105 protein-coding genes and 1 rRNA gene (1 of these 106 cut by a window edge) are annotated in these 113,611 nt (G+C 65.1%); 61 read left to right on the plus strand and 45 right to left on the minus strand.

The features are described 5' to 3' along the window. Positions 1-91 (plus strand): 5S ribosomal RNA (gene rrf / locus QOL57_RS16990); the annotation flags it as partial. Positions 92-478: 387 nt separating this feature from the next. Here the strand turns inward: rrf and QOL57_RS16995 are convergent. Continuing rightward, positions 479-2,194, minus strand: a complete 1,716-nt coding sequence (locus QOL57_RS16995) for a M28 family metallopeptidase (RefSeq protein ID WP_089238195.1) — start codon at positions 2,192-2,194, stop codon at positions 479-481. Between the two features lie 77 nt (positions 2,195-2,271). Beyond that, a complete protein-coding gene (locus QOL57_RS17000; RefSeq protein WP_089238197.1) occupies positions 2,272-2,934 on the minus strand; it encodes a hypothetical protein in 663 nt (220 codons plus the stop codon). A gap of 94 nt (positions 2,935-3,028) precedes the next feature. On the opposite strand from QOL57_RS17000, the gene QOL57_RS17005 reads away from it, so the two are divergent. Continuing rightward, positions 3,029-4,336, plus strand: a complete 1,308-nt coding sequence (locus tag QOL57_RS17005; RefSeq protein WP_089238199.1) for a peptidoglycan DD-metalloendopeptidase family protein — start codon at positions 3,029-3,031, stop codon at positions 4,334-4,336. A 107-nt stretch (positions 4,337-4,443) separates the two neighbouring features. Continuing rightward, positions 4,444-6,021, plus strand: a complete 1,578-nt coding sequence (locus tag QOL57_RS17010; RefSeq protein ID WP_283401538.1) for a S41 family peptidase — start codon at positions 4,444-4,446, stop codon at positions 6,019-6,021. 86 nt (positions 6,022-6,107) lie between these two features. Here QOL57_RS17010 and QOL57_RS17015 read toward each other — a convergent pair whose 3' ends face one another. Further along, positions 6,108-6,800: a rhomboid family intramembrane serine protease gene (locus QOL57_RS17015; RefSeq protein WP_089238201.1), complete on the minus strand. Its 693-nt coding sequence runs from the start codon at positions 6,798-6,800 to the stop codon at positions 6,108-6,110. Positions 6,801-7,025: 225 nt separating this feature from the next. Between QOL57_RS17015 and QOL57_RS17020 the strand changes: the two genes are divergently transcribed. From QOL57_RS17020 to QOL57_RS17035, 4 genes are all read left to right on the plus strand, one after another. Continuing rightward, a complete protein-coding gene (locus QOL57_RS17020; protein WP_089238203.1) occupies positions 7,026-8,453 on the plus strand; it encodes an outer membrane protein transport protein in 1,428 nt (475 codons plus the stop codon). Positions 8,454-8,540: 87 nt separating this feature from the next. Continuing rightward, on the plus strand, positions 8,541-8,984 hold the full coding sequence (locus tag QOL57_RS17025) for a hypothetical protein (protein ID WP_089238205.1): 444 nt from the start codon (positions 8,541-8,543) through the stop codon (positions 8,982-8,984). 71 nt (positions 8,985-9,055) lie between these two features. After that, complete coding sequence (pnuC, locus tag QOL57_RS17030; RefSeq protein ID WP_089238207.1) at positions 9,056-9,655, plus strand: nicotinamide riboside transporter PnuC; 600 nt, start codon at positions 9,056-9,058, stop codon at positions 9,653-9,655. After that, positions 9,642-10,709 (plus strand): AAA family ATPase, encoded by a 1,068-nt coding sequence (locus tag QOL57_RS17035; protein ID WP_089238209.1) that lies wholly within the window; start codon positions 9,642-9,644, stop codon positions 10,707-10,709. The genes pnuC and QOL57_RS17035 overlap by 14 nt, the downstream gene beginning before the upstream one ends. An 88-nt stretch (positions 10,710-10,797) precedes the next feature. On the opposite strand, the gene putA is transcribed toward QOL57_RS17035, so the two are convergent. Next, a complete protein-coding gene (putA, locus tag QOL57_RS17040; RefSeq protein WP_089238211.1) occupies positions 10,798-14,016 on the minus strand; it encodes a bifunctional proline dehydrogenase/L-glutamate gamma-semialdehyde dehydrogenase PutA in 3,219 nt (1,072 codons plus the stop codon). Positions 14,017-14,289: 273 nt separating this feature from the next. Between putA and QOL57_RS17045 the strand changes: the two genes are divergently transcribed. From QOL57_RS17045 to QOL57_RS17070, 6 genes are all read left to right on the plus strand, one after another. Next, a complete protein-coding gene (locus tag QOL57_RS17045; RefSeq protein WP_089238213.1) occupies positions 14,290-14,766 on the plus strand; it encodes a DUF2244 domain-containing protein in 477 nt (158 codons plus the stop codon). An 11-nt stretch (positions 14,767-14,777) separates the two neighbouring features. Then, a complete protein-coding gene (gene coxB, locus QOL57_RS17050) occupies positions 14,778-15,725 on the plus strand; it encodes a cytochrome c oxidase subunit II (protein WP_089238215.1) in 948 nt (315 codons plus the stop codon). A gap of 61 nt (positions 15,726-15,786) precedes the next feature. Further along, positions 15,787-17,394 (plus strand): cytochrome c oxidase subunit I, encoded by a 1,608-nt coding sequence (ctaD, locus tag QOL57_RS17055; protein WP_025878294.1) that lies wholly within the window; start codon positions 15,787-15,789, stop codon positions 17,392-17,394. Between the two features lie 8 nt (positions 17,395-17,402). After that, the gene (locus QOL57_RS17060) at positions 17,403-17,621 is read left to right on the plus strand and encodes a hypothetical protein (protein WP_089238217.1); all 219 of its coding nucleotides are present in this window, start codon (positions 17,403-17,405) and stop codon (positions 17,619-17,621) included. Next, a complete protein-coding gene (locus QOL57_RS17065; protein ID WP_089238219.1) occupies positions 17,618-18,208 on the plus strand; it encodes a cytochrome c oxidase assembly protein in 591 nt (196 codons plus the stop codon). The genes QOL57_RS17060 and QOL57_RS17065 overlap by 4 nt, the downstream gene beginning before the upstream one ends. Before the next feature lie 14 nt (positions 18,209-18,222). Continuing rightward, entirely contained in the window at positions 18,223-19,098 is an 876-nt protein-coding gene (locus tag QOL57_RS17070; RefSeq protein ID WP_089238221.1) for a cytochrome c oxidase subunit 3, read from the plus strand. A 53-nt stretch (positions 19,099-19,151) separates the two neighbouring features. Here QOL57_RS17070 and QOL57_RS17075 read toward each other — a convergent pair whose 3' ends face one another. After that, a complete protein-coding gene (locus QOL57_RS17075; protein ID WP_089238223.1) occupies positions 19,152-19,370 on the minus strand; it encodes a twin transmembrane helix small protein in 219 nt (72 codons plus the stop codon). 57 nt (positions 19,371-19,427) lie between these two features. On the opposite strand from QOL57_RS17075, the gene QOL57_RS17080 reads away from it, so the two are divergent. From QOL57_RS17080 to cyoE, 4 genes are read left to right on the plus strand one after another with little or no spacing between them, the layout of a single operon-like run. Further along, positions 19,428-20,144, plus strand: coding sequence for an SURF1 family protein (locus QOL57_RS17080; protein ID WP_089238225.1), 717 nt, complete (start codon positions 19,428-19,430; stop codon positions 20,142-20,144). A 50-nt stretch (positions 20,145-20,194) separates the two neighbouring features. Then, the gene (locus tag QOL57_RS17085) at positions 20,195-20,764 is read left to right on the plus strand and encodes a hypothetical protein (RefSeq protein ID WP_089238227.1); all 570 of its coding nucleotides are present in this window, start codon (positions 20,195-20,197) and stop codon (positions 20,762-20,764) included. 10 nt (positions 20,765-20,774) lie between these two features. After that, a complete protein-coding gene (locus QOL57_RS17090; protein ID WP_089238229.1) occupies positions 20,775-21,938 on the plus strand; it encodes a COX15/CtaA family protein in 1,164 nt (387 codons plus the stop codon). Positions 21,939-21,942: 4 nt separating this feature from the next. Beyond that, positions 21,943-22,836 (plus strand): heme o synthase, encoded by an 894-nt coding sequence (gene cyoE, locus QOL57_RS17095; protein WP_089238231.1) that lies wholly within the window; start codon positions 21,943-21,945, stop codon positions 22,834-22,836. A 111-nt stretch (positions 22,837-22,947) separates the two neighbouring features. Here the strand turns inward: cyoE and QOL57_RS17100 are convergent, their stop codons facing one another. The 4 genes from QOL57_RS17100 to QOL57_RS17115 are packed head-to-tail and all read right to left on the minus strand — an operon-like array spanning position 22,948 to position 27,203. Next, positions 22,948-23,919 (minus strand): bile acid:sodium symporter family protein, encoded by a 972-nt coding sequence (locus tag QOL57_RS17100; protein ID WP_089238233.1) that lies wholly within the window; start codon positions 23,917-23,919, stop codon positions 22,948-22,950. A 40-nt stretch (positions 23,920-23,959) separates the two neighbouring features. Beyond that, positions 23,960-24,460 (minus strand): protein tyrosine phosphatase family protein, encoded by a 501-nt coding sequence (locus QOL57_RS17105; protein ID WP_089238235.1) that lies wholly within the window; start codon positions 24,458-24,460, stop codon positions 23,960-23,962. A gap of 26 nt (positions 24,461-24,486) precedes the next feature. Continuing rightward, positions 24,487-26,226 carry a DNA primase gene (dnaG, locus tag QOL57_RS17110; RefSeq protein WP_089238237.1) on the minus strand — a complete coding sequence of 580 codons (1,740 nt, stop codon included), beginning with the start codon at positions 26,224-26,226 and terminating at the stop codon, positions 24,487-24,489. A gap of 59 nt (positions 26,227-26,285) precedes the next feature. Then, entirely contained in the window at positions 26,286-27,203 is a 918-nt protein-coding gene (locus QOL57_RS17115) for a YihY/virulence factor BrkB family protein (protein ID WP_089238239.1), read from the minus strand. A gap of 217 nt (positions 27,204-27,420) precedes the next feature. Between QOL57_RS17115 and QOL57_RS17120 the strand changes: the two genes are divergently transcribed. Continuing rightward, positions 27,421-28,356 carry a hypothetical protein gene (locus QOL57_RS17120; protein ID WP_244900737.1) on the plus strand — a complete coding sequence of 312 codons (936 nt, stop codon included), beginning with the start codon at positions 27,421-27,423 and terminating at the stop codon, positions 28,354-28,356. A gap of 72 nt (positions 28,357-28,428) precedes the next feature. Here QOL57_RS17120 and QOL57_RS17125 read toward each other — a convergent pair whose 3' ends face one another. Both QOL57_RS17125 and rpsU read right to left on the minus strand, forming a co-directional pair. Beyond that, a complete protein-coding gene (locus tag QOL57_RS17125; protein ID WP_089238242.1) occupies positions 28,429-28,875 on the minus strand; it encodes a GatB/YqeY domain-containing protein in 447 nt (148 codons plus the stop codon). A gap of 133 nt (positions 28,876-29,008) precedes the next feature. Continuing rightward, positions 29,009-29,224 carry a 30S ribosomal protein S21 gene (gene rpsU / locus QOL57_RS17130; protein ID WP_002808376.1) on the minus strand — a complete coding sequence of 72 codons (216 nt, stop codon included), beginning with the start codon at positions 29,222-29,224 and terminating at the stop codon, positions 29,009-29,011. Between the two features lie 167 nt (positions 29,225-29,391). On the opposite strand from rpsU, the gene tsaD reads away from it, so the two are divergent. Then, complete coding sequence (tsaD, locus tag QOL57_RS17135; RefSeq protein ID WP_089238244.1) at positions 29,392-30,417, plus strand: tRNA (adenosine(37)-N6)-threonylcarbamoyltransferase complex transferase subunit TsaD; 1,026 nt, start codon at positions 29,392-29,394, stop codon at positions 30,415-30,417. A gap of 41 nt (positions 30,418-30,458) precedes the next feature. Here the strand turns inward: tsaD and QOL57_RS17140 are convergent, their stop codons facing one another. Further along, the gene (locus tag QOL57_RS17140; protein WP_342351553.1) at positions 30,459-31,142 is read right to left on the minus strand and encodes a hypothetical protein; all 684 of its coding nucleotides are present in this window, start codon (positions 31,140-31,142) and stop codon (positions 30,459-30,461) included. A gap of 329 nt (positions 31,143-31,471) precedes the next feature. Between QOL57_RS17140 and folB the strand changes: the two genes are divergently transcribed. The 4 genes from folB (at position 31,472) to QOL57_RS17160 (ending at position 36,218) form a co-directional block, all read left to right on the plus strand. Next, a complete protein-coding gene (gene folB, locus QOL57_RS17145) occupies positions 31,472-31,825 on the plus strand; it encodes a dihydroneopterin aldolase (RefSeq protein WP_025878255.1) in 354 nt (117 codons plus the stop codon). A gap of 88 nt (positions 31,826-31,913) precedes the next feature. Then, positions 31,914-33,185: a mechanosensitive ion channel domain-containing protein gene (locus QOL57_RS17150; protein WP_089238248.1), complete on the plus strand. Its 1,272-nt coding sequence runs from the start codon at positions 31,914-31,916 to the stop codon at positions 33,183-33,185. Between the two features lie 128 nt (positions 33,186-33,313). Next, positions 33,314-35,488: a glycoside hydrolase family 3 N-terminal domain-containing protein gene (locus tag QOL57_RS17155; RefSeq protein WP_089238250.1), complete on the plus strand. Its 2,175-nt coding sequence runs from the start codon at positions 33,314-33,316 to the stop codon at positions 35,486-35,488. Positions 35,489-35,627: 139 nt separating this feature from the next. Next, positions 35,628-36,218: a hypothetical protein gene (locus QOL57_RS17160; RefSeq protein ID WP_089238252.1), complete on the plus strand. Its 591-nt coding sequence runs from the start codon at positions 35,628-35,630 to the stop codon at positions 36,216-36,218. Positions 36,219-36,288: 70 nt separating this feature from the next. On the opposite strand, the gene QOL57_RS17165 is transcribed toward QOL57_RS17160, so the two are convergent. Continuing rightward, positions 36,289-37,455: a PQQ-dependent sugar dehydrogenase gene (locus QOL57_RS17165; RefSeq protein ID WP_089238254.1), complete on the minus strand. Its 1,167-nt coding sequence runs from the start codon at positions 37,453-37,455 to the stop codon at positions 36,289-36,291. A 171-nt stretch (positions 37,456-37,626) separates the two neighbouring features. Between QOL57_RS17165 and yiaA the strand changes: the two genes are divergently transcribed. After that, positions 37,627-38,079, plus strand: coding sequence for an inner membrane protein YiaA (gene yiaA, locus QOL57_RS17170; RefSeq protein ID WP_089238256.1), 453 nt, complete (start codon positions 37,627-37,629; stop codon positions 38,077-38,079). 142 nt (positions 38,080-38,221) lie between these two features. On the opposite strand, the gene QOL57_RS17175 is transcribed toward yiaA, so the two are convergent. The 6 genes from QOL57_RS17175 to QOL57_RS17200 form a co-directional block, all read right to left on the minus strand. Next, on the minus strand, positions 38,222-38,554 hold the full coding sequence (locus tag QOL57_RS17175) for a hypothetical protein (protein WP_089238258.1): 333 nt from the start codon (positions 38,552-38,554) through the stop codon (positions 38,222-38,224). Positions 38,555-38,636: 82 nt separating this feature from the next. Continuing rightward, positions 38,637-39,938, minus strand: coding sequence for an amino acid permease (locus tag QOL57_RS17180; RefSeq protein ID WP_089238260.1), 1,302 nt, complete (start codon positions 39,936-39,938; stop codon positions 38,637-38,639). Beyond that, a complete protein-coding gene (locus QOL57_RS17185) occupies positions 39,935-40,699 on the minus strand; it encodes a L,D-transpeptidase family protein (RefSeq protein ID WP_089238262.1) in 765 nt (254 codons plus the stop codon). The genes QOL57_RS17180 and QOL57_RS17185 overlap by 4 nt, the downstream gene beginning before the upstream one ends. A 12-nt stretch (positions 40,700-40,711) precedes the next feature. Beyond that, positions 40,712-41,560 (minus strand): MurR/RpiR family transcriptional regulator, encoded by an 849-nt coding sequence (locus QOL57_RS17190; protein ID WP_089238264.1) that lies wholly within the window; start codon positions 41,558-41,560, stop codon positions 40,712-40,714. Positions 41,561-41,750: 190 nt separating this feature from the next. Next, positions 41,751-42,845, minus strand: a complete 1,095-nt coding sequence (locus QOL57_RS17195; RefSeq protein WP_089238266.1) for a dipeptide epimerase — start codon at positions 42,843-42,845, stop codon at positions 41,751-41,753. Continuing rightward, on the minus strand, positions 42,846-44,291 hold the full coding sequence (locus QOL57_RS17200; protein ID WP_089241154.1) for an SH3 domain-containing protein: 1,446 nt from the start codon (positions 44,289-44,291) through the stop codon (positions 42,846-42,848). 132 nt (positions 44,292-44,423) lie between these two features. On the opposite strand from QOL57_RS17200, the gene QOL57_RS17205 reads away from it, so the two are divergent. The 9 genes from QOL57_RS17205 (at position 44,424) to QOL57_RS17245 (ending at position 55,745) form a co-directional block, all read left to right on the plus strand. Beyond that, entirely contained in the window at positions 44,424-45,896 is a 1,473-nt protein-coding gene (locus tag QOL57_RS17205) for a transglutaminase-like domain-containing protein (protein ID WP_089238268.1), read from the plus strand. A 51-nt stretch (positions 45,897-45,947) separates the two neighbouring features. Continuing rightward, the gene (locus QOL57_RS17210) at positions 45,948-48,947 is read left to right on the plus strand and encodes a TonB-dependent receptor (protein WP_089238270.1); all 3,000 of its coding nucleotides are present in this window, start codon (positions 45,948-45,950) and stop codon (positions 48,945-48,947) included. An 83-nt stretch (positions 48,948-49,030) separates the two neighbouring features. After that, the gene (locus tag QOL57_RS17215; protein ID WP_089238272.1) at positions 49,031-50,581 is read left to right on the plus strand and encodes a serine hydrolase domain-containing protein; all 1,551 of its coding nucleotides are present in this window, start codon (positions 49,031-49,033) and stop codon (positions 50,579-50,581) included. Next, positions 50,514-51,227, plus strand: a complete 714-nt coding sequence (locus tag QOL57_RS17220; protein WP_089238274.1) for a M15 family metallopeptidase — start codon at positions 50,514-50,516, stop codon at positions 51,225-51,227. Before QOL57_RS17215 ends, QOL57_RS17220 begins: the two co-directional genes overlap by 68 nt. 605 nt (positions 51,228-51,832) lie before the next feature. Further along, the gene (locus tag QOL57_RS17225; RefSeq protein ID WP_025878234.1) at positions 51,833-52,204 is read left to right on the plus strand and encodes a hypothetical protein; all 372 of its coding nucleotides are present in this window, start codon (positions 51,833-51,835) and stop codon (positions 52,202-52,204) included. 227 nt (positions 52,205-52,431) lie between these two features. Continuing rightward, complete coding sequence (locus QOL57_RS17230; RefSeq protein ID WP_089238276.1) at positions 52,432-52,851, plus strand: EF-hand domain-containing protein; 420 nt, start codon at positions 52,432-52,434, stop codon at positions 52,849-52,851. 97 nt (positions 52,852-52,948) lie between these two features. Next, positions 52,949-53,701: an HAD family hydrolase gene (locus QOL57_RS17235; protein WP_089238278.1), complete on the plus strand. Its 753-nt coding sequence runs from the start codon at positions 52,949-52,951 to the stop codon at positions 53,699-53,701. A 31-nt stretch (positions 53,702-53,732) separates the two neighbouring features. Then, positions 53,733-54,221, plus strand: a complete 489-nt coding sequence (locus tag QOL57_RS17240) for a hypothetical protein (RefSeq protein WP_089238280.1) — start codon at positions 53,733-53,735, stop codon at positions 54,219-54,221. 162 nt (positions 54,222-54,383) lie between these two features. Then, positions 54,384-55,745: a VOC family protein gene (locus QOL57_RS17245; protein WP_089238282.1), complete on the plus strand. Its 1,362-nt coding sequence runs from the start codon at positions 54,384-54,386 to the stop codon at positions 55,743-55,745. A gap of 100 nt (positions 55,746-55,845) precedes the next feature. Here QOL57_RS17245 and QOL57_RS17250 read toward each other — a convergent pair whose 3' ends face one another. Beyond that, complete coding sequence (locus tag QOL57_RS17250; protein WP_089238284.1) at positions 55,846-57,360, minus strand: acetyl-CoA hydrolase/transferase family protein; 1,515 nt, start codon at positions 57,358-57,360, stop codon at positions 55,846-55,848. Between the two features lie 374 nt (positions 57,361-57,734). Here QOL57_RS17250 and glnE point away from each other — a divergent pair, with 374 nt between their 5' ends. Continuing rightward, complete coding sequence (glnE, locus tag QOL57_RS17255; protein ID WP_089238286.1) at positions 57,735-60,530, plus strand: bifunctional [glutamate--ammonia ligase]-adenylyl-L-tyrosine phosphorylase/[glutamate--ammonia-ligase] adenylyltransferase; 2,796 nt, start codon at positions 57,735-57,737, stop codon at positions 60,528-60,530. A gap of 291 nt (positions 60,531-60,821) precedes the next feature. On the opposite strand, the gene QOL57_RS17260 is transcribed toward glnE, so the two are convergent. The 6 genes from QOL57_RS17260 to QOL57_RS17285 form a co-directional block, all read right to left on the minus strand. After that, the gene (locus QOL57_RS17260) at positions 60,822-61,397 is read right to left on the minus strand and encodes a queuosine precursor transporter (protein ID WP_089238288.1); all 576 of its coding nucleotides are present in this window, start codon (positions 61,395-61,397) and stop codon (positions 60,822-60,824) included. Positions 61,398-61,471: 74 nt separating this feature from the next. Continuing rightward, a complete protein-coding gene (locus QOL57_RS17265) occupies positions 61,472-61,987 on the minus strand; it encodes a hypothetical protein (RefSeq protein WP_089238290.1) in 516 nt (171 codons plus the stop codon). A 33-nt stretch (positions 61,988-62,020) separates the two neighbouring features. Further along, positions 62,021-62,515, minus strand: coding sequence for a hypothetical protein (locus tag QOL57_RS17270; RefSeq protein ID WP_089238292.1), 495 nt, complete (start codon positions 62,513-62,515; stop codon positions 62,021-62,023). Positions 62,516-62,533: 18 nt separating this feature from the next. After that, positions 62,534-63,385: a DUF2145 domain-containing protein gene (locus QOL57_RS17275; RefSeq protein WP_089238294.1), complete on the minus strand. Its 852-nt coding sequence runs from the start codon at positions 63,383-63,385 to the stop codon at positions 62,534-62,536. 57 nt (positions 63,386-63,442) lie between these two features. Beyond that, positions 63,443-63,661 (minus strand): hypothetical protein, encoded by a 219-nt coding sequence (locus tag QOL57_RS17280; protein ID WP_032975596.1) that lies wholly within the window; start codon positions 63,659-63,661, stop codon positions 63,443-63,445. A gap of 78 nt (positions 63,662-63,739) precedes the next feature. Then, a complete protein-coding gene (locus QOL57_RS17285; RefSeq protein ID WP_089238296.1) occupies positions 63,740-64,699 on the minus strand; it encodes a mitochondrial fission ELM1 family protein in 960 nt (319 codons plus the stop codon). Positions 64,700-64,820: 121 nt separating this feature from the next. On the opposite strand from QOL57_RS17285, the gene QOL57_RS17290 reads away from it, so the two are divergent. Then, entirely contained in the window at positions 64,821-65,411 is a 591-nt protein-coding gene (locus tag QOL57_RS17290; protein WP_089238298.1) for a malonic semialdehyde reductase, read from the plus strand. Positions 65,412-65,496: 85 nt separating this feature from the next. Beyond that, positions 65,497-66,207: a YceI family protein gene (locus tag QOL57_RS17295; protein WP_089238300.1), complete on the plus strand. Its 711-nt coding sequence runs from the start codon at positions 65,497-65,499 to the stop codon at positions 66,205-66,207. Between the two features lie 149 nt (positions 66,208-66,356). Here the strand turns inward: QOL57_RS17295 and QOL57_RS17300 are convergent, their stop codons facing one another. Further along, positions 66,357-66,758, minus strand: a complete 402-nt coding sequence (locus tag QOL57_RS17300; protein ID WP_089238302.1) for a hypothetical protein — start codon at positions 66,756-66,758, stop codon at positions 66,357-66,359. A gap of 91 nt (positions 66,759-66,849) precedes the next feature. On the opposite strand from QOL57_RS17300, the gene QOL57_RS17305 reads away from it, so the two are divergent. Beyond that, the gene (locus QOL57_RS17305) at positions 66,850-67,671 is read left to right on the plus strand and encodes a hypothetical protein (protein ID WP_089238304.1); all 822 of its coding nucleotides are present in this window, start codon (positions 66,850-66,852) and stop codon (positions 67,669-67,671) included. Between the two features lie 92 nt (positions 67,672-67,763). Here QOL57_RS17305 and QOL57_RS17310 read toward each other — a convergent pair whose 3' ends face one another. After that, entirely contained in the window at positions 67,764-68,561 is a 798-nt protein-coding gene (locus QOL57_RS17310; protein WP_089238306.1) for a siderophore-interacting protein, read from the minus strand. A gap of 60 nt (positions 68,562-68,621) precedes the next feature. Next, complete coding sequence (locus QOL57_RS17315) at positions 68,622-69,182, minus strand: PadR family transcriptional regulator (RefSeq protein WP_089238308.1); 561 nt, start codon at positions 69,180-69,182, stop codon at positions 68,622-68,624. 635 nt (positions 69,183-69,817) lie between these two features. Here QOL57_RS17315 and aceE point away from each other — a divergent pair. The 6 genes from aceE to QOL57_RS17345 all read left to right on the plus strand — a co-directional run bounded on the left by aceE (position 69,818) and on the right by QOL57_RS17345 (position 82,001). Then, on the plus strand, positions 69,818-72,505 hold the full coding sequence (aceE, locus tag QOL57_RS17320; protein ID WP_025878207.1) for a pyruvate dehydrogenase (acetyl-transferring), homodimeric type: 2,688 nt from the start codon (positions 69,818-69,820) through the stop codon (positions 72,503-72,505). Positions 72,506-72,733: 228 nt separating this feature from the next. Beyond that, entirely contained in the window at positions 72,734-76,093 is a 3,360-nt protein-coding gene (locus QOL57_RS17325; protein WP_198512175.1) for a hypothetical protein, read from the plus strand. Continuing rightward, the gene (locus QOL57_RS17330) at positions 76,074-76,532 is read left to right on the plus strand and encodes a hypothetical protein (RefSeq protein ID WP_141134236.1); all 459 of its coding nucleotides are present in this window, start codon (positions 76,074-76,076) and stop codon (positions 76,530-76,532) included. Before QOL57_RS17325 ends, QOL57_RS17330 begins: the two co-directional genes overlap by 20 nt. After that, positions 76,529-77,758 carry a hypothetical protein gene (locus QOL57_RS17335; RefSeq protein ID WP_176429851.1) on the plus strand — a complete coding sequence of 410 codons (1,230 nt, stop codon included), beginning with the start codon at positions 76,529-76,531 and terminating at the stop codon, positions 77,756-77,758. Before QOL57_RS17330 ends, QOL57_RS17335 begins: the two co-directional genes overlap by 4 nt. Positions 77,759-78,011: 253 nt before the next feature. Then, a complete protein-coding gene (locus tag QOL57_RS17340; RefSeq protein WP_089238312.1) occupies positions 78,012-80,651 on the plus strand; it encodes a DUF3427 domain-containing protein in 2,640 nt (879 codons plus the stop codon). A gap of 3 nt (positions 80,652-80,654) precedes the next feature. Further along, positions 80,655-82,001, plus strand: coding sequence for an McrC family protein (locus QOL57_RS17345; protein ID WP_089238314.1), 1,347 nt, complete (start codon positions 80,655-80,657; stop codon positions 81,999-82,001). Positions 82,002-82,023: 22 nt separating this feature from the next. Here the strand turns inward: QOL57_RS17345 and QOL57_RS17350 are convergent, their stop codons facing one another. The 3 genes from QOL57_RS17350 to QOL57_RS17360 all read right to left on the minus strand — a co-directional run bounded on the left by QOL57_RS17350 (position 82,024) and on the right by QOL57_RS17360 (position 83,571). Next, positions 82,024-82,392 (minus strand): hypothetical protein, encoded by a 369-nt coding sequence (locus tag QOL57_RS17350; RefSeq protein WP_089238316.1) that lies wholly within the window; start codon positions 82,390-82,392, stop codon positions 82,024-82,026. A 452-nt stretch (positions 82,393-82,844) separates the two neighbouring features. After that, positions 82,845-83,270, minus strand: coding sequence for a TonB family protein (locus tag QOL57_RS17355; RefSeq protein WP_089238318.1), 426 nt, complete (start codon positions 83,268-83,270; stop codon positions 82,845-82,847). Positions 83,271-83,361: 91 nt separating this feature from the next. Next, positions 83,362-83,571 (minus strand): hypothetical protein, encoded by a 210-nt coding sequence (locus QOL57_RS17360; RefSeq protein ID WP_176429852.1) that lies wholly within the window; start codon positions 83,569-83,571, stop codon positions 83,362-83,364. A 132-nt stretch (positions 83,572-83,703) separates the two neighbouring features. On the opposite strand from QOL57_RS17360, the gene QOL57_RS17365 reads away from it, so the two are divergent. Next, positions 83,704-84,363 carry a hypothetical protein gene (locus tag QOL57_RS17365; RefSeq protein ID WP_089238322.1) on the plus strand — a complete coding sequence of 220 codons (660 nt, stop codon included), beginning with the start codon at positions 83,704-83,706 and terminating at the stop codon, positions 84,361-84,363. A 14-nt stretch (positions 84,364-84,377) separates the two neighbouring features. Here QOL57_RS17365 and QOL57_RS17370 read toward each other — a convergent pair whose 3' ends face one another. After that, positions 84,378-85,802: an XVIPCD domain-containing protein gene (locus tag QOL57_RS17370; RefSeq protein ID WP_089238324.1), complete on the minus strand. Its 1,425-nt coding sequence runs from the start codon at positions 85,800-85,802 to the stop codon at positions 84,378-84,380. Further along, positions 85,799-86,296: a hypothetical protein gene (locus QOL57_RS17375; protein ID WP_141134237.1), complete on the minus strand. Its 498-nt coding sequence runs from the start codon at positions 86,294-86,296 to the stop codon at positions 85,799-85,801. Before QOL57_RS17375 ends, QOL57_RS17370 begins: the two co-directional genes overlap by 4 nt. A 426-nt stretch (positions 86,297-86,722) precedes the next feature. Between QOL57_RS17375 and QOL57_RS17380 the strand changes: the two genes are divergently transcribed. From QOL57_RS17380 to QOL57_RS17405, 6 genes are all read left to right on the plus strand, one after another. Then, positions 86,723-87,649, plus strand: a complete 927-nt coding sequence (locus QOL57_RS17380) for an XVIPCD domain-containing protein (RefSeq protein ID WP_089238328.1) — start codon at positions 86,723-86,725, stop codon at positions 87,647-87,649. Further along, the gene (locus QOL57_RS17385) at positions 87,649-88,281 is read left to right on the plus strand and encodes a hypothetical protein (RefSeq protein WP_089238330.1); all 633 of its coding nucleotides are present in this window, start codon (positions 87,649-87,651) and stop codon (positions 88,279-88,281) included. Before QOL57_RS17380 ends, QOL57_RS17385 begins: the two co-directional genes overlap by 1 nt. Before the next feature lie 3 nt (positions 88,282-88,284). Then, positions 88,285-89,298, plus strand: coding sequence for an XVIPCD domain-containing protein (locus tag QOL57_RS17390; protein ID WP_244900739.1), 1,014 nt, complete (start codon positions 88,285-88,287; stop codon positions 89,296-89,298). A 180-nt stretch (positions 89,299-89,478) separates the two neighbouring features. Further along, entirely contained in the window at positions 89,479-90,627 is a 1,149-nt protein-coding gene (locus QOL57_RS17395) for a YncE family protein (RefSeq protein WP_089238334.1), read from the plus strand. Between the two features lie 144 nt (positions 90,628-90,771). Then, on the plus strand, positions 90,772-91,347 hold the full coding sequence (locus tag QOL57_RS17400; RefSeq protein WP_089238336.1) for a hypothetical protein: 576 nt from the start codon (positions 90,772-90,774) through the stop codon (positions 91,345-91,347). A gap of 42 nt (positions 91,348-91,389) precedes the next feature. After that, a complete protein-coding gene (locus QOL57_RS17405; RefSeq protein WP_089238338.1) occupies positions 91,390-92,490 on the plus strand; it encodes a hypothetical protein in 1,101 nt (366 codons plus the stop codon). Between the two features lie 47 nt (positions 92,491-92,537). Here QOL57_RS17405 and QOL57_RS17410 read toward each other — a convergent pair whose 3' ends face one another. After that, positions 92,538-92,936, minus strand: a complete 399-nt coding sequence (locus QOL57_RS17410) for an XVIPCD domain-containing protein (protein ID WP_244900740.1) — start codon at positions 92,934-92,936, stop codon at positions 92,538-92,540. A 234-nt stretch (positions 92,937-93,170) separates the two neighbouring features. On the opposite strand from QOL57_RS17410, the gene QOL57_RS17415 reads away from it, so the two are divergent. Continuing rightward, the gene (locus QOL57_RS17415) at positions 93,171-93,629 is read left to right on the plus strand and encodes a hypothetical protein (protein WP_141134238.1); all 459 of its coding nucleotides are present in this window, start codon (positions 93,171-93,173) and stop codon (positions 93,627-93,629) included. Between the two features lie 22 nt (positions 93,630-93,651). Here QOL57_RS17415 and QOL57_RS17420 read toward each other — a convergent pair whose 3' ends face one another. Next, positions 93,652-94,131, minus strand: a complete 480-nt coding sequence (locus QOL57_RS17420) for a DUF4440 domain-containing protein (RefSeq protein WP_089238344.1) — start codon at positions 94,129-94,131, stop codon at positions 93,652-93,654. Positions 94,132-94,355: 224 nt separating this feature from the next. On the opposite strand from QOL57_RS17420, the gene QOL57_RS17425 reads away from it, so the two are divergent. Next, positions 94,356-95,168 (plus strand): alpha/beta hydrolase, encoded by an 813-nt coding sequence (locus QOL57_RS17425; RefSeq protein WP_089238346.1) that lies wholly within the window; start codon positions 94,356-94,358, stop codon positions 95,166-95,168. A gap of 28 nt (positions 95,169-95,196) precedes the next feature. Here QOL57_RS17425 and QOL57_RS17430 read toward each other — a convergent pair whose 3' ends face one another. After that, positions 95,197-96,057: a hypothetical protein gene (locus QOL57_RS17430; protein WP_176429853.1), complete on the minus strand. Its 861-nt coding sequence runs from the start codon at positions 96,055-96,057 to the stop codon at positions 95,197-95,199. 120 nt (positions 96,058-96,177) lie between these two features. Here QOL57_RS17430 and QOL57_RS17435 point away from each other — a divergent pair, with 120 nt between their 5' ends. The 3 genes from QOL57_RS17435 to QOL57_RS17445 all read left to right on the plus strand — a co-directional run bounded on the left by QOL57_RS17435 (position 96,178) and on the right by QOL57_RS17445 (position 98,481). Beyond that, positions 96,178-96,822 (plus strand): hypothetical protein, encoded by a 645-nt coding sequence (locus QOL57_RS17435; protein ID WP_089238352.1) that lies wholly within the window; start codon positions 96,178-96,180, stop codon positions 96,820-96,822. A 50-nt stretch (positions 96,823-96,872) separates the two neighbouring features. Next, complete coding sequence (locus QOL57_RS17440; protein ID WP_198512184.1) at positions 96,873-97,424, plus strand: RNA 2'-phosphotransferase; 552 nt, start codon at positions 96,873-96,875, stop codon at positions 97,422-97,424. 88 nt (positions 97,425-97,512) lie between these two features. Beyond that, positions 97,513-98,481: a polysaccharide deacetylase family protein gene (locus QOL57_RS17445; RefSeq protein WP_089238356.1), complete on the plus strand. Its 969-nt coding sequence runs from the start codon at positions 97,513-97,515 to the stop codon at positions 98,479-98,481. Between the two features lie 3 nt (positions 98,482-98,484). On the opposite strand, the gene QOL57_RS17450 is transcribed toward QOL57_RS17445, so the two are convergent. The 4 genes from QOL57_RS17450 to dmeF form a co-directional block, all read right to left on the minus strand. Continuing rightward, a complete protein-coding gene (locus QOL57_RS17450) occupies positions 98,485-99,327 on the minus strand; it encodes an MnmC family methyltransferase (RefSeq protein ID WP_089241156.1) in 843 nt (280 codons plus the stop codon). A gap of 76 nt (positions 99,328-99,403) precedes the next feature. Further along, positions 99,404-99,727 carry a hypothetical protein gene (locus QOL57_RS17455; RefSeq protein ID WP_089238358.1) on the minus strand — a complete coding sequence of 108 codons (324 nt, stop codon included), beginning with the start codon at positions 99,725-99,727 and terminating at the stop codon, positions 99,404-99,406. Between the two features lie 75 nt (positions 99,728-99,802). Further along, entirely contained in the window at positions 99,803-100,219 is a 417-nt protein-coding gene (locus QOL57_RS17460; protein ID WP_089238360.1) for a hypothetical protein, read from the minus strand. A gap of 91 nt (positions 100,220-100,310) precedes the next feature. Next, positions 100,311-101,282 carry a CDF family Co(II)/Ni(II) efflux transporter DmeF gene (gene dmeF / locus QOL57_RS17465; protein WP_283401540.1) on the minus strand — a complete coding sequence of 324 codons (972 nt, stop codon included), beginning with the start codon at positions 101,280-101,282 and terminating at the stop codon, positions 100,311-100,313. A 46-nt stretch (positions 101,283-101,328) separates the two neighbouring features. Between dmeF and QOL57_RS17470 the strand changes: the two genes are divergently transcribed. Then, a complete protein-coding gene (locus tag QOL57_RS17470; RefSeq protein WP_089238364.1) occupies positions 101,329-101,613 on the plus strand; it encodes a metal-sensing transcriptional repressor in 285 nt (94 codons plus the stop codon). 90 nt (positions 101,614-101,703) lie between these two features. Here the strand turns inward: QOL57_RS17470 and QOL57_RS17475 are convergent, their stop codons facing one another. Beyond that, positions 101,704-102,075: a MerC domain-containing protein gene (locus QOL57_RS17475; protein WP_089238366.1), complete on the minus strand. Its 372-nt coding sequence runs from the start codon at positions 102,073-102,075 to the stop codon at positions 101,704-101,706. Positions 102,076-102,144: 69 nt separating this feature from the next. Between QOL57_RS17475 and QOL57_RS17480 the strand changes: the two genes are divergently transcribed. Beyond that, on the plus strand, positions 102,145-103,473 hold the full coding sequence (locus tag QOL57_RS17480) for a GTP-binding protein (RefSeq protein WP_089238368.1): 1,329 nt from the start codon (positions 102,145-102,147) through the stop codon (positions 103,471-103,473). 235 nt (positions 103,474-103,708) lie between these two features. Here the strand turns inward: QOL57_RS17480 and QOL57_RS17485 are convergent, their stop codons facing one another. Together QOL57_RS17485 and QOL57_RS17490 are read right to left on the minus strand one after the other, a co-directional pair. Beyond that, entirely contained in the window at positions 103,709-105,316 is a 1,608-nt protein-coding gene (locus QOL57_RS17485) for an ATP-binding cassette domain-containing protein (protein ID WP_089238370.1), read from the minus strand. 166 nt (positions 105,317-105,482) lie between these two features. Beyond that, positions 105,483-106,382, minus strand: coding sequence for a LysR family transcriptional regulator (locus QOL57_RS17490; protein ID WP_089238372.1), 900 nt, complete (start codon positions 106,380-106,382; stop codon positions 105,483-105,485). A 228-nt stretch (positions 106,383-106,610) separates the two neighbouring features. Here QOL57_RS17490 and QOL57_RS17495 point away from each other — a divergent pair, with 228 nt between their 5' ends. After that, positions 106,611-107,789 (plus strand): serine hydrolase domain-containing protein, encoded by a 1,179-nt coding sequence (locus tag QOL57_RS17495; protein WP_089238374.1) that lies wholly within the window; start codon positions 106,611-106,613, stop codon positions 107,787-107,789. Further along, a complete protein-coding gene (locus tag QOL57_RS17500) occupies positions 107,786-108,970 on the plus strand; it encodes an MFS transporter (protein ID WP_089238376.1) in 1,185 nt (394 codons plus the stop codon). Before QOL57_RS17495 ends, QOL57_RS17500 begins: the two co-directional genes overlap by 4 nt. Before the next feature lie 379 nt (positions 108,971-109,349). Here QOL57_RS17500 and QOL57_RS17505 read toward each other — a convergent pair whose 3' ends face one another. Beyond that, complete coding sequence (locus tag QOL57_RS17505) at positions 109,350-110,972, minus strand: EAL domain-containing protein (RefSeq protein ID WP_089238378.1); 1,623 nt, start codon at positions 110,970-110,972, stop codon at positions 109,350-109,352. Positions 110,973-111,200: 228 nt separating this feature from the next. Between QOL57_RS17505 and cycA the strand changes: the two genes are divergently transcribed. After that, entirely contained in the window at positions 111,201-112,574 is a 1,374-nt protein-coding gene (cycA, locus tag QOL57_RS17510; protein WP_089238380.1) for a D-serine/D-alanine/glycine transporter, read from the plus strand. A gap of 445 nt (positions 112,575-113,019) precedes the next feature. After that, positions 113,020-113,611 carry the 5' portion of a lytic transglycosylase domain-containing protein gene (locus tag QOL57_RS17515; RefSeq protein ID WP_089238382.1) on the plus strand. It continues 185 nt past the right edge of the window, so 592 of the gene's 777 nt are visible here — the first part of the coding sequence; its start codon is at positions 113,020-113,022; its stop codon lies beyond the right edge, outside the window.

The raw sequence follows: 113,611 nt of genomic DNA on the forward strand, positions 1-113,611 counted from the left end.
CCACCCGATCCCATCCCGAACTCGGAAGTGAAACGTAGCTGCGCCGATGGTAGTGTGGCCTAAGCCATGCGAGAGTAGGTCATCGCCAGGGTTTACATCCAAAACCCCGCTGCTTACGCAGCGGGGTTTTTCTTTGTGCGCGAAAAACCAAGGGTAGTGCCGGCCGCTGGCCGGCAGATGCGTGGATGCGCCCGCCGCGTACGGCGCTGCCAACCAAGGTTGGCAACTACCAACGGCAGGGCTAGATGCGCACTTCACACACGCACTAAAGCCGCGGGGTTTTTCTTCAGGCGCAGGAAATACCCGATAGTGCCGGCCGCTGGCCGGCAACCACGTGCAGCGGCGTGAGGTTCATGGGGTTGCCGGCCAGCGGCCGGCATTACCGGAGCCCAGCATCACGCAGATGGCCGGCAGCCGCGCATGAAAAAGCGGCGCCCCAAAGGGCGCCGCTTTGTATACAGCTCAGCGACTGGCGGACTTACTTCGCCGTAGCGGCCGGTGCCTTGGCCTTCATCATCGTGTCGCGGGCCGCCTTGAACGGATTGCCTTCGTACCAGTTCGGCCAACGATCGCCGCCGGCCAGTTCCTTGCCGACGCCGTACATCAGCTGCAGGTCCTCGACCGTGCCATCCAGCTTCCAAGTGGCCGCGTCATACTCGTCCTTCGGGCCGTGGTAGCGGTTGGAACCGTAGTCGGCGGCCGCCTTGCGGCCCGCCTCGATGCCACCGTCGCGCAGGTCCTCGCCGCCGTCGGCATACAGCGCCGGCACACCCGCCTTGGCGAAGTTGAAGTGATCCGAACGGAAGTAGAAGCCGCTCTGCACCGAGGTCTCGCCGTGCAGGGTGCGATCCTGGGCTGCAGCCAGCGGCTTGAGGATGTCTTCCAGCTCGGAACTGCCGAAGCCGGTCACCGTCACGTCCTTGGCACGACCGGCCACCGACATCGCATCGATGTTGATGACACCGGCGATCTTGTCCAGCGGGAAGGTCGGGTGGGCGACGTAGTACTTCGAACCCAGCAGACCGGACTCTTCCAGGGTCACTGCCAGGAACACCACCGAGCGTTCCGGCTTCGGTTCCTGATGGGTCATGGCTTCGGCCACCTCAAGGATGCCAGCCACGCCGGTCGCGTTGTCGACCGCACCGTTGTAGATGTTGTCGCCCTGTTCGCCCTCGTGCTTGCCGAGATGATCCCAGTGCGCCATGTACAGTACGGCCTCGTCGGCGCGCTTGCTGCCAGGCAGTACACCCACCACGTTGCGCGACTGCTTCTGCGCGACCTTGCTCTTCAGGTCCACCGACGCGGTTGCCTTCAGCGGCACCGGCTTGAAGCCGCGCTTGCTGGCATCCTTGTAGGCCTGGTCCAGATCCAACCCGGCGCCGGCGAACAGCGCCTTGGCCGCGTCGGCGCTCAACCAGCCCTGCACCGGCAGGCGCGGTTCGGCGTCGTCCTTGGCCGGCAGGTCGTACTGCGGGCCCGCCCAGGAGTTCTTCACCACGTCCCAGCCGTAGGAAGCGCCCGCGGTGTCATGCACGATCAGTGCGGCGGCGGCACCCTTGCGCGCGGCTTCCTCGAACTTGTAGGTCCAGCGGCCGTAGTAGGTCATGCGCTTGCCGTCGAACAGCTTTTCGTCATCGACATGGAAGCCCGGGTCGTTGACGAACATCACCACCGTCTTGCCCTTCCAGTCCTGGCCGGCGTAATCGTTCCACTTCTGCTCGGGTGCATCCACGCCGTAGCCAACGAAGACGAGGTCGCTGGCATCGACCTTTACTTCTGTCTGGCCGGTACGGGTGCCCACCACCATGTCGGTGCCGAACTTCAGTTCGCGGGTCTTGCCGCCCTGGTTGAGCGTGAGCACGGTCGATTCATCGGCCGTGGTCTCGGTCATCGGCACGTCCTGGAACCAGCTGTCGCCGTTGCCGGGCTGCAGGCCGATGCGCTGCATCTGGTCGCGGATGTAGTTGACCGTCAGTTCTTCACCCTTGCTGCCGGGCGAGCGACCTTCAAACTCGTCTGAGGCCAGGGTCTTCACCATCTCGGCAAAGTCGGCGGCGTTGATCGCGGCTGAGAACGTGTGCGGGGCCGGCTTGGCGGTGCTGTCGGCGCTGGGCGCCGGCGCCGGGGTGTCTTCGCCTTTGCAGGCGCTGAGCGCGGCCGCAGCGGCCAGGCACAGGAGGAGTTTGCGGGGCATCATCGGTTCCTGGAAACACAAGGGACGGCCGCGCAGCAGGCGCGACCGGTATCTGGAGTATCGCCCAAGTCGCAGGCTCAGTCGGCCGGGGCGGTATCGCTATCGAAGGGGATCGGATCGGCGCCGGTGACCGCGCCGATGCGTGCACTGCGGTGGACATACAGCACCACTTCGCGCTCGAACAGCAGGCTGCCGCTGACCACTGCATTGGGGCCGATGATGACCCGCGGCTTGCGACTGGCCGTCAGCGAAACACTGAAGTTCGGCTTGCGCACATGCACACCGCCGCCGACCTGCGAGCCGATGCCGATGGTGATGTCGCCGTTGACGGTCTCCACGTCCTTGCGCACCCGGCTTCCGACCAGGCCGATGCCACCGTTGACGGTTTCCACGCCGCCCTCGATCTGGCTGCCCTGGTCGCTGAAGATGCTGCCGTTGACCGTGCTGACATCGCCATGGGCCGTCACGTCGCGGCCCATGCGGATACCGCCATTGACCGTCTCGATGCTGCCGGTGCGGGCACGATCGGCGACCTTGACGCCGCCGTTGACGGTGTCGATGCTGCCGGTTTCCACGCCTTCGCCGACACGGATGCCACCATTGACGGTGTCCAGCTTGCCGTAGCGCTGGCCCGGATCGGCGCTGATGCTGCCGTTGACCTTGCTGACGTCCGCCTGGGCCCAGGCCGGGCCACTGGCCAGCGCAATGCCCAACAGCAGCGGAATGGAGAGAGCTTTCATGGGAACCTCGTTGTTGTGCGGCTGGCAGGCCGCGTGCGGAGATGTCACCATTCCCCGCACGTCTCCGCATCTGCCTGAAGTCACTGGAAAGCCCTTGCGCAACAACGTCTCCCCCTCACGCCGGCATCACATCGCCAACCTGCGCGGTGGACGTTGCCTGTTGCTGGGAATGGCGCTTGCCCTGGCGCTGCCATTGCCGGGTGCGGCGCAGACCGCTTCGACCCGCGAGGCCGAGCGCAAGCTGCAGAAGCTCCGCACCGAACTGAAGGGCGTGGCGCAGGAGCGCCGGCAGATCGAGGGCCAGCGCGGACAGGCGTCGCAGCAGTTGCGCGAGGCCGATGAAAAGGTCGCACGCAGTAGCCGCACGTTGGCCCAGACCGAATCGGCGTTGCGTGAGCAGGCCCAGGCGCTGGCCCAGGCCGAACAGCGGCGCAATGCATTGCAGTCCAACCTGGCAAAACAGAATCGCGAACTGGCGGGCCTGTTGCGTGCCGCCTACCAGCTTGGCAACCACGCCCCGCTGAAGCTGCTGCTTTCGCAGGACACGGTGGCCGATGCCAACCGTGCGCTGGCTTATCACCGCTACCTGCAACGCGAGCGTGCGCAGCGCATCACCACGCTGACGGCCGATCTGAAGGAGCTGGAGACACTGCAGACGCAGATCGCCCAGCGCCAGCAGCATCTGCAGGGTACCCAGCGGGAACAGAAGCAGCAGGTCGCCACGCTCGCGTCGGACCGTCGCGAACGCGCGCAGACCGTGGCCTCGCTGGAAGAACGCTTCAAGGACAAGCGCGAGAAGGAACAGGCACTGGGCCAGGATGCCAAGGCGCTGGAAACCCTGTTGGCCAACCTGCGCGCTGCTGCGGCCCGTGCCGAGGCCGAGCGCCGTGCCGCCGCCCGCAAGGCTGCCGCCGAGAAAGCCGCCGCCGAGCGCGCGGCCCGACAGGCGGCCGCAGCTGGCCGCCCGCCGCCGCCGCCGACCAAGGTTCCCCCGGCGGTTGCCTCGGCGCCAGCGCCGAAGGTCGGTGGCCTGGGTTGGCCACTGTCGGGCAATCTGCTGGCCCGCTATGGCGGCAAGCTGCCGGACGGCCGCACCAGCAGCGGCGTGTTGATCGGCGCACCTGCCGGAAGCACCGTCACCGCTGTGGCCGACGGCACCGTGGTGTTCTCCGATTGGATGACCGGCTACGGCATGATCCTGATCGTCGACCATGGCAATGGCTACATGAGCCTGTACGCCCACAACGACACCCTGCTGAAGGATGCCGGCGCGCGGGTCAGCCGTGGCGATGCGGTGGCCAAGGTCGGCAACTCCGGTGGCCAGGGCGTGACGGCGCTGTACTTCGAGCTGCGCCGTGGTGGGCAACCGGTCAATCCGGACAGCTGGCTGCAGCGGCGCTGAATTCCGGCTGGCCGCACGAGGCCGGATTCAACGGGAATTTAGCCACGCTTCGCGCATAATCGGTGCATGTGCCTTGGGCACGATGCCATCGTCGACAGGAGTGATCCATGCGCGCAGCCCGTACCGCCACCCTCTTGCTGGCTCTGTTGCCGGCCCTGTCCTGGGCCCAGCAGACCGCCCCCGTTCCGCTGAAGGAAACTCCCGGGAAGGCGGCGAGCAGTGAGGAGGCGGTGACCTCGAAGGTGCCGCTGGACGATATCCGCCGCTTCGTGGCCGTCTACAACGCGGTGCGCGCGGCCTATGTCGATCCGGTCGATGACAACAAGCTGATGCAGTCGGCCGTGCGCGGTCTGCTGCTCGACCTCGATCCGCACAGCACCTACTTCAACAAGGAAGATGCAGAGGCGTTCGACGAGCAGGCCAACGGCGCTTACGAAGGCATCGGCGTCGAGCTGCAGCAGCAGCCGGACAACGCCAGCATGAAGGTGATCTCGCCGATCGACGACACCCCGGCGGCCAAGGCCGGCATCCTCGCCGGTGACCTGATCATCGCCATCGATGGCAAGCCGATCAGCGCGATCGATGCCAGCGAACCGCTGCGTGGTCCGGCCGGCAGCAAGGTGGTGCTGACCATCGTCCGCGATGGCAAGCCCAAGCCGTTCGACGTCAGCCTGACCCGGCAGACGATCCGCGTGACCAGCGTGCGCAGCCGCCTGCTCGAGCCGGGCTATGGCTACATCCGCCTGAGCACCTTCCAGGCCGACACCGGCTCTGATTTCCAGAAGCACCTGCAGCAGCTGCAGAAGCAGTCCGGCGGCAACCTCAAGGGGCTGGTGCTGGATCTGCGCAGCAATCCGGGTGGTCTGCTGACCGCTGCCGTGCAGGTGGCCGATGACCTGCTCGACAAGGGCAACATCGTCAGCACCCGTGGCCGCATCAGCATCAGCGATGCACGCTTCGACGCCACCCCGGGCGACCTGCTGAAGGGGGCGCCGGTGGTGGTACTGGTGGATGCTGGTTCGGCCAGTGCATCGGAAGTATTGGCCGGTGCGTTGCGCGACAACAAGCGCGCGCGCGTGATCGGCAGCCGCACCTTCGGCAAGGGCTCGGTGCAGACCGTGCTGCCGCTGGACAACGGCGATTCGGTGAAGCTGACCACGGCACGCTATTACACGCCCAGCGGCAAATCGATCCAGGCCACCGGCATCGTGCCGGAAGTGGAACTGAAGGCCGCACCGCGTCCGGAAGACGAGGCATTGCCGGCCAGCCTGAGTGATTACAGCGAAGCAACCCTGCCGGGCCACCTGCGTGGTGACGAGGAAGGCACCGAGGGCTACCACGCAGGCGCCGTGCTGCCGGGCGATGGCCCGATCAACGACGCGCTGGCCGAGCTGAAGAACCCGGGTTCGGTGGCGGCGCGCTTGAAGGCAGAAGCCGCGAAGGCCGAAGCGGACAAGGCAGCGAAGGCCGCCGCCAAGCCTGCGCCGAAGGCGGAGCCCAAGGCTGAAGCGAAGCCTGAAGCGAAGCCTGAAGCGAAGCCTGAAGCGAAGCCTGAAGCGAAGCCTGAAGCGAAGCCGGAAGCGAAGCCGGAAGCGAAGCCTGAAGCGAAGCCGGAAGCGAAGCCGGAAGCGAAGCCGGAAGCGAAGCCGGAAGCGAAGCCCGCAGAGATCCCGGCCACGCCTTGATTCTGTAGATTCGAGCCATGCTCGACTGATGTTCGAACGTCGCCCGAGCATGTCTCGGGCGTTTCGCAGAACGCGGCAAGCGGACGCTAGAACCCGTGCCGCTTACGCAGTCGCCGTGCGATCGCCGCGCGCACGTACATGCCGTACACCACGCCGAACACGAAGCCGCCGATGTGCGCCCACCAGGCGACCATGCCGAAGGTCGGGCCGATGTAGGCGAACACCACCTGCAGCCCCGCCCATACACCGATCAGCAGATAGGCCGGGGCGCGCACGAATTCCAGGAACAGCCCCAGCGGAATCACCACGCCCAGGCGCGCGCCGGGGAACAGCGCCAGATAGGCGCCGATCAATGCCGACACCGCACCACTGGCGCCGATGATGATCTGGTCCGGGCTGCCCATGGTGTAGATCGCAACCAGGTTCGAGATCGCCCCGCCCACCAGGAACAGCAGCAGCAGCCGCCACGGGCCAAGCACCCGCTCGGCCGGCAGGCCGAAGATCAACAGGAACACCAGGTTGCCCAGCAGGTGCGACCAGTCGGCGTGCAGGAACAGGGCGGTGAACAGGCGCAGCACGCTGCCGTCCTGCAGGGTCGCCCACCAGTCCAGCGGGTGGGTCAGGCCGGTGGACAGGGCGCCCCAGTCCAGCCACAGGCTTCCGCGGGCGTCGTCCGGGCGCGAGATCGACCACAGGAATGCCAGCCACAGTGCCGCAAACAGCACGGGTGTAGCCCAGCGCAGGGTCGCCTTCTTGCGCGAGGGGAGGGAGACGAACATGGCATAAGCCTAGCGCGAGGGCGCTTTTGGCGGGGAAAGTCCTGTTCAGCTTTTGCGGCGAAAAAAGCGCCGCCGCTGTTATTGTTTCATTAACGGCTCTGGGTAATACTCGCATACGGCGTCGTATGTCGGGAGGGGAATCCGGCGCGCTTCGAAGGGCCATCCGGCCTGACGGGCGCAGGCGCACTCAGAGCACCATCACCGCTTACCGGAGAGAGAACTACGATGCAAACTGCTTCCACCATTGCCCGCCTGACCCTGCTGGCCGTCGGCGTTGCCGGTGCGCTGGCCGCCGCCGATGCCAACGCCGCCGCTTTCCAGCTGAAGGAAAACAGCGCCAAGGGCCTGGGCCGCGCCTTCGCCGGTTCCACCTCTGCCGAAGGCGATGCCTCGGTGGTCGCCACCAACCCGGCCTCCATGCGACTGCTGGAAGGCACCCAGATCCAGGGTGACGTCAGCGCCATCAGCTTCGGCGCCAAGTTCCGCGGCGAAGGCCGCTACGCCAACGGCGCTCCGATTTCCGGCGGCAACGGCGGCGACGCCGGCATGATCGCTCCGGTTCCGGCCGCGTACTTCCACGTGCCGTTCGGCGAGAAGGACAACATGCACTTCGGCGTGTCGCTGACCGTGCCGTTCGGCTTCAAGACCGAATACGACCGTGACTGGGTCGGCCGCTACAACGGCGTCAAGACCGAACTGCAGGCCATCGACCTGGGCGCGGCCTTCTCCTATGACGTCAACCCGTACCTGTCGTTCGGTGCGTCGGTGTTCGCCGAGCGCCTGAATGTCGACCTGACCAGCGCTGTCGATACCGGTACCGCCATCAACGCCAGCGCACAGCAGCGCGCTGCCGCCGCTGCACTGGCTGCCGGCCGCACCCCGGCCCAGGCCCAGGCCGCCGCACAGGCTGCTGCGCGCCAGGCTGCACAGCTCGGCTTCTCGCCGGGTACCGCTGATGGCTACCTGCGCATCAAGGGTGACGAAGTCTCCATCGGCTACACCCTGGGCATGACCGTCAGCCCGGTGGAAGGTACCAACATCGCCTTCAGCTACCGCTCGGAAGTCGAACACAAGATCACCGACGGCAAGGCCGACTTCACCATCCCGCAGAACGCCGCCGCCTTCCTGGCCAGCGCCGCACCGGGTACCTTCATCGACAGCAATGGCCGGGCGACCATCACCCTGCCGGCCAGCGCCACCGTCAGCTTCACGCACCGCGTGAACGACCAGTGGAAGATCATGGCCGACGTGTCGCGCACCGCATGGAGCAAGTTCGACGAGGTGCGCGTCGACTATGACTCCAACCAGCCGGACAGCGTGCTGCCGTTCCACTACCGCGACACCACCTTCGCTTCGATCGGTACCGAGTACCGTCTGAACGAGCAGCTGACCCTGCGTGGCGGTCTGGCGTACGACCAGACCCCGACCACCGACGCCCACCGTGACGTCCGCGTGCCGGATACCACCCGCAAGTGGCTGTCGCTGGGCCTGACCTGGGCGCCGTCGGAGAAGATGGAGTACAGCGTGGGCTACACCCACCTGTTCACCAAGGACCCGAACGTCAACTCGACCTCGGCAACGGCCAACACCGTTACCGGCAAGTACAAGGTCACCGGCGACGTGCTGGCTGCGTCGATGCAGTACAAGTTCTGATTCGGGCAATCGCCTGAAGCAGTACGAAGGAGGCCCCGCGCAAGCGGGGCTTCTTTTTATCCGGGGATCTGCTGCGACAATGGCTTCATGACCGATCGCCGATACCTGAAGAAGATGACCCGCTACTGGGCTGCGGAAGAGGCCAAGGCGAACGCGATTCTGGATCGCGTGCTGGAGTCGGAATGGTTCGACTACTGGCACACGCATCTTGACTGGATGGGGCGCGGCAATCGCCATGTCAGTGACCGAATCGCCGTTGCCGCAGGGCTACTGCGGCTGCTCGAGCGGGCTGTGACGAGCGGGCGGGAGGATGTGCAGTGTTGGGTGACGCTGGCGCCGGATACCGGTCAGAGTGCGCTGTTCCTGCATTCGCCGAATCCTCAGGGAACACCATGGCCGCATCCGTTCGATGGGGTGACCTGGGATACCGCCCTGCCTGACTGGCTTGCGCCGTTGCTCTCTACCGGCCTGCAGCCAGGGCGCTGGGGAAGCGGAGAGAGCCAGCAGTTGCTGGTGCGCGTGCGCGCTTGATTTCCATCCACGCATGGCGTGGATCTACTGGCACAATCACGCAAGGCGCGGATCTACGCGACAATGGCGCGATGAACCTGTCCGACCCGAACTTCCAGCTGGAGCTGGCCGCCAACATCGCCGTTGCCGGCTCGATCCTGCTGGCCGGCCGCAACAACGTGCATACGTGGTGGCTGGGTATCGTCGGCTGTGCGCTGTTCGCCGCCGTGTTCGAGCGCTCGCACCTGTACGCGGACATGGTGCTGCAGTTCTTCTTCGTGGTCATCAGCGTGTTCGGCTGGTGGCAATGGCTGCGTGGCGACCATGGCGCGCCGCTGCCGATCACCCGCTTGCCTGCACGCGCGTGGAGCTGGCTGCTGCCGTTGGCGGTGCTGGCAACCTTCGGTTACGGCTGGATGCTGACCCGCCTGACCAATGCCTATGCGCCGTATATCGATTCGGCGGTGCTGGTGTTGAGCGTGATCGCGCAGATCCTGATGATGCGGCGCAAGCTGGAATCGTGGTGGGTATGGCTGCTGGTCAACACCATCGCGGTGCCGCTGTACTACAGCCGTGGCCTGCATCTGACGTCGATCCTGTACGTCGGCTTCTGGATCAATGCGCTGGTGGCATTGCGCCACTGGCGGCACCTGATGCGGGACGAGGCCAGGGCGGCCGATGTTGTTGCCTGAGCGCGCTGCGCGAGGCCTGGTGGTTGGCAAGTTCTGCCCGCTGCACCTTGGCCACGAGCGCCTGATCGAATTCGCCTCTACCCGCTGCGCGCAGTTGCTGGTGATCGGCTGGTCGCAACCGGGCTTTGCCGGCTACAGCACAGAGCGCCGCGAACGCTGGCTGCGCGTGCGCTTTCCGCAGGCCACCATCGTGGTACTCGATGATGCGCGTCTGGCGGCGATGTGCGAGCAGCAAGGCGTACCGGTACGCGAGCTGCCGCAGGACAAGGACGACGAGCAGGTGCAGCGCGCGTTTACCGCATGGCTGTGCATGACGCTGTTCGGTGGACCGGTGCAGGCGGTGTTTACCGGCGAGGACTATGGCGACGGCTTCGCGCAGGCGCTGGCTGCGCACTTCGGCGCACCGGTACGCCACGAGCGCCTGGAGCGCACCCTGGATATCGGGCAGGCCTGCGGGACCCAGTTGCGCGCCGATCCGCATGTGCACCGGCACAGCCTGTCAGCTGACGTGTATGCGGCCTACGTGCAGCGCGTGGCCTTCATTGGTGGCGAGTCCAGCGGTAAGACCACACTCGCACAGGTGCTGGCCGAATGCCTGGGCACGGCATGGGTGCCGGAGTTCGGACGTACGTTGTGGGAGCAGCAGGGCGGTGAGCTGCAGGTGCAGGATCTGCTGCGCATCGCAGTGACCCAGCCACAGCACGAGGACCAGGCCGCGCAACATGCGCATCGTTGGCTGTTCTGCGACACCACGCCATTGGTGACGCTGGGCTACAGCGGCTGGATGTTCGGCACAGCGCCCGAACCGCTGCAGCGGGCCGCAGCGCGTGCGTACGACCTGCTGTTCCTATGCGCCCCGGATATTCCGTTCGAGCAGGATGGGACACGGGTGGGGCAGGAATTCCGCATGCAGCAGCACGCGTGGTATCTGCAGCAGCTGCAGGCGCGTGGGGTCGACTACGTGTTGCTGGAAGGCGATCTGGAAACGCGTATCGCGCGTGTGCAGGCGGAGCTGGCAAAGCGTGCGGACAACCGGTTGAGCGTAACGGCGTGATCGTCGCCGGGCATGGCCCGGCGCTACCGGCAATGCACAAAAAACCCCGCTTTCGCGGGGTTTTTCGTTTACCGCATGACGCCTGGAATCAGTCGCCCAGGGTCAGCAGCGAGGCGTTGCCGCCGGCGGCGGTGGTGTTCACCGTGACCGTCTTCTCGGTGGCGAAGCGCAGCAGGTAGTGCGGGCCGCCAGCCTTCGGGCCGGTGCCGGACAGGCCTTGGCCGCCGAACGGCTGCACGCCGACCACCGCACCGATCTGGTTGCGGTTGACGTAGACGTTGCCGACGTGAACACCGTTGCTGATGCGGTCGACGGTCTCGTCGATGCGCGAATGCACGCCCAGGGTGAGGCCGTAACCGGTTGCATTGATCTGGTCGATTACCGCGTCGAGCTGGTCGCCCTTCCAGCGGATCACGTGCAGCACCGGCCCGAAGATCTCCTTCTGCAGCTGGCCCAGATCCTTCAGCTCATACGCACGCGGTGCGAAGAAGGTGCCGTTGGCGGTTTCGGTGGACAGTTCGGCAGCCGCTATCAGGCGCGCCTCGCGGTCCATGCGCACGGCGTGGTCCTGCAGGATCTGCAGTGCGTCGGCATCGATCACCGGGCCCACGTCGGTGGACAGCAGGCCGGGGTTGCCGACCTTCAGTTCCTTCATTGCGCCGGCCAGCATGGTCATCACCTTGTCGGCGATGTCGTCCTGCACGAACAGCACGCGTGCAGCCGAGCAGCGCTGGCCGGCGGAGGTGAAGGCCGAACCGATTGCGTCCTTGACCAGCTGTTCCGGCAGCGCCGAGGAGTCGGCGATGAAGGCGTTCTGGCCACCGGTTTCGGCGATCAGCACACCGATGGCCGCATCGCGTGCAGCCATCGCGCGGTTGATCGCACGGGCGGTGTCGGTGGAGCCGGTGAAGGCCACGCCGGCCACGCGCGGGTCGGCGGTCAGCGCGGCACCGACGGTGGCACCGTCGCCCGGCAGGAACTGCACCACCTCGGCCGGCACGCCGGCATCGTGCAGCAGCTTCACCGCGTAGTAGCCGATCAGGTTGGTCTGCTCGGCCGGCTTGGCGATGACGCTGTTGCCGGCGGCCAGTGCCGCAGCCACCTGGCCCAGGAAGATCGCCAGCGGGAAGTTCCAGGGGCTGATGCAGACGAACACGCCGCGGCCATGCAGCTGCAGTTCGTTGGATTCACCGGTCGGGCTGGGCAGCTTCTCGGCGTGGCTGAACTGCTCGCGCGCCTGCTTGGCGTAGTAGCGCAGGAAGTCCACCGCTTCGCGCACTTCGGCGATGCCGTCGGGCAGGCTCTTGCCGGCTTCCTTCACGCACAGCGCCATGAATTCGGGCATGCGCGCTTCCAGCTGGTCGGCGGCGTGCTCGAGGATGGCGGCGCGGCTGGCGGCCGGTGTGCGGTTCCAGGCCGGCTGCGCAGCCACGGCATTGGCCAGCGCCTTCTGCACGGTGGCGGCATCGGCGGCCTGCCACTGGCCGACCACTTCACGGGTGTCGGCCGGGTTGGTCACCGGCAGCGATGTGCCGGTCGGGTTCGCGCCCGGCACCAGCGGTGCGGCCTGCCAGGGCTTCACTGCAGCGTTGAGCTGCTCGGCCAGGGCGCGCAGTTCGTTGTCGTTGGCGAGGTTGGCGCCCATGGAGTTCTTCCTGTCGTGGTTCTGGCTGCGCAGCAGGTCAACTGGCAGCGGGATCTTGGGATGCGGAATCGATTCGAACGAGGACACCATCTCGACCGGATCGCGGACCAGGTCGGCGATCGGCACGCGCTCGTCGGTGATGCGGTTGACGAAGCTGGAGTTGGCGCCGTTTTCCAGCAGGCGACGCACCAGGTACGGCAGCAGGTCTTCATGCGAGCCGACCGGGGCGTACACGCGGCACGGCAGGCCGAGGCGGTCGGCCGGCACCACTTCGGCGTACAGGTCGTCGCCCATGCCGTGCAGCTTCTGGTGCTCGTACACGCCGCCGTTGGCGATGCTGCGCACTGCGGCAATGGTGTGCGCGTTGTGCGTGGCGAACATCGGGTAGATCGCGTCGGCATGGGTAAACAGGCGCTTGGCACACGCCAGGTAGGACACGTCGGTGTTCTGCTTGCGGGTGAACACCGGGTAGCCGGCATAGCCTTCGATCTGTGCGCGCTTGATCTCGGCGTCCCAGTAGGCGCCCTTGACCAGGCGCACCTGCAGGCGACGACCGGCGCGGCGGGCCATGTCGGCCAGGTGGTCGATCGTGTACGGGGTACGCTTCTGGTAGGCCTGCACGACCACGCCGAAGCCATCCCAACCGGCCAGCGAGGCATCGCCGAACACCTGCTCGATGATGTCCAGCGACAGTTCCAGGCGATCGGACTCTTCGGCGTCGACGGTACAGCCGATGCCGTAGCTCTTGGCCAACTGCGCCAGTTCCAGTACGCCGGGCACCAGGTCCTTCAGCACGCGCGCGCGCTTGGCGTGTTCGTAGCGCGGGTACAGCGCCGACAGCTTGATCGAGATGCCCGGTGCGTTGTTGACGTCGCCATCGGCACGGCCACCACGCGCCTTGTGGTCACCACCGATGGCGTGGATCGCACGACGGTAGTCTTCCAGGTAGCGCAGGGCGTCCTTCATGGTCAGAGCGCCTTCGCCGAGCATGTCGAACGAGTAGCGGTAGCTGGCGCTGTCGCCCTTGTGCGAGCGTGCCAGCGCTTCGCTGATGGTGCGGCCCATGACGAACTGGTGGCCCATGATCTTCATCGCCTGGCGCACGGCCAGGCGTACCACCGGCTCACCGACGCGGCCGACCAGGCGCTTGAACGCGCTGGGCGCATCGGCGCGGGTGGCGTCGTTCATCTGCACCAGCTTGCCGGTCAGCATCAGGCCCCAGGTGGAGGCGTTGACCAGCACCGAGTCGCTGCCGCCCAGGTGCTTTTCCCAGTCGGCATCGGCCAGCTTGTCGCGGATCAGCTTGTCGGCCGTCTCCTGGTCCGGAATGCGCAGCAGCGCTTCGGCCACGCACATCAGCAGCACGCCTTCCTCGCTGCCCAGGTCGTACTGGCGCATGAAGGCTTCGATCGCGCCCTGGTCCTTGGCGCGCACGCGCACGCGGGCGACCAGGTCGGCGGCCAGCGCCTGCACCTTGGCCTGCTCGTCGGCCGGCAGGCGTGCCTGCTCCAGCAGTTCGCGCACATGGCTGGCCTCGTCCTTCAGCCAACCATCGGTGATGGCCTGGCGGAACGGGTTGGGGGGCGCCGGCAGTTCCGGCGACAGCAGCGCCGAGGGACGCGGAGCGTCGCTGGCGGCAATGGGAGAGGAAGGTGCGTTCATGCCGGTCCGGCCAGTGGAAAACTTGGCGATTTTAATCATTTTTTCGACTTCAGGAAGGCCCGCGCAGCCACCTTCATGAACGCTGATAGCCCCTAGCGGTGGTGGATTCAGCGTGTTCAGCAAAGTCGGGCCATTTTGTGCCGAATTCGTCATCCGCGCCGTTGTGGTCATGCTGTGTTGCAGCATCGGAAAAAGTGTGAATGCACCCTTGCTACCGGCGAGAGGGCAGGGCTACCATCAAGACGTTTCCCGCGGCAGGAACGCGGTTGCGACATGATCGAGGTGCTTACAGCTCCGGATGGGTCAGGTACGCAGCTGCGACTGCGTCCCCCACGGGCGCTCGATGCCCGGCAGTTCGTCCTGTTGTTTGCTGTGTTGTCGGGAGTGATGTGGCTGGTGTCCGCCTTCGGGTGGGTGGCCGGCAACGCATTCGCCCCCCTGTTCGCGCTGCTGTACAGCCTGTTGCTGGCAGCCGCGTTGCGCGCGTTGTGGCGCAGCGGTGAACGGCAGGAGGAGATCCGGGTAGTGCCGGCGTACGTGGAGGTCATCCCCGTGCCCGGTGGATCGCCGGTGTTCCGGGCTCATCCGCATTGGGTGCGCCTGCTCACCGACGACCAGAGGGTCCGGCTGGCATCCAGCGGCCGGCAGGTGGAGGTGGGGAGTTTTCTCGCGCCGGCCGAACGTCAAACGCTTGTTGAAACGCTTGAAGATTTGCTCGCCGCCAGCGATGGCGGCAACCGACGACGCTAAGGGTCTAGGCAATGAAGCAAAGCAGAGGGTGGGGCACGAAGTGCGTTGCAATGGCCGCCGCGATGGGGGCCCTGCTGTCGATGCCGGGGACGGCGCTGGCCCAGGCGGCCGATCCAAAGCCGTGGCAGTTGAACATGGGCAAGGGGGTGACCCAGACCTCACGCCTGGCCTGGGAATCGAACAACCTCTCGTTGATCGTCTGCACGGTGATCGGCGTGATCGTGTTCGGCGCCATGGCCTACGCGATGTTCAAGTTCCGCAAATCCAAGGGCGCGGTCGCCGCTACCTTCAGCCACAACACAAAGGCCGAGGTCATCTGGACGGTGATCCCGGTGATCATCCTGGTGGTGATGGCGTGGCCGGCCACGGCCAACCTGATCAAGATGTACGACACCCGCGATGCCGAGATGACGGTGAAGGTCACCGGCTACCAGTGGATGTGGAAGTACGAGTACCTGGGCGAGAACGTGACCTTCACCAGCCGCCTGGACCGTGAGTCCGACCGCATGCGGCAGAGTGGCAAGGTGCCGACCCGCGAGAGCCATCCGCACTACCTGCTGGATGTCGACAACCGGCTGGTACTGCCGGTGGACACCAAGGTGCGCTTCGTCATCACTTCCGACGACGTGATCCACGCCTGGTGGGTGCCGGCGCTGGGCTGGAAGCAGGACGCGATTCCCGGCTTCATCAACGAAGCCTGGACCAGCATCGAGCAGCCCGGTGTCTACCGCGGCCAGTGCGCGGAGCTGTGCGGCAAGGACCATGGCTTCATGCCGATCGTGGTCGAGGCGGTGTCCAAGGAAGAGTTCAAGCAGTGGCTGGCGCAGCGCAAACCGGCGCCTGCACCAGCGACGCCCGCCGAACCCACCGCGCCCGCCAGTGAAACGCCGGCGCAGCCGGCAGCACCGGCCGCCGCCGAGGCCGGCAACGCGCCTGCCGCGGCGGCCAGCGGAGCCTGATGTAACTGTCCGCGGCCCTGTCGCGGCCGCGGCGACAACCGATCCTGAGAGGTGTTTTGCAATGGCGCACTCGGCAGTTGGGCACGACGATCACCATCACCCGCAGAGCTTCTTCGAGCGTTGGTTCTTCTCGACCAACCACAAGGACATCGGCACGCTGTACCTGGGTTTCAGCTTCATCATGTTCGTCATCGGCGCGTTCATGAGCGTGCTGATCCGGCTGGAACTGGCCCAGCCCGGCATCCAGTACATCCGTCCGGAAATCTTCAACCAGCTGACCACCGTGCACGCGCTGGTGATGATCTTCGGCGGCGTGATGCCGGCCTTCGTCGGCCTGGCCAACTGGATGATCCCGCTGCAGATCGGCGCGCCGGACATGGCGCTGCCGCGCATGAACAACTGGTCGTTCTGGCTGTTGCCGGTGGCCTTCAGCCTGCTGCTGCTGACCTTCCTGCTGCCCGGTGGGGCGCCGGCCGGTGGCTGGACGCTGTATCCGCCGCTGTCGCTGCAGGGCGGTTACAACGTCGCGTTCACCGTGTTCGCCATCCACGTGGCCGGCATCAGTTCGATCATGGGTGCGATCAACATCATCGCCACGGTGCTGAACATGCGCGCGCCCGGTATCGACCTGCTGAAGATGCCGATCTTCTGCTGGGCCTGGCTGATCACTGCGTTCCTGCTGATCGCGGTGATGCCGGTGCTGGCTGGTGCGGTGACGATGCTGCTGACCGACAAGTTCTTCGGCACCAGCTTCTTCAATGCGGCCGGTGGTGGCGACCCGGTGATGTTCCAGCACATCTTCTGGTTCTTCGGCCATCCCGAGGTCTACATCATGATCCTGCCCGCCTTCGGCGTGGTCAGCGAGATCATCCCGACCTTCAGCCGCAAGCCGCTGTTCGGTTACCAGGCGATGGTCTACGCCACCGCGGCGATCGCGTTCCTGTCGTTCATCGTCTGGGCCCACCACATGTTCACCGTGGGCATGCCGCTGGGTGGTGAGATCTACTTCATGTTCGCCACCATGCTGATCTCGATCCCGACCGGGGTGAAGGTGTTCAACTGGGTCAGCACGATGTGGCGTGGTTCGCTCACCTTCGAAGCCCCCATGCTGTGGTCGGTGGCGTTCGTCATCCTGTTCACCATCGGCGGATTCTCCGGCCTGATGCTGGCGATCGTGGCCGCCGACTTCCAGTACCACGACACCTACTTCGTGGTCGCCCACTTCCACTACGTGCTGGTGACCGGCGCGGTGTTCGCGCTGATCGCGGCGGTGTACTACTGGTGGCCGAAGTGGACCGGGCGCATGTACAGCGAGAAGTGGGCCAAGGTGCACTTCTGGTGGTCGATCGTGTTCGTCAACCTGCTGTTCTTCCCGCAGCATTTCCTGGGCCTGGCCGGCATGCCGCGGCGCATCCCCGATTACTCGGTGGCGTTCGCCGACTGGAACCTGATCAGCTCGATCGGTGCGTTCGGCATGTTCGCCACGCCGTTCATGATGGCCGCGATCCTGCTGTCCTCGCTGCGCAACGGCGAGAAGGCCGAGGCGCGCTCCTGGGAAGGCGCGCGTGGCCTGGAGTGGACGCTGCCGTCGCCGGCACCGGCGCACACCTTCACCACGCCGCCGACCATCCGCCCGGGTGACCTGGCCCACGACGATATCGGTCATTGAGGTGGTGCATGCATAACGAGAGCCCGCTCCAGAGCTGTAGAGTCGAGCCATGCTCGACTGACGAAAAGCGGCCGAGCATGGCTCGGCTCTACAACCGCGAAGGCGAAGCCCAGAGCGCCGGCATCGAGCAGCAGCGTCAGCGCGCCAAGCGCACCGCGCTGTGGGTGGGCGCGATCGCCGTGCTGGTCTACGTCGGCTTCATCCTCAGCGGCGTGATCGGTCGATGAGCGAAACGCCGGCCACCGCTCCGTCACGCAGCGCCGGCCTGCCGCGCCTGATCGGCGTTGCGGTGGTGGTGTTCCTGCTGACGTTCTCGCTGGTGCCGCTGTATCGCATCGCCTGCGAGAAGGTGTTCGGCGTGCGCCTGGAACGTGGCCCGGGCAGCGAAGCCAGTACCGGTGCGGCCAGTGGCAAGCGCACCGTGCGGGTGGAATTCGATGGCGGGGTCAATTCGCGACTGCCATGGTCGTTCCATCCCGAGCAGCTGACCATGGATGTGGTGCCCGGCGAGCTCAACGAGGCGCTGTACTTCGCCCGCAACGACAGCCAGCAGGCCGTGGTCGGCAGCGCGGTGCCCTCGGTGGCACCGGCACGCGCGTCGGGATTCTTCAGCAAGACCGAGTGCTTCTGCTTCACCGCGCAGACCCTGCAGGCCGGCGAGAAGCGCGATATGCCGGTGCGCTTCATCGTCGATCCGGACCTGCCGCCGGAAATCCGCACGATCACCTTGTCCTACACCTTCTACCGCAACGATGCGTTGTCCGATCGGCTGGCTCCGGCCGCCACGTCGGCAGGCGCCCACGCTGCTCCCTGACCCGGATACCGACCATGGCCCAGACACCTACCGACGCCAACGTGTACTTCGTCCCGGCCCAGAGCAAATGGCCGTTCGTCGGTTCCATCGCGATGATGGTGACCATGGTCGGCGTGGCCAGCTGGCTCAATGACGCCAGCTGGGGCCGCTGGACCTTCTACACCGGCGTGGCGATGCTGGTGCTGACCCTGTTCTGGTGGTTCAGCGACGTGGTGCGCGAGTCGCAGGCCGGCAACTACAACCGGCAGGTGGATGGTTCGTTCCGGATGGGGATGGTCTGGTTCATCTTCTCCGAAGTGATGTTCTTCGGTGCCTTCTTCGGTGCGCTGTTCTACACCCGCCACCTCGGCCTGTCGTGGCTGAGCGGCGAAGGGCGCGGGGTGATGACCAACGAACTGCTGTGGCAGGGCTACTCGGCCGGCTGGCCGACCAATGGCCCGGCAGCGATCGGTGGCGCGTTCCAGACCATTCCGGCCTGGGGCCTGCCGTTGATCAATACGCTGATCCTGCTGACCTCGGGCGTGACCCTGACCATCGCCCATCATGCGCTGAAGGCGGGCAACCGACGCCAGCTGCTGATCTGGCTGGGCCTGACGGTATTGCTCGGCCTCGGCTTCCTGACCCTGCAGGCCGAGGAGTACATCCACGCCTACAAGGAGCTGAACCTGACGCTCGGCTCGGGCATCTATGGTTCCACCTTCTTCATGCTGACCGGCTTCCACGGCGCACACGTGCTGCTGGGAACGATCATGCTGATCGTGATGTGGCTGCGGTCGGCGAAGGGACACTTCACCCGCGACAACCATTTCGCTTTCGAAGCGGCCGCGTGGTACTGGCACTTCGTCGACGTGGTGTGGCTGATGCTGTTCCTGTTCGTCTACGTGCTTTGACCGCGCAGGCGTCGGCAGCCCCAGCCGCCGGCGCTGCCTGGTCTGACGTGGGGTCAGCTGCCGATGCCGTGCGGTTTGATCCAGCCCATGTAGATGCACACGATCACCAGTACGATCAACGCCACCGACACTCCGATGCGGCGGGTCAGTGCATTGACCGTGCGCTTGGTCTGGCCGCGGTCCACCAGCAGGTAATACAGGCCGGCGCCCAGATTCCAGACGATGACGATCAGAAACGCGATTACCAGCAGGGTCTTCAGCGAATCACTCATGCGCGGCTCGAGGGCTGGGTGGATGTGCCTATCTGACCGCGTTTGCGCGGACTTGTCATGATGCGCCAGCACACGCGCCTGATTGGATGGCTGATGGCGCTGCTGGCAATGGCCGGATTCACCGCGCTTGGCCTGTGGCAGCTGCAGCGGATGCATGCCAAACAGGCGTTGCTGGATGCGCAGGCCCCGGCCGTGGCGCAGGCGATGCCATTGGCACAGGCGCTGGCGGCGCAGGGCGCGCTGCATGGCGTGGCCGATCACGGTCGCTTCCTGCCGGGCGTGGTGCTGCTGGACAACCAGACCCGCCACGGCCGCGCCGGAGTGAAGATCTATCGTCCGTTCCGCAGCGACGCGGGCAGCGTGTTGCTGGTGGACCTGGGTTGGCGCGCGCTGCCGCCCGACCGCACGTTGCCGGTGGTGCCCGCACCGCCGTCGCCGGTAAACGTACGTGGCCTGTTGGCACCGCCCCCTTCGGCCGGCTTGGCGCTGGGGCCGGCGTTCACCACCACCGATGTTGCAGGGCGCTGGCTGGCCAGTCGCCTTCCCGCCGATGGCCTGGCCGCCGCGCTGGGCCTGCCGTCGTTACCCGAGCGCGTACTGCGGCTGGATCCGGCGTTGCCGTTCGGCGATGAGCGCGATCTCGACCTGCTGCCGAACACGCTGCCGCCGCAGCGCCACCTGGGTTACGCCGTGCAGTGGTTCGGGCTGGCGCTGACCGTGCTGGTGGTAGCGCTGGTACTGGAATGGCGCAGGAGGCGGCCCGGTGCCCGGTAGTACCGGCCGCTGGCCGGCATCCCTTTCCCAACCATGAGAAAATGCCCCGCATGAACACTGCTACCTCCCCGCAGGCGCGCGGCAATGGCCGCCGGACCCTGGTGCTGCTGTTCGCCGTTTTCTTCGGGGCGATGGCGCTGGCCGCCATCCTGCGTTTCTCGGGCTGGCAGCCGACCGCGCATCGCAACAGTGGTCAATTGCTGAAGCCGCCGGTGGACCTGCGCCAGCAACCACCGACGCTGGCCAATGGCGCGGCCTACCCCTGGAACCCTGACGCGCGCACGTGGCGTCTGCTGGTGGCACCGGCCGGTGCCTGCGACGCGCAGTGCGTCACTTTGTCGCAGGGACTGGGCAAGGTGTGGCAGCTGTTCGGCCATAACGCCGATAATGTCGAGATCCTGTGGCTGGGAACGCCACCGGCGTCGATCGCCTCGCTGCCCGCGCTGCGGCCGCTGGCCCCGTCGCCAGCCCTGCGCGCGGCGCTGCCCGGCGTCGATGATCCGGCAGGTCTGCCGGTCTACGTGATCGATCCGAACGGCTTCGTGATCATGCGTCATGCCCCCGGGAGCGATCTCGGCGGCCTGCGCAAGGACATGGCCACGTTGCTGAAACTGAAGTGAGTCCCGTTTGATGAGCCTTTCCGCGCGTCCGGCGCTGCACCGCAATTTCCACCGCCTGGCGTGGTTCGCCATGATCATGACCGCGAGCACGATCATGTTCGGCGCCTTCGTGCGCCTGTCCGATGCCGGCCTGAGCTGCCCGGACTGGCCAACCTGCTATGGGCAGGCGACCTGGCCGCAGCACGTGGAAGAGACCATCGGGCATCCGGCGGTGGAGATCCGTCCGCTGGAAACGCACAAGGCCTGGCGTGAGCAGGTGCACCGCTTCCTGGCCGGCGCGCTCGGCATCGAGATCCTGACCCTGGCGCTGTTGGCCACGCGCAAGCGGCGATTCGGCAGCACGGCCGTGGTCACCGCCTGCGTGCTGGTGGCTGCGGGCATACCGCTGTACATGATGGGCTGGCATGGAACCGCCAGCGCGCTGGCACTGATCGGCGAGGCCATCCTGCTGATCGCCGCACTGCGCTGGAGCAACATCGACCTGGCGCGCGCTGCGCTGCTGACGCTGGCGGTGGTGATCTTCCAGGCCCTGCTGGGCATGTGGACGGTGACCCTGCTGCTCAAGCCGATCGTGGTGATGGGCCACCTGCTGGGCGGCATGCTGATGTTCGGCCTGCTGGTGTGGATGGCGTGGCGTGCCACGCACATGCCGATCACCCTGGCCGAGGCGCCGAAGCTGAAGTGGCTGCTGCGCATCGGTGTGGCGGTGCTGGTCACCCAGATCGCGCTCGGCGGCTGGGTCAGTGCCAACTACGCGGCATTGGCGTGCGGCGGCGGCAGTGCCTCGCTGGACAACTTCCCGCGCTGCGCCAACCAGTGGTGGCCGCAGCACAACTTCGCCGAGGGCTTCACGCTGTGGCGTGGCGTCGGCGTGGATTACGAAGGCGGTGTGCTCGACGGTGCCTCGCGCATCGCCATCCAGATGGCCCATCGCCTGTTCGCGATTGTCGTTGCCGTCTACATGCTGTGGCTGGGCCTGCGCCTGTTCCGGCTGCCGAGCATGCGTGGCTGGGCCTCGGCTCTGGTCGCGCTGCTGGTGCTGCAGGTTACCCTCGGCATCCTCAATGTGAAGCTTGCACTGCCGCTGGAAGTGGCAGTGGCGCACAACGGCGTTGCCGTTGCCCTGTTGTTTGTATTGGTCAGCCTGCTGGCCCGCCTGCGTGCCCCGGACTGATTCCATGTTTTCCAACTATCGCCAGTACTGGGACCTGACCAAACCCAAGGTCGTCGCCCTCATCGTCTTCACCGCCCTGGTCGGCATGGTCCTGGCCATTCCGGGTGTGCCCAGCTGGGAGCAGGTGCGCGCCGGCGTGCTCGGCTTCCTCGGTATCTGGCTTGCGGCGTCGGCAGCTGCGGCCATCAACCAGCTGCTGGATGCACACATCGACGCGCAGATGGCGCGCACCTCGTGGCGACCGCTGGTGGTGGGCAAGGTCAAGCCATGGCAGGTGCTGGTATTCGCCAGCGTGCTGATCGTGCTGTCGATGGCGATCCTGGTGCTGTGGGTGAACTGGATCACCGCGGTGCTGACCTTCGCTTCGCTGATCGGCTATGCGGTGATCTACACCGTCTACCTGAAACGAGCGACCTCGCAGAACATCGTCATCGGTGGTCTGGCCGGCGCGATGCCGCCGATGCTGGGGTGGGCTGCGGTGACCGGCATGCAGGGCTCGTCGGACTGGGCGTACTCGTCGCTGCTGGTGTTGATCATCTTCATCTGGACGCCGCCGCACTTCTGGGCACTGGCGATCTTCCGTCGCGAGGACTACGCCAAGGCGGAAATCCCGATGCTACCGGTCACCCATGGCGTGGTGCACACGCGCAAGCAGATCATGGCGTACTCGGTGGTGCTGGCACTGGTCTGCCTGCTTCCTTACCTGGTCGGCATGAGCGGCGCGTTCTACCTGGGCGGCGCGATCGTGCTCAACGCCGTGTTCCTCTGGTACGCCTGGCGCATGCTCAACCCGCCGGATGAGCTGTTCTCGATGAAGATGTTCAGCTACTCCATCGTCTACCTGATGGCGCTGTTCGCCTTCCTGCTGGTGGATCACTGGATCCTGCCCTGGTTGTGATGGGCTGAGGCATCCACGCATGGCGTGGATCTACTCTGGATCAGGCATCAGCCGAGCATGGGCTCGGCACTACAGTAGATCCACGCCATGCGTGGATGGCAGTTCTGCCGGTCAGGGCGCGCGCTTGGCGTAGCGTTGCGCGATCACGCCGCAGACGATCAGCTGGATCTGGTGGTAGATCATCACCGGCAGCACGATCGCGCCGAGGCTGCCGCCAGCGAACAGCACCTTGGCAATCGGAACGCCCGTGGCCAGGCTCTTCTTCGAGCCGCAGAACACGATGGCGATCTCGTCTTCGCGGTTGAAGCGCAGGCGGCGGGCGATGAAGGTGATCAGCGGCATGGCGATGCCGAGCAGCACCGCCGCCACCACCGCCACCGCGAACAGCGAGAGCAGCGGTGTCTTGCTCCACAGCCCTTCAGTGACCGCTTCGCCGAACGCAGAGTACACCACCAGCAGGATGGTGGCCTGATCGGTGTAGCGCAGCAGCGCGCGCTGCTTCTCCACCCAGCCGGCGATCCACGGGCGCAGCAGGTGGCCGGCCACGAACGGCACCAGCAACTGCAGCATGATGCCGCCGATGGCATGCAGCGGGTCGTGCACGCCGCCGGAGGTACCGGCCAGCGCGGTCAGCAGCAGTGGCGTCAGGAACACACCGAGGATGCTCGACAGCGAGGCACTGCACACGGCCGCCGGCACGTTGCCGCGCGCCATCGAAGTGAACGCGATGGACGACTGCACGGTGGACGGCAGGGTGCACAGGAACAGCACGCCCAGGTACAGCTCAGGCGTCAGCAGCCAGCCCGACAGCGGCTTGAACAGCAGGCCCAGCAGCGGGAACAGGATGAAGGTGCAGGCGAGGATGGTCAGGTGCAGCCGCCAATGCAGCATGCCGCCGATGATCGACTCGCGCGGCAGGCGCGCGCCGTGCAGGAAGAACAGTGCGGCGATGGCGACGGTGGTGACATCGTCGAGCACCAGGGCGGCAGCGCCCTTCATCGGCAGCAGCGAGGCCAGGCCGACGGTGCACAGCAGGGCGAGGGTGAAGTTGTCCGGTCGCAGGCGCGACCACCAGTGGGTCATGGTGGATAGGCTCCATGGTGCGGGGGGATTACCCCGGGAATCAGGGGGTGGGAGAAGGGATCGCCAGGCGCTCGCGGGTGGCTGCTTCCAGCGACTTCAGGCCGGCACGCTGGCCCAGCTGCAGGGCCTGTTCCGCGCTGGCGTGTTCGTAGCGCGCGTTGAGCAGGCCGAGTACGGCACCGGCGCGGTTGCCTGAGGCGCAGTGCAGCAGCACCGGCCCCTGGCTCTGCTGCAGGGCCTGGTGGACGGCGCGCACGTTGGCGGCATCCAGGCCCTCGGCACCGGCCACCGGAATGCGTACATAACGCAGGCCCAGCGCTTCGGCCTGGCGTATTTCATCGAAGCCGCGATCTTCATCGGGTTGGCGCAGGTCGATCACCGTGCGCACGCCCTGTGCAGCCAGTTCGCGCAGTTGCGCGGCCGTAGGCTGGCCGCCCGCGTACAGGCCGGGGCGGACTTCAGCAAGGGCGGGGTCCGCAGCCCAGGCTGGCAGAACCGGACAGAGCGACAACAACAGCAGGCAGGTCAGGCGCAGCAGCATGGTCTCTCCGGGGATGTGTTCTGCCGCTACAGGCGCAGATTGGCGCGGGCCTTCAGCAGCTCGCGCATCTCGTACTTGTCAGTATCGTCCAGACCCTGTTGTCGCTGCTTGGCGTTAAGGTCGTCGATCCGCTGGAACAGCAGCTGCTTTTCCAGCTGCCCGACCGCGTCATGCAGTTCCACCGTCCACATCGCTTCATCGCCCGCCAGCGTCTGCGCGGCCAAGGTGTGCAGCGAGGCCTGTTCCTCGCGGCCGTCGAAATGCTCCAGCAGGGCACCGGTACTGATGTCCGGGCGCTGTTCGACCAGCTCCAGCAGTTCCAGCAGCAGCTCCACGCCCGGCAGGCGCAGGCCCTGGAAGTGATGCTTGCCACCCAGGGTCAGGGCCAGCGTTGGTTGCTGCAGCAGCACGGCGATCGCGCCGCGCACCAGGCTGCGCTTGGCCACCGGCTGGATCGTGCGCGAGACGGCGCGTTGGGGCATCTGCGGGCGGCCCGCCTGCGCGTTGCCGCCCAGGCCGGTCAGCTGCCCCAGCTGTTGCTTCATCAGATCGCCAAACGCGCCATCGGGAATCTGCGCGAGCATCGGCTTGGCGCGCTCGGCCAGCCGTGCCTTGCCGTCCAGCGTGCCGAGATTGATCTCGCGGGTCAGCTCGTCGAAGAAGAACTGCGACAGCGGCGTGGCCTGCTTCAGGCGCTCGTCGAAGGCCTCGGCCCCCTCCTTGCGCACGATGCTGTCGGGGTCTTCGCCGTCGGGCAGGAACAGGAAGAAGGCCTGGCGGCCGTCCTTCATGCGTGGCAGCACCGATTCCAGCGCTTTCCAGCCGGCGCGGCGGCCGGCGGCGTCGCCGTCGAAGCAGAAGAACACGTCCGGCGCGTTGCGGAACAGCAGCTCGGCATGATCCGGCGTGGTTGCCGTGCCCAGCGTCGCCACCGCCTGGGTGACGCCGAACTGGAACAGCGAAACCACGTCCATGTAGCCCTCGACCACGATCAAGCGCTCGATCTTCTGGTTGGTCTGGCGCACCTGCCACAGGCCGTACAGTTCGCGGCCCTTGTGGAACAGCGCGGTCTCGGGCGAGTTGAGGTATTTGGGGCCGTCGTCCTTCTCGAACACGCGCCCGCCGAAGGCGATCACCCGGCCTCGGCGGTCGAAGATCGGGAACATCACCCGGTCGCGGAACTTGTCGTAGACGTGGCCGCGGTCGTTCTTGGAGAACAGGCCGGCGCGGTCGAGCAGCTTCATCCGCCGCTCGTCCTTGCCCAGCGCATCGCGCAGGCCGCTGTAGCCATCCGGTGCATAGCCGATCTGGAAGCGCGCGCGGTTCTCTTCGTCCACGCCGCGGCCGTCGAGGTAGCTGCGTGCCTTGTCGCTGCCTTCCAGGTTCTTCTGGAAGAACTTGGTAGCGGCATCCAGCGCGGAGTACAGCTCGCGGCTGTCATCCTGCTGCTGCGCACTGCGCGGGTTCTCGCTGCGCGGCACTTCCATGCCGGCACGCTTGGCCAGTTCATCCACCGCGTCGAGGAACTCGAGGCGGTCGTAGTTCATCAGGAAGCTGATCGCCGTGCCGTGCGCGCCGCAGCCAAAGCAGTGATAGAACTGCTTGGTTGGCGAGACGGTGAACGAGGCCGAGCGCTCGTCATGGAAGGGGCAGCGTGCGGCGTACTCCTTGCCCTGGCGCTTCAGCGGCACGCGGCTGCCCACCACCTCGACGATGTCGGAGCGGGCCAGCAGGTCGTCGATGAAAGCGTCTGGGATACGGGCCATGGGCAACAGGACAGGGCGCGGCCGCCAGGGCGCGCTGCGGGGGCGGCAAGTCCCCTAGTTTACTCGCTGGCGGCGGCCGGGCCGGTTTCCTGTGGGGCCACATCGGTGCTGGCCAGGCGTGCACGTGCGTACTGGCGTTCGTCGATCACCGCGGTCATCAATGCACCGACGAAGAACACGGCAGTGGCGTAGTAGATCCAGACCAGCGAAATCACCAATGCACCCATCGAGCCGTAGGCGCTGCCGGGGGCAACGGTGCTGATGTAGACGCCGATGCCATAACGGCCGAGGGTGAACAGCAACGAGGTGATGGCGCCGCCGATGAACGCCTGGCGCCAGGCCACGCGGCGGTCCGGCAGGTAGTGGTACAGGAAGGCGAAGGCCAGCGTGTACAGCAGCAGCGATGTCAGATAACCGATTGCGGGCAGCACCGAGGGCAGCTGCGCGAACACCACCTGCAGCGCGGTGGTGGCGGTCATCGACAGGATCAGCAGGAAGCCCAGTGCCAGCACCACGCCGAACGAGAACACGCGCTTGCGCAGCCAGGCCTTGATCCCGTCCAGGCGCTGCCCGCTGGTATGGAAGATACGGTTCAGTGCGTTCTGCAGCTGCGCGAACACGGCGGTGGCGCCGACGAACAACAGCAACGTGCTCCAGACCCCGGCCAGTGAACCGACGCTGGGCTGGCTGTTGGCGTTGTGCAGCACGGTGTCGGCCACGCTGGCCACGCTGCTGCCGGCCACCGAGCCGATCTGCCCGATCAGTGCCTGCTGCGCCGGCGGATACAACGAGGCGGTCAGCCACAGCAACAGCACCAGCAGCGGGGCCATCGACAGCAGGGCATAGAAGGAGACCGAAGCGGCCTGGGTCAGCACGTCGATCTCGACGAAGCGCTTGGCCACGGCCATCGGGAAACTGTCCTGCAGGCGCTCCAGGCGGGATCGGACGGTGTGCAGGGAAGGGGGCGACTGTGGCATTGAGTGGTTCAAGTGCAGGCGGAGTGCCCTTGTTCTAGCAAAACCGCGCTTCGCGAAGGGTGAAGTTCCCATTCAGCTACACGTCTGCGGCTGCGAGCGCGCTATCCTTCTGTCCGGACCGGCGGTGCATCAAGAGGGCTGCCGCCGCAGTATCCGTAGGCCGTTGCGGGGGCGCAGGGCCGCGAGGTTGCAACTTCACAGCAAAAAAGGACGATCTATGAAAGGAATGGTCTGCACGACGATGATGCTGTTGGCGATGAGTGGCTCGGTCGCGGCTTCCGCGGCCTGCGAGAAGGCGTTCAAGACGGTGGGCGATCCGCGCAATGGCGCGTTGTACATGGCTGATCTCACCATTCCAGGACTGAAGGTGCAGAGCGCACTGGACCAGTTGCGCAAGATCGGTGGCGACGATCAGCTGGACGTGGGTGGACAGCTCGTGGAGGGCAATACGGGCGACCAGTACCTGATCCAGCGCAAGGGCCTGCGGACGCCGTTGGTGTTGATCGGAACCGCCGATCGTTCCGGTCGCGTCACCCTGACCACCAAGCTGGCTCGTGGCCAGACGATTGAGCCGCAGATCGCGCGGCAGTCGATGTGCGAGATGCTGGACAAGCTCAAGGCCGGGAGCCAGGGCGATGCCCTTGCCGCCGCCGCGCGCACCCAGTACCCGATGCCGGCTGCCGAGGAAGTCAATGCGCCGGACCTGTCCAAGAAGATGGGCAAGGAAGTACGCGACACGATGGCGCTGTACAACAGTGCAGGCAGCTTCAAGGACTTGATGCTGGGCACCACCACCAACAAGGAAGACATGGGTGACCGTTCGGCCACTTTCCTGCCGGTCTATGCGAAGTACGTGGGGCAGCGCTACCGGATCGATGGCCAGATCTATACGGTAAATTCCAGCCGGTACTCGACGCGACCTGGCGACATCGGCTCAATCAACTATCTGGTGACGCCGACCCGCGGCTTGCTGCGCATCCGTCAGAACGACACCTTCAACAACAACAACTACACCATCCGCTGTGAGTTCGCATCGGACCAGGCGGCCTACGTGACAATGCTGCGTGAGCGCGACTGGGCCAAGCTGGAAGGTGAAGTGAGTTCGGTTGAGGAAAGCTCGATGACATTGCGTAATTGCCGCCAGGCACAGTAATCAGCGTGGTTCAGGCAACAATGACAAGGCCCGCGAATGCGGGCCTTGTCCTGTGCGATGCGGGAAGCTGAATCAGCTCGCCAGCTGCTGCTTGACCAGCTTGGACACCAGGCCCATGTCGGCCTGGCCGGCGAGCTTGGGCTTCAGCGCGCCCATCAACTTGCCCATGTCGGCCGCGCTGCTGGCGCCGGTCTCGGCGATGGCCGCCTGGATCGCCGCGACGATCTCGGCTTCGCCCATCTTGGCCGGCAGGTAGGCTTCGATCACCACGATCTCGGCGCGTTCGATTTCCGCCAGATCTTCGCGGTTGGCCGCTTCAAACTGGCTGACCGAGTCCTTGCGCTGCTTGACCATCTTGTCGAGCACGGTGATCACGGCGGTGTCGTCGAGCTCGATGCGCTCGTCGACTTCCTTCTGCTTGATGGCCGCGTTGATCAGGCGGATTACGCCCAGCTTGTGCTTTTCGCCGCCCTTCATGGCGGCCTTCATGTCTTCGGTGAGCTGCTGCTTCATGCTCATGACGAACCTCGTGGTGGTAGTGGGGCAGGGCGGATGCCCGGGCCCGGAAACGCAAAAAGCCGGCAACGCTCGCGCGTGCCGGCTTCGACTCCATCGCGGCAGGGAATGCCCACCGCAATGAAGATGCGTCCGATCAGTACAGGCGCTGACGCTTGGTAACGTCGCGCGACGAGCGGCGCAGCTGACGCTTCACAGCAGCGGCGGCTTTGCGCTTGCGCTCCTGGGTCGGCTTTTCGTAGAACTCGCGCTTGCGGGTTTCGGCCAGCACACCGGCCTTTTCGCAAGTGCGCTTGAAGCGGCGAAGAGCAAACTCAAAGGGTTCGTTCTCGCGGACTTTGACGCTGGGCATGGAATCTCCGGGACACAGTAGAACCGGGTCACGCCCGGCGAGCCGCACATTATAGTGGCGAATAAACAAACTGCAAGCCGCAAATCCTGAATAGGGGCAGGTTGTTGGATTGCAGTGAGACCTGCCAGTTCCCCCGAGGGGTTGGCAGGGGCGTCATAATAGCAGGCATGCGAGTCCTTGGCATCGAATCTTCCTGTGATGAGACCGGCGTGGCGGTGTATGACACCGACCTGTCCGGCAGCGCGGCCCTGCGCGCCCATGCGGTCTACAGCCAGATCGCGCTGCACGCCGAGTACGGCGGTGTAGTGCCCGAGCTGGCCAGCCGTGACCACGTGCGCAAGCTGCTGCCGCTGGTGCGGCAGACGCTGGCCGAGGCTGGGCTCGGCGTGAACGACATCGACGGCGTGGCCTATACCGCCGGTCCCGGCCTGGTCGGGGCGCTGCTGGTGGGCGCCGGCGTGGCCCGGTCGCTGGCGTGGGCGCTGGAGGTACCCGCCGTGGGCGTGCACCACATGGAAGGCCATCTGCTGGCGCCGCTGATGGAAGACGATCCGCCGCAGGCCCCGTTCGTGGCCCTGCTGGTGTCCGGCGGCCATACCCAGCTGGTGGCCGTCGATGCCATCGGCCAGTACCGCTTGCTGGGCGAAACCCTGGACGACGCGGCCGGTGAAGCCTTCGACAAGACCGCCAAGATGATGGGCCTGCCGTACCCCGGCGGGCCGCAACTGGCCAAGTTGGCCGAGCAGGGCACGCCGGGCGTCTATCGCTTTACGCGTCCGATGACCGATCGCCCGGGCCTGGATTTCAGTTTCTCCGGCCTGAAGACCCAGGTCCTGATGGCCTGGCGCGACAGCGACCAGAGCGAGCAGACCCGCGCCGACATCGCCCGTGGCTTTGAAGATGCCGTGGTCGAGACCCTGTCCATCAAGTGCGAGCGTGCGCTGGAAGCGGCGGGCACCAACGTGATCGTGGTGGCCGGCGGCGTCGGCGCCAACAAGCGCCTGCGTGCACGCCTGCAGCAGATGGCCGAGCGCCTTGGCGGGCGCGCCTGCTTCCCGCGGCCGGCGCTGTGCACCGACAACGGCGCGATGATTGCCTTCGCTGGCGCGCTGCGCCTGCAGGCGGGCCAGCACAGCCCGCCGAGGGTGGACGTCACCCCGCGTTGGGACATGGCGACGCTGCCGGCCGTCTGAGCCGGACCTGTTCCTGTGATGCCGGCCGCTGGCCGGCAACATCATCGACGTTTGCCAAGCAGTGGCGAGGCCGCCAGCACCGTCGTCGCCCGTTCATGGCGCTGCAGCCAGCCCAGGGTGTGCGGGCAACGGGCGTGGATCAGCCGCCCGATCGCGGCGAGGTCGGCACCGATGTCGCGCTCAAGGATCGGTTCGTGGTGGGCGATGCGGTTGCGCAGGTGGCGGATGCGGTCGAGGTCGGCATGGATGGTGGTGCGGACGATGCCGACAGTGTTCTGTGGAGCGTTGGGCAGAGCGACCTTCAGGCTTCGCGTCCACAGGGGCCCCTCAAAACGCCGTGTAAAGAGGTGCTGCCAGAATGCGAATCGAAGGTTGGCGATGATCTCTGGCGTGTTCATCGGCTGATTCGATCGCTTGTGCAGGTCCTGCAACGCCGACAGCGCGCCATCGGCGGGCATGCGCTGCAGCAATGCTGGATGCCATGGCCAGCGGGGGCCATAGGCATGCGCCAGTGCTGCGGCGACTGCGTTGCGGATGACGATTTCACAGATGTGAAGCGGCGATAGCAAAGCGCCACACATCTGCATGTTCCAGACATACAGCGAGGTCGCATCCAGGGAATGACGGTCTGCGATGCGTTTGTAGGTTGCCCAGCGTGGTCGGGATAGTGCTGCTTGCAGAATCCTCTGCTCTTTCATTGGCGGCGGCATCACGTTGTGGATCACCAGCGTGCGCCGGAAGCCGAACAGGTGATATCGGGCAATCCCATCCGGTTGCCTGGCAGAACTCCCAACGGCATTCGGACTTCCCCGGAATGTCGTGAATGCCTCTGGACGACAAGGGAAATGAACTTCATCCTTGGCAACGTGTGCTTCGGGACTCGCGGCTGGATTCCAGCTCCCCCCGAGGACGTTGAGAGGTACCAAAGGGCCCCGCTAGCAGGGCCCTTTGTCTTTTCCGGCACCGCATTCCTGCTGGCTGCCCCTCGCCCGTTCCGGGCAGGCTCACCGCCGTCCCGTTACCATGACCGCCTGTTTTCCGGCTGGTAACCGCAATGGACAAGGTTTTCATCGAAGGGCTGACGATCGACGCCCTGATCGGCATCTACGACTGGGAGCGGCGGATCCGCCAGGACCTGGTGTTCGATCTGGAGATGGGCTTCGACAACCGTCGTCCGGCGGCCAGCGATGACATTGCCCATACCCTGAACTACAAGGCGGTCAGCAAGCGCCTGGAGCAGTTCGTGCGCGAGTCGGAATTCGGGCTGGTCGAAACCCTGGCCGAGCGCTGCGCGCAGATCGTGCTGGACGAGTTCGACGTGAAGTGGCTGCGCCTGAAGCTGAGCAAGCCCGGTGCGGTGCGCGGCGCGCGCGCGGTCGGCGTGATCATCGAACGCTCGCGGGACTGACCCGGTAGTGCCAGCCGCGGGCTGGCAACCCCCGGTAGTGCCAGCCGCTGGCCGGCAACCTCAACAGCAATGAAGAAGGAGACAACCGATGGTGGACGCAGTGGTGGCGGTACAGTGGCTGGAACAGCTGCAGAACACACTGGAACCCTATCCTGGCGCCTACCTGGCGTTGATGATCTCGGCCCTGCTGATCGCAGCCGGCCTGGCCAACTGGGTGACCAAGCGCATCCTGCTGCGCGGTCTGCGGCGACTGCTCAACCGCCTGCCCGGTGCCGACACCGGTCGCGGCAGCCATCTGATGCGGGTCATCTCGCGGCTGTCCAACGTGGTGCCCAGCCAGGTGATCGCCTCGGGCATCCGTATCGTGCCGGACCTGCCGCCGGGCCTGGTCGGCTTCATCATCGGTGCCTGCCAGGCGTGGGCAATCCTGACCGTGGTGCTGGCGCTGTCGCACGCGCTGGATGCGGCCAACGACCTGTACGAGCGTCGCCCCGAGGCGCGCAACAAGCCGATCAAGGGCTACCTGCAGGTCGCCAAGATCATCATCTTCGTGATCGCCGGGCTGTCGATCGTTGCCACGTTGGCCGGCGTCGACCTGCGCTACCTGGTCACCGGCCTGGGCGCGGCCACTGCAGTACTGATGCTGATCTTCCAGGACACCATCCTGTCTCTGGTTGCGAGCGTGCAGATCAGTGGTGATGGCCGCATCCGCATCGGCGACTGGATCGAGATGCCCAGCCAGAATGCCGACGGCGATGTCATCGATATCGCCCTGCATACGGTGACGGTGCAGAACTTCGACAAGACCATCACCACCATCCCGACCAAGAAGCTGGTGACCGAGTCGTTCAAGAACTGGCGTGGCATGCAGGAAGCGGGGGGACGCCGGATCAAGCGCGCACTGTACCTGGACCAGCACAGCGTGCGTTTCATGGAAGAGGATGACCTGGCCTTCCTTGGCCAGTTCGCTCTGTTGGGCGACTACCTGCGCGGGAAGCAGCAGGAGCTGGGCCAGTGGAACGGGCGCCTGCGCGAGCAGGGCGTGGCCGAGGTCAACAGCCGTCGGGTGACCAATCTGGGTACGTTCCGCGCTTACGTGGAGCGCTACCTGGCCAGCCACCCGGGCATCCACACCGACATGACCCTGCTGGTGCGCCAGCTGCAGCCGACCACCGAAGGCCTGCCGCTGGAGCTGTACTGCTTCACCCGCAGCACCGCCTGGGGCGAGTACGAGGCGGTGCAGTCGGACATCTTCGACCACTTGCTGGCGATCCTGCCGGCCTTTGGCCTGCGGGTGTTCCAGGCGTCCAGCGACGCCATGTTGATGGCCGGGCAGCGCCGGTTGGCCGGCTCGGAGTAAGCTGCGATGCCCCCGGCCGGACCGTACGGATCCGGCTGGTGGCTGAAACTGAATGACGAAACCTCTCGCCAAATCGTCCGGGATCGCTAGAATGCCGGGCTTGTAAACGTTTTCATCAAGGACTGCCGGTGGCCTCCGATCGCATCGAATCCCTCATTGCCCAGATGACCGTCGAGGAAAAAGTCGGCCAGCTGGGTGTCTTCGCGGACATGGTCCGCCCGTTCGCCCCGGACGTGAACCCGGAAGCCAACGTGCGCAATGCCGACCAGGTGCTGCAGCAGGTGCGCGAGGGCAAGGTCGGCTCGCTGTTCAATGGTGTCGGCGCCGAGCTCGGCCGCCGCATCCAGCAGGTCGCCACCGAAGAGAGCCGCCTGGGCATCCCGGTGATCCTGGCTGCCGACGTCATCCACGGCATGCGCACCGTGTTCCCGATTCCGCTGGGCGAAGCGGCCAGCTTCGAGCCGGACCTGGCCGAGCGCACTGCGCGCGCCACCGCGGTTGAAGCCACCGCTGCCGGCCTGCACTGGACTTACGCACCGGCAGTGGACATCGCCCGTGACCAGCGCTGGGGCCGCGGTGCCGAAGGTGCCGGTGAGGACGTGGTACTGGGCTGTGCGTTTGCCGCCGCCCGCGTGCGTGGCTTCCAGGGCAGCGACCTGCGCGCCGCCGATTCGCTGCTGGCCACGCCCAAGCACTTCGCCGCCTATGGCGCGGTGATGGCCGGCATGGAATACAACATGGTGGACATCTCGCCGCAGACCCTGCGCGACGTGCACCTGCCGCCGTTCAAGGCTGCCTTCGACGCTGGCGCGATCACCGTGATGTCCTCGTTCAACGACATCAACGGCGTGCCGGCCAGCGCCAACGCCGAGCTGCTGACCGACATCCTGCGCGGTGAATGGAAGTTCCCGGGCGTGGTGATCTCCGACTACACCGCCGACATGGAACTGGTCGCGCACGGCTATGCCGCCGATGACCGCGACGCCACCGCCAAGGCGTTCACCGCCGGCCTCGACCTGAGCATGCAGAGCGGTTTTTACGCCGAGCACCTGCCGGGCCTGGTGGAGAGCGGCGAGGTGCCGATGAGCGTGCTGGACGAAGGCGTTCGCCGCATCCTGTGGCTGAAGGAAACCATCGGCCTGTTCGACGACCCGTACCGTTCGCTGGACCCGGCGCGCGAAGCCGATACCTCGCATATCGCCGCCCATGACGAACTGTCGCGTGATGCCGCGCGTCGTTCGATCGTGCTGCTGAACAACCGCGACAACGTGCTGCCGCTGCAGAAGAACGGGCAGAAGATCGCGCTGATCGGCCCGTTCGTGCAGGACCGCGACAACATCGAAGGCTGCTGGACGCTGTTCGGCGACAAGCAGCGTTACGTGGACCTGGAAACCGGCGTGCGCGCGGCCATCGGCGATGATGCGCTGCTGGAAGTGGTGCCGGGTTGCGAGCTGGAAGTGGCCATTGCCGGTGGCACCGAAGCGGCCGTGGCGGCTGCGCTGCGTGCCGACGTGGTGGTGCTGGCGCTGGGCGAGCCGCAGCGCTACAGCGGTGAGGCACAGTCGCGCGTGGAGATCACCCTGCCGCCGGCACAGCAGGCGCTGGCCGAAGCGGTGGCGATGACCGGCAAGCCGCTGGTGGTGCTGCTGCGCAATGGCCGCGCGCTGGCACTGCAGGGCGCGGTGCGCAATGCGCATGCCGTGGCCATCACCTGGTACCTGGGCACGCAGACCGGCCATGCCGTCGCCGATGTGCTGTTCGGCGATTACAGCCCGTCCGGCCGCCTGCCGGTCAGCTTCCCGCAGGTGTCCGGCCAGCAGCCGTACTTCTACAACCACCCGCGTACCGGCCGCCCGGAACTGCCGACGATGTCGGAGTTCAAGGCACGCTGGCGCGAGATTCCGAACGAGCCGCTGTATCCGTTCGGCCACGGCATCGGGTACACCACCTTCGCCTACGGTGTGCCGCAGCTGAGCAGTGCGCGCGTCGGCTGGGACGACGCCCTGACCCTGACCACCACGCTGACCAACACCGGCAACGTGGCCGGCGAGGAAGTGGTGCAGCTGTACATCCACGACCGCGTGGCCAGCCGCGTGCGGCCGGTGCGTGAGCTGAAGGACTTCCGCAAGGTCGCCCTGCAGCCGGGCGAATCGACCGAGGTGGTGTTCACCCTGACCCGTGAGCAGCTGGCATTCACCGGCCGCGACGGCGTGCTGCGTGCCGAGCCGGGCCTGTTCGATGTGTGGGTGTGTGCCTCGTCGATGGCCGGTGAGGCCGTGCAGTTCGAGCTGCTGAAGGCCTGATCGGTGGAGCATCCACGCATGGCGTGGATCTACTGGCAATGAGTAGCGCCGGGCCATGCCCGGCCTCCTCACCCATGGCGAACACGCCGGGCGCGGCCCGGCGCTACCATCGGACTCCCTGTATCGATGGAGACCGCGCATGCGCACGATGGCCTACCTTGTTCCTGTCCTGTTGCTGGCAGCGTGCTCGCAGCCGGCATCGCCACCCGAGCCCGCTGCCGATGCGCCGCCGCCGATGACCGGTGCGACGCCGGCCGAGGCGGCCGCCAGCACCACGCCCGATGCCGTTGCGGCACCGCAGGCTGCGGCGGAACACGCCAAGGATGCGGCTGCGGCGCCGGCGGATTCTCCCAGCCCGGCCGAGCCCGCAGCAGACGACGCCCGCGCGCGCATCGAGACGCTGCTCGGCGATGCGGCGCAGTATGAAAAAGTATTCAACGCCTTCAAGACCGCCGTGGTCGCGGGTGACCGTCCTGCCGTGGTTGAAGAAGTGCGTTTCCCGCTGAACATCAGTGGTGGGAAGAAGATCACCGGACCCGGTGAATTCCAGCGCAACTACGAAAAGATCATCACCCCGGCGGTGGTCAAGGCCGTATCCGCGCAGGAGTTCGGCACGGTCTTCGTCAACCAGCAGGGCGTCATGATCGGCGATGGCCAGGTGTGGTTGAACGGCGAGTGCCTGGACAAGGCCTGCACGCGCACGGAAGTGAAGGTCATCACCATCCAGTGAAAGCAGACGGCCCCGCATGCGGGGCCGTTGCAGTTCGGTAGTGCCGGCCACTGGCCGGCAACCCGGCCAATCAGGCCTTCGGCGTGAGCTTCAGCAGCCGTGCCTTGCTGCCGTCTTCCAGCAGCCACAGCGCGCCATCCGGGCCCTGTTCCACTTCGCGGATGCGCTCGCCCATGTTGAAGCGTTCGGCTTCACGCGCGTTGTCGCCATCGAAGCTGACGCGCACCAGGGACGTGGACGACAGGCCACCGATGAAAGCGCTGCCCTTCCACTGCGGGAACAGGTTGCCGCTGTAGAACATCAGGCCGGCCGGGGAAATCACCGGGTTCCAGGTCACCTTCGGTGCAGCGAATTCCGGGCGGGTGTCGTGATCAGGAATCGGACGGCCATCGTAGTGATCGCCGTTGGAAACGACCGGGTAGCCGTAGTTGGCACCGCGCACGATCAGGTTCAGCTCATCGCCGCCGGCCGGCCCCATTTCCTGTGCCCACAGCTTGCCGTTGGCATCGAAGGCGATGCCCAGCACATTGCGGTGCCCCAGCGACCATACCTGTGCGGCCACGCCACCCTGCGAGGCGAACGGATTGTCGGCAGGCAGGCTGCCGTCGTCGTTGAGACGGATGATCTTGCCCAGGTTGCCGCTCATGTCCTGCGCAGGATCGAACTTCTGCCGTTCGCTGGAACTGATCCACAGCTTGCCGTCCGGGCCGAAGGCCAGGCGGTGGCCGTAGTGGCCTTCGCCACTGACCTTTGGTGTCTGCCGCCAGATCACCTTCAGGTCTTTCAACTGGCCGCCGCCGTTGGCGTCGAGGGCGAGGGTGGCACGGGCCACGGCCGCGCCACGCGTATCCAGCGTGCCTTCTTCGGCATAGCTGACGTAGACCACAGGGTTGCGGGCGAAATCCGGATGCAGGATCACATCACCGAAACCGCCCTGGCCGCCGTAGGCGACCTTGGGGACGCCGGTGATCTCATGCTTCTTGCCGCTGGCCAGGTCCAGGCGCTGCAGCTTGCCGCGCTTTTCGGTCACCAGCAGGCTGCCATCGGGCAGGAAGGTCATCGCCCACGGCTGGTCGAAGCGGCTGACCTCGGTGGCGGTGAAGGGGCGTTGGTCGGTGGCGGTTGCGGCGGTTGCCGGGACCTTCTGGCCAGTGGCATCAGGGCCGGCCGCATTGCAGGCGGTGGTGGCGAGGATCGGCAGCAGGCCGAGCGCGAGCAGCAGGGGCGTGCGGGTCATGGGTATCTCCAGCGGAAGGGGATGCGGATGGCCAGGCTCTCCCTTGTATACCACCGGCGGGGTGACGGTCGTGGCCCGAAGGTCCTGCTACCCCCTGTGCGGCATGGCGCGGATCGTCTAGGGTGTTCTCGCCCGGGCAAAGCATGCCCGCCTGTCTGCCAAGGAACTGCAATGAACGCACCGATCATCCATCGACCTTCGCCCGCCTTCATCGCCGCCTCGTGGGTGGCCCTGCTGCTGGGCGCGGTGGCCTACCTGGTAGGCCTGTTCAACGCCGAAATGCCGCTGAACGAAAAGGGCTATTACCTGACCCTGCTGCTGTTCGGCCTGTTCGCGGCGGTATCGCTGCAGAAGAGTGTGCGCGACCGCGTCGAGAGCATTCCGGTGAGCGGCCTGTACTACGCACTGTGCTGGTTCGCGCTGCTGTCGGCGCTGTTGCTGCTGCTTGTCGGTCTGTGGAACGCCACCCTGGTGCTGAGCGAAAAGGGCTTCTATGGCATGGCGTTCGCGCTGTCGCTGTTTGGCGCGGTAGCGGTGCAGAAGAACACCCGCGACCTGATTGCCGCGAATGCCGCTGAGCCCAAGCGCGCTTCATCGATTCCGCCGCTGCCGGAACAGGACTGACGGACGGAGGTAGAGCCGAGCCCATGCTCGGCTGCTGTGTATCGGCAGCCGAGCGGGCTCGACTCTGGAAACCCAGCTGAGCATGGCTCGGCTCTACAGCTGAGGCTTCAGCCGAGCATGGGCTCGGCTCTACAGGGCATGGTTATCCGCCGCTGTTCCGGCGCGGGTCCAGATTCACTGCTTCTTCCCAGCCGCGACGCACGGCGCTGCGCGCCTGCGCCCATTCCAGCCGGCTCTTGCCGCGCTCGTTCGCCCATCGCGACTCCAGCTCGCCTTCGATCTCTTCGTACGCGCGGATCATGTCCTGCGCGCGCGCGGTGTGGCCGATCTGGTACGCCGGCTCGTAATCGTCGAAGAACAGCTGGTTGTCGTAGTACGGTTCGCTGGTATAGCGATCGCGCCAGTAGTCCGAAACCGCCTGGCGGGGTGTGCCGTCTTCCGGTACGCGGCCGGGGATCTGGTAATCAGGGCTCATGGGCACAAGGCTCCGTGGTGGACGAAGCCTGATCGTGCCTATCGGCCGGTTAACGCATCGGGCCGGCAGCGTGATCGGCAGGTCAATCGGCGCTGGCGTCCTTGCGCGGCAGCTTGTAGATGACCGCGCCAACAGCGAAGGCGACCAGCGCCGCGGCGATGTTCTGCCAGCTGGCACTGGCGAACAGGGCCACGCACAGCAGCAGGGCCAGCACCGGAATCAACGGGCCACCGGGCAGCTTCAACGCGCCGGGGCGGTCCGCATAGCGCTTGGCCAGTACCAGCACCGCAGCTGCAGTACCGATGTAAGCGAACAGGCGCGTGGTCATCGACAACAGCGCCAGCTGCACGAACGACCCGGACAGCGCCAGGCCGAGGGCGATCAGGCCCTGGCAGAAGATCGCTGCGGCCGGGGTGCGGAAGCGCGGGTGCACCTGCGCCAGCACTTTCGGGCCGTAGCCATCGCGGGCAAGGGCGAACAGGAAACGCGGGCCCATCATCATCGTGTTGCTGTTGGTGCCGAGGATGGAGATGGTCGCGCCCACGGTGAGGATCAGCGCCAGCGCCTCACCACCGAAGCTGGAAGCGGCATCGGCCAGCGGCGTGGCCGAGCTGGCCAGCCCGGGCAGCGTACCTTGCGCCACGATCTGCACCGCCGCATAGATCACGGTGACGGTGACGATCATGGTGATCAGTGCGAACGGAATGTCGCGGCGTGGGTTGCGGTATTCGCCGGCCGCGGCCGGGATGTTCTCGAACCCGGCATAGGCATACAGCAGCAACAGCGCTGCCTCGCCCATGCGCTGCAGGTCGTGCGGGTCCGGGCGCTGGCCGGAGAAGGCGAGCTGCGGGTCGATGTAGAACGCGCCGATGGCCACGAACAGCAGCAGCGGCAGCATCTTGCCGATCACCAGCACGATGCCGGTACGGGCGGCCGACCGCACGCCGATGATGTTCACCCCGGTCAGGAAACCGAGCGAGACCACGATGATCGCGATGCGGCCCATGCCGGCGCCTGCCCATGGCCAGAACCGCGCCACGGCGTCGGCCAGCGCATTGCTGAGCGCTGCAGCGGAGCTGATGCGGGTCAGCCAGATCATCCAGCCGATCTCGAAGCCGGCAAAACGGCCGAAGGCTTCGCGCGCGTACAGATAACTGCCACCGGGTTCATCGAAATAGCTGGCTGCCTGCGCGTAGCACAGCACCAGCAGGGCGACGACGATACCGGCGGCCACCACGCCCCACAGGCTGAAGGGGCCGAGCAGGGCGACCGTAGCCGCAGGCAGCAGGTAGATGCCACTGCCGACCACGTCGTTGATCGACAGGCCAACAATCTGCCAGCGGCTGACGGCACGTTGCAGTTGGGGTTCGTCGGCGGCGCTCAACGTGCGGCTCCTTCAAGCGCGGGCAGTTTCCACTGCGCCTGCAGGCGCTGGTATTCGGCGCGTGGCAACAGCACGAAACGCGGCGTGTCCTGCGGGCGCAGCCAGTCCAGCAGTGCCTGCATGCGCATCTGCGGCATTGCGGTGCAGCCGGCGGTGGCTTCGCCGGGCTGGCGCCACAGATGGGCGAAGATGCAGCTGCCCTTGCCGGGCTGGTTGTCCGGGTTGTGCGCGATCACGAAGCCTTCCTGGTAACGCACGTCGCCCTTGTTGTGCAGGTCCAGCCGCATCGGTTCGGTGGAGCCGGTGATGGCGGCACTGCCGACCTTCTTTGCATCGACGATGCGGTTGTAGAACGGCGACGCCGGTACGTCCATGCAGTAGCTGGTGCTGCTCATCGGCTGGTAGGTCATCGCCGTTCCGGGCCGGGTGACGGCATAACCGAACGCGCTGCCCAGCGCGAACACACCGGCCGGACTGCGGCCGTCGCCTTCCTGTTTCTGCGGACCATCGGCCTGGGCAGGATGCAGGCCCAAGCCCCAGGCACTACCGGTGCGGCCCAGCGCCACCGGGAACGCCTGTCCGTGCGCGCGCCATTGCTTGCCGTCGCGCACGAAGGCCTGCAGCTGGCCCTGCGTGCTGTCCCAGTTCTCGCTGGTGACGACGATCAATTGGCGTGCCTCATCCAACGGGGCGGCATGGACAGTGACGGCCGCCGCGAGCAGCAGCGCGGCGGATGCAAGGCGGGCCAGCAGCAGATTCATCGGGTGCTCCGGTCAGGAATCCAGCAGGTGATCGATCCGTTCCAGGTTCACCGCCAGCTGCTGCTGGCGATCCGGATTGGCGTGGCAGAGCAGCACGAACAGGAAATCGAGCAGGGCGTGCATGGCGCTACGGTACAGCAGCTGCGCCACCTGCGGCGCGCGGTCGTGCGCGCATACCACCAGCGCCGCATCGGCATGCGCGCGCAGGGGATTGGCGGTGTGGCGGGTGATCGACACCACCTTGCCGCCCATGTCCTGGAACTGGCGCGAGAGCTGTGACAGCTGTGGCAGGTTGCCGAACTCGGAGAACATCAACAGCACATCGCCCGGACGCGCGGCGGACAGGTTGGCCAGCATCAGGATCGGATCGGTATGCGGTACCACCAGCAGGCCGAGCAGCGACAGCCGCATGGCGAATTCACGTGCGTACAGGCCGTCGTCACCCAAGCCGTGGACAAACAGTTTCGGCGCGCCGTCGAGCAGCTGCACGATGCGTTCGATGTCCTCGCGCGGGTTGGCCTGGCGGGTTTCTTCCTCGGCCTGCGCCTTGCTGCGGCGCAGGGCATCGCCCAGGCGCAGGTAGTCATCGCTGATGTCCGGTGCGGCCGGCGCCTGCTGCGGGTCGGCACCGGCGCGGGCGACATCCTCGCCGATGGAGTACTTCAGGTCCGGGTAGCCCTTGAAGCCGAGCTTCTGGCTGAACTTGACCACGCTGGACTGGCTGATACCCAGGGCACTGGCCAGCTGCTGCGAAGAGTAATCGCGCAGCAGGTGGGCGTTGTCGAGGATGAAGTCGGCGATGCGGCGTTCGATGGCCGACATCTGCCCGCGCTCGGTGCGGATTTTCAGCAGGGGCGGCATGCGGGGCGTCCGGGCATGTGTAGGCGCGTTGCGGTTGGTCGCGTAGAGCTTGTCATGGGTTGGGTCGGGCGGGTGCCAGCCGCGAAAGATGTACGGAGTGGGGCAAAAGCAGGAGCAAGGACATCCACGCATGGCGTGGATCTACCGTGGCGCGGCCCCAGTAGAGTCGAGCCATGCTCGACTGATCGGCTCAACCGAGCATCTCCAGCCCCCGCACTTCGGTGATACCCAGCCCCGGCACGTCGCTGATGCTGATTTCCGACTCGTTGAAGCGCACGCCGCCGCTGACCGGATCGAACTGCCCCAGCGATGGGCCATCCAGGTCGACCTTGGTGATCACATCGCTCTTGGCTACCGCCAGATGTACTGCCGCGGCCACGCTGATGCTCGACTCGATCATGCAGCCGATCATGCACGGCACGCCGTAGATGCCGGCGATGTCGGCAATGCGGATCGCGTTGGACAGGCCGCCGGTCTTCATCAGCTTGATGTTGATGATGTCGGCGGCGCGCTGCTGGATCAGGTCCATGACCTGGCTGGGGCTGAACACGCTCTCGTCGGCCATCACCGGGGTGTTGACCCGGTCGGTGACGTACTTCAGGCCGCTGATGTCGGCGGCCTTGACGGGTTGCTCCAGCAGCTCCAGCACCACGCCGGCTTCTTCCAGCGTGCGCATCGCATGCACGGCCTGCTTGGCGGTCCAGCCCTGGTTGGCGTCCAGGCGCAGCAGTGCACGGCCTTCAACGGCGGCATGGATTGCCTTGACCCGCTCGATGTCCACGCCGATGTCCTTGCCGACCTTGATCTTCAGCGACTCGAAGCCGCGTTCGATCGCCGACAGCGAATCGGCCACCATCTTGTCGATGTAGTCCACGCTGATGGTGATGTCGGTGGTGATCACCGGGTCGCCGCCACCCAGCATCTGGTACAGCGGTGCGCCATGCAGCTGCGCCCACAGATCGTAGAGCGCGATTTCCACCGCTGCCTTGGCGCTGGTGTTGCGCTCCATCGCGGTCTGCACCAGCGTGCACAGGCGGTTGAGGTTGACCACCTCCTGGCCGATCAGGCGCGGGGCGATGAAGTGGCGGATCGCTTCGATGATCGAGCCATGTGTGTCACCGGTGATCACCGCGGTGGCCGGTGCCTCGCCGTAGCCGGTGTGACCGGTGTCGGTGCGGATCAGCACTACCACGTCTTCCACGGTCTCCACGGTACGCAACGCGGTCTTGAACGGTGTTTTCAGCGGCACGCGCAGCATGCCCAGTTCGATGGCAGTGATCTTCATTCAGGGATTCTTGGCACGCAGGCGTTGGATGTTGGTGATGCGGTCGATGTAGCGGACGCTGTCGCTGGCCATCATCGGCTCCAGCGGCGTGACCGATACGCCATTGAGGTGGGCCTGCACACGCTTGCCGTCGGCGCCGAACCAGCTGCCGCCCGCGGTATCGTGGATCACCCAGGTGCGGCCGTCGACGTGGCCGATGGCCATCATCACGTGGCCGGGGATGTAGACCAGATCGCCCACCTGCAGATCGCTGACGGCGCGGTCGCGCACGGCCTTGCTGTCCTTGCTGGTGAACGGCAGGCGATCCAGCGCGGGGCTGATCGCCTGTGCGCTGGTATTGCGCGGCAGCAGTACGCCGAAGCTGCGATAGATCTCCGATACGAACCCACTGCAGTCGCGGGTGTCGTAGTCGTGGCCCCAGCCGTAGCGCTCGCCGAGGAACTTGAACGATTGCTGCAGCAGCAGGCGCGGAGTCAGCGGCAGGTAGTCGGCGGCGGTGTCCTGCGAGCGTGGCAGCAGCGCCGGCACCAAGCGCAGGCGGCCATCTGCCTCGCGCACCGGCAGCTGCACCACCCACGAAGCGTGTGCCTGTTGCCCGTTCACCGGTTCGGCGGCGGGCCAGTCGGCCAGCACCGGCAGGCGCACGCCCATATCCAGCTGCAGGCGCGATACGCGCGGTTCTTCGGGGGTGTAGGCGGTGTGCGCAGTGGCAGTGGTGACGACGCGGTACGGCCCCTTTGCGCCGTAGCCGAGCACCGTGGCTTTGTCACCACTGGCCACGGCATCGGCTTCGATCCACGCGCTGTAGCGCTCGCTGTGCACGAACAGCCAGCGGCCATCGGCACTGCGGTGGACCACGGCTACCCTGTCACCGGGGAACAGCGCCGATTCCTGGAAACGGTCGATATCGGTGTCGCCGACTGTGCTGAAAACACGCTGGCGGGTGGGGAAGGTGCGCAGCGCGGCGCGCTTCACCACCAGCCCGTACGACGGTGCGACCTGCGCAGGAACCGCGTCGAGGCCGACGTTGGCTTCAATTGCGGTGCGCAGGCCGGGGGCGATGGCCTGGCCCTTCTCGTCATACAGCGCCCGCTTGGGCCAGCTCGAAAGCGCGACGATGCTGTCGCGCACCTGCGTGGTGCTGAGCTGTGCGGGCAGCGCGGCGATGTCCTGGATGTGGTTGTCCTGGGTGCGCATCCGCGCGTTCTGCGCATTGATCTGCGCGCGGTCCAGGATCGGTGCGTCGGCGTTGTCCAGCCGTGCGGCCCAGTAGTCCGGGGTGAGGTAGGCCTCGTGCAGGCCGATCACGTACGGCAGCGGCGCGCCGGGGTCGGGTGCAGGCGTGGCCGCCTGGGTAAAGGCCGGTACGGCCAGCAGGCCCAGGGCCAGCGCCAGGGTCAACCTGCGCGGCCAGTGCCGACGCGGTTCGCGGGAAGCCAGGATCATGCGCTGCACACCCTCCTCGAATGCCTGTTGGAATATTTATTCCTTTTGGCGACGAAAGCAAGAATAAATTATTGACCGGTCCCCCGGCCCGTGTTACACAGCCGTTACCACCCGCGCTTGGGAAGTGTCGCTGTGGATCCTGCCGTTCGCAAACCGTCTCTGCCTGCCGCTGCCGGCCTTGGTGCCGCGCTGCTGCTGTGGGCGTGGTCGGCATCGGCTGCGGATCAGCGCAGTGCCGTTGATCGTGAACAGGAAACGCAGTTGATCGATCTGGTCGACAGCGGTCGTTTCAGGGATGTCGATGCGACGTTCGCCGCAGACGGCGTGCCCGCACCTGCCGACTTCCAGTACGAGCGCATGCGCCGCATCAAACTGGATTTCAGCCTCGACGAAGCCGCAGCCAAGGCTGCCGTGCGCCGCTGGATTCCGGATCTGACCGACGAGGAGTTCGCACGCTGGGACCAGCAGGGGTTGATCGAGCACTACGATATCGACGGCACGCGCTGGTACTTCAAGCGTGCGCCCTCCAACCTGTTCCTGCTCAGCGACGAGGCGCGTGCGCGTCGTCGGGCAGATGCACCGATGCCACCGCCCGGCCCGAATGAAGTGCTCAATACACATCACGCGCGCGCGGTTGCTGCCGCCGAACAGAGCGGCAACGCATCCGTGTTGCCGCAGCGCATCGAATTCATCCAGTCGTTGACGGTCAAGGCCGACACCGTACCGGCCGGCGAAACCGTACGTGCATGGATTCCGTACCCGCGCGAGATTCCCGGCCAGCAGGAGCGCGTGCAGTGGGTTGCCAGTTCTCCGCGCAAGGCGCGCATCGCCCCGGGCAGCACGCAGCAGCGCACCGCCTATCTGGAAGCCAAGGCCGTGGCTGGCCAGCCGACGCGCTTTGAAATCCGCTATGCGCTGACGATCTTCGCGCGCCACACGGCAATCGACGCGACGAAGGTGCAGGCCACGCCGAATGATCCCGCATTGAAGCCCTATCTGGCCGAGCAGCTGCCGCACGTGCGCTTCACCCCGGCGTTGAAGCTGTTCTCCGACCAGGTGCTGCAGGGCGAGACACGCCCGTATGACGTGGTACGCAAGCTGTTCGCCGCGGTCGACCGCATTCCGTGGGCTGGTGCACGCGAGTATTCGACGATCAGCAACATCAGCGAGTACGCGTTGCATGCAGGCCATGCCGACTGCGGGCAGCAGACCCTGCTGCTGATCGCCCTGCTGCGCATGAACGGCATTCCCGCGCGCTGGCAGTCAGGCATGGTGTTTTCCGACGATGGCAGCGGCTACAACAACCTGCATGACTGGGGCCAGATCTACCTGGCGCCATATGGCTGGCTGCCGATGGATGTGACCACCGGTGCGCTGGCCAGCGACGCGCCCGCGCTGCGTGATTTCTACCTCGGTGGCCTCGATGGCTACCGCATCGCCTTCAACGACGATTTCGGCCAGGCCTTCGTGCCGGCCAAACAGCACTACCGCTCGGAAACGGTCGACTCGCAGCGCGGCGAGGCCGAGTGGGCAGGCGGCAACCTGTACTTCGACCAATGGAGCTACGACTTCCAGTGGCGGGTACTGCCAGCCGGGCAACGCTAGCGCGATACACCACCCACACCACCATTCAATTCTTGCAGGAGAGAGCAGGGGATGAAGGCTTACAACATCAAGCGGGCGGCCTTGTGCGTCGCCCTCGGTACGTGCCTGGCAACGCTGGCACCCAGCGCATTCGCACAGGACGGCGCGGTCGTCGGTCGCCTGACCAGCGATGCGGGGCAGGTGCCTGCCGGCGCCACGGTCACGGTCCGCAATCCCGCCACCGGGTTCGTGCGTTCGGTACAGGCCGACAGCAAGGGCAGCTATCGCATCCCGTTGCTGCCGGTCGGCACCTATGACATGGAGGTAAGCCTGCCAGGCGGTGCTGCCAGCCGCGTCGGCCAGGTCACGGTCAGCCTCGGCAGCGCAACCACGGTGAATGTGCCGCTGGGAGCGGTCAGCACGCTGGGCACCGTGGAAGTGCGCGCACCGCAGGTGGTATCGATGGTGGACGTGAAGTCCACCGAGTCGGCCACCAACATCACCCGCGAGGAACTGTCGCGACTGCCGGTGGACCGTGACATCACCGCAGTGGCGCTGCTGGCGCCGGGTGCGGTGAAAGGCAAGGGCTCGCTGGGCGGACAGGGCATTTCCTTCGGTGGCTCGTCGGTGGCCGAAAACACCGTCTACATCAACGGCCTGAACGTCACCGATTTCTATAACCGGGTTGGCTTCTCGTCGGTGCCGTTCGCGTTCTACCAGGAATTCCAGGTCAAGACCGGCGGCTACTCGGTAGAGTTCGGGCGCAGCACCGGTGGTGTCATCAATGCGGTCACCCGCTCGGGCAGCAACGACTTCAAGGCCGGTGCTGAACTGGTGTTCGAGCCGCGTGCCTGGCAGTCGCAGGCGCGTGATCGCTATGACGGCGAAGGCAGCCGCTACATCTCCGCCCGTCGCGACGACTATTCGCGTAGTGCGCTGAATGTGTTCGCTTCCGGTGCGCTGGTGCAGGACAAGCTGTTCTTCTTCGGCATGTACGAGGCACGCGACTATCGTCCGACCTCGACCAATGACGCCGGCACGTTCCTCAGCCAGGGCAAGGCCGACGAGCCCTTCTGGGGCGGCAAGCTGGATTGGCAGATCACCGACAACCAGATGCTGTCGCTGTTCGGCTTCTCCGACAAGAACAAGACCCTCACCGACGTCTACCGTTACGACTACGACGGTGGCGACATCCTTGGCGAACGCAGCAACCAGATCGTCAACACGGTGGGCGGAAAGAACTGGTCCGGTACCTACAGCTGGCAGGTCAACAACGATCTGACCATGAAGCTGATGTACGGCGAGAACAAGCGCAACCGCGTGCAGAGCTCTCTGATGGACGAGAACTGCAACCGCGTGTTCGACAACCGTACTGCGGCCCAGGGCGTGCCACCGAACCTGCAGGGTGACCGCAGCTGTACCAGCAGCTCGCAGCTGGAAGCGGCGCTGGATACGCGCAAGGCTGCACGCGCCGACTTCGAGTGGTCGCTCGGCAACCACCTGCTGCGCTTCGGCCTGGACCGCGAAGAAAACACCTCCGACTACGAACGTGCCTATCCCGGTCCCGGTGGACTGCGTTATGACATCTATTACCGGAATCCGGGCAGCCCGCTCAATGGCGGTACCGTACCTGCCAGCGGCCTGGTCGCACGCACCCGCCGCTATGAAGTGGCCGGCTCGTTCGAAACCATCAACTCGGCGTACTACCTGGAAGACAACTGGCAGGTCACCCCGAACTTCCTGCTGAACATCGGCGCGCGCGTGGAGAGCTTCGACAACAAGGGCGGCGACGGCGACAGCTACATCAAGATCGACAACATGATCGCCCCGCGCCTGGGCTTTTCGTGGGACGTGCGTGGTGATGGCACCACCAAGGTGTTCGGCAACCTGGGCCGCTATTACCTGCCGGTGGCCAATGTCATCAACATCAAACAGGCCGGCGGTTTCCTGGATGAGCGCACCTGGTACGAGTTCCTGGGCTACACCGGCGCGGCCAACAACGTGCCGAACCTGGGCGGCCAGATCGGCCCGGTCGACAATTCGCAGGGCGATGGCAGCGTGCCGGACCTGCGCGCTGAAGTGAACCGGGACATGGACCCGGTCTACCAGGATGAGGCCATCCTCGGCTTCCAGCACATGCTGAGTGAATCGTGGTCGGTCGCCGCCAGCGTCACCTATCGCCGCCTGAGCAACGCCATCGATGACATGAACATCACCGCCACCGGCCAGTGCGGTGCGATCGACGGCGTGTGGATCATGGGCAACCCCGGGCGCACCAACACGGTGTGGGGCGATACCAACTGCGATGGCAGCAACGACGGCTGGATCGACATCGATACCTCCAAGGAGGGTTGGGCGCTGTATGACGACGATGGCAACTATGTGGGCCAGCGCGGCTGGGTGAAGCCCAAGCGCGACTACAAGGCGCTGGAACTGCAGGTCGACCGTGCGTGGGACGGCAAGTGGGGCTTCAATGCCTCCTATACGCTGGCCTACGGCCGCGGCAATGCCGAAGGACCGGTCAACTCCGATACCGACTTCGCCGACGCCGGCCGCACCGAGAACTTCGACAATCCGTGGGTGAACTACCGCGGCTATGGCTATCTGGCCAACGACCGCCGCCACCAGTTCAAGTTCCGCGGCAGCTACGCGCTGACCGAGAACCTGAGTGTGGCGGCCACGCTGGGCGTGCAGTCGGGCAGCCCGATCACCCGCTTCGGCGCCGGCAATCCCTTCGACGACACCGATTTCCACAGCTACTACGTGTGCGTGTCCAACTGCCAGTCGACGGTGCCGTCCGAGCGCGTGTTCGTGCATTCGCCGCGCGGCGGTGACGGCCGTACCCCGTGGACCTACGACCTGGACGTGAGCGTTTCCTACAAGGTGCCCATTCCCACCGACCTGCGCCTGAAGCTTGCGGTGTACAACGTGCTCAACCAGCAGCGTGTGGTCACCGTGGACCAGGACTACGAGCCGCAGGACAGCATCGGCACGCCGAACACGATGTATGGCTATGGCACCGGGTTCCAGTCGCCGCGCTACGCACAGCTGACGGTGACCTGGAACTATTGAGGACGCATCTGCGCGCCGCCCTGCGGGGCGGCGCGGGTTCGTGATCGCCGGATGTGATCCGGCACCGCCTGACGGAGACTGACTTGCATCGTCTGTTGCTACTGCTCGCGGTACTGGCCAGCCCCGCTGCCCAGGCGGTGGACAGCGCACGCCTGGATGCCGACATCGCCTTCGTGGACCAGCATGAGCACCTGCCGGGGCTGGCGATGGCGGTGGTCGAGGATGGCCAGGTGGTCTATCGCCACACCGAAGGAGTGCGCGGTGACGGCGGCCGCATCGACGAGGACACGCTGTTCAAGATCGCCTCCAACAGCAAGGCGATGACCGCCGCGCTGCTGGCCACGCTGGTGGAGCAGGGCAAGCTGCGCTGGGACGATCCGGTGCAGCGCCATCTGCCGGCATTCCGCATGCATGACCCGTGGGTGGGCGAACACCTGCAGGTACGCGATCTGCTGATCCACAACAGCGGCCTCGGACTCGGTGCCGGCGACCTGATGCTGTGGCCCGAACCCAATGCCTTCACCCGCAGCGACGTCATCGCCGGGCTGGCACACCTGAAGCCGGTCACCAGCTTCCGCAGCGGTTACGCCTACGACAACCTGATGTACGTCGTTGCCGGTGAGGTTGCTGCCGCCGCTGGTGGCAAGCCGTATGACCAGCTGATGCGCGAGCGGGTATTTGAACCGCTGGGCATGACCCGTTGCCAGGTGGGGGCGTGGTCGGTGAAGCAGGTCGGCAATGTTGCCCAACCGCATGTGCGGCGCGATGGCCGCAACGTGGTGGTCGGTGGTGATGGAACACTCAGCCCCGACCTGACGTCGATGGCGGCTGGTGGCATCCGTTGTTCGCTGCGTGACATGACGCGCTGGATGCAGGTGCTGCTGGACCCGTCGCTGGCGCCGGGGTGGTTGGGCGCCGAGCAACGCCGCATGCTGTGGACACTGCACATGCCGATGCCGTTGGGCGAACGCCAACGCGACTGGGACAACGCCCGTTTCTACGGTTACGGGCTGGGCTGGCGGGTGTCGGACATGGACGGGCAGTTGAAGGTCGCGCACACCGGTACGCTGTCGGGCATGTATTCCTCGCTGGCGCTGCTGCCGGATCGCAAGTTCGGTGTGGTGATGCTGATCAACGGCGAGGCCGAAGACGCGCGTACCGCGCTGATGCAGTCGACGCTGAAACGGTTCACCGCGCCGGAAGACGCGCAACATGTGGGGTACTACCTGGCCGAGCTGGCCGCCGAACGGGCCGTGCGCGCCGCCACGGGGAGTCGTGCGCCCTCCACCAGGGCTGCGCAACCGGCTGCCGCCACCGATCTGTCGCAGTGGCAGGGGCGTTACCGCGATCCCTGGCTTGGCCCCGCCTCGCTGTGTCCCACCGCGAACGGCCTGCGCTTCAGCGTGGACAAGTCGCCCACGCTGCAGGCAACGGTGCAGCAGTTGCAGGGGCGCTGGCTTCTGCAGTGGGATACGCTGGAGCCCTCGGCGCAGGCGTGGCTGAATCCCGGCGCAGACACGCCGACGCTGGAGCTGCGCGCCATCGATCCGGAGATCGACTTCAGCTATGACTTCCAGGACCTGCATTTCACTCGTACTGGCGATTGCCCTGGCACCGGCGGCCCACGCCGCTGAGCCACCACGCATTTCGCCCGCCACCGACGCCACTGCGGCGGGATTGGTGGAGATCCGCACGCTATCGCCGCGCATCGAGATGGACATCCGCTATGCCGGTGGCAACAACTTCACCGCTGCGCCCGTGCCCGGCTATGAGGCGCCTGCATGCTATCTGCTGGCGCCGGTGGCAAAGGCGTTGGCCGATGTGGAGGCGGACCTGCGCACGCAGGGCTTCGCGTTGCGCCTCTACGACTGCTATCGCCCGGTGCGCGCGGTGCAGGCGTTCATGGCCTGGGTGAACGATCCACGGGAACAGTCGCGCAAGGCGCTGCAGTATCCGGACCTGGACAAGCCGCAGCTGCTGAGCGACGGCTACATCGCCGAGCGTTCCGGTCACAGCCGCGGTGCCACCGTCGATCTGGGCCTGCTGGATTGCCGCAGCGGACGCTGTACGCCGATGGACATGGGCACCGACTTCGATTTCTTCGGCCCACGCGCGCATACGCAGACGCCGGGTTTGAGTGATGCACAGAACGCCAACCGCCAGCAGCTGGTGCAGGCGATGGCACGACGTGGTTTCACCAACTATGCGCAGGAGTGGTGGCACTACACGCTGCAACCCGAGCCGGATGCCGGTACCGCCTACGACGTGCCAGTGCGGTAGGGGGTGTCGGCAGGGCTGCGCCCTGCACCCGCCGAGGCCACTGCGCGAGCAACAGCAACAGCAACAGCAGAAGCTGGCATTCCGTGGGATGGCGGGGTGGGTCCGGTTGCGGGGGACGCCGTGAATCCATCCATGGAGGCTTGGGCGCGCCATCCATGGCGCTTACACCCCCGCAACCGGACCCACCCCGCCTTCGACAGGTCTCCGCGATCTGTCTGGATGGCATGGCCTGCTGTTGGTGGGTGTCGACCTTGGTCGACAGGTAGATCCACGCCATGCGTGGATGCTCTTCGTTCAATTGTCGAACTATCCGATTTCGATGGACATACATTCACGCATGGCGTGAATCCATCAGCCACCGGAAATCTGTCGAAGGTGGGGCGGTGTCGGATTGCGGGGTGTCAGCCGCATGGATGCGGCTGCCAAGCCTACAGGGACGTACTTGCGGCGTCCCCGCAATCCGACACCGCCCCGCCATCCCACGGAGTGCCTGCCGTTGCTTTGGCCGTTGCCGTTGTTTGCGCAGTGGCCTCTGCAGGTGCAGGGCGCAGCCCTGCTTATACACTTACCCTTACACTGGCCGCCTTCTCCTGCGTCCCCGCCCGATGAACCTTCCCCTGCATTTCGGCCTGCTTGGTACGCTTGAAGCGGGCCTCATCGCCCTGCTGGTCGGCCTGCTGGTGTATTTCCTGTGGCACCACCTGTGCCGGCTGCTGCACTGGACCGTGGGCCATGCGATTGGTTGGTCGTGCGTCATCGCGGTGATCATCTCTGCAGGCATCGATGCCTGGAAGCTGTTCTACATGGGCATCGTGCGGCTGGAGTCGCCGCTGTATGCGCGTCTGTTCCTGTCCACCATCCACGATCCGAACGAACTGGGCAGCCGCGTGGTGCTGGAAATCGCCGGTGCGCTCTCCGGTGTTGCATTGGGATGGGTGTTGTTCAGTTCGCGGTCATCGGAAAAAACCGTCGACTGACGCAGGTTTTTCGTTCGCTGCCGGTTAAATCCGGTAGCACTGAATGCTCGTCTTACTCCCTGCTCACTTCGCACTAACCACCGCGCTAAAGCATGCGTCTGGGTGAGTGGTTAACCATGCGTGTTCGCAGCGATCGCCGCGCAAAATCGATTCAGAAACGCGGTGGCAGGGTAGGTGCCGTGCGGAGACAACGACCGCGCACTACCACCCTTCAGGAGACACCCCAGATGACTATTCGCAACCGCAAGCCCCTGATCGCCCTGATCGTCGCCGCCGGCAGCGTGTTGGCCATCCCGGCGATGGCGCAGACGGCAAAGCAGCAGGCCGCGCATGCACAGAACGAAGCGGCGCAGGCCCAGCAGTCAGCGGCACAGGCAGGCCAGGCCGCCGACCAGGCGACCGATGCGGCCGCGGCAGCATCGGCGCAGGCCAACGGCGGTGGCCAGACTTGGGCCAGCATCGATACCGATGGCAACGGCACCATCAGCAAGAGCGAAGCGCAGGTGAATGCGGGCCTTGCGCAGGTGTTCGACCAGGCCGATGCCAACAAGGACGGCCAGCTGAGCGCCGATGAGTACAAGGCCTACGTGGCCGCCCAGCAGGCCGGTGCCGGCGCGGGTGGCACGGCCGCAGGGCAGGGCCGCTGATCCACGGTTGAATTCGGGACAACCGGTGCATGGGCAACCCGGGTGGCTTCGGCCACCCGGGTTTTTTTCGTCATCTCCGCGCCTGTATCCTAGGGCGATGAACACCTCCACGCCTGCGCCTTCGCGCGCCATCGGCCTGGTCGGTTTTGACGGTGACGACACGCTGTGGAAGAGCGAGGACTACTACCGCAAGGCCGAACAGGATTACCTGGACCTGCTGTCGCGCTACATCGACGTCCATGACACCCAGACCGCCCGCCACCTGCTGGAAGTGCAGCAGCGCCACCTCGGCGTGTTCGGCTACGGGGTGAAGAGCATGACGCTGTCGATGATCGAGGCGGCCATCGAAATCACCTCGCAGCGCATCGAGGCCAAGGACATCCAGCGCATCCTCGACATTGGCCATGACACCCTGCGCCATCCGGTTGAACTGATCGACGGCGTACGCGAGTCGGTGGCGGCCATCGCCTCGCAGTACCCGGTGGTGCTGATCACCAAGGGCGACCTGTTCCACCAGGAAGCCAAGATCAAGGTGGCGGCGCTGGCGGACCTGTTCCCGCGCATCGAGATCGTGTCCGAGAAGGACCCGGAAACCTATGCCCGCGTGCTGGCCGAATTCGACCTGCCGATGCAGCAGTTCGTGATGGTCGGCAACTCGCTGCGCTCGGATATCGAACCGGTGATCACCCTCGGCGGCTGGGGCATCCATACCCCGTACGCGGTGACCTGGGCGCACGAGACCCAGCACGGCGTGGCCGACGACGAACCGCGCATGGTCAACGCCGATACCGCCTGGGACTGGCCGGCCGCGCTGGCGACGATCGAGGCCAAGGCCGCTGCCGCGGCCTGACACGGCGCGCCCGCTGCGGCAGAATCGGGTCATGAAACTGCCACTGCGCGCGCTGCTGTTGTCCCTGCTGCTGGCGCCGGCCATCGTGCTGGCGCAGCAGACCGCCGAACGTTCGGCGACCTACGAGGTGGATACCGGCGACGCCTGGGTCGACGCCCAGCTGGCCGACATCAATCACTACGCCGAGCGCTACCCGGATGCCTTCCTCGACGAGGTATCGCGCTACGCCGGTGTGCCGCGTGGCTACATCGCCGCACTGGCCACCACCCACCAGTGGCAGGCCGGCGACATCTATTTCGCCTGCTTCTGGGCCAAGGCCAGTGGCCAGACCTGCCGCGACAGTGTGCGCGCCTTCAGCCAGGATCCCGAGGGCGGCTGGGCCGAGGTGGTGAAGCGGATGCCGGCCAAGCCGCAGAACCTGCACTACCGGGCCGTGCGCCACGCCATCGTGGCCAGCTACGAGCACTGGGACCGGCCGATCACCCTGGATGCGACGCTGAAGCGCCAGTTGAAACGGTAGCGCCGGGCCACGCCCGGCGATCGCGCAGCGCGGTCCTGGGATCCGCCGGGCATGGCCCGGCGCTACCGATGTTCTTCATGCTGCTATGCGTATCGCCGCCGCCGCGCACTCCGGCGACAATACGGGTTCTCGCCGTTCCCCGTTCCCGTAACCGAGTGACTGATGAGCGCCTCTTTCGTTTCGCCTGATGTGATCCGCCGCCTGTTCGCCCAGGCCATGTCCCGCATGTACCGCACCGAAGTGCCGCTGTACGGCACGCTGGTGGAACTGGTGGAGCGGATCAACACGCAGGTCCTGGCGCAGGACCCGGCGCTGGCCGCGCAGCTGCTGCGCAATGATGAGCGCGCCCGCCTGGATGAAGAACGCCATGGCGCGATCCGCGTCGGCACCCCGCAGGAACTGGCTACGCTGCGCCGCCTGTTCGCGGTGATGGGCATGTACCCGGTGGGCTATTACGATCTGTCGGTGGCCGGCGTGCCGGTGCATTCCACCGCCTTCCGCCCGCTGACCGCCGCTGCGTTGGCACTGAACCCGTTCCGCGTGTTCACCTCGCTGCTGCGGCTGGAGTTGATCGAAGACGAGGTGCTGCGTGCGCAGTCGGCTGAGATTCTCGCCCGCCGCCGCATCTTCACCGACGACGCGCTGGCACTGATCGAGCAGGCCGAGCGCGAGGGTGGCCTGACCCAGGCCGATGCCGAGCGCTTCGTCGAACAGGCGCTGGAGACCTTCCGCTGGCATGGCGACGCCACCGTCGACCTGCCGACCTACCACGCCCTGCACAAGGCGCACCGTCTGGTGGCCGATGTGGTCAGCTTCCGTGGCCCGCACATCAATCACCTGACCCCGCGCACGCTGGACATCGACGCTGCACAGGCGGCGATGATCGAGCACGGCATGGCCGCCAAGGCGGTGATCGAGGGTCCGCCGCGTCGCGCCTGCCCGATCCTGCTGCGGCAGACCAGCTTCAAGGCCTTGGAAGAGGCCGTGCACTTCCCGGACAACGAGGGCGGCGACGCCGGTACCCATACCGCGCGCTTCGGCGAGATCGAGCAGCGCGGCCTGGCACTGACCGCGAAGGGCCGCGCGCTGTACGACCAGCTGCTGACCCAGGCACGCGATGCCGGCGGCGCGGGAAGCACCGGTGGCGATTACGGCCAGCGCCTGCAGGCAGTGTTCGCCAGCTTCCCGGATGACCATGACACCTTGCGCCAGGAAGGCCTGGGCTACTACCGCTACCAGCTGACCGACGCGGGCCGCGCCGCACCGGAACGCGTGGCCGACCTGCCGGCCGAAGTGCTGGTTGCAGCGGGCCTGGCCACGGCCGACCCGATCGTCTACGAGGATTTCCTGCCGGTCAGCGCCGCCGGCATCTTCCAGTCGAACCTGGGCGGTGGCGAGCAGCGCGCCTACACCGCACATGCCAATCGCGAAGCCTTCGAACAGGCGCTGGGCGCGGCGGTGAACGATGAGTTCGAGATCTACGAGCGCATCCAGGCCGAATCGCTGGCGGCGCTGCGCGGATAAGCCGCGTGCCGCGGAGCCGAGCATGGGCTCGGCTCTACAGGGATGTTGCGGTGCTGCCATTTGTAGAGCCGAGCCATGCTCGGCTCCACAGAAGCGGGCGTCAGCCCTTCATCGTGCCCGTATCCAGCCACCGCTGGTGCCACGACAGCGCCTCCGGCAGCAGATGCGGGGTGTGCTTGCCGTAACTCTCGCGGCTGGCGCGGTCGAAGTAGTCCTGCAGCTGCGCGCGGAAATCCGGGTGCGCGCAGTTGTCGATCAGCACCTGCGCGCGCTTGCGCGGGGTCAGGCCACGCAGATCGGCCAGGCCCTGTTCGGTCACGATCACCGACACGTCGTGCTCGGTGTGGTCGACGTGGCTGGCCATCGGCACGATCGCCGAAATGGTGCCATTCTTCGCCGTCGACGGGCTCAGGAACGCGGACAGGAAACCATTGCGCGCGAAGTCGCCGGAACCGCCGATGCCGTTCATGATCCGCGTGCCCATCACGTGCGTCGAATTGACGTTGCCGTAGAGGTCCACTTCGATCATGCCGTTCATGCCGATGCAGCCCAGGCGGCGCACCAGTTCCGGATGGTTGGAGATTTCCTGCGTGCGCATGATGATGCGCTCACGGTAGAAATCGATGTTCTCCTTGAACGTCTCGTTGGCCTGCGGGCTCAGTGCGAAGCCGGTGCACGAGGCATAGCTCAGTACGCCGTCGCGCAGCAGGTCGAGCATGCCGTCCTGGATCACTTCGGTGAACGCGGCCAGGTCGCGGAAACCGCTCTTGGCCAGGCCGGCCAGCACCGCGTTGGGGATGTTGCCCACGCCCGACTGCAGCGGCAGCAGGTTGGCCGGCAGGCGGCCGCGCTTCACTTCGTGCTGCAGGAACTCGATCAGGTGCCCGGCGATCTGCTCGCTGGTCGCATCGATCGGGCTGAACGGGCTGTTGCGGTCCGGGCCATTGGTGCGCACCACCGCCACGATCTTGTCCGGGTCGCAGCGCAGCGCGGTCTCGCCGATGCGGTCGTTGGCATTGACCAGCGGAATCGGCTTGCGGTGCGGCGGCAGCGCGGTGCCGTAGTAGATGTCATGCATGCCATCCACGCCGGCCGGCTGCCATTCGTTGACCTCGATGATCACCTTCTTGGCCAGGTCCAGCCAGGTCTTGTTGTTGCCCAGCGAGGTGGACGGCACCAGCGAACCATCCTCGCGGATGGCCGAGACTTCGATCACGGCGGTATCGATCTCGCCGTAGAAGCCGAACCAGACGTGCTGGGCGACATGGCTGAGGTGGATGTCGATGTAGTCCAGCTTGCCCTCGTTGATGCGGTTGCGCGCATCCGGGTCGCTCTGGAACGGCATGCGCATGGCGATGCCATCGGCCTTGGCCAGCGCGCCATCCAGTTCCGGCGCAGTGGAGGCACCGGTCATCAGGCTGATCTGGAAGGGCAGGCCCTGGGCATGCACCGATTCGATGCGGCGGGCCAGTTCAACGGGAACGGCCTTGGGGTAACCGGAGCCGGTAAAGCCGCTCATGGCCACGGTTTCACCGGGCTGGATCAGCGCGGCTGCGGCCTCGGCGGAGACCACGCGGTCACGAAGACGCGCGTTGGCGATGCGATCAACAGTCATGACGACAGCGTTTCTGGGGGGAATCCCGATTATCGGCCATCCCCTGCCGTACGGGGGTTCTACCTTCGTGGAATGGCGTTTCCGCGAACGCCTCTCCCATACCCGCCGGTTTTGTTTTGCAGTGCAGCGTGCAAAGTACTTTCGTACACCGCACGATGGCCCTGCATCCCGACGTGGGGGAGGGAGCAGAGCCCGCTGGCAGTTCGCTGCAAGCGGGCTTTTTTATTGCCTGTCGTCCAGTATGAATACGCGGTCTGCACTATTGGTAGTGCCGGCCGCTGGCCGGCAACCCCAGCAACCTTCGGCAAGATCGCAGCAAGAGGTCAGAGCCCTTCGCCGTTGGCAAAGGGATCCGACCCCGCGAGAATCAGGGTATGACCCTCGCCCCCGCCGAATTGCCCGCCCCCCTGCAGCCCCTCGTCGACCGCGTACTGGCGCGCCTGGCCCAGGCAGTGCCCGATCCCATCCCAGCCGAGCTGCAGCCGATGCTGGTGCAGTTGGCGGTCAGCAGCGACTTCGCCATGGACACCCTGGTGCGCCAGCCCGGCCTGCTGGCGCAGCTGTCCGCACCGGGCTGCCCGCCGCTGCCGGCGCCGGTGCTCGATCCGCTGCAGCCCAGCGACTGGCCGGCGCAGCTGCGGCGCTGGCGCACGGCGATGTCGACCCGCTTGATCTGGCGCGACCTGGCCGGTTTGGACGACGTGCCACAGACTCTTGCCGGTGCCACCGCGCTGGCCGAGGACTGCCTGCGCTTGGCGCTGGACGCCCTGCAGCAGGAGTTCGCCCAGCGCCATGGGGTGATCCTCGATGACCACGGCCAACCGCAGCAGCTGGTGGTGTTCGGGCTGGGCAAGCTGGGTGGTGGCGAGCTCAACTTCAGTTCCGATGTCGATCTGGTCTACGCCTACGTGCAGGGCGGTGAATCCGACGGCCCGCGCGCGCTGGCGGCCGAAGAGTATTTCGCCCGGCTCGGCCAGCGCCTGGCCAAACTGCTGGATGAAACCACCGTCGATGGCTTCAGTCATCGCGTCGACCTGCGCCTGCGCCCGTTCGGCAGCGCGGGCCGCGTGGCGTTGTCGTTCGCGGCGATGGATCAATACTTCCAGCGCGAAGGTCGCGACTGGGAGCGCTACGCCTGGTTGAAAGCGCGTGCGGTGGCTGGCGATATCGCCGCTGGCGAGGCCTGGCTGCAGACCCTGCGTCCGTTCGTGTACCGCCGCTACCTGGACTTCACCGCGCTCGACGGCCTGCGCGAAATGAAAGCGGCGATCACCGCCGAAGTCGCGCGCCGCGAGATGCATGACGACATCAAGCGCGGCGCTGGCGGCATCCGCGAAATCGAATTCCTGTGCCAGGCGCTGCAGCTCATTCGCGGTGGCCGCGAGCCGGCGCTGCGCGAGCGACGGCTGCTGGTCGCGCTGGATGCGCTGGTCGCCGCCGGGCAGATCGCCGGCGATGATGGCGCCGCGTTGCGCGAGGCCTACCTGTTCCTGCGTCGGCTGGAAAACCGCCTGCAGATGCTGCGCGATGCACAGACCCATGTGCTGCCGTCCGATGAGCTGGATCGCGAACGCATTGCCGTCGGCCTCGGCTATGCCGATTGGGACGCGCTGCGCGCTGCATTGACCGTGCAGCAGCAGCGCGTCAGTACCGAGTTCGCCGCATTGCTGGCCCCGCGCAAGGGCCAGGCCGCGCCGGATGCGCTGGCCAATTACTGGCGCAGCCTGCCCGAGGGCAGCAACGCACCGCTGCTGGCCGAGGCAGGTTTCCTCGATGCCAACGGCGCCGATCAGTCACTGCGTGATTTCGCCCAGGGCACGGGCGTGAAGTCGCTGTCCGATGCAGCGCGTGCGCGGCTGGACCGCGTTCTGCCGGCGCTGCTGCATGCCGCCACCCGCTCACCTCAGCCCGATGCCGCACTCAAGCGTGTGCTCGGCCTGCTGCAGGCAGTGCTGCGTCGTACCAGTTATCTGGCGCTGCTGGACGAACAGCCGAGCGCGCTCGCGCGCCTGGTCGACGTGCTGGCACGCAGTGCATTGCTGGCCGAACGCCTGGCCGCGTATCCGCTGCTGTTGGACGAACTGCTGGACGTGCGCGTGTCCGGGCCGATGCCCGATGCAGCCGGCATGCTGGCCGAATGCCAGCAGGTGCTGACGGTTGAAGATCCCGAATCCGCGCTGCGTTGGCTCAATGAAACGCGGCTCGCCCTCAGTTTCCGCATGGCGATGGCTACGCTGGACGGCCGCCAGGGCGCGGTCGACAGCACCCGGCAACTGGCCGAACTGGCGCAGGCGGTGGTGGTCACCGTGCTGGCGATGGCCGAGGCCGATATGCAGGCCGCACACGGCGTGATTGCCGGCGGTCGCTTCGCGATCATCGGGTACGGCAGCCTGGGCGGGCTGGAGCTGGGCTTCGGCTCGGATCTGGACCTGGTGTTCCTGCACGACCATCCCGCCGGCGTGGAGGCCAGCAATGGCGCGCGCCCGCTGGAGCCGGGTCGCTGGTATGCGCGCCTGGCCCAGAAGGTGATGGCGCTGCTGGCTGCGGTCACCGCCGCCGGCCGCCTGTACGACATCGACGTGCGCCTGCGCCCGGATGGTGGCAAGGGCTCGCTGGTGTCTTCCCTGGCCAGCTACACCGAGTACCAGCGTGAACGCGCATGGACCTGGGAACACCAGGCGCTGGTGCGCGCACGCGGCGTGGCGGGCGATGCCAGCCTGTTGCAGGATTTCGAACAGGTACGTGCGCAGACGCTGGGTCGCGAACGTGATCGCGCAACGCTGTATGCCGATGTGCTGAAGATGCGCGGGCGTATGCGCACCGAGCTGGACCGCAGCGATGCCGCGCGGCTTGACCTGAAGCAGGGGGCAGGCGGCGTGGTCGATCTGGAATTCCTGCTGCAGACCGGCGTGCTGGCGCGAAGTGCGCAGACACCTGCGTTGCTGCAGCCGCGTGCCACGCCGGCGTTGATCGACGCGTTGGCAGCGGTGGGATTCCTGCCCGAAGCCACCGCACAGGCGCTGCATGGCGCGCATGCCACGCTGCTGGAGGTAGGGCTGGCCTGCACGCTGGATCGCAGGCCACGGTTGGCGCCAACGACGCCGGCGATCGAAGACGCGTGTGCGGCGATCAGCGCCGCGTGCATCGCCGCGGACCTGCCGTTCGCCTGAGTGCAGGTGGTGTGGATGCCAACCAAGGTTGGCAACTACCGGGCGAAGGTTTGTTGTTGGCACCCACCGTGCGATGGAATGCTGTTGGTAGGTGCCAACCTTGGTTGGCACGCTGTTGCCGGCGCCATGAACGCTGACGGATTGTGCCAACCAAGGTTGGCAACTACCGGGTGATGGCCTGTTGTTGGCACCCACCGTGCGATGGAATGCTGTTGGTAGGTGCCAACCTTGGTTGGCACGCTGTTGCCGGCGCCATGAACGCTGACGGATCGCGCCAACCAAGGTTGGCACCTACCGGTGAGGCGGTCTGCCCGCTGTACGCAGCGGCGCCATCTTCCACAGCAGCGCACGGAACGGGGCCAGCAGGCATACGCCGATGGCCAGCTTCACCGCCAGGTCGCCCGCGGCCCAGCTCACCCACGGCAGGGTGGAACCGGCGAAGGCGATCGACCAGAAGAGGGTGGTGTCCACCGTCGCGCTGCAGGTGGTGGCCACCATCGGCGCGCGCCACCAGCTGCCACGGCGCAGGCGGTCGAACACGGTGATGTCCAGCAGCTGGGCCACGATGAAGGCCGAGCACGAGGCGATCGCAATGCGTGGCGTCGCCACCCACACCGACAGCAGCACCGCCACCGCGAAACCAATCCACGCCACGCGGCGGGCCGGACCGGGGCCGAAGCGGCGGTTGATCAGGTTGCTGACCAGAAACGCCACCGGGTAGCTGAAAGCGCCCCAGGTCAGCCAGTCATTGATCGGGTACTGCACCAGCACGTTGGACAGCAGCACCACCGCGCCCATGGCCAGCACCGCCAGCACCAGGGCGCGGGCGGTCAACGGGGCAAAAACAGGCGCAGGACGCACGGACATGGCGAGCCAGGGGAAAATGGGGATCGCCCATTATCCGCCCGGCCCCCCGCAAAGCCAAAAACGGCCGTTCAGCTTTACAGCTGTTCGCTCAGCGCGTCGCCGGCGGCATAGGCCGTGGGCACATAGGCCAGGGCCTTGCCGTCGCTGTTCTTCACCGTCCAGCCGGCACCGGCATCCGTCGGATCGAAGCGCACCTGCTGGCCGACCACGAAGCCGGCCACGGGGTCTTCGCCCTCAATCGCCGGCCACTGCAGGGTAGCGGTCTGGTCGGCCTTGTCCGGTACTTGCAGATGCACCTGGCGCTCGCCGGCAGCGGTGGTCGCCACCTGCTTCACTTCCATCGGTGGCAGCGGCACCGCCGGGGTGCGCTCGGCAACCTTGCCATTGCGCTCGCTGGCCTTGAACGGCGCCTTGGACAGCGCAGCCAGGCCCATCGAGGTTGCCAGCGGAACCGACACCACGATCAACGAAGTGACCAGCACGCTGGCCTGGCCACTGTTGAGGTGCGGGGCGGCGCCGGCGTGCACGGTCGGCACCGTCAGGGCAGACAACAGCAGGGCGGCGGCGGGGGCGCGCAGGGAACGAAGCATGGTGACCTCCTGGTCGGGAAGAGAAGCAGCGGCTCAGCGCTGCGTATCGAAAATGTCGCGCGGGCCGGTGGCCTCGGGCAGGTATTCCAGCGGCCGGCCCTGGTTGTCGTTCACCCGCCAGCCGTTGCCCGATTCAGCGGGTTCGAAGTTCACCGTCTGGCCCACGTTGAACTGCGTGGCCGGGTCGCCGGGGCGCTTGGGCCATTGCATGGAGGCGGTGTTCTGTGGGTTGTCCGGATCCTGCAGCAGCACTTCACGGCGGCCATCGACAGTGGTGGAGATGGCGCTGACCTGCATCTGCGGCAGCGTCACCCGCGGGCCCTGGCCCGGGGGCATGCCGGCGACGGCGTTTGCCTTGGCGGCCGTGGCGCGGGCCTGTTCAACCATCGGTGCGGACATCTCCAGGCTCGGCCCTTCGGGCACGCTGTTCTGGATGATTACGATGCGGCGCTCGGCATGTGCGGGCGTCGCGGACAACAGGCTGCCGCACAGAAGTACGGCCAACGCGGAAAACTGCAGGTTGCGCATCATCTTCTCCTTGCCGGGTCAGGGCGCAGCGGCGGCGGTGCCGTCGACCGTCGCATGCGCAATGGTCAGTTCCTGCTGCAGCTGGCTGCGCTGATGCAGGAAGTCGAATACCGATTCCACCGTCACCACCGAGTAGTTGCCGGAAATGCGTTCGCTGGCCGGATGGTCGGTAGTGGTGGCGTTGGCCACGAACAAGCGCGCCCCCACGCGCTTGCCCAGGCCGATATGCAGAACGCTGGGCTGGAATTTCTGCGCGCGCAGCCATTGCTGCGCCTGTTCGCGCTTGACGATGACCGGGCCACCTTCAGCCTGCGCCATCGCCGCGGCCAGCACTTCCAGGATCCACTGGTTGGAATTCTGGAAGTCGGTGGCGAACGGATAGGCCACGACGTTGTACTTCGATTCGTGCAGCGCCTTGGGCTGGATCGCCGGTGCTGCCAGCATCCGCTTCAGTGCCAGCTGCAACGCCGGTGGCGGCACGCCGATGCGCAGGTCGGTATGGGTGCCGCTCTCGCCGACGAAACTGCCCAGGCCTTCGCGGTACAGCTGCGAGCTGTCGGTCTTGCAGCGGTTGAGCAGGTGCAGCGCACGCCAGCGGCCGTCGTCCTCGCGCAGCAGGAAGGCCAGGTGGCTGTGGCGCAGGCCATAGCGGCTCAGGTCCTGGCCACCACGCGCGGCGATCACCACATCTGCGCCGGGCAGCGCATCCAGGCGCTCGGCCGTGGTCCACGCCACATCGAACATCGCCGCCTGCGCGGCCACGCTGGGGTAGCGCTCCAGGCAGGTGCCGCTGTCGGCCCATGCCGGCGCAGTGGCCAGCAGGCCCATCAACAGCAGCAGGCCGCAGCGCAAGCGATGCAGACGTTCCATGTATACCGCTCCAGACGCGGGCAGGCCCGCGCGCCGATCATACCCGCATCGCTGGAATCAGCGCTCCACGCCCTTGCGCCGCAGTTCCTTGTCGCAGGCATCGCTGATCGGCGCGATCGGCAACGGCGGGCGCTCGTTGCGCGGATTGCGCAGGGCCGGCTGCTCGCGGTAGGCATCCAGCTGCTGCTGGCACGCGTGCGACAGCGGGTCCAGTTCGGTGGGGGTAGTGGAACAGGCTGCCAGCAGGGCCAGCGGCAGCAGAAGCAGGGTACGCATGGGGACGTCCAGTCCGAGGGGGAGGCTGGACTCTAACCGCGCTGCTGGATCGAAATGTTCAGAAAACGCTGGACGGCGTCATCCCAACGCCAGGCGCGCTTTGACCTCGGCGGCAATCCGCGCGGTCTCGCGCAGCGGTTCGATGCGGTCGTAGTGCCAGTCCAGCCAACGTGGCTGCAAGCGCCCGCGTTCGCGCAACTGCTGCTGGAAGCGCGCCAGCCGTCCCTGCGCCGTATCGGCCAGGGCCACCATCACCGGCATGCGCGTGGCGCTGGCCTCGGACAGCAGATTCACCGAATCGGGCGACACCACCACCCGGTTTGCCCAGCCGAGCAGGCCGGCATACGGGTTCACACCATCACCGCCGTCACCCCAGATCACATGCGGCAGGTCGGCGAACTTCGCCCGCAGGATCTCGGCCAGCGCCGGCGGCGTGCGCCGCGAAGTGGTCGCCAGCAGACTGCCACCCTCGCTGCGGATCTGTTCGGCCAGCGCCTGGAACACGTGGACCATCGCGGTCTCATCCCACGGTGCCAGCGGCGTCGGGCCGCCCACCAGCAGCGCGGTGCGTGGGCCGGGCAGGGTGCTGAAGCTGGCGAACGCGGCGCGGCCCCAGGCCAGCCAGTCATCGTCCACCGGGTTCAGGCTGCCGACCAGGGTCAGCACGTTGCTGCCGCGCAGGGCGTCATGCTCGGGCACCACCACCACGTCCCAGTGGCGGGAACCGATGCGCGGGTCGAGGATCTGCACCACCTGGCTGCCGCGCGCACGCAGCACGCGCAGCGCACCGGCGGCCTGGCGGCCACAGCCGATCGCCAGCGCAGGCGCCTCGGCAGCGAGGGAGGCGAACGCCTCGCCGTAGCCGTTCACATCACCGGGCAAGCGCCGCGGCGACAGCCAGCGCCACGGGGCGCGGGGTTGCAGTACCAGGGGGCGGTGGCTGCCCAGGCGCAGCGCCGTCGCCAGCGCCACGGCCTGGCGGACATTACCGGCACGGCCATCGGTGACCGTCCATGGCGTGCTCGATCGTTTCACCATTGGCATTAATTCGTTTCAATCCTGCTGGGTGTTGCAACAGTCGCGACACTCTACACTGCGGATCGACGTTCCGCCCCGCGCCGCCCGCGGGCACTGACCTTAGCCGCCCTGGAGATCCACGATGTCCCACGCGCTCGACGCTGCTGCACTGGACCAGTTGTTCCGCACCGCCCGTACCCAGAACGCTTTCCTCGACAAGCCTGTCGAAGACGCGCAGCTGCACGCCCTGTACGACCTGCTGAAGTGGGCGCCCACCGCCGCCAACGGCAGCCCGGCCCGCTTCGTGTTCGTGAAGTCGGCCGAGGCCAAGGCCAAGCTCGCACCGGCGCTTTCCGAAGGCAACCACAACAAGACCCTGGCCGCCCCGGTCACCGTCATCGTGGCCTTCGACCAGGATTTCCACGAGAAGCTGCCGTACCTGTTCCCGCACACCGATGCCAAGGCCTGGTTCGACGGTCCGCGCGAAGGCCGTCATGAAGGCGCGTTCCGCAACGGCAGCCTGCAGGGCGGTTACCTGATCCTGGCCGCACGCGCGCTGGGCCTGGATGCCGGCCCGATGTCCGGCTTCGACAACGCCAAGGTCGACGAAGCCTTCTTCGCCGGCACCAGCATCAAGTCGAATTTCCTGGTCAACCTGGGGTACGGTGACGATTCGGGCCTGTTCCCCCGTCTGCCGCGTCTGTCCTTCGACGAAGCGGCGCGCATCGCGTAAGTCGCTGTATCGGTTTCGGGCCCGCCCGCCGTGGCGGGCCATTGCTGCACTGTGTTCCCACCCTACGATCCGGAGAGTTCCTGAGATGAGCGCCACCCGTAAACTGCTGCTGCCGCTGGCCCTGACCCTGGCCATCGCCGCCTGCTCCAAGCCGGCCGACACCGCTGCCCCGGCCGCCGATGCTGCTGCCCCGGCCACCACCGAGCAGGCTGCCACCACCCCGGCCGCCGATGCCGCTGCTGCTGCCCCGGCGGCTGCCGCCATCACCATCGCCTCGGGCACCTACAAGCTCGACCCGACCCACACCGACGTGCTGGCGCAGTGGAGCCACTTCGGCTTCTCCAACCCGAGCGCGCACTTCGGCAATGCCGAAGGCACCCTGGTGTACGACGCCACCGACGTCACCAAGTCCACCGTGGAAGTGAAGCTGCCGCTGAGCGGCCTGAACAGCTTCACCGCCAAGTTCGACGAGCACCTGAAGAGCGCCGACTTCTTCGACGCTGCCAAGTTCCCGGCTGCCAGCTTCAAGAGCACCAAGGTCGAATCGGCCGGCACCAACAAGCTGACCGTCACCGGCGACCTGACCATCAAGGACATCACCAAGCCGGTGACCCTGGATGTGACCGTCAACGGCGGCGGCGAGCACCCGATGGCCAAGGTTCCGGCCGCCGGCTTCGATGCCACCACCACCATCAAGCGCAGCGATTTCGGCGTCGGCGCCTACGCCCCGAACGTCAGCGATGAAGTGAAGATCCGCATCACCACCGAAGCCACCGGCGAGAAGCCGGCTGCTTGATGCAACATCCCGCTCACTCGTCGTGAGAAGGCAGAAGGCCCGCTGAAAAGCGGGCCTTCTTTTTTGCGTGCTCCGGTAGGTGCCGACCTTGGTCGGAACACAATCAATCCGCAGGCCAACCAAGGTTGGTCACTACCGGGTATGCGCGCTCAGCGCAGCGTACCCAGCCACGCGGCCGACGCTTCGCTCGGGCTCTGCTTGGCCTTCACCACCAACCCGCTCGCACGCACGAACGTCTGCGCGGCCTGTGCCACCACCTGGCGGGCGATCAGCGCGGCCTGCCGGGTAGACGCCTGCTGCTTGCGCAGCTGCACGATATGCACCGACGGACGACCCACCGGCGCGTACTTCTGGTCGCGGCGCAGGATGTCGGCCACCTGTGCCACTTCATGTTCGGCCTGCAGGTAGCGGTGCTGTGCCTCGACCAGCTCACGCAGCGGTGCGCGCGCCGCAGCCGGGTCGGCGAAGGCAGACAGCGCTGCGTCGCAGGCGGTGTCGTCGGCCAGGCGGGTACGCAGCGTGTCCACGCCGCTCAGGGTCAGTTTGCCCACGTGGGGCCTCGTTGGTGCAGGAAAGGAGCGCGATTGTCGCATGGGGTCGCGGTTACCATGGCGGCCGCACTGAACCACGGAAGGCAACACCATGCAGGAAGCGCAGTACTGGCTTGGCGAATTCTGGACCGGCCTGAGCGTGCTCGATCTGATCGGCGGCAGCGTGCTGGGCACCCTGTTGGGGCTGGCGCTGGGCATCTTGGCCTGGCGCTGGCTGCATCGACGCGGTTGGCTGCGGCGGCAGCGGCGTTGGCACCACGGGCTGCTGGCCTCGTATGTGGTGCTGCTGCCGTTGCTGGTCGCGTTCTTCGGCCTGCAGTTGGGCTTCACCGCCGGCGCGCACCGCGCGCTGTTCAAGCAGCTCGATCACTTCCAGCCGCACCTGCAGACGATGGTGGAAGGCTGGAGCAGTGGCTTCGCCGCCTCGCTGGAAGACGAGCGCATGCGTGCCGCGCTGCAGAGCCAGGGCACGGTGGGTGATGTTGCAGATTCGCTGGCTGCGATCTACCTGAGCGAGCATCCGCTGCCCGGTGCGGACCGTCTGGGTGACGGGCCGATGGCGCGCGGCGTGGGCTGGGTGATCGGCAAGGTGCGCGCTGGGCTGCTGCGCGCGATGGTGGAAGACACGCTGATCGACAAGGCCGGCACGGTCGGCCTGGAGCCGAAGATGGTGCGCGAGGCGTTGACCATGCGCATCGACGAACTGCTGCATACGCGCGGCGTGCTGCGGCTGGTGAAGGCGCAGATCAACGGCATGATGCCGGGCGTGTACCTGGGGTTGTTGCTGCCGCTGGCGATCATCGCGCTGCTGCTGGCGCTGGAGATCTGGGCCGCGCATCGGTTCGGGTGGACGCGGCAGGTGGCGCCCAGCGCTCCTGTAGAGCCGAGCCCATGCTCGGCTCATCGCGCGTAGCGCGAGGGCGGATAGAACAGCAGCCGAGCATGGGCTCGGCTCTACATAGTCAAAGACGTGCGGACCAACGGTCCGCACCTACCGTTTTGCGGTCAATCGCCGTCCTGTTCGTCCGGGTGCGCCTTCCAGTAACCGGTCGAGCGGATCCAGTCGCGCGGCACGCCCAAGTGGCCTTCGATGAACTTGCGCATCATCCGTGCGCGGCGCGATTCGGTGGCGATCCAGTAGAACGCATCGCCGTCCGGCGCCTCGAAATCGGTCAGCATGTCTTCCAGCAGCGTGCTGCTGGCCGCCGGGAAGCCATTGCGCTCCAGCCAGTGGATGCGCACGTTCTCGTACTGCGGCAGGTCCTGGCGCTCGTCCTCGTCGGCCACTTCGATGTACGCCTGCACCTGCGCGCCTTCGGGCAGCACGTCCAGCCAGCGGGCGATGGCCGGCAGCGCGGTCTCATCGCCAATCAGCACATAGGCGTCGTAGCTGTCGGCCACCACGAACGAACCGCGCGGGCCGCCAATCACCAGCGTGTCGCCGGCCTGTGCGCGCTCGGCCCATGGCCCGGCAATGCCCTGGTCGTGCAGCACGAAGTCGATGGCCAGCTCGCCGGTTTCGTGGTCCCACCAGCGCGGGGTGTAGTCGCGTGCCGGCGAAGGCTGCTTGCCTTCCGGATAGCTGCGGCCCTCGGCGGTCAGCACCGGCAGCACCATTTCACCGCTGGCGTTGGGGAAGAACAGCTTGATGTGGTCGTCGGCGCCGGGCGAATCGAAGCCGGCCAGGTCGGCGCCGCCCAGCACGATGCGGCGCATGTGCGGGGTGACAGTCTCGGTGCGCAGCACCGTCAGTTCACGGAAGCGCACATCCAGGCGCAGGCGCGAGTTGTGATGTTCGGTCATGGGGGTACCTGTCGGAAGGTCGCGCGGGGGCGCGCGGCATGGGGGAAGACCTGGCTGGATTCAGTCTGGCTGGGTCGTAGAAAAGGGAGAGGACGCGTTGCTGGCCTGGCCGTTCATCAGCGCCGACGCGCGCGACAGCAGCGCCGCCACCTGCTCGGCCTCGCCGTCGGCCCAGCGCCCGTGGTGATGCACCAGCGCCAGCTTGAACTCGCGCAGCGCACTGGCCAGCGGCGCCGGCAGCGAGGCCTTGGTGATCTCGCGGGCGCGGTCGAACGCGCGTCGCTGCGCCAATCGCACTTGGGTGCGCTGCACCTTCAGCTCGAACTCGCCGGCGGTGGTGATGCGGAACACACGGCGGCCGTCCACCTCTTCCGACTCCACCCAGCCGGCCTGCTCGAAGCTGGCCAGCAGCGGGTACATGGTGCCGGCACTAGGGGTGTAGGCCTGCATGAACATGGTGCTGATGTGCTGCATCAACTCGTAGCCGTGGCGCGGCTGCTCGCCGATCAGCGCCAGCACCAGCAGGCGCAGGTCGCCGCGGCTGAGCACGCGCGGCTGGCCGTTGCGGCGGGGTACCGCCGCATCGTCGGTGCGGTTCCTGGGGGAGGGGGATCGGCCCATTTCGATATATCGGTAACGTGTGCCGCAAACGATATATCGATAAGCCGGACCCGACAAGTACGGTTTCGGCCACAACGCTTGCCAGATCGGGCCACGCAGCCAGGTACCGCAACGGATCAGGGCAGGGTTGCGCGCGGCGCACGCCACCGTTGCGCGGCCTGACATCCGTATCGGGCCACGCAACGGCGCTGCGGGTTTCCGCCCCGGGCGGGGCGCAGCAGACGAGCGGCGAACCGCGGGAAGGGGCCTGCTCGCCGCCAACCGTGCGCAGCGGCCCCTTCCGCGTCGAGAGGCGCGCGCGACACGTTGTCGCGGGTTCAGCGGCAGCCCGTCAGACAACGCCGACACGGCGCCGGCCTTGCCCCACAACGGTCATCCGCAGCAGTAACACTGCGTCCTGCGCATGAGCGCAGCAGGCCGCGAGCGACAGCTGGCGCAGCCCTTGCAGGCAGCCACAGCGGCCTGCAGCAGTGCTTTGTCCCGCCGGTGGACGTCCCGGGACATGCCGTGCAGACAGGGGTGGCCTGCCTCCATACGCCAGCGTAGCCAAGTGACGAAAGCCCTTGGTGCGCTACACTTTGCGGTCTAGAAATCTATCAACAGTCGCGCGCGTGCGTGCGGTAATGGGAGCGCTAATGAACTGGTTGAACGAGGTGCTGAACAACGACCCGAATCCTGTGGAAACCCAGGAGTGGATCGAGTCGTTGAAGGCCGTTATTGATGTCGAGGGCCCCGAGCGCGCGCATCAGCTGCTGGAAGGCATGGTGGAACTGACCCGTCGTTCGGGTGCCTATCTGCCGTTCTCTCCCACTACCGAATACGTCAACACCATCGAGCCGCAGCTGGAGGCCAAGAGCCCGGGCAACGCCGAACTGGAATGGCGCATCCGTTCGATCATCCGCTGGAACGCGATGGCCACCGTGGTGCGCGCCAATCGCAAGCCGGGTGACCTGGGCGGCCACATCGCCTCGTTCGCCTCCGGCGCAACGCTGTACGACGTGGGCTTCAACCACTTCTGGCGCGCCCCGAGCGAAAGCCACCCGGGCGACCTGCTGTTCATCCAGGGCCACAGCGCCCCGGGCATCTACGCGCGTTCCTTCCTGGAAGGCCGCATCAGCGAAGAGCAGCTGGACAAGTTCCGCATGGAAGTGGACGGCGGCGGCCTGTCGTCGTACCCGCACCCGTGGCTGATGCCGGAATACTGGCAGACCCCGACCGTGTCGATGGGCCTGGGCCCGCTGGCCGCCATCTACCAGGCGCAGTTCATGCGCTACCTGGAAAACCGTGGCCTGATCGAGAAGTCCGACCGCAAGGTGTGGTGCTTCATCGGCGACGGCGAGAGCGACGAGCCGGAAACCCTGGGTGCCATCGCACTGGCCGGCCGTGAAGGCCTGGACAACCTGATCTTCGTGGTGAACTGCAACCTGCAGCGCCTGGACGGCCCGGTACGCGGCAACGGCAAGATCATCCAGGAACTGGAAGGCGTGTTCCGTGGCGGCGGCTGGAATGTCATCAAGCTGCTGTGGGGCGGTTACTGGGATGCCCTGCTGGCCAAGGACACCAACGGCGTCCTGAAGAAGCTGATGATGGAAACCGTCGACGGCGAATACCAGAACTGCAAGGCCTTCGGCGGCGCATATACGCGCGAGCATTTCTTCGGCAAGTACCCGGAAACCGCTGCGATGGTGGCCGGTCTGTCCGACGACGACATCTGGCGCCTGAACCGTGGTGGCCACGACCCGCACAAGGTGTACGCCGCCTACCACCAGGCCGTGAATACCAAGGGCATGCCGACCGTGATCCTGGCCAAGACGGTCAAGGGCTACGGCATGGGCAGCGCCGGTGAGGCACTGAACCCGACCCACCAGACCAAGAAGCTGGACGACGAAGCGGTGCGCCACTTCCGCGACCGCTTCAACATTCCGGTGACCGACGCGCAGCTGGCCGACGGCCAGGTGCCGTTCTACCACCCGGGCCCGGATTCGCCGGAAGTGCAGTACCTGCAGGAACGCCGTGCGTCGCTGGGTGGCTACCTGCCGCAGCGCCGCCGCAAGGCCGAAAAGAGCTTCAATGCACCGAAGCTGGAAAGCTACGAGCGCCTGCTGAAGAGCAGCGGCGAGCGCAGCTACTCCACCACCATGGCCTTCGTGCAGAGCCTGAACATCACCCTGCGCGACAAGGAACTGGGCCCGCACATCGTGCCGATCGTGGCTGATGAAGCCCGTACCTTCGGCATGGAAGGCCTGTTCCGCCAGATCGGCATCTACGCCCCGTTCGGCCAGAAGTACAAGCCGGTCGACGCCGACCAGCTGATGTTCTACCGCGAAGACCAGAGCGGCCAGGTGCTGCAGCAGGGCATCAGCGAGCCGGGTGCGATCAGCTCGTGGATGGCGGCCGGTACCAGCTACTCGGTCAGCAACGTGCCGATGCTGCCGTTCTACATCTACTACTCGATGTTCGGCTTCCAGCGCGTGGGCGACATCGCCTGGCAGGCCGCCGACATGCGTACCCGCGGCTTCCTGCTGGGTGGCACCGCCGGCCGCACCACGCTGAACGGTGAAGGCCTGCAGCACGAAGATGGCTTCAGCCATCTGGTGGCCGGTGGCATTCCGAACGTGCGCAGCTACGACCCGACCTTCGGCTTCGAAGTGACGGTGATCCTGCAGCACGGCACCAAGGCGATGATGGAAGATCAGATTGACGAGTACTACTACGTCACCCTGATGAACGAGAACTACACCCACCCGGAAATGCCGGAAGGCGCGGCCGAAGGCATCGTCAAGGGCATGTACCTGCTGACCGACGCCGGCAAGCCGAAGAAGGGCGAGCTGCGCGTGCAGCTGCTGGGTTCGGGCACCATTCTGCGCGAAGCCATTGCCGCGGCCGAGCTGTTGGACAAGGACTTCGGCGTGACCGCCGACATTTGGAGCTGCCCGAGCTTCAACGAACTGCGTCGCGATGGTTTCGACGTGGAACGTGCCAACCGCCTGCATCCGGAAGGTGAGCAGCGCAAGGCCTACGTGACCGAGCTGCTGGAAGGCCGCCAGGGCCCGGCGATTGCCGCCACCGACTACGTGCGTGCGTATGCGGACCAGATCCGTGCGTTCGTGCCGATGTCGTACACCGTGCTGGGTACCGATGGCTTCGGCCGTTCGGATACGCGTGCGAACCTGCGCCGGTTCTTTGAGGTTGACCGGTACTACATCGCGCATGCCGCGATTGCGGCGCTGGCGAAGGACGGGAAGATGACCGCGAAGGATGTGGCCCGGGCGATCAAGCAGTACAAGATTGATCCGGAGAAGGCTAATCCTGTTGGGGTTTGATTTCGTCAAGTAATTGACGTGAGAAAGGGCGGCCATTGGCCGCCCTTTTTGTTGCAGAATTGAGGAATCGGTAACCACAGGGAGAGGGGAGTGCAAACACGCCGAAAAGCTAAGAGGGTCAGGCAGGGCGCCGAGCACCTAAACGTTATCGCGAATCGAATGCTGGGAGGGGATCCGTATCGTGTGGCAATCTATCGATACAAGGTCACAGCCTCCCATCGCTATTCGATGCCTGGATTCGCTTCGGCATTTCCAAATAGAGATAGCCTAATCGGTTTCCACGGGAGGCCGTATCCGCAAGAGTGGTGCGAAATAGCGCAGCAATTGCCGGTTGCAGCTCCTACGAGTGCAGCAGGTGAGCTCATATGGTCCCTGCAGCTTAGTATGCTAGAGGCTTCAGGTCTAAGAGAATTCACTTTCTTGAGGGAAGGGGTTGAGAGCGCTCTGCTCGCCGGTGACCGAGATGGAGTCACGAGGGGCCTTGCCGAAGTAGAAAGGAAGTTCGGAAAATCCATCTGGCTCGCGAAGAACTTGTTGGCTGTGCATCAGCAGTTCTCAATGCCTGACATAAGAAAAGATTTTCTGTCCAAAGTGCTGGGGCAAACTTCCGAAAACCCTATCGCGCGATTGCTCGTCCAGCTTTACTCGAAGTCATCCGATGCTGGGAGCTCATTCGGTCAAATTTCAAAGGACATAGATCAGATAGCAGCTGATAATGATTCGTTCGCAAGCTATCTGCGAGCAAAGGTGATCCGCACAAATTTCCCGCTGCCGGGAGACGTGGCGCCACTCCTCTTCTTCGACGCAAATTCGAGTGCGCTAGATCTTTACGAGTCCTTGGTGATCTCGCTGCGCACAGCCGCGATAGATGGCGATCTTCCCGATGACCTTCGCTTCTATCTTATGCGTGGGGCAGAAGGTCTGTACGGAGGCGTGAAAGACGCAAGGTTGCTGCCAGTACTAATTGCTCTTCGATCCAACTCTCCATGGGGAGGGGGCGAACAGGAACCCGGTATCGATGTGCGTGAATTTGCTGACGGAGCCTTGCGGGAATCAGCCTCCCAGACTGGGAGACGATCTTCAGACGAGGATAAGAGCAATTTCTGCTTCTATGAATACCTGGATAATATAGAAAACGGCCTCGTCACTGGCGAGAAGTATGAAGTTGGAAGCGTTCTTCATGGGCTTGAGGAACATTTGCTTGCGGTTTCTGAAAGGTCGCGAGATTCATATGCGTCAGCGCTGTCTATCTTCGCGTTGACAGATCGGTTCTCAGGGAACTGCTGGGCGGTCTATCTGGATGCATTTGTTAGGAATAGGCTTAAGTCAATATCCCCGGTGTTTCCTTCGTTTGAAGATCGCAGGCAGCAGATAGCGAATCCTAAGATAACAGCGCTGACATACATCGCGGCGGGCATGCCCGCATCGTTGCCAAAGGCTGCCCTGTCAGCATCAATCCAGAAGACGATCAGATACTGTTATCTGATTGGTGATGGTTTGAGCGGAAATGCGCAGGGATCCGAAGTCGATGAGGTCAAGGGGCTGCTGCGCAATCATAAATATGACGAGGCAGTTCTCAAGGTCGATCAGGGATTGGGTACTGCAAGCCAAGGAGTGCGCCGCGAGCTTCTAGCGATAAAGTCAGCTGCCCTCCTGCAGCTCGAGAGGCCGCTCAAAGCCGCTGCTGCAATAATTGATGGGGTAGTCATAGAAGGATCCGCTCCAACAATATTCCCGGTAAAGATGGCAGTAGAACACCTGGAGTTGAACAAGATATGGGGGCAATCGATCGATGTGCCTCTCGTGTACGAGCTCTACTTATCTTATTTTGATAAGGACAAGTTATCTAACCTTTGCTTTGCCTTCGAGAGCAATCAAAAGACGCTGGGATGGATCAGGCCATCCGATGCGGTGGGCGGTAGCAAAGTGGTGGGATTGGATCGTGTGACGGCCTATCTTGACCGAGTATGGCGCCCAGAAGTAATGCGACAGACTATGTTGTACGACAAGAGTACAGATATTGATCAGGCCCGAATAGAGGTTTGTGAAACCCTTATCGAACTAAATCCGGATACTGCCAGCGAGTACAGGGATGAGCTTAAGTCGCGAGTCCGAAGGCAAGAGATTGCAAAAGGAACAAGCCTGGTCGAGCAGTCAAAAGTATATGTCGATATGGCGGCGATCAAGCGATCGTTAAAGGCTAAGCTTGGTGGTGCATATTCTCGCTACAAGGCCGAGATCGCTTCCTCCCCGGAATCTCCTGACGAGTTCAAAAGACTTTACGATGTGGCCAGCACTCTAGCAGAGGATCATGGTCAGTCGGTTACCAAAATACTATCTCGGCTTCACGTGCTTTCGGTGGCGGATGTCAACTCGGTAGATTCGCAGTTCGAATCCATGTACTCGCAAGTAATGGCTGAATTCTTAAACGGGGAACACGGACTTAATGCTTATCTGAGCACTAGAGTTCGTCATGGGAAGCTCACAAACTCGCTAAGAAAGCCCCTTATCGACGAGCAGTTGATCACGCCACGGACAGAAGGTGGAGGCGGCTACTCCCCTAATAGCAGTTGGAATGATCTATTCTCCTTAATATCAAATGAGCAGTCAGATGATATCAAGCGCGCGCTTGAGAATTTTTCTGAGCAGTTCGATGAGATAGTCGACTTTGTAAATTCATCAGTGATTAGGGTCACACTGGTCGGCGAAGAAGCTCCATCGGAGAGTAATCCTGCAGCGTTCAATTACTGGTCTAGCAATCTTGAAAGGGCCTATCTGCAAGATGTGGATAGGGGTATACAGTCATTTGACGAGTTTGTTGACCGATGTATGGATGTGCTTTGGGAGAAGACCGATGAGAATCTCGTTAGGCTTCAGGCGTATCTTTCGGGGCAGGTTAGGCCGCGGATTGTAGGCTGCTTTGAAAGATTGGGTGAGGAGATCATTAAGATACCCGATCTTTCCGTACAGCGATCGCTTCAAGATGCTGTGGCAAGGGCAAGAACTAAGGTTCTACAGAAGTTTGTCGAGGTGATAGGTTGGTTTAAAAGGGCTTCATTCTATGACAGGAAGGACTACGGCTTTGATTTTCCATTTCAAGTTGCAATCAATATAATTAATAAGACGATACCAAATTCGATGGCTGTTGCAGGCTCGGCGATTAAGGTTGCGAGCCCTGATATGCTGATGCCAGGCCGGACGCTTGATGGCATGGTTGATATATTTGACGTGATAATAACCAATGCGGTTGTTCATTCCGGGGGGGTGTCTAACTCTGGTGTTGACGTGGTTGTTGATAATTCCCGCGAACGTATAACGATAAGCTGCACTTCATTGATTGATCCTGCGGTAAATAATGAGGATGCCCGTAGAAGAGTCGATCAACTTAAGGACGATCTGCAGCGATCCGACTCAAAGCGAAAGGCTCAAATGGAGGGGGGGAGTGGTCTATTCAAGGTCTGGAGAACGTTGAATTCAACCTCATACAAGCGGCCCGTTCTGGAATTCGGGTTTTCTGGAGAAGATAAGTTCAAAACCTCTATTTCCTTTGAAATGGATAGGGCGGAATATGAACATACTGCTAATTGAAGACGACGAAATTAAGGGCGGTCAGCTACATGACTTCATTGCACAGGCGTATCCACATGCGACCTTGAGATGGGAGAGGTCTTTCTCGAGTGGGCTTCGGTCGATTGTCTCAGCGGAAACTTTCGATGCTCTTATTTTGGACATGAGTCTGCCCGACAATGACTTGGGAGAGATGGATGGTTCAGGAGAGGAGACATTTGCGGGTCGCGACTTGCTATCTCAAATGAAATTTCGCGGAGTGAGTATTCCAACTATTGTAGTAACCATGTTCGACAATTTCGGCAAGGGCGAATCACGCGTTTCTCTTGAAGAACTTGGTGCCTCGTTGATCCGCCAGTTTTCTCCAATGCTTCGTGGCGTCGTCTACTACAGCATTGCGAAAGAGGGGTGGCGCGCTTCACTGAAGAAATATCTCGACGCTTTAAAGGGGGAGCTGTGAAAGTATTAGTTGTGGATGACGAGTATGCGAAGGTTGAAGCCATTGCGGCCGTTGCAAAAGAATTTGATCAATTCTGCGATATCCGGCATGTGACAACGGCAAGAGACGCAAGGCTAAGCCTCAGGAGAGGCGAGTTTGACGTGATTATCGTCGACTTGAATCTTCCACCCCTCGCTGGCGCTTCGCCGTCGATTGACGGAGGTCTTGACGCCGTCAAGATGCTGATGCTGGATAAGGATTGCAGTATTCCAGCCTGCCTGATGTTCATGACTAGCCATGAAGAATGCTTGAAAGGTCTTTCTTCGAGAGCGTTGGAGATCGGTGGGGAGCTATATCGCTTTGGGGCTGACGAGCTCGACTGGCGAGTCGCTCTGAGAGGGAAAATTGAGTATGCAAAGAGCATCTCAGATCGGCGTATCAATCGCTTTGACGTGGCAATCTTGACCGCCCTCCGTAGCCCAGAGCTGTCTGCGGTTCTAGAGCTTCCTTATGAATGGAAGGAGCTAAAAGTGCCCGGTGATTCAACCGTTTACCATTCTGGACGAGCAGTGGCAGGCGGGAGGGCGATTAGTATCGTCGCTGCTTCGGCTATGCGGAAAGGTATGTCATCTAGTGCCTCACTTGCGTCTAGGATGGTAGTGCAGTTTCAACCGAAGCTCCTTGTTATGCCTGGTATATGCGCGGGACGTAAGTCGAAAGTGGGATTCGGGGACGTCGTGGTCGCAGATCCCGCGTGGGATTGGGGAAGTGGGAAGCGAGCGATTGATCCTGATAGGGAGCCAGTGTTCCTCATGTCCCCCCATCAATCCGCCCTAGATCCGGAACTTGCCCAGATAGTAAATGAGATTTGCCATAGTGATGATGTACTCATGCGCGTTAGGGCTGGTTGGGCTGGCACGCTGCCTCAGGGTAGCCTAAGAGCTTTTGTCTCTCCCTTCGCATCCGGCGCGAGTGTAATTGCTGATGGGGATACCTTTGACGACATTCAACGAAGGCAGAATCGAGATGTCATCGCTTTGGATATGGAGGCGTACGCTGTGATGGAAGCTGCAAGCTACACGGCTGGCGACTCTCGAACTAAGGCAATAGCAATGAAGTCTGTATGCGACTTTGGTGATGGGGAAAAAGGGGATGAGTGGCAGAAGTATGCTTCATTCACCAGCGCTAGATTTATGCATGAGTTTATAACTTCGGAACGAATTTCCTCATATCTTGAAGATCTGTAGTTGCGCGTCTGCTTAACGTTGGTCTGTGTCCTTCGGGCGGCCTCGATCCAGTGGCCTTGTGAGCAAATTCGCTGCTGTAATCTGTTGCTGATTCTTCCGAGGAATCTTCACTTCTGTTGGATCGGCGCAGAGCATGGCTTGCTTGAAATGCCCTCTCTTTGCGCAATGCGTGAGAGGGCTCGGTCCGCCCAAATATGTCGTTTCTAGCTGGCATAGTCTATGATGCAAGGCGAAGCTATTTCGGAAAATCGGTATGGGTCGCGTTAGCTCAACAATACGTCTTGATGATTTCATCGCGGGATCAAAATACTCCCGCCAAGATGTCGCGAAAGTAGGTGGACTGCCCGTTCCCTCCGAGATCTATGGCACTGCCTGGGCAGACGGGATTCTGGAACTCGAGAATGCTGTGTTACTGTTCGTCACCCTCGAAAAGGAGGGAGAAGCCAGCTACCTGGATGTCTTCGACGGCACTGACTTCTACTGGGAAAGTCAGAATAGGAATAGCCAGAGCTCCCCGATCATCCGTAGGATCTCCGGCGGCTCGCCCACCTATCTATTCGCTCGGATGAGAGCAAAGGCCCGGGGCGCCTCTAATGCGGTCCCGTTCGTCTATTGCGGGAAGCTCGACTTCGTGGCGATGGATGGTGAGCACCCGGTAACATGTCTGTTCGATGCGGTCGACATTGGAACCGGTCATGGCGATAGCCTGACCGAGATCCTGCAGTGGCGCCCTAGCGTTACCTCACCCGAGTTCTCTGCACGCCAGGTACGGTTGAAGGGTGGCGGACAGATTCTGCCGCCAGCAGCTGCAAGTTCCTTCGCTACTCCTACGCCCGCTGTGGCGAGTGGCCCGCTGACCTACGAAGTCGTACTCACCGATGGCGCCATTCGCAACGGCTACATCTCGGTGGATCCCAATTGGTCTGGCTTCGATGCAGCCATGCTAGGCCGTCCTGACGTAGCTTCAGGAAGAGAAGCGACCTTTACGTTCCCAGATGGCTATCAGATCACCTCCGACCTGCGAGCAAGTGGACCGGGCTCGGCCCGAATTCGCGCGCGGGTTGCGCCAGCGTTTAAGCGCCTTGGGGTAGCGGCTGGCGATTCGCTGCTCATCATTCAAGAGACAAGCGGGCAGTATCGAATCGAGGCGCGCAAGGGCAGCCGAGACACGTTTGAACTGGGCTACGCACGTCTGCGTGAGCGCTTCCTCGCGCGATTCCCCGGTTTCATCGGTTTCTCTAACGACCAGCGCCTGTTGCGGGAAACCAGCTACAAGCGGCAGTTGGTAGAGCAGTACGTGGCGATCATGCTTCCGGCCCTAGATAGTAGGCAGCCAGACGAAGTGTGGTCTGCACTGATCAAGCTACTGCGGGTGCGTGTCGGTGCTGAGAACCCGCAGCCTCAGAACGTCGTCGGGTGGAGAATCGTCGCGCAGTTGGCCGAATTGTCTGAGGACGAGCGAGTAGCGCTAGGCAGTGCCGTTCTTTCACTGCTTGCTGGCCAAGGCCGCGACGCCGCGTTGGGAGCCTTCAACGAATCTTCGTCCGATCTGAGTCCGCCGCTGCAGGCTGCTGGCCAGCGCTCGCTCTCAAGCCTCCTGCTCACGCTCGAAGATTCCAAACGCTACTTCTTCATTAAGACGGGGCAGATGCGCCGGGCCCTGAGTCTGCTCGATCCGACCTTTGATTTTCGCAAGGCCGGAATGACTGGCGAAGAGTGGGAGCGCATTCGTGCGCTCTCGCGCCGCCTCGCCGATCGGCTGTCAGAAGACGGCTGGCCGCCCGCAGACATGATCGATGTTCAGTCCTTCCTCTGGGTGGCCATCGCCTATGAGCAAGGGGATGGTGCAGAGGCTGAGGAACAAGAAGATGAAGCAGTGGAACAGGATGACGACATGCCGTTGATGCACGCTCCCTCCAACACCATCCTCTATGGCCCGCCCGGTACGGGCAAGACATACGGTGTGGTGGATAAGGCTCTGGAGATCCTCGATCCGGAGTTGCTGGCCGCCACCAAGGGCCAGGGGGCTGGCGCTCGTGCCGCGCTCAAGCAACGCTTCGATGCGCTGCATGAAGAAGGGCGCATCCGCTTCGTCACCTTCCACCAGAGCTTCGCTTATGAGGACTTCGTGGAGGGCCTGAAGGCTCGTGCAGGTGCAAGCGGTGCGCTCGAGTATGGCGTTGAGAACGGGGTCTTCCTCGAACTCTGCATCGATGCGCAGCACAGCGACCTTCCATACGTGCTCATCGTCGACGAGATTAATCGGGGAAACATCGCTCGCATCTTCGGCGAGCTCATTACCCTCATTGAGCCCAGCAAGCGGCAGGGTATGGATGAAGCGTTGTCCGTTCGCTTGCCGTACTCCAAGCAAGATTTTGCGGTGCCAGCCAACTTGCACCTCATTGGCACAATGAACACTGCGGACCGCTCGCTGGCTGCGATGGACGTGGCACTGCGCCGACGCTTCCGGTTCATCGAAATGCCGCCCCAGCCGAAGCTGCTTGATTGGGACGTCGACGGCATTCGCATGGGCGAACTGTTAAGTACCCTAAACAGTCGCATCGAAGTTCTGCTCGGCCGGGACCACCTGATCGGCCATGCGTACTTGATGGGCGCCAAGGATCTGCCTGGGCTGGCTGAGGCGTTCCGCCTGCGCATTCTGCCGTTGCTGCAGGAGTACTTCTTCGAAGACTGGCGTCGTATCGCTTGGGTGCTGAACGATGATGCTAAGCCGCAGGGTGAGCGCTTCTTGCGCCAGCGCGAGCTGCACTTGAACCGCCTGTTTGCCCCCGAAGCACAGCTCGCACCTGACACCGCCAATTGGTATATCCATGAGGCAGCGTTCGAGCAGGCAGCCAGTTACAGGGGAATTCTCGTCGGCCAGGCAGACTGACCGATGGCTGTGCTGACTGTGCGCGAATATGCGCGGATCGGCGTTTCAGAAGGCGGTGCGCGGCAGGATGGTCTGGATGCGGCTTTCCTGCCGCAGGCGTCCTTTGACTGGCTCTGTGGTGAGTTCGAGCGCTTGCGCGCGGGCGGAGCGGCGCTCATGCAGCGCGATGGCGCACGCTGGCTGCGACTAGACCAGTATGTGGGCGTAATGGAATGTCCCGACGGCACCACGCTGGAGGTGCTGCCGAAGCACGTTGCACATGGGGATGATGCGCTCGGCGCGAGGCGGCTTCTGCGCCGCATGCTATGCACCGTGCTGGACATCCCACCGAGGGAAGGCAGTCCCGCCGACGTGACTCTGTTCGATACGCCTTTGAACGAGTGGGTCATGGGAAGATTCATCGGCGCGCTGGATGAACTGCTGAAGCGCGGGCTTCGCTTCGAGTACACCCGGGTCCGCGAGGAGAAGTTGTTCCTACGTGGTCGCTTGGATATGTCGCGCCAGCTCCGTCAGTCGCCGACTCGCGCCCATGTGTTCAACATCGAGCACGATGTGTTTAGCGAGGACAGGCCTGAGAACCGGCTACTGCGCGTCGCCCTGGATCGCGTGTGTGCGCGCACGCGAAACGCGGGAACCTGGAGGCTTGCTCAGGAGCTGTCTACGCGTATGGCCAGCGTGCCACCAAGTACCCAGGTGGCTAATGATCTACGCACTTGGGGCAGCGACCGACTCATGGCCCACTATCGCGAAGTTCGTCCGCTGTGCGAGCTGATCTTGTCTGGCCAGAGTCCCTTGGCATTGGCGGGCGACTGGCGTAGCCCTAGCATGATGTTTCCTATGGAGCGGCTGTTTGAGCGTTACGTGGGCGTTTGTCTAGCCCGCCAGTTCGCGCTGGAGTGGCGGGTTGGCGGCGCAGCGTCGGAATACCTGTGCAGCCATGTTGGGGCAAGCTGGTTCAATCTTATTCCAGACTTTTTGCTGCGACGGGGCGATGAGGTCCGTGTACTTGATACGAAGTGGAAAATTCTTGATGCAACGGCCGGCGACGCGCGCGACAAGTATGGACTCAAGCAATCCGACTTCTACCAAATGTTTGCGTACGGGCAGCGCTACCTGGGTGGAGCAGGGCAGATGGCGCTGGTCTATCCGCAGCACGCGGGATTCGCGCAGCCCCTTCCCGCATTTGATTTCAGCGCCGAACTACAGCTTTGGGTGTTGCCCTTTGATCTAGAGCGTGGATTGCTAGTGATGCCTGAACACTGGCGGCTAAATGGAAACGTCTCTCCTCAAGTGAACCCACCCGCTGCGCATAGCGGCGAGCTCAGTAGCTGGGCTCCCTTAACTATCTGAGCCGGCCGCTCATGCACACGTGCTATTCCCGCACCTGCAACCGCTCAGCCACCTGCGCAGTCAAAGCCACACAAGCCATCTTCAGCCCTTCCATCACCCGATCCCCCAGGTACTCTTCGGGTGCGCCGTTCTGCCGCGTACGCTCCGCAGCCAACATCAGTTCCGCCACCACGCGCAGCCCCGCCAGCGCGCAATCCGCATCCGCCAGCTGAAGACACCGCCCAGGCAGTTGATGCCGTTCCGGCCAAGGCTGACCATCCGCAGCCGCACCGGTGCCGATGCGGTGCAGCGTGGCGACGAAGGTGTTGGGATCGACGGACGGTTCGCGCTCGACTTCGGTGTTGGCCGGGTCGTGCTGCGCGTGGAGAGAGCGGAAGTCCGATGTGTTCATGGCAATGCTCCGTACAGGACAGATAGCAGCGCCACCGATAAAGGTGGCGGACGATGCGTGGCTCGAAAACCGGGTAGGTACAAAGCCGGTGGGTCCGAAGACCCCCACGCACCGCCCGCCATGGAACGCGAACGGATTGCCAGCCGGCGCCACGCAAAGGTGACGCCGGCTGACAAGCGTAAAACACTAGTACCTACTCGGGTTTTCGACACCCGCGCCACCCTTTTTCGGTGGCACGCCAAGAGATACCCGCACAGATGCCAAATGCCAAGAAACTGCAGAACTGACGATTGCCAGACCTGACGCTTTCGGGATTGTCGCACACGGTGTTAAGCCGGCAAGCGATTGCGCCGCAACGGTCTTGAAGGGCTTGGCGCTATTGGCCCCAAGCGCAGGATGCCCACAGCCAGGTCCACGGCGTAGGACCAATTACGACAGATTGGATCAGCGGTTCAGCCGGGCGGCGTTTCGGCCGTGGGCACGAAGGTCAGACGGACCCGAACCCGCGCATGCAGCGCGACGCCCTCAACCACGACCGGTTCGAAGCGCCACTGGTCCACTGCGGTAAAGGCTGCACGATCAATCTCCCGCAGTCCGCTGGACCGCGCCACCATCACGTTGGAAACGTGGCCCAGCTCATCCAATTGAGCAACCAACAGCACCTCCATGGGAACCTGCAGCAAGGTATCGGGCGGCGTGGCAGGGGCCGTTGAATACACAACGGCAGGCGCCTGTTGCAGCTCGAAGGTGGGGTTGTCACCGCGCTCTACGAACACTTCAGTGGAAACCTGCGGGTCTGCCGCCAAGGCCATGGCAGGTGTAGCGCCCAGCAGCATCAGAACGAGGTTCAGTGCCAGGGCGGTGGTCAAACGGGGCATGCGTGGTTTCCATTCCGGTGCGCTGCCAGCATAGCGGCCATGCCCTGGCATCGCTTGCCTTGAATGCCGGGGTGCCGGACTGCTGCACGGTTCACTCAGGCACGCCCGGCCGTGGCCACAGCGCGTCGTCACGCTCCAGGTCGTAGTCGCTGCCGAATGCCAGTGCTGCTTCGCGTGGGGGGAGGTCTGCGTAGCAGCGCAGCAGGTACTCATCCATGCCGGCATCGCGGTGGTCGATGGCGAACAGGTGGAGGAGCTCCTTGTCGAAGGCTTCCAGCCATGTGGGGTGGATCTTGGTCATGGTCATCCTCCAGTGGGGGAGGGGAGGATGGCCTGGAGCTGTCTCAACGCGTGGGATCAAACCCGCATGCGCTCTGGCGGACAGCTCCCTCCGCTGGATATGCTCCACCCGCGTATACCAGGAGTCATCGTCATGGAAGACCTGCTCAATCGATCCGCGCTACTTCGCCAGGCGATCCTCTCCACAGTGGATCATCCGCTGGCGGATGACTCGCCCAGATTGCTCGCGTCAGTGGACGCAGCATTGCTGAGCCTTGAACACGCAGATGCGCTTCGCATGTTGCTGAAGGCTGGCATGGCGTCCTCTGCGATGGCGTTGATGCGCTGCCAGTACGAGGCATTCACGCGGTCCGTTTGGATTCTGCACTGTGCAACTGAAGAGCAGGTCGAGCTGCTGTCCCTGCCGCCGGAAGCTGGAACGAGCGAGAAAGGGCTGCCGATGCTGTCGAAGATGCTGGAGGCATTCGCCCAAGTCCCCTCTCTGGCCAACCTGCTGTCACACCTTGTCGAACTGAAGGCTCATGCCTGGTCACCCCTGAACTCATTCGTACACGCGGGGGTACACGCAATGAGTCGGAGTCGCGATGGCTTCCCTACGCCCTTGGCGATCAATGTCGTCCGCATGAGCAACAACATGTCGATGATGGCGGGGCAGCACCTCGCCATACTCACCGGCATCCCGGATCTGCAGAAGGAAGTGCTTCGGCTCAACGAGACGTATGCTGCGTGCCTTCTGTTCGATGAAGAGAAGCGCCGCGCCATCGAGGCGGCTTCACCAGGGCAGTCGAGTTAGTTGATGGTGATCGCCTACATCGATGGCGAGGAAGCACGCTGCTGTTGCTCCTGCGTGCGCTGCATCTCAGACGACTGCTCGCGCGCCTGACGTTGACCAATCGCCTCAACCTGGCTCAAGCTCTCCTGCACCGGCCGCTGCGCGGCTTCTGCAGTAGCCATGTGCGTGCGCAGTGCGGCCGGATCGGACATATCACCCTGCACGACAAAGATGTTCTGCGCTGCCGGCGAGTTCGCTGTCTGTCTGCTCAGCACCACATGGTCGGCTCGGGTGATGCCTGCATCTTTGGCGCTGGCCAGCAGGCTGGCCGACATGCGCTCGCTGGTGTCGTCAAAGGTGCGGCCATTGGCCTTGTCCAGAGCCTCTACCTTGCCTCGGATCTGCTCCAGCAGGGCTTGATCGGCAGGAGTGAGCGTGTGGGCGGCCGACGCCTGCGTACCTGCAACGCCCTGCGTAGGTGGAGGCGTCGTAAGCGCGCTACCCGTATTCTTCAGTTCGACCCAGCCCAACCCATCCTTTCCAAAGTCGCCAATCGGCAGGACTTTGGCGCTGCCAAGGTTGAGGCCATTGCGCTCAAGCTGTTGAGGGTTCAAGCCCAGCTCGTGAAGATCGATGCGGATGGAGGGTGGTTGGCGGCCCTCTGCAAGGAAGGAATGACCTGTTCCGATCACTGACAGCGGGTAGGTGCCGTAGTAGTTCCGGTAGTCCGAATCGCCATGTCTTCCCAGCGTGCCGCTGCCGTCGTAGAAGCACTGCTCGACGGCCTTCGTCAGTTGCACACCTTCCTTATTGGGGCGATGGGCAAGCGCGTCATATGGGATTCCGTCTGCAAGTGCCCTGGTGTTGTCCTCAGTTCGAACACAGCGGGACAGTGAGCGGTTCGCAAGCATTGCCTCCAAACCACTTTCATCCAACGTTGGATTCATATCTCGGAGACGACTATCGAGTGCACGCAGACCAGAAACCTCTGCCAACGCTTCGTCCTGACGCCCTTTGTCGAGAAATCTACGCACCGGCTCGGTCAGGTTCACCGAGCCTGACCGCGAGTCATGCGCAGCTTTCAGCTCCTCGCTATAGGTCTCTTTAAAGTTGTTCAGTGCCGTTGCGCGTTCTTTGGCGAGAATGCCGTGCATGGTCTCGTGGCCCAGCACTTCCGTAAGCCGGTCTTCAAGACGATCGCCGGTATATCTATGGAAGTTGGAAGCACTGATGAAGATCGTGGGTGGGCTTCCATCCTGGAAGTGTCCTGCGTTGTTATGTCCGTAGGAAATGGCAATACGTCCGACCTGATGGTCAGTTGCTGCGTTTGCCAGTAGATGATTAAGATAAGGGGAGCTGGCAACGCTGCGCCGGATGGCATCCTCGGCACCACTTGGAAGATGCTTGTCTGTACGCAGATCGGCCAGAAGCGGCTCGATGCTGGATTCGATTCCCTTCATTCGTCTCCTCCTCCAAACTGGACCGCATAAACGCAGGTTCTGGCACCATCACCCTCACCGGAACGATAGGTCAGAAGGCTTGTATCCATGCCCTGCTTACCACCATTGATCGGACGCCAGTACTGCCTGAGACCGCCCCTCTGGAACGGGGCTTCCCCTCCGGTTCTGTATCCGAGGCGTTCGAGCGCTCGCCCGGCGCTGTCTGCGTCCCAATAACATACGCCGTCCGGAGCGTCTGTTACTGGTTGCTTGCCCTGCTGATAGAAGATCACTTCATGGTTGGGAAACGCATGCGCTGACTCAACGGAAAAGTAGGACACGCCATAGTTGTAGCCTTCCGCCGTTACGAGGCCTTTGGCGATGCTCCTGATGCTGACCTTCTCATCTGGAATCAGAGTGACCCCGATTGCCGCGCTGAACTTGTCCTGGCTGATATCCGCCCGTGTCTTCAGCGAATCGGCATAGGCAACAATCCGCTGTTGCAGCTCGGCCATGGGGATGGTGGTTGGCCGACTGGCCGGCGCGTCGCGCGTGGCATCGCTGGCAGGAGCATCCGACACGCGTGCACATGCAGAGGACAGTGCGAGCAGCGTTGAGAGGCAGACAGTCACTCTGGCTCGGGCCAGGCAGGACATCGAGCGAACTGGGTGCATCCGATCCAGCACGGCGGGAGCAGAGCGAAGCGGGGCCGCGGCCCTCAGAGGTTGAATACCCATCAGCAAGTCCATTGCAGCGTTCCAGCCACTATACGGCGGCGTCCCAAGCCACTCCACCCGCGAGCTTTCGGGGCGCGGGTACTGCACGCTGGTTCACACATTCAGCAAGCCACCGCCACCCCGGCCCGGGCTCTCCACCTGCCCTCGAACCCACCTATGCGATCATCCGGCCAGGACCGCAGTACCCAACAAGGCTGAGCAGGCATGGAGCAAGCAACACGCTACACGGTAACCCTCTTTCTGGCCGCGCCCGGCACCCCGCTGAACAGCGGCGGCAGCTCACCGCGCGGCCACATGTATTTCCAGACCACCGCCGGCGAGGAAGCGCACAGCTACGGCTTCGCACCGCCGCGCCTTCCGACCGGTGAGAACCCCGCCGGTGTGCAGTACGCCGAGGTCGTTCACGACGACGTCGACGAGCACCGCGACCTGTATTACAGCCGCACGCTGGAAATCACCGAGGAGCACTACGGCTGCCTGCGCGATTTCGCCGAGGAGCCGGCCGAGTTCGAGTTCGATGTCGATCGACCCGCCACCATCAACCGCTGCAGCGATTTCGTCTGGGCCGCGCTGCACTATGCCGGCCTGCATTCGCAGCCGGCACCGTTGGATGGTGGCAGCGACCTGGGCGAGTTCGCGGTGCTGTTCAACCTGCCGGAAATCCAGTGCATTGCTGCGCCGTTCCCGGCCAGTGAGTTGAATGGCGAACAGCACCACCCGATGCCCGAGCGCGAGGCCGAACTGCACCGAGAGGGCGGTCGGCCAAGCCACGAGCCGCCGCCCAGCCCGATGGAAGTGGCGGGCACGCTGCTGGATCCCTCGCATCCGGACCACCGGCTGTTCGCGCAGCTGATCCAGAAGGTGGCCGAGCTGGACGCCGCCCACGGCCGCACCTTCGACGACACCAGCCAGCGCATCAGTGCCAGCCTGCTGGTGCTGGCCAAGCAGAACAACCTGTCCCGCGTGGACCACGTGCTGCTCAGCCGGCCGACGAAGAGCAGCCATGAGGCGGAGAGCATCTTCATCGTGCAGGGCGACCGCGATGACCCCGGTCACCGTCGGGCGAGCATCGCTACGGAAGTAGCGGCACAGACCGATGTGGCGGATTCTTTGCGGTTGAAGGAGCAATGATGCGGGCAGTGCGTGCGGTTGTTGCGTTTGCTGCGTTTGCCTTGATGGCGGGCTGCGGCAGCGCCTCACCGCCAGCTGAAGTGCCGAAGCTGTTGACCCGGGCCGAGGCTGATGCACGCACCGTGGTGCCTTTCACGCGCGGCGTGCGATTGGACAAGGCGGGGCGTATCGTGGATGTGACCTTTGAGGCGCCCGTGGTGGTCGACCCACAAATGTCCTGGCTGAAGCTCGGGTTGAGAATGCAGGGCGCCGACCAGAAGCCTGTATCAGATGCTGCTGATCGCCTCAGGCGCGGGGCGTTTCAGACGCGGATTCGCTTGGAGCGTGTAGACGGTTCAACGCCGGTGCCCATGCCGCTTTCAAGGTCGTCCGATGATGGCCCCGGCTGGCAAAAGCTTCCCCCCGACGGCCGCGTTGAGCGTCTGTTCCAGGACAGCGTGGATACCTATCCTCTGGAGCAGGCTGGTCTCTTATCGCGGGATATGTTCTATGAGGTTCTGCAGATCGCCGATGCGGGCTTGATTGATCCGGGTCGCTATCGGGTTACCGTTGACGTTGTGGAAGATCGCCCTGAATTTGAGGGGATGCAAGCCGAGTTCATTGCCGCGTATTACTCGCTAGGGAAGAAGTAGATCATGCAGGATGCAGCAGAGCGTTACACCGTCACCATCCATGTTGCTGCGCCGGGCACGCCTCGTCGCGGCATGCGTGGCAATGAATGGATTGATCTGGACAACTCCGATGTTGGCCATATGTATCTGTCCCTCAATCGAGTGGGGGAGAAAGCAGACCTGCTGAGTTTTGGTTTCACCCGCAAGATTGAGCCGGATGGCAGCAGCCATGGCACGGTGGATGCCAATGATGTGAGGGTCTACCAGGATCCTCGCTATCAGCGAACGATCGAGATCAGCAACGAGCAGTACAACAAGATCGTCGAGTTCGCCAAAGATCCTGCCAAGCACGGCTTCGATGCAAAGAACTACAACCTTGCCTCCAACTCCTGCGTGGACTTTGCCTGGGGCGCCTTGAACCACGCCGGCATTCACGGCAACACCATTTTCGGTGAGTTCAAGACGTACGAAGGTACGTTGAAGGTGCTGGACAACATCGGGCCGATACAGAGCATCCGGCCACAGGTGAAAGGCAGCGAGCTGGATCGGGAAGAATGGAAGCCGATGCCCGTGCAGACCAATGCGATACAGCGGTGGTCCACGGACAGCAATGATCCCGCCCGTGCAGATGCCTTGGCCTGGACCGGTACGCCGGGCGATCCCAGCCACGCCGACAACCCACGTCTGAATCAGATCCATGAGCGCGTGGTTGCGATGAATGCCTTCGGCGCGCAGAACGGCAACGTCAGCGCCAGCCTTCTCGCACTCTCCAAAGAGCAGCAGTTCGCCCGCGTAGACGACGTGCTGCTCGGCGACCGCCGTGGCGATGCAGCACCCAATCTCTTCATCGTGCAGGGCGACCGCAACGACCCGGCGCACCAGCGCGCCAGCCTGCCGGCTGACGTCGCGGCTCAGGCGCCGGTAGCTGCCTCCTTCGAGCGCATCGAGCAGCTGGCGCAGGCACAGCCGCAGCGGGATGCCCAGCGGCAACAGGAAGAGCAGCAGCTGGCCCAGACGCATGCCCCGCGCATGGCGTAGGCGCCCGGTGCAGGATCGCGCGTCCGCCATGCATCCGCAGGCGGACGCCACGGGCCCCACCTGCTACCATTCCCCCGCTACCCAGCCAGCCCCACCCCGCGCAGACAGATGCAGGGCCGGGCCGTCGAAGAACGGCCCCGCGAGCCAGGACACCCTCCGTGCCCATTGAAGGACGCTCGCATGATCCGCAATTCCCTTTTCCGTTCGGCCGCGCTGGCCGTTGCCGTGTCGCTGAGCCTTGGCGCTCCGACCGCCTTCGCCGCTGACGCCGCCACGGCAACCAACCCCGCCACCGCCGTGCAGCGCCAGGCCGTCGCTCAGGGCCTGTACGAGCTGGCTTACAGCCCCAAGCAGAACGCGGTGTTCGTTGCCTCGTCCGGTGGCTTCGGTGATGACGCCGGCCCGGCCCAGGTGCTGCGCCTGAACCCGACTACGCTCGCCGTGGAAACCCGCATCCCGCTGGAGCGCAAGGCGTTCGGCGTGGTGCTGGACGACGCCCACAACCGCCTGTACGTGGGCAACACCGTGGACCTGTCGGTGACCGTGGTCGACACCGCACAGAACAAGGCCATCGGCACCGTGCAGCTGATGGAGAAGAAGACCGGCAAGGACGGCAAGGCCGCCTACACCCACGACCTGCGTGAGCTGGTGGTCGACAGCGCCGCCAACCGGCTGTACGTGACCGGCCACAGCAGCCAGCCCGATGTGAGCAGCGTGCTGTTCGTGATCGATACCAACACCTTGAAGGTGATCAACACCATTCCGGGCCTGGGCAATGCCAAGGCGCCGGGCCTGGCGCTGGATGCCGCCAACAAGCGCGTGTACACCAGCAACCTGCTGGCCGATCTGGTGGTGGTCGGCACCGACTCCAACAAGGTGGAGACCCAGCACAAGATCGCCGCCGAGCAGCCGATGAACATCGCGCTGGATCCGGCCGGCAAGCGCCTGTTCGTGACCGATCAGGGCTCGGAAATGCTGCGTGGTTACCAGGCCAAGAGCAGCGGGCTGGTCAGCAAGCACCCGGGCCAGCGCGTGCTGGTGCTCGACCGCAGCAACGGCAAGGAACTGGCCAGCATCCCGACCGACGCCGGCCCGCTGGGCATCCTGCTGGATGCACCGCGCAAGCGTCTGTACGTGACCAACCGCGAGGCCGGTACGGTGACCGCGTACAACAGCGACAGCTACCAGAAGGTGGCCACCTACGCCGTGCCGACGCACCCGAACAGCCTGGCGCTGGATGCGAAGAACAACGTGCTGTACGTGAGCATCAAGAACGGCGAGAAGGATGCCAAGGGCTCGGAAGAGAGCGTGGCGCGGATCCAGCTGTGATGCGATGACGCTGGGCCGCGCCCGGCGTCCTGACGCGTGAAGAAGGCAGGGTGTAGACCCTGCCTTTTTCTTTGCCCGGTTGCAGTGCCCACCGCCAACCCGCTAGGGTTGAAGCCCATGGCAGGGAGCCAAAGGGGCTGAATCATGCTGGGTATCCATCGCTGGCTGCGCGTCGGCCTGTTGATCATCTTGAGCACCGTGCTGGGCGCCTGTTCCAGCCGTGATCCTGTCCCACCCGAGCCGCTGGATCTCGCCCAGCCGATTGCTGTGGATCAGCCGGGCCAAGAGGTGATTTTCGAGTTCGAGATGAACGGACGAAATTTCACTCCCAGCCGCATTCATGCGTTGGAACTCGAGATGCAACGCCAAAGACCGTACAGCGCGGATGCGCCGGACTTGGAGCGCTTGAACATTCCGTTCGAAGTGGTCCTGCAGCGCTGGACAGGCGGGGCTTGGAAGGATGTGCCTACCTACGACAATTACCAAGCACTAGCACTCAACGCAGGTCAGCCGCTTCCTGTGTGGCATACGTCGGACACCTGGCGCTATGCAATGTTGCGGTCAGGTAGCGGCGGGCAGTACATGCTGAGTGTCGTTGCCTTGCCCCTGCAGAGCGACAACCGCTATCGAGTGCAGGTTCGCACCGTCAAAGCGATCCCGGAACTGGGCGAGTATTCGGCTCGTCTTCGCGTCCACGCTGCACGACCCGTTGGTAAGTAAGCTCTATCTACATCCCTTGGAAGGAACTGAAGGAACAATCTTATGGACAAGCCACGCTACACCGTAGATATCGTCATTGCGGCACCCGGGACCCCTCTGCTTGATCTTTCGACCGGTAAGCAGGAGGTTGTGGATGGTGTTCTGCAGACTTCCGCGCCGGGGCACATGTTCTACGTCCTGCACGCTACGGGTGTGCCTCCCCAGAGCTACGGCTTTGCACCTGTGGTGCATGGCGACATCAATGGGCCGGGCGACATCGTGAAGAAAGATGATCTGATCTATAAGGATCCGCGATACACCCGGACGCTCGAAATCAGCGAGGAGCAATACAAGAAGCTCGACGCCTTCGGCAAAGATCCCGAGGGGTTTGGCTTCAGCAAGCACTACCAGGATGTCCGCAACAACTGCGTGGACTTCACCTGGGAAGCGCTGAACCACGCGGGCATCGAGCGGAAAAGAAGCATCGACGTGAATGCACTGGGAGGTCCCGCCGGGCAGCTTTTCCCGGATGTCCGCATTCCTCTGGACATCAATGGCGGGGGCAAGGATGGTTATCGTCCGCTGCGTAACATCCACGGCGTCGACAGCATCGATCCGCCGTTCCCCAACAGTGAACTCAATGGTACGAAAACCAACCCGATGCCCGATCGTACGTGGAAGCATCGCCTGCTGAGCGACAACGACGACATCGGCGAGCGCAGTGGCGAGCGGGTGGCCAACGACGCGCGTGTGCCGGGTGACGCATTGCATCTGCTCGACCAGCGGGTGCGGGCGGCGCTGGGGGAGGCGGCCGAGCGGCAGGGGCTGCCGCCGGGACAACAGCCCGAGCTGTTGGCGGGCCACCTGACGCGATTGGCGGTGCAGGGGGGCTACACCGAACGCGATACCTTGCAGGTGGCCTTCAGCAGCGGCGGCGCGGCGGATTCGCCGGGCTACGTCTTCCTGCAGCGCACGGGCGACACCGCGTCACCGGATCCCGCGGCGAACCGCCAGCGGCTTTCGCTGGCCGATGCCCAGCAGGGCACGGTTGAAGAGGTGTACCAGCAAGCCAGCGTGCAGCATCAGGGCCGTGAGTCCAGCCGCGTCGCGCAGGAAGATCAGCTGCAACAGCAGACGCAACAGGCCCAGCCGCGAATGGGCTGAGAGCGGCCCATGCCACCGGCGTCGGAGTCATCCACGCCTGGCGGTGTTCACCCCATGCGAAGCGCAGGGTTCTGCTGCTGATCCTGCGCCTGTGCATCCAGCGTCTGCTGCTCAGCCTGCACCGGCTGCTGCCCACCCAACCCCAGTTTCTGCAATGACTCCTGAGCCGGCGTCTGCGCGGCCTCGGCGGTCGGCAGCATCGCCCGCAGGTGCGCCGGGTTGGCCGGGTCGCCCTGCACCACGAAGATGTTGTGCCCGGCCGGGTGGTTGGCCGTGGCATTGCTCACCACCACGTGGTCGGCGCGTTCCAGGCCCTGTTCACGGGCCTTGACGGCCAGGCTGGCTGCCACGTTCTCGCTGGTGGCATCGAACGCGCGGCCGTGCTTCTCGTCCAGTGCGGCCACGTTCTGGCGGATCTGCTGGTGGAGGGAATCGTCAGGGGTCATTGGGGGCTCCATGTGGCCGCTACCGTGTGGCCGGATGCTGCCAGTGTAAAACGGTCGCGGGCTGCGCCGGTAACGGCTTTGTTGCTAGCCTGTGGCCCGGTGACGCAGGGGATGGCGTCCGGTGCAATGGCAGCGGGGGAAAACGTGGTGCACGGGGAGACAATCCGGATACGGGGACAGGCGGCCGCGCGGTTGCTGCTGGGCGTGGGGCTGTGGGCCTGCGCAGGTGCTGCGGTGGCTGACACGCCGGTAGCAGCGGACGATCCCGCCTGCCCATCGCAGGACTTCACCCGTTTCCTGCAACGCTTTGCCGACCCGGCCGACGACCGGGTGCGCCTGCGCTATACCTCCGACCCGCTGGAGTACGAAGTGCCCATGCACACCCTGCGCGATGACCACGAGGGGCTGGCGCCCACGCACGTCGTGCTGGAACAGGGCGCCGCGCGGTTGAAGCGTTTCAGCTACCGCTACCTCGCGGAGTTCGATGTGTTCGTGCCTTCACCGGCCAGCCGTGACCCGGTCGCGCTGGAGCGCATGCGCGCGGGCACGTATAACGCACCCACGCAGATAGAGCTGATCGATGACAACGGGCAGCGCGTAACCTTCGGCAGCGAGACCGAGCGAGACACCTACACCTTCGCGCGACGTTACGGCTGCTGGATGCTCACGCGCGCCATCAACCTGCGTGACTGAGCGGGCGTTGCGGCGCTGACGATCATTTGTCCGCTGGGCGGTGGTCGTAGCTGATCACGCGCTCAGCCTGCCATTGACCGTTCACCCGGCGCCAGACCTGGATGAAACGAGCCTGGCCGGTCCAGCGTTCGACGCCATCGGTGCCGCGCTCATGGAAGCGGTGGTCGCCGATTTCCAGTGCGCGATCATCCTGCAGCGGAAAGACCTGCAGCGAGCTCTCCACCAGCTCGCGCCGCAGGTGCCAGCCACCCTTGCGCGCGTTGTCGCACAGGTTGGCCACGCTGCGGCGGAAGTCGGCGCGACTGCTGGCGGACTTTCCATCCTTGTCATGGAAGAACTCCATGTCCTCGGTGGTCATCGCGGCGGCCCTGTCGGCATCACATGCATCGAAGGCCGCGGCAAACAGTTGCGTGTCGGCTGCGCGGATCTGCTCGCGCAGGGTGTCGCTGGCGGGAGAGGTGCCGGCGACGGCGACGGCGAGCAGGGGCAGGGCGAGCAGCATGGCATGGCTCCGTTGAGGACCGGCGCAGACTGGCACGGGGGCCGTCTCACCGTAAGCGGTCGCTGACGAAACCCGGGGAGCGCCCGACCAATGCCGTACTGGCGGGTGCGAACCGATGCAACCCCGTGCCCGTGTACGCGATGTCATGGCCTGCGCCGATTCCATCACAGGGGGCTCCGTTGCCAGTGCCTAGGCTGGATTCCTCATTCTCCTCGGGAGCTCCCATGCCTACCTCCTCCGTCCGCCTGCACATTGAAGGCACCGGCGGCACCGGCCGTCCGGTGATCCTGATTCACGGCTGGCCGCTGTCGGCCGAATCCTGGAAGGCACAGGTGCCGTTGCTGCGCGATGCCGGCTATCGCGTGATCAGCTACGACCGCCGCGGCTTCGGTCGCTCGGAAAAGCCCGCCGATGGTTATGAGTACGACACCTTGGCCGCTGACCTGGCCGGCCTGATCGATGAGCGCGACCTGCGCGATGTCACCCTGGTCGGCTTCTCGATGGGCGGTGGCGAGGTGGCGCGCTACATCGCGAACCATGGTGAGGATCGCCTGCACAGCGTGGTGTTCGCTTCGGCCGTACCGCCGTACCTGCTGAAGGGCGCGGACAACCCGGACGGGCCGCTGACCCAGGAAAAGGCCGATGAGATGCGCCAGGGGCTGGAGAAAGACCGCGAAGCGTTCTTTGACGGCTTCACGCGTGACTTCTTCAGTGCCGACGGCAAGCTGATGGTCACCGAGGACGAGCGCCAGGCCGCCATCGCGCTCGCCCATCAGTCCGACCAGACCGCCGCGCTGGGGTGCATGAAGGCGTTCGCCACCACCGATTTCCGTGCGGACCTGAAGAAGGTGACGGTACCGACGTTGGTGCTGCACGGCGACAGTGACGCGACGGTGCCGTTCGAAGGTTCAGGCAAGCGTACGCACGCCGCCATCGCCGGCAGCGAAGTGGTGGTGCTGAAGCATGCGCCGCATGGCTGCAACACCAGCCACGCCGATGACTTCAATCTGGCCCTGCTGGAATTCCTGAAGAAGTAACACCGACTACGGCATCATCCGCACATGACTACTGCCCGCACGCCGCCCTGGAAGAAGCCCAACCCAAAGGGCCAGAAGACGCAGCCGCTGACGGAGGCGCAGAAGGCGGCGGCGCGGCAGCGGGCGGAAGAGAACGGACGCCGTTACCCGAACCTGGTGGACAACATGTGGGCGGCGAAACTGCCGCGCGGTTGAAGCCATACTGGCTGCTGCGCCCCGGCCACGGCTGCCAACCCCATTCCCGCCATGGCGCGACGGTGCGGGCATGCATCGTCAGTGCAGCGCCGGACGATGTGCTGCAGGCGTGCAGGGCATCGCGCAGCGCCGCCACGTCCACCGGCTGGGCCGTGGCCACCTGCAGCAGTGTGCCTCGGCGACGCACCTGCACCGGCAGCACGCCATGTACCTCGACCGGGTTGCCGGTTCGGGACCTGCGATAGCGCATGGTGATGGGACGGACAGTCTGCAGCAGTACCGGCGTGCAGGTGTCCAGCAGGCGCAGTTGCTGCTCTACCGGCGCCCGGACCTCGATGACGGTGGAGGGATAGCCCACGAAGCTCTCCACCATCACCTGGAAGCGCGGGCCGTCGGGCGTCAGGTAGACGGCCAGGCTTATCGTGCCGATGAAAACCATTGCTGCCAGCCAGATCCAGCTCCGCGGCACCTTGGGCGGTAGGGTGATGCTGTTCAGGCCGGGGCTGCGGCGCCGCAGGCGGCGATAACGCCGCTGTGCAGCGGGGCTGGGCAGCAGGCTGTCATCAGGCAGGGCAATCACGCGTGGCGGTAGACGGGCCAGCCGTCGATTGATCACCCGCGCGCCCAGCATCGCAACCGCCCCGCCCAGCAGTGCCGGCAGCACGGTACGCACGAACAGATACAACCCCAGCATCGCCAACACTCCTGCATTGAACGCACATGATCGCGCATCACCGACGACGGTGTCGCATCTGCCAGCCGACAGCATCGATTGGCTTGGCTAGCATGCGCGTCACTTGCTGGGGATACACCGATGACCGCCTTTACTGCCCGCCTCGGGCGCTTCTTCGGCGCTGGCCTGATGCTGTTGCTGCTGCAGGTGGTGGCGCTGCTGTCGGTTGGCCTGGCCGCAGGGTACTTCCATCACTGCGTGGACCTGCTGCTGGAGCCACTGTCGCTGGCCTGTGGTGGTATTGATCCGGCCGCGCGCCTGCACGTGGCCGAGCATCTGCTGGCGCGTGCCAGCGCGCTGGATGACTGGCAGCCGCTGTTCTGGTTGCCGATGGCAACGCTGCTGCTCGCCGTGCTGGGTACGCTCCTGGTCTGTGTGCACTGGTTGCGGCATGTGGACGCGCCGCTGCGCCGCAGTGCGTGGGGCCTGCTCGCCCTGCACGCGGCGGCGCTGCTGCTGGCCAGCGCGATGCTGCGACTGTATGAGCATGTGTGGGAAGGCATCACCACGGCACTGCCGGCTGCGTGCATGACCGATCTGGCACCGGACGGGCAGGCGCTGCCGTCCTCGATGCGGCGATGGTTGCTGCAGCTGTTCGCCAAGGCCGAGCTGATGCCGCCGCACGCACCTGACGCGCTGGCCATCATCCTGTGTGGGCTGTTGCTGGCCGCGATGGTGGTTGGTGTGTGGCTGTGGCGCACCACCTCGCAGCTGACCCGGCTCTGACTCTCGCGCGGGCCGCTGACTGGCACCGACCGACGCTTCTGCGGCACTCTATGCGGATGAATACGGAAACTTCATCCAAGCACACCAGCAAGTTCCTCAGCCTGGTGCTGCGCCATGAACCCGAAAAAATCGGGTTGATCCTGGACGGCCAGGGCTGGGCCAACGTCGACGAGCTCCTGCAGAAGCTGGCTGCACATGGGCAGACGCTCGATCATGCCGGACTGCAGCACATCGTGGCGACCTGCAACAAGCAACGCTTTGCACTGAGCGATGATGGCCATCGTATCCGCGCGAACCAAGGGCATTCAATCACGGTCGATCTTGGACTGGTGCCGGTCGAGCCGCCGCAGTGGCTGTACCACGGAACGGTGTCGCGCTTCGTCGGCTCGATCCGCGAGCAGGGTCTGCGTGCAGGCGAGCGCCAGCACGTGCATCTGTCACTGGACCGGGAGACGGCCCACCAGGTCGGCGCCCGCCGCGGTGCACCGGTCATTCTCAGCGTGCACGCCGGGCGCATGCATGCTGAAGGGCATGTCTTCTACCGCTCCGCCAACGGCGTGTGGTTGACCGACCACGTGCTGCCGAAGTACATCGCCGACTGACTCGGCCCGGCGCCGCGACGCCTGCCCACACTCGGCTGCAAGCCTCAATCGCGTTACAGTCGTTGCATCCCATCTCATGGATGTACCGATGCGTCTGCTCCTGCGTGCGTTGCCGTTGCTGCTGTTGTCACTCACCGTCCACGCTGCCGAGGTCGATCGGCGCATTGCGGTGACCATTGACGATCTGCCCTGGGCGCGCCTGGATGAGATCGTTCCGGCCGATCTGCAGGCGCGTCATGCTGCGTTGATGGCACAGCTGCGCCAGGCTGAGGTGCCAGTGATCGGCTTCGTCAACGAAAACAAGCTGGAAGTGGATGGCCAGGTGCAGCCGGCGCGCGTGCAGATGCTGCGCGACTGGCTGGATGCCGGCTACGAGCTGGGCAACCACACCTGGTCGCACATGGACCTCAATGCCAAGGGCGTGCCGGCATTCCAGCAGGATTTCCTGCGCGGCGAGCAGGTGCTGCGACCGCTGCTGGCCGAACGCGGGCAGACGCCACAGTGGATGCGCCATCCGTATCTGCGCGCCGGCCGCACGCCGGAAGATCGCGCGGCCATGGACGCGTTCTTCAAGCAGCACGGCTACCGCGTTGCACCGGTGACGGTCGACAACGGTGAGTGGGTGTGGGCCTTCGCCTATGCCAACGTGATGAACGAGCAGCCCGATTTACCCGAGCGCGAGGCGACCCTGGCGAGCCTGCGCAAGGGCTATGTGCCGTACATGCTGAACAAGGTCGATTACTACGAGAAGCAGTCGTTGGCGCTGCTGGGGTATGCGGTGCCGCAGGTGTGGCTGATGCATGCCAACGAACTCAATGCGGCGACCTTCGCCGAGCTGGTGGCGGCCACCAAGCGTCGTGGCTATCGCTTCGTGTCACTGCAGGAGGCGGTGCGCGACCCTGCCTATGCGCGTGGTGCTGAGGGCTACAGCGGTCGCTATGGGCCGAGCTGGCTGCACCGCTGGGCGATGGCCGAGAACAAGCCCAAGGAATTCTACGCCGGCGAGCCGGAAGTGCCGAAGTGGGTGATGAAGCTGGCCAAGGTGGAAGGCGAGTGAGGCTCAGCGCTTGACGGCCAGCACGCCGTCCAGCGCCAGCTCGGCCTTGAAACCTGCCTTTTCCAGGCGCTTGGCCACTTCACGTGGCACGTCGCGGCCGCTGGTCAGCTTGTTCGGCGCGCCGGTGTAGTGGAACAGGCGCCCCCCCTTGCGGATGACGCGGGCGAGGTGGTCGTAGAACACCTGTGAGTACAGTTCGCCGGCGATGCCGAAGCGCGGTGGGTCGTGCAGGATCGCATCGACGCTGTTGCTGGCCACCTGTTCGATCTGCTGCGACACGTCGCCGTGGCTGAAGTGCAGGCGACCGCCAGCGGCAGCTGAATCCGGATCGGGCGACCACGGGTTGAGCGTGCGCAGCCACATCACGTCGGCGTTCTTTTCGAACGAGCGGATCTGGCCGACGCCGGCCTCCAATGCACACGCGGCGAAGTAGCCCAAGCCACCGCAGGTATCGAGGATGATCTTGCCGGCCGGGGCGACCAGCTCGACCTTGCGGCGCGCGTCCTCGAACGGCGACAGCTTGGAGGTCGGCAGCATCTTGATGCCGTCGATCTCGAAGGTCGGTGCGCCCCATTCGGTCGGCACCAGTTTGATCAGCGAGCCGCTGAAGCGGGAGATGGCGGAGAACTCCTCGCCATCCCAGTAGTACAGGGTGCGGTCCTTCAGCTTGTCCGGCCACGGGTAGTGCTGGCCGCGGAAGGTGAAACCCTCGGCGTCCAGCTGCGCCGCCTCTTCGTTGCGCCCCAGGTCGAGCGAGCCCTGCCATTCGGCGGCGCCCTTGTCATGGGCACGGCGCAGGGTGTCAGCGCTGTCGCGGGTCAGCAGGGGGCCGGAGTAGTGGGGCACGGTGGGTACAGGGGTGGTTCGGGGGAGGGCATGGTACCGCAGGCGCTGTGCAGCCGAGCCGGGCATGGGCGCGGCGCTACCGCAGGTCGATGCAGCTGAATCCGTGGATGGTTCCTTCTCCTGAGATCATGCCGACGCCTCGTGAGGGCTGCATGCCCTGCAACGCGCACGAACGGCGATGGGCATCCTGGGTGGCGGCTGGCTGCCGGTCGAAGTCGTAGCGCATGCTGCCGTCTTCCCGCAGCAACCAGTGCACGGTTACACGCTCGGTGCGTTCCCCTTCGATTTCCCAGTCAAAGGTGCGCATCACCACGACCTTGCCGTCATCGGTCTCACGCACCTCGTCATAGGCACCCTGGGTCTTTGCGGTGCCAGCGGCCAGCAGGAGAAGAGAGAGCATGGGTATTCCTCCTCGAAACCGGCAGCGTGTGCGAGCGGCATCGCTGACGCCATGCGAAGAATTGCAATCTGGCCGCTACTGACACTTCACCGCATACACCGGCCCCGCCCCGATCAACAGCAGGGCCATGTAGTCGCTGTCGCGTGCGCGAGCCTTCAACGTGGCGCCGTCCTTGACGTGGAAGATGCCGAAGCCGCCGGCCATGCGGATCAGTGCGCTGTCGATCTGGTCGGCGTCATCGCGGAAGTACTGCTGGATGTCGCTGCGGCTGGCCTTGTACAGCGCGTTGGGTTCGCGTTGCCATTGGCCGTCGCGCTCGAAGGACACGAAGTACTGGCTTCCTTCCTTTTCGATACGGAACTCGGCGGACTTGCGCGGGCTGGTGGCGAAGCAGCCGAGCATCGGGTCGGAGGAGAACGGCAGCTGGGTGTCGCCGGAACAGGCCACCAGCAGCAGGAGGGCACCGGGCAGCAGCAGGCGGAGCGCGCGCATGGGATGTCCCTACGGGGCAGGTGCGGCCAGTGTAGGCAGTACGCGGTGGCGCCCGGTACAGATTTTCGGCAAGAACCGCGGCACGCTGGCGTCACGCGCTGCGGTGGATCTCCACTGTCACGTGCACCAGCTCTTCATGGATCGCCAAGGCCTGGCGCACGGTATCCGGGTCGAGCGTGGCATCACTGGTGACCACGCAGGCAGCAACGGCGTACTTGCCGCGCCCCACCTGCCACACGTGCAGGTCGGCCAGGCGTGCCGGCCACGGGCCCTGCTCGATCACCTCGCGCACCTCGGCCACCACCGGCGCGTCCATCTGCGCGTCGAGCAGGATGCGACCGCTGTCGCGCAGCAGACCGATCGCCCACACGGTGACCAGCACCGCACCGACCAGGCCCATCACCGGATCCAGCCAGGTCAGGCCGAGCAGTTTGCCGCCCAGCAGGGCGACGATGGCCAGCACCGAGGTGGCGGCGTCGGCCAGCACGTGCACGTAGGCCGAACGCAGATTGAGGTCGTGCCCGTGGGAGTGATCGTGGTCATGCCCATGATGATCGTCATGGTCGTGTCCGTGTCCGTGGTCATGATGGTGATGCGCGTGACCGGGGCTGTCGTGCAGCCACCACGCGCATAGCAGGTTCACGCCCAGGCCGACCGCAGCGATGGCGATGGCCTCGTTGTAGTGGATGGGGGCGGGCACCCACAGCCGTTCCAGCGATTGCACGGCCATCAGCGCGGCGACGCCGAGCAGGGCGATGGCGCTGGTGTAGCCGGCCAGGATCTCGATCTTCCAGGTGCCGAAGGCAAAGCGCGGATCGTGTGCATAGCGGCGTGCAAAGCAGTAGGCGAACACCGAGAGGCCCAGCGCCAGCGCGTGCGAGCTCATGTGCCAACCGTCGGCGAGCACGGCCATGGAATTGAACCACCAGCCTCCGACGATCTCGACCAGCATCATGCTGACGGTGAGCCACATCGCGCGACGGGTATTGCGTTCGGCCAGCGGGTTGCCGTCGTCGAAGCGGTGTTCGTGGCGGCGGGCAGCGGCGAGGGCGTCCAGGTGCATGGCGGCAGTGATGGATGGATACCCCCATAGGGTATATGATCCGCTCATGGCGCATGTACACCGGAATCGAAAGCAGCTGCTGACCCGGGTCCGTCGCATCGGCGGCCAGGTGGCGGCGTTGGAGCAGGCGTTGAACACGCCCGAGAGCGAGGCAGGCGACTGCGCCGACGTGCTGGTGCAGGTGGCCGCCGTGCGTGGCGCTGCCCATAGCCTGTTGATGGAACTGCTGCACGAGCACCTGCAGGAACACGTGGTGGGCGCGGAAGACCCGGTCCAGCGGGCGGCCGAAGCCGAGGTGCTGGTGGAGCTGCTGCGCCGCTACGGCAAATAGCTGGGTAATGCCGGCCGTTGGCCGGCAACCTCATGAACTGCGGACGTAGCCTGCAGTTGCCGGCCAGCGGCCGGCACTACCCCTGTGGCGCTATCGGTGCCGGTGCCGCGCGTTCCAGATGTGGGTGGCGGCCAGCAGCAGGCTGCCGGTGACCGTCAGCGGGGTCTCCCACGCGTGCGAGGGTAGCGCCAGGGCACCGGCCATCAACAGGGCCAGGCCGATGCCGGCGCTCAACCACGCCAGAGCGGGCAGGGGATGGCGGCGTTCGGCCCGCCATAGGGCGAAGCCGGTCATCGGCAGCGCGATGGCCACGAAGACCAGGTGCACCCATTCCGCTTCGGCCCAGACACCGAACAGCGGCAGCGCGGCCGCCAGCAGGGGCAGCGCTAGGCAATGCAGCAGGCACAGGCTGGACAGGGCGACGGCACCGGCATCAAGCAGGGCGGCTGAGGGCGACTTCATGCGGGGAGGTTCCTTGCGCGACAATTGTTATACAGTAACATTTCCGTTCCGCAGCCAACCCGCTCCGACATGAACACTGTTTCCCGCGCCGACCGTCGCCTTCCGGTCACCGTGCTCTCCGGCTTCCTTGGGGCCGGCAAGACCACCCTGCTCAACCAGATCCTGCGCAACCGCGATGGCCTGCGGGTGGCGGTGATCGTCAACGACATGAGCGAGGTCAACATCGATGCGCAGCTGATTCGCGACGGCGGCGCGGAGCTGCGTCGCACCGAAGAGACGCTGGTGGAGTTCAGCAACGGCTGCATCTGCTGCACGCTGCGCGATGATCTGCTGCAGGAGGTCCGGCGCCTGGCCGACAGCGGCCGCTACGACTACCTGCTGATCGAATCGACCGGCATCGGCGAGCCGATGCCGGTAGCGGCCACCTTCGCGGTGCGCGATGAGCACGGCTTCAGCCTGAGCGATATCGCGCGGCTGGACACGATGGTGACGGTGGTTGACGGCAGCGCCTTCCTGGACGATTTCGGTTCGACGCTGCGCTTGGCCGAACGTGGCCAGCAGGCGGGGCCGGACGATGACCGCGGCGTCGTCGACCTGCTGTGCGAGCAGGTGGAGTTCGCCGACGTGATCGTGGTCAGCAAGGTGGACCAGGTGGAAGAGGAGCTGCTGCAGGACACGCTGGCGGTGCTGCGCGGGTTGAACCGCGATGCGAAGCTGCTGCTGTCCAGCTTCGGCGACGTACCGCTTGCCGAGCTGCTGGATACCGGCCGCTTCGATTTCGAGCGCGCGCAGCAGGCCCCGGGATGGGTGAAGGAGCTGCGCGGCGAGCACACGCCGGAAACCGAGGAATACGGCATTGCCAGCTTCGTGTACCGCTCGCGACGGCCGTTCCACCCGGCACGCTTCGCACGCACGTTGCAGCACGGCATGCCCGGGGTGATCCGCAGCAAAGGCTGGTTCTGGCTGGCCAACCGCATGGATTGGGTGGGTGAGTTGAACAGTGTGGGCGCGGCCACGCGCACGCAGGCGGCGGGCTTCTGGTATGCGGCGCGCGAGCGTGTGCGCGCGGGCCAGGAAGACACCACGCCGCTGCTGCCTCCAACGCCACTGCCTTACAGCGATCTGGGCTGGGCACGGCAGCAGGCCGACTGCTGGAGCGCGCCGTTGCCCGATGCACAGGAATTCCCGGACGCGGAGGCGCACTCGGCGATGGCACGCCTGTGGCACCCGCTGTGGGGTGACCGCCGGCAGGAACTGGTGGTGATCGGCGTGCACATGGACGAGTGCGCGGTGCGGTCAGCACTGGATGCGTGCCTGCTCAACGACGACGAACTGCAGGCCGGCCCCCTGCTGTGGCAGCAGATGCCGCAGACGTTCCCGGTGTGGAAGCGTGGATGAGTGGATCCACGCCATGCGTGGATGAATGCTCCGCCAGCCAGTAGATCCACGCCATGCGTGGATGCCAGCCGGCAGGAGCCGAGCATGGGCTCGGCTCTACAGCTCATCGCTTCCGATGGACGTGGACGCATTGCCAGCCAGTAGATCCACGCCATGCGTGGATGAATGCTCGGCTGGCAGTAGATCCACGCCATGCGTGGATGCCAGCCGGCAGGAGCCGAGCATGGGCTCGGCTCTACAACGCATCGCGCCACTGCCAACCTGCATCACCGACCTGCAGCACCTGCGTCGGCCGTAGGGCCTGCAGCAAGTGGGTGTCATGGCTGACCATCAGCAACGCCCCCGGCCATGCCGCCAACAGCTCTTCCAGCGCCTGCAGCGCGGACAGGTCCAGCGCGTTGCCCGGCTCGTCCAGCAACAGCAGCTGCGGGGCCGGATCGGCATACAGCGCGCTGGCCAGCGCACCTTTCACCCGCTCGCCATCGCTGAGGCTGCTGGCCGGGCGCTGGATGCGCTGTGCATCCAGGCCCAGCAACGCCAACCGCGTGCGCAGCTCAGCCGGATCGGCCGTGGGATGGGCAGCCTGCACCGCGTCGAGAATGCTCTCTTCGCTGCGTAGATTCAGCAGCTGCTGGTCGAGGAGCGCCAAGGGCGCATGCCGTTGCACCTGCCCACTGTCTGCGGGCAGCTCGCCGGCCAGCACGCGCAACAGCGTCGACTTGCCGCTGCCGTTGTCGCCGACCACGGCAACACGCTGGCCCCGACGGATCTCCAGCTGCAGCGGCGCCCGACAGCCGCGCGGCAGCACCAGGTCATGCGCCTGCAGCAAACGGGCTTGGCCACGCTCGCCTTCGCCACTGAACAACGCCAGTTCCGGCGCCACGTGCACCGCTGCTGCGGCGGCGCGTACCTGCGCAGCGCTGGCCTGCAGGCGATCGCTCTGGATCTGCTGCGCGCGCCCGTGGCTGGCTTCGGCGCGCTGCTTCTGCAGACCAAGCAGGATCGGAGCCTGGTTGGCCTCGCGTGCCGCACGGTTGCCGCGTGCCTGGCGCTGCTGCTGGCGCTCGTGCTGCTCGCGCGCGCTGCGTTGCTGCTGCCGGTGCTGGGCGCGGACGTGGTCAAGCTGGGCGGCGGCGGCCTCGCGTTCGGCGGCACGCGCGTCGGCATAGTGCTGCCACGGCCCGCCATAACGTTGCAGGCCGTGCGCATCCAGTTCGACGATCTGCGACATCTGCGAGAGCAGGCCACGGTCGTGGCTGATCGCCAGCAGGCCGCCCTGCCATTGCTGCAGTTGTGCATACAGCTGGCGGCGATGATGGGCGTCGAGGTGATTGCTCGGCTCGTCGAGGATCAGCCAGTCCGCGCCGCTGGCCCATGCGCCGGACAGGGCGACCCGCATCGCCTGGCCACCACTGAGTCGCGCGGCGGGCTGCGCGGGATCAAGGTCGGCCGGCAGCTGCATTGCCTGCCACTGCTGTTGCAGGCGTTCGCGCAGGTTCCAGCGGTCGCCGATGCAGGTGAAGTCGGCTGCATCGACGCTGCCTGCTTCGATGCGTGCCAGTGCCGCCAGTTCGGCGCCTACGCCGGCCAGTTCGCCGACCGTGCCACTCGGCGGATAGCCGGGTGTGGGCAACAGGAATACCTGGCCACTGCGGTGCACGTGGCCCTCGTCGGGCGACAGCTGACCGGCGAGCAGGCCCGCGAGCACGCTCTTGCCGACGCCGTTGGCGCCGACCAGACCGGTGGCCACCGGCTCGAAGGAAAAGGACAGATTGGAAAACAGCGGTCGGCCATCGGCCAACCGATACGACACGCGATCGAGCGTGAGGGAATGCGAAGTCATGCGACCTCCATGGATGCCTGGTTCTCCCCTGCGCGCAGGGGCGGGAAGAGTCGGGCCGTCTAGTGCGAAGACGGCGGCATCACTGGCGCATTGGTCGCGAGCCTCTATGAGGAATGAGCGGACAGTATAGCGCTGCGAGCTGAATGGTCGCGGCCGCTGCGCCGCGTTACGGCACCGTATCCAGCCGCGCGCCGACGAATTCGATGAACACCCGCAGCTTCGGCAGTACGTGGCGGCCCGACGGCCACAGCAGGTGGAACGTGCCGCAGGAATGCACGTGCTCATCAAGCACGGTGACCAGCCGGCCGTCAGCGAGTGCATCGCGTACCGAATGCACCGGCACGAACGCCAGGCCACCGTCGCGCAGTGCCAGTGCCACCCGCGCCTCGATGGTGTTGGCGACCAGGTGCACCGGCAGTTCCTGTGCCGTGTCGCCCTCGGGCCAGAGGATCGGCCACGGTTCGAGTTTGCCGCTGCTGGGGAAGCGGTAATGCAGCAGGCGGTGCCGCAGCAGGTCGGCCGGCACCTGCGGTGTGCCATGCCGTTGCAGGTAGGCCGGCGACGCAACGATGCGGCGTGGAAACACACCGAGGCGACGTGCAGTGAGGCGTGAATCGCTGGGCTCGCCGACACGCAGCACGGCATCGAATCCCTCTTCGATGACGTCGACCAGTCGATCGGAGAAATCCAGCTCCAGGCGGATGTCGGGATAGGCGGCCATGAACTCCGCCATCAACGGCAGGGTGAGGTCGCCTACGAGGGGCAGGCTGATGCGCAGGGTGCCGCTGGGGGTTGCATGCTGCTGGGCCAGTTCGGTGCGTGCGGCGTCGCGCTCGTCGAGGATGCGCCGGCAGCGTGCCAGGAACAGCTGGCCCTCGGCGGTGAGGGTGATGCTGCGCGTGCTTCGGTGGAACAGGCGTACACCGAGCGCCTGTTCCAGCCGGGCCACGCACTTGCCGGCGGCCGAGGCGGAGATGCCTTGTACGCGGCCGGTCTCGACGAAGCTGCGGGTGTCCGCAGCGTGGACGAAGGTCTGCAGGTTGGCCAGGTTGTCGAGGACGGACATGGGGAAGGTCGCTGCGAAAGAGGGCAGGGTAGGCGGCGGTCGGCATGCGCGGTGACGCAGCCGGTGCAACAGTGCGGTGCGGGTGCCTGGCGGGTCGGTGCGGCCCAGTGGTTCCGGGCATGATGCCGATTGCGGAACTTGCAGTCCATGATGCGCGGAGCCCGGCCCCGCTTTTTGCGGGCGCCGAAGCTGCCTACCGTGGCGGGCCTCTCCCCACGGATCACCCCGATGACACTCGCCCTTCCTGTTGAAACTGCACCGGCACTGCCCGCGGTGAGCGCGCTGCTGCAGGCCGTGCACCCGCAGCGCCTGGTCGGTGCGGTGGTGCTGGTGCGCGAACACGGCGTGCTTCGCCATGCCAGCGCCAGTGGCCTGGCCGATCGTGAATCGAATACACCGATGCGCCGCGACCAGCTGTTCCGGCTGGCTTCTGTGAGCAAGCCGCTGCTGACCACGGTGATCCTGCGCCTGGTGGCCGAGGGCGTGCTCGACCTGGACGCGCCAGTGCAGCGCTGGTTGCCGGCGTTCCGCCCGGCACTGGCCGATGGCAGCCAGCCATCGATAAGCCTGCGCCAGTTGCTCAGCCACAGCAGCGGGCTGGGCTACCGCTTTCTGGAAGCCGATGCCGAGGGCCCTTACGCGCAGGCGGGCGTAAGTGATGGCATGGACGCGAGCGCGGTGACGCTGCAGCAGAACGTGCAGCGCATCGCACAGGTGCCGTTGCTGTTCGCACCGGGCAGCCAGTGGTTGTATTCGTTGGGCGTGGACGTGGCCGGCGCGCTGGCTGAAGCGGCGACAGGCGAGACATTGCAGGCGTTGTTCGACCGGCTGCTGGCGCAGCCGCTGGGCCTGCGCGATACCGCGTTCGCCACCGGCGAGGGCAGTCGCCTGGCGACGCCGTATGTCAGTGACGTACCGCAGCCGCATCGCTTGCAGGAGGGCGAGGTGGTGCCGGCGTTCGAGGGCTCGGTGGGCATCGAATACAGCCTGGCCCGTGCGACCGATCCGCACCGCTATCCGTCGGCCGGTGCAGGGCTGGTGGGTACCGCTGACGAGGTGATGGCCGTGCTGGAGGCACTGCGCGATTCGCGTGTCTCACAGCTGCTGCCGGACAGCTTGATGGCACAGATAGGAACGCCGCAGCTGGGCGAACTGGGACCGATCGATCCACCCGGTTGGGGCTTCGGCCTGGGCTTTGCCGTGCTGCGTGATGCCGCAGCCAGCGGCACACCACAGACCGTGGGCACATGGCGCTGGGGCGGTGCCTACGGCCATAGCTGGTTCGTCGATCCAGCGCGCGGCCTGAGCGTGGTCGCGCTGACCAATACGCTGTACGAAGGCATGCATGGCGCGTTCGTGGATGAACTGCGCGATGCGGTGTATGCCGATCTGGAGACGGCGCGATGAGCGGCCACGCGATCGATGCCGGGGCACCGGCCGGTGAGGCAACGCGCCTGCCGTGGCGTGGCCTGCTGGCCTTGGCCGGTGGTGGCTTCATCACCCTGTTGACCGAAACGCTGCCCGCCGGCGTGCTGCGGCCGATGGGCGAGAGTCTCGGCGTCAGCGACGCGGCGGCAGGACAACTGGTCAGCGTGTATGCACTGGGCTCGGTGCTGGCTGCGTTGCCGATGACCGCGCTGACCCAGCGCCTGCCGCGTCGTCCGCTGCTGCTGGCGGCGATTGCTGGCTTCATGGTGGTCAACACCGTGACCGCGCTCAGCCATGACTACGTGCTGACCCTGGTGGCGCGCTTCCTGGCCGGCGTGGGCGCGGGCCTGCTGTGGTCGCTGGTGGCTGGCTATGCCGCGCGCATGGTGGTGCCGGAACTGCAGGGCAGGGCGATCGCGGTGGCGATGATCGGCTCGCCGCTGGCGCTGTCGCTGGGGGTGCCGGCAGGTACCTTGCTGGGCCAGCAGATCGGTTGGCGCTGGGCGTTCGCGTTGATGAGCGTGCTGGCGGTGCTGCTGCTCGGCTACGCGCGCTGGGCGTTGCCCGCGTTGCCGGCGGCCGGCGCAGGCCGGCGCATGTCGCTGGGTTCGGTCTGGCGCATGCCCGGCATCCGCAGCACGCTGCTGGTGATGGTGCTGTACGTGCTGGCGCACAACGTGCTGTACACCTACATCGAGCCGTTGGCAGTGCAGGCGGGTGCGGGTGGCTGGCTGGACCGGCTGCTGCTCGCGTTCGGCATCTCCGCGATCGTGGGTATCGCCATTGCCGGCTGGGGCGTGGACCGCCATCTGCGCACCCTGGTATGGGCCAGCGTGATCGGCTTCGTGATGGCGGTGGTTTCGCTGCTGCTGTGGCCGGGCGTGCCGGGTGTGCTGCTGCTGGTGACGATCCTGTGGGGCGTCGCGTTCGGTGCCGTGCCAACCCTGTTCCAGACCGCACTGGCCCGCCGCGCCGGCGCCGCTGCCGACCTCGCGCAATCGATGCTGGTGACGGGCTGGAACCTCGCCATCGCCGCCGGTGGCGTGGGCGGCGGCCTGATGCTGCAGGCCAGCGGTGCACAGCACCTGGCCTGGTTGCCGTTGCTGCTGCTGGCGGTGTGTGCAGCCTGGCTGTGGGCCCGTCCGAAGGCCTGGGCATAGGCGTCGATCAACGGTGACGGGGTTGCCGGGGTTGCCGGCCAGCGGCCGGCACCACAGAGAGCAGAACGTGCGAGCGCAGCGACCCGCTGTTGCTTTCGCTTTTCTTTTCTCTTGCGTGGTGAGGCGCTGACGAAATGTGTCCGTGGCCGGGTGGGTGGGCTGCGCAGGGGCGTGAGCCGCATGGGCCCGAGGCATGCCTCGGGTGGGTTGGGCAGGACGCCCAACCCCGGTCTTGCCGTGTGCGCAGGACAGCGCACACGAGCAAGCGGCGACCGAGCTTACATGGACGTACTTGCAGCGTCCCTTGCGCAGCCACCCACCCGGCCAACCCACGAACCGCTCTTAGCGACCCACCACGAGGGGCTGCGCCGTTCGCCGACTACTCCTCCCCCGCCTGCTCACGCTCGAACGGCACGCTACGCGGATTCTGCATGTGCTCCCGCGCTGCGCCGTACTGCTGCTGGCGCTTGCGATGGAAGGCGATGAACTCATCGCGCGGCAACGGCCGCGAGAACAACCACCCTTGGCCGAACTGCACGTGCTGGCTGTGCAGGTAGGCCAGCTGCGCTTCGGTTTCCACACCTTCAGCGACCACCCACAGGCCCAGTTCGCCGGCCATGCCGATGATGTGCGGCGTGACCGGGCTGGTCGCGCTTTCGGTGCCGATCGCATCGATGAAGGACTTGTCGATCTTCAGTGCATCCAACGGCAGCTGCTGCAGGTACTGCAGGCTGGAATAGCCAACGCCGAAATCATCGATGGCTACGCTGTGGCCCGCGCGTCGCGCTGCGGCCAGCATGGTGCGGGCACGGTCGATATCGAGGAAGCCATGTTCAGTGGCCTCCAGCCAGATCTGCTGCGGCAGGATGCCGCTGCCGGCCATGCGCTGCGAGATCACCTTCAGCGCCCGCCCGCTGCTGATGTCCTCGGCCGCCAAGTTGATCGCGATGTGTGCACTGCGATCCTCGGCCAGCAGTTCACGCATGTCGGCAACCACGTTCTCGATCACCAGATCGGTGATGGCGGCGATCATCCCGGCCTCTTCGGCCAAGGGAATGAACAGGTCCGGACGCACCTGCGTGCCGTCGGGTCGCTGCCAGCGCACCAGTGCTTCGGCGCCGACGCAGATGCCGGTATCCAGTTCGATGATCGGCTGGTAGTGCAGGTAGAGTTCGCGGCGGCGGATGGCGATGCGCAGTTCGCCGCGCATCGACAGCCGTCGTCGCGACAGCCAGATCACCAGGCCGGCACCGGCGGCGGCCATCAGCAGTCCCAATGGCACGAACAACCACGCCTGCTGCCGGAACGTGGCCGCCAGTGCGGTGCGCGGCGCCGTGGCGATCGCCAGCCATTCACCGCTGCGCGCGCTGGCATACAGGGTGTCGCGGTCCAGGCCCTCGCCGGGCTCACGGAGCAGCTGCTGCAACAGGGTCGGGTCCATGCCGTCCTGCTGGGTCAGCAGCCGTCCATCCGGGCTTGCCAGGGCCAGCCGCACGTCTGGATCGACGATGACATCGACGAAGCGACGGGGGTCGACCAGCACGTCGTACGACCCGTACATGATGGACAGCATCGGCCGCCGGCCCGCCGCCTCGGGGCGCACGTCCACGGTGATGCCGACGCCATCGCTGGTGACGTGGTCCGGCGTGGGCTGGTCCACATCCCGCAGGAACGGGCCCCACGACGTGCAGCGCAGTTTGCCGCCCTCGAAGTAGCCCATCTGGTCGGACGACGGCGTGGTCATCACCAGGGTCTGCATGCGCTGGATGTGTTCGGCCCCACAGGGCGGCAGTACCGTGGCCTCCGCGGACTTCAATGCCGCCAGCGCTTCCTGGTAGGACACTTCGGTACGGCGCAGGCTGCGCTCGGCGATGGCATGCAGGCGCTGTTGCTCGACGCTGACCGCACGGTCCCAGGTGGCATAGACCATGACCGCGATCGGCACTGCAGCGGCCAGCACGGCCAGTATGGTGCCGCCGATGATGACCCGCAGTCGGCTCATGACCGGGGCTCCAGAGAGGTGTGCAGGGCTGGGCACATGGGCGGGGCCGGTCCTTGGGCGATGGCGGTATATGAACACGGCGCAGGGCTGGGCGGAATGGGACAAATGCGGTAACGGGTCACATTGTGGTGAAAGTGACACTTGCTGACGGTCCTGGGCCGTCCGGCGCTGGTGTTGTGGCAGCCGGAGGACTACCGTCGGACGCTTCACCCGCCTCTTCCCGCGCCCATGACCGAGCCCGCCACGCCCCCCGAGCACCTGCGCCGCAGCCTGTCCAACCGCCACCTGCAACTGATCGCCATCGGCGGTGCCATCGGTACCGGCCTGTTCATGGGTTCGGGCAAGACCATCAGCCTGGCCGGCCCGTCCATCGTGTTCGTCTACCTGATCATCGGCGCGATGCTGTTCTTCGTGATGCGGGCGATGGGCGAGCTGCTGCTGTCCAACCTGCAGTACAAATCCTTCATCGATTTCTCCACCGATCTGCTCGGGCCGTGGGCCGGATTCTTCTGCGGGTGGACGTACTGGTTCTGCTGGATCGTCACCGCCATCGCCGATGTGATTGCCATCGCCGCGTATGCGCAGTTCTGGTTCCCCGGGCTGGATGCATGGATACCGGCGTTGGCCTGCGTGATGCTGCTGCTGGCGTTGAACCTGGTGACGGTGAAGCTGTTCGGCGAAATGGAATTCTGGTTCGCGCTGATCAAGATCGTGGCCATCTGCGCGCTGATCATCACCGGCGCCGGGCTGGTGGCGTGGGGCTTCACCTCGCCCAGCGGGCATACCGCAGCGCTGTCGAACCTGTGGAATGACGGTGGCATGTTCCCGATGGGCCTGGTCGGTTTCTTCGCCGGTTTCCAGATCGCGGTGTTCGCCTTCGTCGGCATCGAGCTGGTGGGTACCACCGCCGCGGAAACGGCCGACCCGGAGCGCAACCTGCCCAAGGCGATCAACTCGATCCCGGTGCGCATCATCATCTTCTACGTGCTGGCGCTGATCGCGATCATGGCGGTCACCCCCTGGCGTCAGGTGGTGCCGGACAAGAGTCCGTTCGTGCAGCTGTTCGTGCTGGCCGGCATTCCCGCCGCCGCCAGCTTGATCAACTTCGTGGTACTGACTTCGGCAACATCGTCGGCCAACAGCGGCATCTTCTCCACCAGCCGCATGCTGTTCGGCCTGGCCGAGGAAGGCCATGCACCGCGCGGCCTGTCCAAGCTCTCGCGCGCAGCGGTGCCGGCACGGGGCCTGCTGTTCTCCTGCCTGTGCCTGCTGGGCGGCACCCTGCTGATCTACCTGATCCCCAACCTGGTGACCGCCTTCACCCTGGTGACGACCCTGGCGACGGTGTTGTTCATCTTCGTCTGGTCGCTGATCCTGGTGGCCTACATGGTCTATCGCCGTCGCTACCCCGAACGCCACGCGGCCTCGATCTTCAAGATGCCCGGTGGCGTGGCGATGTGCTGGGCCTGCCTGGTCTTCTTCGCCGCCGTGCTGGTCCTGCTGAGCCTGCAGGCCGACACCCGCCAAGCGCTGGTGGCCAGCCCAGCGTGGTTCGTGCTGCTGGGCGCAGGTTACTGGCTGCGGCGGAAGATGGCGCGCTAGTCGGGAAGACCCTCGCCAACAGATCTCACGGCCTCGGTGAGTCCCATCCACGCATGGCGTGGATCTACGTGTCGACCAAGGTCGACACCCACCAACAGCCGCAAGGTCGACACCCACCAACAGCCGCAAGGTCGATACCCACCAATAGCCGCGGGGGCGACACCCACCAACAGCCGCACAGAACACCGTTCCCAGGTCGCGGGGAATTGTCGAAGGCGGGGTGGGTCCGGTGGCGGGGGTGTCCGCGGCATGGATGCCGCGGCCAAGCCCCCAGGGATGGGTTCACGGCGTCCCCCGCAACCGGACCCCCCCCGCCATCCCACGGATAGCCCGCCGTTGCTGTTGCTGTTGAGGTTGCCGTTGCCTCTGCGGGTGCCGGGCGCCGCCCGGCCGAAAACCCCCATTCACTCATTGTTAGCGGCCGCCGCCGGATCATCCGGCCGCCATGTCCCTCCGTCCCGCCCTCGTCGCGCTGTTGCTGCTGTCTGGCCTGTGGCCAGGGCTGGCCGCTGCGCGCACGGTCTACCGCTGCGTCCAGGGCAACACGGTCAGCCTGGCCACCGCACCGGAGCCCGGCTCGCGCTGCACGCCAAAGGAGATCGACGACAGCGCCGTGCAGACCCCCAACCTGTGGGGCAACATGGGCGTGTTCAGTGGCGTGCTGTACGAGCGCGAACAGGACGGCGTGCTGGTCTACTCCACCCGCAACCTGCCCGGCTCGCGGGTGTTCCTGAAGTTCACCGTGGCCACGCCACCGGGCGAACCGGCGCATGAAGGCCTGGGCAAGGTCGGCAAGCCCCAGCTGGCCCAGCACGCAAAACAGTTCAAGGCGGCGGCCAAGGCCACCGGCGTGGACGATGCCTGGTTGCGGGCGATCGCCCATGCGGAAAGCAATTTCGACGCGCTGGCGGTGTCCAGCAAGGGCGCGCAGGGGGTGATGCAGCTGATGCCCGATACCGCAGTGGAATACGGCGTGCGCGACCCGTTCTCGCCGCAGCAGTCCATCGACGGCGGCGCCCGCTACATGCGCGCGCTGC

It is taken from the genome of Stenotrophomonas sp. yr243, from assembly GCF_900184195.1.
GTDB lineage: Bacteria > Pseudomonadota > Gammaproteobacteria > Xanthomonadales > Xanthomonadaceae > Stenotrophomonas > Stenotrophomonas lactitubi.

Bases quoted from the DNA above. Each gene is read 5' to 3' on its own strand.
- QOL57_RS16995 (WP_089238195.1), bottom strand. From the start codon at position 2,194: ATGCCCCGCAAACTCCTCCTGTGCCTGGCCGCTGCGGCCGCGCTCAGC.
- QOL57_RS17000 (WP_089238197.1), bottom strand. From the start codon at position 2,934: ATGAAAGCTCTCTCCATTCCGCTGCTGTTGGGCATTGCGCTGGCCAGT.
- QOL57_RS17010 (WP_283401538.1), top strand. From the start codon at position 4,444: ATGCGCGCAGCCCGTACCGCCACCCTCTTGCTGGCTCTGTTGCCGGCC.
- QOL57_RS17015 (WP_089238201.1), bottom strand. From the start codon at position 6,800: ATGTTCGTCTCCCTCCCCTCGCGCAAGAAGGCGACCCTGCGCTGGGCT.
- QOL57_RS17020 (WP_089238203.1), top strand. From the start codon at position 7,026: ATGCAAACTGCTTCCACCATTGCCCGCCTGACCCTGCTGGCCGTCGGC.
- QOL57_RS17025 (WP_089238205.1), top strand. From the start codon at position 8,541: ATGACCGATCGCCGATACCTGAAGAAGATGACCCGCTACTGGGCTGCG.
- pnuC (WP_089238207.1), top strand. From the start codon at position 9,056: ATGAACCTGTCCGACCCGAACTTCCAGCTGGAGCTGGCCGCCAACATC.
- QOL57_RS17035 (WP_089238209.1), top strand. From the start codon at position 9,642: ATGTTGTTGCCTGAGCGCGCTGCGCGAGGCCTGGTGGTTGGCAAGTTC.
- putA (WP_089238211.1), bottom strand. From the start codon at position 14,016: ATGAACGCACCTTCCTCTCCCATTGCCGCCAGCGACGCTCCGCGTCCC.
- QOL57_RS17045 (WP_089238213.1), top strand. From the start codon at position 14,290: ATGATCGAGGTGCTTACAGCTCCGGATGGGTCAGGTACGCAGCTGCGA.
- coxB (WP_089238215.1), top strand. From the start codon at position 14,778: ATGAAGCAAAGCAGAGGGTGGGGCACGAAGTGCGTTGCAATGGCCGCC.
- ctaD (WP_025878294.1), top strand. From the start codon at position 15,787: ATGGCGCACTCGGCAGTTGGGCACGACGATCACCATCACCCGCAGAGC.
- QOL57_RS17060 (WP_089238217.1), top strand. From the start codon at position 17,403: ATGCATAACGAGAGCCCGCTCCAGAGCTGTAGAGTCGAGCCATGCTCG.
- QOL57_RS17065 (WP_089238219.1), top strand. From the start codon at position 17,618: ATGAGCGAAACGCCGGCCACCGCTCCGTCACGCAGCGCCGGCCTGCCG.
- QOL57_RS17070 (WP_089238221.1), top strand. From the start codon at position 18,223: ATGGCCCAGACACCTACCGACGCCAACGTGTACTTCGTCCCGGCCCAG.
- QOL57_RS17075 (WP_089238223.1), bottom strand. From the start codon at position 19,370: ATGAGTGATTCGCTGAAGACCCTGCTGGTAATCGCGTTTCTGATCGTC.
- QOL57_RS17080 (WP_089238225.1), top strand. From the start codon at position 19,428: ATGATGCGCCAGCACACGCGCCTGATTGGATGGCTGATGGCGCTGCTG.
- QOL57_RS17085 (WP_089238227.1), top strand. From the start codon at position 20,195: ATGAACACTGCTACCTCCCCGCAGGCGCGCGGCAATGGCCGCCGGACC.
- QOL57_RS17090 (WP_089238229.1), top strand. From the start codon at position 20,775: ATGAGCCTTTCCGCGCGTCCGGCGCTGCACCGCAATTTCCACCGCCTG.
- cyoE (WP_089238231.1), top strand. From the start codon at position 21,943: ATGTTTTCCAACTATCGCCAGTACTGGGACCTGACCAAACCCAAGGTC.
- QOL57_RS17100 (WP_089238233.1), bottom strand. From the start codon at position 23,919: ATGACCCACTGGTGGTCGCGCCTGCGACCGGACAACTTCACCCTCGCC.
- QOL57_RS17105 (WP_089238235.1), bottom strand. From the start codon at position 24,460: ATGCTGCTGCGCCTGACCTGCCTGCTGTTGTTGTCGCTCTGTCCGGTT.
- dnaG (WP_089238237.1), bottom strand. From the start codon at position 26,226: ATGGCCCGTATCCCAGACGCTTTCATCGACGACCTGCTGGCCCGCTCC.
- QOL57_RS17115 (WP_089238239.1), bottom strand. From the start codon at position 27,203: ATGCCACAGTCGCCCCCTTCCCTGCACACCGTCCGATCCCGCCTGGAG.
- QOL57_RS17120 (WP_244900737.1), top strand. From the start codon at position 27,421: ATGAAAGGAATGGTCTGCACGACGATGATGCTGTTGGCGATGAGTGGC.
- QOL57_RS17125 (WP_089238242.1), bottom strand. From the start codon at position 28,875: ATGAGCATGAAGCAGCAGCTCACCGAAGACATGAAGGCCGCCATGAAG.
- rpsU (WP_002808376.1), bottom strand. From the start codon at position 29,224: ATGCCCAGCGTCAAAGTCCGCGAGAACGAACCCTTTGAGTTTGCTCTT.
- tsaD (WP_089238244.1), top strand. From the start codon at position 29,392: ATGCGAGTCCTTGGCATCGAATCTTCCTGTGATGAGACCGGCGTGGCG.
- folB (WP_025878255.1), top strand. From the start codon at position 31,472: ATGGACAAGGTTTTCATCGAAGGGCTGACGATCGACGCCCTGATCGGC.
- QOL57_RS17150 (WP_089238248.1), top strand. From the start codon at position 31,914: ATGGTGGACGCAGTGGTGGCGGTACAGTGGCTGGAACAGCTGCAGAAC.
- QOL57_RS17160 (WP_089238252.1), top strand. From the start codon at position 35,628: ATGCGCACGATGGCCTACCTTGTTCCTGTCCTGTTGCTGGCAGCGTGC.
- QOL57_RS17165 (WP_089238254.1), bottom strand. From the start codon at position 37,455: ATGACCCGCACGCCCCTGCTGCTCGCGCTCGGCCTGCTGCCGATCCTC.
- yiaA (WP_089238256.1), top strand. From the start codon at position 37,627: ATGAACGCACCGATCATCCATCGACCTTCGCCCGCCTTCATCGCCGCC.
- QOL57_RS17175 (WP_089238258.1), bottom strand. From the start codon at position 38,554: ATGAGCCCTGATTACCAGATCCCCGGCCGCGTACCGGAAGACGGCACA.
- QOL57_RS17185 (WP_089238262.1), bottom strand. From the start codon at position 40,699: ATGAATCTGCTGCTGGCCCGCCTTGCATCCGCCGCGCTGCTGCTCGCG.
- QOL57_RS17190 (WP_089238264.1), bottom strand. From the start codon at position 41,560: ATGCCGCCCCTGCTGAAAATCCGCACCGAGCGCGGGCAGATGTCGGCC.
- QOL57_RS17195 (WP_089238266.1), bottom strand. From the start codon at position 42,845: ATGAAGATCACTGCCATCGAACTGGGCATGCTGCGCGTGCCGCTGAAA.
- QOL57_RS17200 (WP_089241154.1), bottom strand. From the start codon at position 44,291: ATGATCCTGGCTTCCCGCGAACCGCGTCGGCACTGGCCGCGCAGGTTG.
- QOL57_RS17210 (WP_089238270.1), top strand. From the start codon at position 45,948: ATGAAGGCTTACAACATCAAGCGGGCGGCCTTGTGCGTCGCCCTCGGT.
- QOL57_RS17220 (WP_089238274.1), top strand. From the start codon at position 50,514: ATGACTTCCAGGACCTGCATTTCACTCGTACTGGCGATTGCCCTGGCA.
- QOL57_RS17225 (WP_025878234.1), top strand. From the start codon at position 51,833: ATGAACCTTCCCCTGCATTTCGGCCTGCTTGGTACGCTTGAAGCGGGC.
- QOL57_RS17230 (WP_089238276.1), top strand. From the start codon at position 52,432: ATGACTATTCGCAACCGCAAGCCCCTGATCGCCCTGATCGTCGCCGCC.
- QOL57_RS17235 (WP_089238278.1), top strand. From the start codon at position 52,949: ATGAACACCTCCACGCCTGCGCCTTCGCGCGCCATCGGCCTGGTCGGT.
- QOL57_RS17240 (WP_089238280.1), top strand. From the start codon at position 53,733: ATGAAACTGCCACTGCGCGCGCTGCTGTTGTCCCTGCTGCTGGCGCCG.
- QOL57_RS17245 (WP_089238282.1), top strand. From the start codon at position 54,384: ATGAGCGCCTCTTTCGTTTCGCCTGATGTGATCCGCCGCCTGTTCGCC.
- QOL57_RS17250 (WP_089238284.1), bottom strand. From the start codon at position 57,360: ATGACTGTTGATCGCATCGCCAACGCGCGTCTTCGTGACCGCGTGGTC.
- glnE (WP_089238286.1), top strand. From the start codon at position 57,735: ATGACCCTCGCCCCCGCCGAATTGCCCGCCCCCCTGCAGCCCCTCGTC.
- QOL57_RS17260 (WP_089238288.1), bottom strand. From the start codon at position 61,397: ATGTCCGTGCGTCCTGCGCCTGTTTTTGCCCCGTTGACCGCCCGCGCC.
- QOL57_RS17265 (WP_089238290.1), bottom strand. From the start codon at position 61,987: ATGCTTCGTTCCCTGCGCGCCCCCGCCGCCGCCCTGCTGTTGTCTGCC.
- QOL57_RS17270 (WP_089238292.1), bottom strand. From the start codon at position 62,515: ATGCGCAACCTGCAGTTTTCCGCGTTGGCCGTACTTCTGTGCGGCAGC.
- QOL57_RS17275 (WP_089238294.1), bottom strand. From the start codon at position 63,385: ATGGAACGTCTGCATCGCTTGCGCTGCGGCCTGCTGCTGTTGATGGGC.
- QOL57_RS17280 (WP_032975596.1), bottom strand. From the start codon at position 63,661: ATGCGTACCCTGCTTCTGCTGCCGCTGGCCCTGCTGGCAGCCTGTTCC.
- QOL57_RS17285 (WP_089238296.1), bottom strand. From the start codon at position 64,699: ATGGTGAAACGATCGAGCACGCCATGGACGGTCACCGATGGCCGTGCC.
- QOL57_RS17290 (WP_089238298.1), top strand. From the start codon at position 64,821: ATGTCCCACGCGCTCGACGCTGCTGCACTGGACCAGTTGTTCCGCACC.
- QOL57_RS17295 (WP_089238300.1), top strand. From the start codon at position 65,497: ATGAGCGCCACCCGTAAACTGCTGCTGCCGCTGGCCCTGACCCTGGCC.
- QOL57_RS17305 (WP_089238304.1), top strand. From the start codon at position 66,850: ATGCAGGAAGCGCAGTACTGGCTTGGCGAATTCTGGACCGGCCTGAGC.
- QOL57_RS17310 (WP_089238306.1), bottom strand. From the start codon at position 68,561: ATGACCGAACATCACAACTCGCGCCTGCGCCTGGATGTGCGCTTCCGT.
- QOL57_RS17315 (WP_089238308.1), bottom strand. From the start codon at position 69,182: ATGGGCCGATCCCCCTCCCCCAGGAACCGCACCGACGATGCGGCGGTA.
- aceE (WP_025878207.1), top strand. From the start codon at position 69,818: ATGAACTGGTTGAACGAGGTGCTGAACAACGACCCGAATCCTGTGGAA.
- QOL57_RS17325 (WP_198512175.1), top strand. From the start codon at position 72,734: ATGCCTGGATTCGCTTCGGCATTTCCAAATAGAGATAGCCTAATCGGT.
- QOL57_RS17330 (WP_141134236.1), top strand. From the start codon at position 76,074: ATGAACATACTGCTAATTGAAGACGACGAAATTAAGGGCGGTCAGCTA.
- QOL57_RS17340 (WP_089238312.1), top strand. From the start codon at position 78,012: ATGGGTCGCGTTAGCTCAACAATACGTCTTGATGATTTCATCGCGGGA.
- QOL57_RS17345 (WP_089238314.1), top strand. From the start codon at position 80,655: ATGGCTGTGCTGACTGTGCGCGAATATGCGCGGATCGGCGTTTCAGAA.
- QOL57_RS17350 (WP_089238316.1), bottom strand. From the start codon at position 82,392: ATGAACACATCGGACTTCCGCTCTCTCCACGCGCAGCACGACCCGGCC.
- QOL57_RS17355 (WP_089238318.1), bottom strand. From the start codon at position 83,270: ATGCCCCGTTTGACCACCGCCCTGGCACTGAACCTCGTTCTGATGCTG.
- QOL57_RS17360 (WP_176429852.1), bottom strand. From the start codon at position 83,571: ATGACCAAGATCCACCCCACATGGCTGGAAGCCTTCGACAAGGAGCTC.
- QOL57_RS17365 (WP_089238322.1), top strand. From the start codon at position 83,704: ATGGAAGACCTGCTCAATCGATCCGCGCTACTTCGCCAGGCGATCCTC.
- QOL57_RS17370 (WP_089238324.1), bottom strand. From the start codon at position 85,802: ATGAAGGGAATCGAATCCAGCATCGAGCCGCTTCTGGCCGATCTGCGT.
- QOL57_RS17375 (WP_141134237.1), bottom strand. From the start codon at position 86,296: ATGGCCGAGCTGCAACAGCGGATTGTTGCCTATGCCGATTCGCTGAAG.
- QOL57_RS17380 (WP_089238328.1), top strand. From the start codon at position 86,723: ATGGAGCAAGCAACACGCTACACGGTAACCCTCTTTCTGGCCGCGCCC.
- QOL57_RS17385 (WP_089238330.1), top strand. From the start codon at position 87,649: ATGCGGGCAGTGCGTGCGGTTGTTGCGTTTGCTGCGTTTGCCTTGATG.
- QOL57_RS17390 (WP_244900739.1), top strand. From the start codon at position 88,285: ATGCAGGATGCAGCAGAGCGTTACACCGTCACCATCCATGTTGCTGCG.
- QOL57_RS17395 (WP_089238334.1), top strand. From the start codon at position 89,479: ATGATCCGCAATTCCCTTTTCCGTTCGGCCGCGCTGGCCGTTGCCGTG.
- QOL57_RS17400 (WP_089238336.1), top strand. From the start codon at position 90,772: ATGCTGGGTATCCATCGCTGGCTGCGCGTCGGCCTGTTGATCATCTTG.
- QOL57_RS17405 (WP_089238338.1), top strand. From the start codon at position 91,390: ATGGACAAGCCACGCTACACCGTAGATATCGTCATTGCGGCACCCGGG.
- QOL57_RS17410 (WP_244900740.1), bottom strand. From the start codon at position 92,936: ATGACCCCTGACGATTCCCTCCACCAGCAGATCCGCCAGAACGTGGCC.
- QOL57_RS17420 (WP_089238344.1), bottom strand. From the start codon at position 94,131: ATGCTGCTCGCCCTGCCCCTGCTCGCCGTCGCCGTCGCCGGCACCTCT.
- QOL57_RS17425 (WP_089238346.1), top strand. From the start codon at position 94,356: ATGCCTACCTCCTCCGTCCGCCTGCACATTGAAGGCACCGGCGGCACC.
- QOL57_RS17430 (WP_176429853.1), bottom strand. From the start codon at position 96,057: ATGCTGGGGTTGTATCTGTTCGTGCGTACCGTGCTGCCGGCACTGCTG.
- QOL57_RS17435 (WP_089238352.1), top strand. From the start codon at position 96,178: ATGACCGCCTTTACTGCCCGCCTCGGGCGCTTCTTCGGCGCTGGCCTG.
- QOL57_RS17440 (WP_198512184.1), top strand. From the start codon at position 96,873: ATGCGGATGAATACGGAAACTTCATCCAAGCACACCAGCAAGTTCCTC.
- QOL57_RS17445 (WP_089238356.1), top strand. From the start codon at position 97,513: ATGCGTCTGCTCCTGCGTGCGTTGCCGTTGCTGCTGTTGTCACTCACC.
- QOL57_RS17455 (WP_089238358.1), bottom strand. From the start codon at position 99,727: ATGCTCTCTCTTCTCCTGCTGGCCGCTGGCACCGCAAAGACCCAGGGT.
- QOL57_RS17460 (WP_089238360.1), bottom strand. From the start codon at position 100,219: ATGCGCGCGCTCCGCCTGCTGCTGCCCGGTGCCCTCCTGCTGCTGGTG.
- dmeF (WP_283401540.1), bottom strand. From the start codon at position 101,282: ATGCACCTGGACGCCCTCGCCGCTGCCCGCCGCCACGAACACCGCTTC.
- QOL57_RS17470 (WP_089238364.1), top strand. From the start codon at position 101,329: ATGGCGCATGTACACCGGAATCGAAAGCAGCTGCTGACCCGGGTCCGT.
- QOL57_RS17475 (WP_089238366.1), bottom strand. From the start codon at position 102,075: ATGAAGTCGCCCTCAGCCGCCCTGCTTGATGCCGGTGCCGTCGCCCTG.
- QOL57_RS17480 (WP_089238368.1), top strand. From the start codon at position 102,145: ATGAACACTGTTTCCCGCGCCGACCGTCGCCTTCCGGTCACCGTGCTC.
- QOL57_RS17485 (WP_089238370.1), bottom strand. From the start codon at position 105,316: ATGACTTCGCATTCCCTCACGCTCGATCGCGTGTCGTATCGGTTGGCC.
- QOL57_RS17490 (WP_089238372.1), bottom strand. From the start codon at position 106,382: ATGTCCGTCCTCGACAACCTGGCCAACCTGCAGACCTTCGTCCACGCT.
- QOL57_RS17495 (WP_089238374.1), top strand. From the start codon at position 106,611: ATGACACTCGCCCTTCCTGTTGAAACTGCACCGGCACTGCCCGCGGTG.
- QOL57_RS17500 (WP_089238376.1), top strand. From the start codon at position 107,786: ATGAGCGGCCACGCGATCGATGCCGGGGCACCGGCCGGTGAGGCAACG.
- QOL57_RS17505 (WP_089238378.1), bottom strand. From the start codon at position 110,972: ATGAGCCGACTGCGGGTCATCATCGGCGGCACCATACTGGCCGTGCTG.
- cycA (WP_089238380.1), top strand. From the start codon at position 111,201: ATGACCGAGCCCGCCACGCCCCCCGAGCACCTGCGCCGCAGCCTGTCC.